Genomic DNA, 99,938 nt, shown 5'->3' on the forward strand with positions numbered 1-99,938 from the left:
ACGACGAGGGCCGCTTCGTCTACCGGATCACCCCCGCGGGCGAGGCGGACGTACGGCAGTGGTTCGCCACCCCCATCGCCCGTGCCGACCGGCCCCGCGACGAGCTGGCCATCAAGCTCGCCATGGCGGTGACGACCCCCGGTATCGACGTCCGCCAGGTGGTCCAGTCCCAGCGCACCGCGACCCTGAGGTCGCTCCAGGACCTCACCCGGCTCAAGGCCGACGCCCCCGCGATCCCTGCCGACTCCGGCGACCGGGCCTGGCGCCTGGTCCTCGAGTCCATGATCTTCCAGGCCGAGGCCGAGGTGCGCTGGCTCGACCACTGCGAGGCCTATGTCGTCCGCGCCGAGCACGCGGACCACCCGGGCCTGCCCGCCCCGGTGCCGGCCGAGGGGCCCGGCACCCCCCAGACCGCGAAGGGGGGACGCCGATGAGCGTCCTTGCCAATCCTCCCCATGCCGAGCCTCCCCACGCCGGTGGAACCCACACCGTCCTGGAGATGCACGGCGTCTCCCGCGACCACGGTGCCGGCGCCAACCTCGTGCACGCCCTCCAGGAGATCAGCCTGGCCGTGGCGGCGGGGGAGTTCGTCGCCGTGATGGGCCCGTCCGGGTCCGGCAAGTCCACGTTGCTCACCCTCGCGGGCGGGCTCGACGCGCCCACCGGCGGTCGCGTCGTCGTCGAGGGCGCCGACCTGGGCACGCTGCGCAAGGCCGGGCTCGCGGCGCTCCGCCGCCGCAGCATCGGCTATGTCTTCCAGGACCTGAACCTGATCCCGAGCCTCACCGCGGCGGAGAACGTGATGTTGCCGCGCGAGCTCGACGGCGCCCGGGCCCGGCAGGCCCGCCGTGAGGCGGCCCTCGCCCTCCAGGAGGTGGGCATCCCCGAGCTCGCCGACCGGTTCCCCGACGAGATGTCCGGCGGCCAGCAGCAGCGGGTGGCGATCGCCCGGGCCCTGGTCGGCGACCGCCGGCTGGTCCTGGCCGACGAGCCGACCGGCGCGCTGGACAGCCAGACCGGCGAGGACGTCATGCGCATCCTGCGCGCCCGCTGCGACGCCGGAGCGGCCTGTCTCATGGTCACGCACGAGTCCCGGCACGCCGCCTGGGCCGACCGGGTGATCTTCCTGCGGGACGGCCGGATGGTCGACGCCACCGGCGGGCGGCCCGGTCCCGAGTCCCTCCTGCAGGAGACCCGGTGAGCCGTCGCGGCGCCGGGTACGGCGTCGCGCTGCGCATCGCCCGGCGGGACGCCCTGCGGGCCAAGGGGCGGACGGTTCTCGTGCTGTGCATGATCGGGCTCCCGGTCATGGCCATCGTGGCACTGTCGGTGCTGTTCAAGACGGGTGAGTGGTCCGCGCGCGAATCGCTGCCGTACGACCTGGGCAGGGCTGACGCGCGGCTCACCGGCGTGGCACGGTCACCCGTGGAACAGGACCCCACCGAGACGTCCTTCGGCGGTGGCGCAGACGAAGCGCCCAAGCCGTGGACCACTGAGGAGATCACCCGCCAGGTCCAGGCGAAGTACGGTCCGGGCAGCAAGGCCCTTCTGTACGTCGGGGGCAAGACACTGGCGATCAGGACTGAGCGCGGAGTGCTGCAGGCGGAGGCCACCGAGGTCGACTTGCGCGATCCGCTGACCACCGGTCTCTTCAGGGTCACCGAGGGACGGTTGCCCGCCACGGCCGGCGAGGTGGCGCTGCCCGCCGAGTTCGGTGAACGCGGCTTCCGGATCGGCGCCTCCGCCAAGATCGAGGGCACCGGCGCGCAGAAGCGCGTGGTCGGCTTCGTTCAGGATCCGCTGTCCCCGGGGCGCTCCCTCGCGGTGGCCTTGCCCGGTGCGCTCCCCGCCCGGGCAGGGACGGACGGCGCGGGTACCGCGGACCTCAACACGCAGTGGCTGATCAGTACCGGTGGCAAGCCGGTCACCTGGGCCGACGTGCGCGCGTTCAACCAGCTCGGCATCACCGTCCTCTCGCGTGCCGTGGTGACGAACCCGCCGCCGGACGACCAGATCCCGTCGCAGGCCCAGCAGGGCGCCGGGGCCGACAACGCCACCACGGCGGTCGCCGCCATGATCGTTGCGATGGTGGTGCTGGAGGTCGTGCTGCTGGCCGGTCCCGCGTTCGCCGTCGGGGTGCGGAGGCAGCGCCGCCAGCTCGCGCTGGTCGCGGCCAGCGGCGGCGACGCCCGGCACCTGCGGACCGTCGTGCTGGCCGGGGGCATCGTCATCGGCGGTGCCGCCGCGCTGCTCGGCGCGGCCGCGGGCATCGGGCTCGCCGCCGTGGCCGGACCGGTGTACGAGGCGTACAGCGGCAACCCCATGGGGCCGTTCGAGATCCCGTGGGCGCTGGTCCCGTTGCCGATGGTGCTCGGCGCGCTCAGCGGGCTGGCCGCCGCGTACATGCCGGCCAGGCAGGCCGCCCGGATGGACGTCGTGGCCGCTCTCGGCGGGCGCCGCGACCAGGCCCGCTCGCGGGGCGGCTGGCCGATCGCCGGTGGCGCGCTCATCATCGGGGGCATCGTCCTGTGCCTGGTCGGTGTCCGGCTCTGGCGAGAGTTCGGGGCCGCCCTCGGCGCGATCGCGATCATCATCGGCTGCGTGATGATCGGACCATGGGTGGTGGGCGTGGCCGGCCGTATCGCGGGTCCGCTGCCGCTGCCCATGCGGCTGGCGGTCCGCGACGGCGCTCGCAACCGGGGCCGCGCCGCGCCCGCCGTCGCAGCGATCATGGCCGCCGTCGCCGGGATCACCGCGCTCGCCATCGGGGGCGCGAGCGACTTCGCCCAGAACCGGCAGGAATACCGGCCACAGCTGCCCATGGGCTCCACGATGATCCGGGGGACGGCGCACGAGGGCGACCAGAACGCGCTGACCGAACGGATGCGCCAGGCGGTCGCGCGCGAGTTGCCGGGCGTGCCCGCCATCCCGCTGCGGAGCCTGCCCGGCCAGGACCGGATCTGCAGGGAGCCAGGGCCCGGCAAGTGCCCGTACGCGACGTTCGGCAGGGTCTACAACGGGCCCGAGACCATCGTGATCGACAACCTGGTCGGCGGGCCGCGGGAGGCCCGGTTGCTGCTCGGCCGCGACGATCCGGCCGTGTCCGCCGCCCTCACCGCAGGGAAGATCGTTCTCTTCCACGTGAAGCCGCCTGCCGGGGGCACGGTCCCGGTCCACGTGAAGGAGTACGCGGAGGACAAGGAGAAGGTGGTCCGGTCGTTCGGCCGGCTGCCCGCGATCGCGGTCCCCGAGGCGACCGGGGTGCGGGCGATGGTGCCGCCCGCCGTCGCGACGAAGGTCGGGCTGCCGTTCGACACCAGCGGGTTCGGGATCGACCGGGCCGACCACCGGGTGACCAAGGACGAGCAGTCCCGCCTCCAGGAGCGGCTCAACGGGATCGCGAGCGACCTCAACTCGCCCGACGTCTACGTCGAGCGCGGCTTCACCGAGTCGTTCAGCCAGATCTTGCTGTTCCTCGGCCTGGCCGGGACGCTGATGGTCCTGGGCGGCTCGCTGATCGCCACCGGGCTCTCGGCCGCGGACTCCCGGCCCGACCTGGCCACGCTCGCCGCAGTGGGGGCCCGGCCACGGACCCGCCGGCTGCTGATGATGGGGCAGGCCGGGTTCATCGCGATCCTCGGGTGCTGGCTCGGCATGCTGGCCGGGCTGGCACCGGGCATCGCCGTCGCCCGGCCGCTCACCAGCCAGGACCGCGCACCTGCGGAACCGGGCTCGATCGACACCATGTCCCACGGCACGATCGTCGCCATCCCCTGGGAGCTGCTGGGGGCCATCGGGATCGTGGTCCCGCTGATCGCCATGCTCGCCGCGGGCCTCTTCACCCGCTCCCGGCTCCCGATGGTCCGGCGAGGAGCCGCCTAACCCGCTTGATCGCTGCAAGCGCGGCCGCCCGCCCGCTCGGGCGGCCGCGCTCGGGTGGCCGCGTCCGGTGGGCCGCGTCCGGTGGCGCGTCTGGGTGATCGCACGCCAGGGGATGTGGCCGGGGAGCCGGTTTGGGCGGCTTGGTCTCGTGCGTCGGACTGGTAGCCTCCTGGCGCGTGGCTGAGGCGGTTGCGGTGAGCGAGAAGGCGGACGGCGACGAGGCCCCGGCGCGTGTTCGGCGGTCCCGGGTTCGGCCGCGACTGCCCCTTGCCCTGCTGGTCGCCGCCGCAGCCGTGCTGTACGCGACGTACTCCTTGCTGCGCATCCACACGTTCCGCGCGAGCACGTACGACCTTGTGATCTTCGACCAGGCGATCCGGTCGTACAGCCGGTTCGGGCTGCCGGTGGCCATGGTCAAGGGTGTGCACAACGGCTTCGGCCCCGGCTTCTCCATCCTCGGTGACCATTTCTCGCCGATGCTGGCGGTGCTCGCCCCGCTCTACTGGATCCATGACGGGCCGGAGACACTGGTGATCGCCCAGGCCGTGCTCCTGGCGCTGGCCTTCGTGCCGATCTGGCTCTACACCGAACGCAGGCTCGGAAGTGCCGCGGCGTACTGCGTCGCCGGCGCCTACACGCTGGGGTGGCCGATCGCAGAGGCCCTCGCCTTCGACTTCCACGAGGTCGCGTTCGTGCCGCTGCTCTCGGCGCTGATGGTCGAGCGACACGACGCCGGCCGGCGCGGGCAGGCGGCGTTCATGGCCGGGATGCTGCTGCTGGTCAAGGAGGACATGGGCCTGCTGCTGGCGGGGTTCGGCCTGTACCTGCTCACCCGGCGGGGAGAACGAAGGGCCGGGGCGATCCATGTCCTTGTCGGCCTGGTCGCGACGTGGGTGAGCTCGCGCGTTCTGATCTCGGCTTTCGGCGGTGACGACGACTACTACTGGGCGTACGGCTCGTTCGGGCCCGATCTGCCGAGCGCGGCACTGCACCTGCTGACCCATCCCTGGGACGCGGTGAAGGCACTCGGCACCCCGCCGATGAAGCTCGAGACGATGGCGCTGCTCGTCCTGCCCTTGTTGCTCCTGCCGCTGGCGTCCCCGCTGACGCTGACGGCCGTTCCCCTGCTCGCCGAACGGATGCTCGCCGACCGGATACCCAACTGGTGGGAAGCCCGCTATCACTACAACGCCTTCCTGATCGCGGTCCTGCTGCTCGCCTCCGTGGACGGGGCGGTCCGGCTCCGCCGCCTGCTCGCCGGCCGCTCGTGGCCGCGCGCTCTGCCGCGCCGTCTACGGCGTGTTTCGAGGCTGGTCCCGGCCGTGGGGCTCCTCGTCGCCGCGGTCGTGACGGTGCCGTACTTCTCGTTCGGTGAGTTCGGCGACGCCTCGTTCTACCGGCGGAACGAGCGAGCGCGGGCGGCGGCGGCCGCGGCGGCGCTGGTGCCCGACGGCGCCCTGGTCGAGGCGGTCAACCCGCTCGGACCGGCGCTCTCGACGCGCACCCGGGTGTTGTTGTGGGACTGGGAGCCGCGTGACGCGCCGTGGGTGATCGCCGACACCCGCAGGCGGCAGTTCCCGTTCGGCTCGCGGGACGAGCAGATACGGCGCGTGGAAGTGCTGGTCGCGGGCGGTTACCGCACCCTCTTCCAGCGAGAGGGCTTCATCGTGCTCCACCGGCCGGGCCCCGAGCCGGTGAACATCCCGCAGAGCGACCGCAAGCAGGTGACCCGTTACTGAACGCCGGTGCGTTCGGTAAGGAAAAGGATCACTCTGGTCAGAAAGCCAGTGAAGTCGCAACTCTCCGCTTTTGCACTATCGTTTTCCCGTTCTTTGCCCGATACTTAGAGAAAGTCGCGACGGCGGGCGGCCAGCCCTCCGCACCTGGGCAAACACTCAATGTGACCGCAGCCGTGGTGGCGGTGGGGCGGAGTCATGAGTGGCGATCATCATCGGCAGACAAGGGCGGAGACCCTCGCGCGCGGGACGGAATATATTCCCTTGCGCGCATTGCCTGAGGCAGGTAATTGCCTGATTACCGGCCCCCAGTCGGGGGTGAATACTGGCGGGGAGTCGTGACGTGGCGCCGGCAGGAGACCGGGCCGTCCAGCGCTGGGAAACCTGCGGGCGTGCCTGGATTGCCGTGTTGCGACACGTATGGGCTGCCGGTGAGGCCGGCATGGAGGACCACGGCCCGATCATCGAGGGCCCGCCGATCCTCTTCGAAATAGCCTCGCTGAGCTGGGAGGACCCCATCCTGCGGGAATACGGGGACGGCGCGCGGATGTCCCGCTGGGCGCAGGACCGGCCCCGGCGCACCATGGACAGCGAGCTCGGCGAGCGGCTGCGGGACCTGAACGGCGTTCACCAGCTGCACTGGGTGGCGGACCTGCTGCGGTCCCGGCCGTGGACGACCAGCGCGTGGATCTCGCTGACCGTGCCGGGCGAGGACGCCGAGGCGGTGCCGAGCCTGGCCGCACTCTCGTTCCGCATCCGGGACTACCGGCTGATCATGACCGCGATGTTCCGTTCGCAGAACGTCTACCGGGGCTACCTGGCCTACGTTCCGCTGCGCGGCATCCAGCTCGAGGTCGCCGACGACCTCGGCCTGCCGCCGGGCCCGCTACGGGTGTTCATCGACGTCCCGCACATCGAGGTCGCCGACGCCAACGGCGTGGCCACCGTCCTGGCCGCCATGCCCGAGCCGAACGCGGCCTGACGCCAGGGCCAGGGGCCAAGCCCCGATGCCGGGTGCCCCGGGGGCCGCCCATGGGACGGCCCCCGATCACACCGGATCACCAGGGTGGTGAAACGGTTTTACCGGACCTTCCAGCAGGTCTTGGGTGCCCAGCGCCCAGTGCCGTTGTTCATGATCTTGATCCACTTGTTGCTGCTCTTGCCGCACGCCTTGTACTTCGCGCCCTTCTCTGTCTTGGAGAAGGGCTCGATGCAGCGCACCGTGCCCTTCTTGATCGACGCGACCTTGTTGGCCTTCGTGGCCTTCTTCTTCTTGTAGAGCGCGGTGTTTGCGACGGCCCCGGCATGGGTGCAGCGCTGAATGGTCGCGTCCTGGGAAGCGGCGGACGCTGTCGGGGCGGTGGCCATCACGGCGCCGATGGCGAACGCTCCGATGGCGGGGGTGACCAGGAGTTTCCTCATGGGAGACCTTCCGATGCTTGTCAGATTCGGATGAGGCGCGGGTGATGAGCCGCGGCGCGACCGTATCCAGAAAACGATCTTGAAATATCCGGAAAATGATCTTGAGTGATCCACATCACATGATGGATCGTTCCAGGCTTGGTGATTCATCGGGTATAGGAGCGCGGCGTTCGAGTGGCGGGGACGAAAGGGGTGTTCGGGTGCGAGTCCGGCTCTCCGCCGAGCGGGGCGCGGGTGCGGGATAGACTCGGGCAACGGGGCGCGCGCACGACGAGGTGAGTCGCGACTTCAATCCTGCACATCACCTGCACATCTACCTTCCTAAGGACTGTTCCTTGAGCAAGCCTGTCGTCCTCGTCGCTGAAGAACTCTCTCCGGCCGGCATCGCGGTACTGGAGTCCGATTTCGAGGTCCGTTCCGTCGACGGGGCCGACCGCGAGCAGCTGCTCCCGGCCGTCGCCGACGTCGACGCGCTGATCGTCCGCAGCGCCACCAAGGTCACCGCCGAGGTTTTCCAGCACGCCAAGAAGCTGCGCGTCGTGGCGCGGGCCGGCGTCGGCCTCGACAACGTCGACGTCGAGGCCGCCACCAAGGCCGGCGTCATGGTCGTCAACGCGCCGACCTCCAACATCGTCACCGCCGCCGAGCACGCGATCGCGCTGCTGCTGGCGACCGCGCGCAACGTGCCGCAGGGCCACACCGCCCTCAAGCAGGGGGAGTGGAAGCGGTCCCGCTACACCGGCGTCGAGTTGCAGGGCAAGACCGTCGGCGTACTCGGCCTCGGCCGCATCGGCGTGCTGGTCGCCCAGCGGCTGGCCGCGTTCGACATGAACGTGATCGCGTACGACCCGTACGTGCAGGCCGCCCGCGCCGCCCAGCTCGGCGTCAAGCTCGTCAGCATCGACGAGCTGCTGGGCGAGAGCGACTTCATCACCGTGCACCTGCCCAAGACGCCGGAGACCCTCGGGCTCATCGGCGACAAGGAGCTGCACCGGGTCAAGCCGAGCGTGCGCATCGTCAACGCCGCCCGCGGCGGGATCGTCGACGAGGAGGCGCTCGACCTCGCGATCAAGGACGGCCGGGTGGCCGGCGCCGGCATCGACGTGTTCAGCACCGAGCCCTGCACCGACAGCCCGCTGTTCCACCACGACAACGTCGTGGTCACCCCGCACCTGGGGGCCAGCACCCACGAGGCGCAGGAGAAGGCCGGCACCCAGGTCGCCCGCTCGGTCAAGCTGGCGCTGTCCGGCGAGTTCGTGCCCGACGCGGTCAACGTCCAGGGCGGCGCGGTCGCCGAGGACGTCAAGCCCGGCCTCCCGCTCGCCGAGAAGCTCGGCCGCATCTTCACCGCGCTGGCCGGCGGCGTGCCGGTCCGGCTGGACGTGGTCGTACGCGGCGAGATCACCGGCCATGACGTCAAGGTGCTGGAGCTGGCCGCGCTCAAGGGCGTCTTCGTCGACGTGATCGAGGAGGCGGTGACGTTCGTCAACGCGCCGCTGCTGGCCCGTGACCGCGGTGTCGAGGTCACGCTGACGACGAGCGAGGACTCGCCCGACTGGCGCAACGTGGTCCAGGTGCGCGGCACGATGGCCGACGGCACGGTGATCTCGGTCTCCGGCACGCTCACCGGCCCCAAGCACATCGAGCGGATCATCGAGATCAACGGCTACGACATGGAGCTCGTGCCGACCGAGCACATGGCGTTCTTCACCTACACCGACCGGCCCGGCATCGTCGGCGTCGTGGGCAAGCTGCTCGGCGAGAGCGGCGTCAACATCGCCAGCATGCAGGTCGGCCGGGCCGCCAAGGGCGCCCAGGCGCTGATCGCGCTTACCGTCGACTCGGCCATCCCGGCCCAGCTCGTCGACGGCATCAAGGCCGCGATCGGCGCCGACATGGGCCGCCGGGTCGACCTGGAGTCCTGACCGCCACCAGGCCGTGATCCCGTACGCGGGATCACGGCCTTTTGGTTTTCGCAGGTGGACGCTTGATCATCTCACTATGCGAGAACTTTGGCCACGGGTCGGGACACTTCACGGCATCCGAAGGTAACGTGGTGGGAGTCATGCGGCGCTTCGTAGTAATCCTTCGCTGCCGCAGCGGGGCCTGAACGGCAGGCCGGCACCCCGCTGCGGAGCGACGTGCTGGCCGTAAGCCCTGTTCAGCGCCGGACCGTGCGAACCACGGTGCGGCGACCCCGGCACAGCAGCCACCACACAGACCACGGAGCACAATCATGAACGAGACGTTCAACGCCGCGCCCGCCGACGACCAGGACGAGGCGTCGCGCGCACTGCAGACCGCCCTGGACCGCCGCGACAACGGCGGCCAGTCCAGCCGCAAGTAACCCGCTGAGTGTGGTCTTGAGCTTTGCGACCGCCGTGACCGGGTCTTCGGTCACGGCGGTTTCGCGTCCAGGGCCAGCGCCAGAGCTCCCATGAGGGATGCGTCTCCGGTGAAGCGGGCTAGTTCGACCTCCGGAGGGAACGGCACCGCTGCGGTCAGCGAGGCTCCCAGGCGGGCGGCCAGTGAGGGTTCGGCCGCCATGCCGCCGCCCAGGACGACCCGGTCGGCATCGAGTGCGATCGCCAGGTTGGCCACCGCCATTCCCAGCTTGTCCAGCGCCTCGTCCAGGAGTCCGGCCACCCGCGGGTCGTCGCGCAGGGCGAACAGTTCCGCTGCGGTCACGTTCCGCCCGAGCAGCTGGGTGCCTCGTTGCGCCAGCCCGCTCCCGGACGCGTACTCCTCCAGCGGGGCGCGACCGGCGGCGTGGCCCGGCTGTGCGGGGGAGGAGAGCGAGTAGCCGATCTCGCCCGCCGCGCCGTTGGCGCCGCGCAGCACGCGGCCGTCGACCACGATGCCCGCCCCGAGGCCGGTGCCGACGTTGACGTACAGGCCGACGCCGACTCCCGCCAGGCGCCCCCAGCGGACCTCCGCGGCGGCCGCCGCGTTCACGTCGTTGTCCAGCAGCGCGGGCATCTCGAGGCCCTCTTCGAGCAGGTGGGGGAGCGGTTGTTCCTCCCATCCCGGAACGTTGGGGGCCAGGACGACGCGTGCCCCCTGGACGACGCCGAAGGTCGAGACGCCCACCGCGACCGGGTGCTCGCCGGTCTCCTCGATGAGCCGGCGGGCGGCGGTGAGGGTGCGTTCGATCGCGGCGCGGGCGCCGTCGCCGGCACGGGTCTCCAGCGTGCGGCGGTGGAGCAGCCGCCCGCCGGCGGTCGCGGTGGCGAGCGCGATCTTGGTGCCGCCGAAGTCGATGCCGAGGACGGTCGGCCCGCTCACCGCCCGCCGCCCGGACGGGCACGTCGGGCGGTCGAGTCGATGGCCACCGCGAGCGCGAGGACGGCCGCGGTCACCATGAACCGGACCGACGAGTCCACGTTCAGCAGCAACATGCCGTTGGTGACCGACTGGAGCACCAGGATGCCGAGCAGCGCGGCGTAGGGCCGGCCGCGCCCGCCGAACAGGCTCGTTCCGCCGATCACCGCCGCCGCGATCGCGATGAGCAGAATGTCGCTGCCGCCGGAGCTCTGGTTGACCGCGGATAGCCGGCTGGCCGCGAGGATCCCGCCCGCCCCGGCGAGCGTGGCCGCCGCGACGAAGGCCAGGATCCGGATCCGGGTCACGCTGATCCCGGCGCGGCGCGCCGCCTCGGCGTTGCCGCCGACCGCGTAGATCCAGCGTCCTGGCAGGGTGTGCCGCAGGGCGAGATCCAGGAGCACGACGAGCGCACCGAAGATCACCAGGGTGAGCGGCACGCCGCGGTCGCCGTTCAGCACCGCCACGACGGCGGCCAGCACCGCCGCGAGCAGGGCGGCCCGGACGACCAGACGTGCGATCGGGCGTACGGGAAGGTCTGCTCGCGTTCTGGCTCTCCGGTCCAGCAGCGACGAGCCCAGGGCGGTGGCTGTCACGGCGACGACGGCGAGCCAGCTGAGCCACGGCGGCAGCCAGGTGTCGCTGACCTTGGCCACGGAGCCGTCGAACGGCAGGTTGATCGTGCCCTCGTCGCCCAGGAGGTAGAGCAGCAGCCCCTGCCAGCCGATCAGCCCCGCGAGCGTGACCACGAACGACGGCATGCCGAGCAGCGTGAACATCAGGCCGTGCAGCAGGCCCACGAGTGCGGCGGCACCCAGCGCGAGGAGCACCGCCAGGCCCGCGGGCAATCCCTGCTTCACGTACAGCAGGGTCATCACCACCCCGCACAGCCCGCTCACCGAGCCGACCGACAGGTCGATCTCCCCGAGCAGGAGGACGATGACGACGCCGAGGGCGATGGTGCCCGTCGCGGCCATCTGCAGTGCGAGGTTGGTGAGGTTCTCAGCCGACAGGAAATGGTCGTTGAGCGAGCCGAACACCACCGCGATGACGGCGAGACCCGCCACCACCGGCAGCGCGCCCGGCTCCCCGCCGCGCAGGCGGCCGGCGAGCTCGGCCGGCCGCGGCGCGGGGATCCGCCGCGAGGTCTCGGTGGTCACGCCGCCGCCTCCGCTCCGGTGATGGCCGCCACGATGGCCTCCTGGCTGGTGTCGGCCGTACGGAAGTCCCCGGCGTCGCGGCCGAGCCGGAGGACGACGACCCGGTCGCTCACCGCCCGGACGTCCGCGAGGTTGTGGGAGATGACCAGCACAGCGAGTCCCCGGTCGCGGAGGCGCCGGACGAGGTCGAGCACCTGGGCGGTCTGCTCCACGCCCAGCGCCGCCGTGGGCTCGTCCAGCAACACCACCCGTGGTTCGCCGAGGAGGGCGCGGCTGATCGCCACCGACTGCCGCTGGCCGCCGGAGAGCGCGGCGACGGGTGCCCGGATGTCGCGGATCCGCACGTCGAGGGAGGCGAGCAGGTCGCGGGTGGCACGTTCCATCCTCAGCTGCCGCAACAACGACCAGCGGTGGGTCTCGGCGCCCAGGAAGAGGTTGGCGACCACGTCGAGGTTCTCGCAGAGGGCCAGGTCCTGGTAGACGGTGGAGATCCCCAGGGCCTGCGCGTCGTGCGGCCGCCCGATGCGGACCGGCCGTCCACCGAAGAAGATCTCGCCCGAGTCGGGTGTGATCGCCCCGGAGATCACCTTCACCAGTGTCGACTTGCCGGCACCGTTGTCGCCCACCAGCGCGACCACCTCGCCGGCGACCAGGCGCAGGTTCACCCCGTCGAGTGCCCGCACCGCCCCGTACCGCTTGGTGATGTCGCGGGCCGAGAGCACCACCTCACCCTGTACGCCGTCTGCGGGCGCCGCCGGAATCCCGGCCTTCACTGGAGCCCCGCGGTCTTGCAGGCGGCGGCGACCTGGCCGGCGCAGATCTTCGCGGCCGGGTAGAAGCCGTCCTTGATGATGGTGTCCTTGATCTTGTCCTTCGTCACGGCGGTCGGTGCCAGCAGGAAGGCCGGGATGTCGGCGGTGCCGTTGTTCACCTTCTGCGGAGCGGCGGGCTTCTCACCGCGTGCGAGCGCCACGGCCAGGTCGGCCGATCGTTCCGCCTGTGCGCGGATGTTGAGGTAGACGGTCATGTTCTGCTCGCCGGTGAGAATGCGCTGCACGGCCGCGAGCTCGGCGTCCTGCCCTGTGATCGGCGGGAGGGACTTGTAGCCGGCTCGCTTCATCGCCGCGATGGCGCCGCCCGCCATGCCGTCGTTGGCCGAGAGCACGCCGACGATGGTGTCGCGGCCGAGCGCGGTGATGGCCTGCTCCATCTGCTGCTGCGCCTTGTCGGGGCTCCAGTCCGGGGTGTCGAACTCCCGCCCGATCTGCACCTTGCCGTCCAGGACCTGGTGCGCGCCCTTCTTGTAGTCGGCCGAGCTCGGATCGGTGGGCGCCCCGTTCAGCATGACGATCTTGCCCTTGCCCAGCGTGCCGCGCGCGGTCAGCGCGTCCAGCAGCGCCTGGCCCTGCATCTGGCCGACACGCACGTTGTCGAACGAGACGAAGTAGGAGTACTCGACATTGGTGATGAGCCGGTCGTACGCGATGACCGGGATCCGGCGCTGCCGTGCCTGGTTGACCAGCGGCGCGGCCGCCTTGGCGTCGACCGCGTCCAGCACGATGACGTCGGCGCCCTGCGTGATGGCCCCCTCGACCTGTGACTGCTGCTTCGTCGCGTCCTGGTCGGCGTTGCCATAGATGATCTTGCAGTCGGCACAGAGCTGCTTCACGCGGCCCTCGAACAGCGGCCGGTCGAACGCCTCGTACCGCGTCGTCTTGGACTCCGGCAGGAACAGCGCGATGGTCGCCGCCCCGCCCTTCCCGCCGCCCGTGCCGCCTCCGTCGTCCTTGCCGTCAGAGCCGCAACCGGCCACCACCAGCGCCGCGGCCACCGGGATCACGCACCACGCTCGACGCATCGATCCCCACCTTCCTTCCATCTCGCGAGGTAAGGTGAAAGTAAGGGAGGCTTCCTAACAAAACAAGCCCCAAAAGGCTCAGAAGAGCCAAAATCGCCATGTCGTGGTATGCCACTGTCGGGACCTCAAACAGGGGGATCACAACAGGGGGAGAGGCGTGACGATCGGGAACGGGCCCGGCAACGGCAAGCCCACCGCGAGCACCACCAGCGTGCTGCGGGTGATGAACGAGCGCGCCGTCTACGAACGGATCCGCAGCGAAGGCCCGATCTCCAGGCCCGAGGTGGCCCGGCAGACCGGGCTCTCCAAACCCACGGTCTCGCTGGCGCTGGCGGACCTCGAACGGACCGGCCTGGTACGGACCGTGGGCCACCGGACCGGCAACGCGGGCCGCGCGGCGAAGTTGTACGAGATCGATCCCGGCGCGGGCCGGGTCATCGGCATCGACGTCGGCCGGGAATGGGTGCGCGCCGCGCTGTCCGGCCTGGACGGCGAGCCGGTCGTACGGCGCGACGTCCGCTCCCAGGCGCGCAACGCCGACACGCTGATCGAGCAGCTGGCCGGCCTGGTGGCCGAGCTCTCCGCCGAGGCGGGGATCGCGCCCGGCGACGTCACCTACATCGTGCTCGGCACCCCCGGCGTGCACGACGTCGAGAACGAGCGGCTCCGGCTGGCGCCCAACCTGCCCGGCTGGGACCGGCCCGGCGCGACAGGACGGCTGGCCGAGCGGCTGCCCGCCCCGTTCCTCATCGAGAACGACATAGCGCTCGCCGCCCTTGGAGAGCAGGCCCACGGCCTCGGCGCGGGCATCTCCGACTTCGCGTTCCTGTCGATCGGCACCGGCATCGGGATGGGCATCGTCCTGGAGGGCAAGCTGTTCCGCGGGTCCCAGGGCGCCGCGGGCGAGGTGGCGTTCCTGCCGCTCGGCGAGACCGACCCCCTCACTCGCACACCGGGCGCGCGGCGGCACGGCATGCTCGAGAGCGTGCTGTCGGCCGCCGGACTCGTCGCCACCGCGCGCAGGCTCGGCATGCCCGGGCGGCCGACGGTCAAGAAGGTGTACGACGCGGCGCGGGCGGGCGACCCGATCGCGCTGGAGGCGGTGCGGTACGAGGCGGGCAACATCGCCCGCGCGCTGGCCAGCGTCGTCGCGCTGCTCGACCCCGAGCTGGTGATCATCGGCGGCGGGCTCGGCCAGCACGGGGTGGACGTGCTCCTGGACGCCGTCCGCGAGCGGCTGACCGACATGACCCCGCTCGACCCGCCGCCGATCGAGCCGTCGGCACTGGCCGAGGAGGCCACCGTGCTCGGCGCCCTGGCCACCGGGCTGTCCACCGCCATCGACATCGTCTTCAACCGCGCCGTCGCCGAACCGGCGGTCGGCTGATGACGGACACGCCGATGCCGGATCCGGCGCTGACGGACGTGATCGCGGCGCTCGGCGCGGCAGCGGAGCTGGGCCCGTACTTCGAGATCGTCACCGACCCGGCCGAGGAGGCCGACCCGACCTGGCGCCCGCTGCCCGAGAAGGACCCGGAACGGCTGCTCGGGCTCATCGACGCGTACGCCCAGCGGCTCGGCACCGACGAGCGCCGCGTGGCGGCCTCGATCCTGTTCCAGGGCCTGGCGTCCCGTCTCTGGTCGCCCACCGCGGCCGCCGCGGCGCTCGGCGCCGTGCCCGACCTGTCGAGCCTCCACTGGCGCTGGGCGCCGGGGGCCCCGATCGCGCTCTGGCTCGCCGAACCCTCGGGGTGGCTCCGCTCGGCGGACCGCCTCTACGAGACGGTCGTGACCGGCCAGCTCCAGCCGCTGCGAGAGACGATGCTCCAGGTCGTACGTCTGGCCGACGGCCTTCTCTGGGGCAACGCGGCGTCGGCCCTGGCCGGAACGCTCCGTGCTGGAACGCTCCGGCCGGACCTGGCCGCGCCGCTGAACACCCTTGTCCGGGATCTGTTCTCCCGTGACCCGCTCACCGGCACGGGCTCGTTCGAACAGGGCCGGGGCTTCGTGCGGCGCAGTTGCTGCCTCTACTACCGTGTCCCGCCCGGCGGCGAGATGTGCGGTGACTGCGTGCTCCTGACTCGCTGAAAGGCGCGCTCGGTGAGGGCCCCGAAGAGCAGCCCCAACGTCGCCCACAGCACCACCTGGATCCCCAGCGAGGCGATCCGGAAGTCCCACAGCACGGTGGCCGGGAAACCTTCCGCGACCGCGTCCGGCTTGGGCGTGAGCCGGTAGACGATCCCGACCACGACGGCGAAGCCCACGGTGGCGGCGATCGTCGCGTTCCACGTCCCGAACCTCGGCAGCAGCCGGCGCTGGACGATCACCGCGGCGGTGGTGGCCAGCACGCCGAGCGCCACCATGCCGAAGTAGAGCGCCGTCCGGCCGCCGATCGTGTCCGGATTGCCGACCGCCGGGGGCGTGGGCGGGTACTTCAGGAACGGCACGACCACGACCGCCACGAAGCCGCCGAGGGCGACCAGCCCCGCCGTCGCCCGGGCGCCGAGCGTGCCGATCCTGCCGTACGCGAACGCGAACGCGATGGCGAAGAGCCCGCCGACCGCCACGCCGTAGACCACCATCGCCGTGATCAGGCCGGTGGTCTTCTGGACGGTGCGGCTGACCACCTCGGACTCGGCCGCCCCGCCGCCACCATGGTGGTGCGTTTGAGCTTGTGAAGCAGCCGCCTGCGCCTCCTCGAAGGCGATGGCATGCCCCACCTGCGGTTCACCGTAGATCCACGCGATCACGAGCGCGAGCGCCGCCGCGGCGAGCCCGGCGAGCATGCCGCGGATGAGAAGCGAACGCATCATCAGTGGCAGGGGAACCCGAGGAGGTGCCGGCCGTCGTGCGTGAACTCATGCACCCAGGTGCCGCTGAACACCGAGGTGGCGCCCTGTTCGGCGCCGATGAAGTAGAGGAGCACGAGGCCCAGCACCGCGGCGAAGACCGCCCACGGCAGGATCTCGCGGACGGGGACGCGCAGCGGAACGGTCGGCTGCTGAACCTGCGTCGAGGGCACGGCTGGCTGGGCCATAGGGGGTCTCCTCACGGGGTGCACTCGCCCCGGTGACGGGAGGACGGCAGGTCAGTTCCTGACTTCCGGGGCCCTGGCGGACCGGCCGGACACAGTGGCGGGACCGTCCTGGAATCGCACCAGGTTCCTGCGCACTGCCGCCTCGTGTGAATTTGTCCTGTTGAGCGTCCACTCGGCATGGGTGCCGCGTCAAGTGGGCGGATGGTGACAAGTCCGGATGGTGGCGAGCCCGGACCGGGGAACGGGGCGAGATGGCGGTCTCGGATGGTGAGACCGATGCTCACGAGCTGAGACGTTGCGGTAGAGTGCGCCCATGTCTTCCCGCAACATTCGTCTGGCCGTCATCCCGGGTGACGGGATCGGTCCCGAGGTCGTCGACGAGGGGCTGAAGGTCCTCGAGGCCGCCACGCCCGCTTCCGGCCTGACCTTCGAGCAGACCCCGTACGACCTGGGTGCCGCGTTCTGGCACCGGACCGGCGAGGTGCTGCCCGACTCGGTGCTCGACGAACTGCGGGGCCAGGACGCCATCCTGCTCGGCGCCATCGGCGACCCGAGCGTGCCCAGCGGCACGCTGGAGCGCGGGCTGCTGCTGCGGATGCGCTTCGAGCTCGACCAGTACGTCAACCTGCGGCCCGTCAAGCTGCTGCCGGGTGCCTCCACCCCGCTGGCCGGCGTCCAGCCCGAGGACATCGACATGGTCGTCGTCCGAGAGGGCACCGAGGGCCCCTACGCGGGCGTCGGCGGCGTGCTCCGCAAGGGCACCCCGCACGAGATCGCCACGCAGGAGAGCGTCAACACCGCCCTCGGCGTCGAGCGGATCATCCGCTACGCGTTCGAGCAGGCCGCCGCGCGCCCGCGCAGGAAGCTGACGCTCGTCCACAAGGACAACGTGCTGACCTTCGCCGCCGGGCTCTACCAGCGCTACCTCAAGGCGCTCTCCGCCGAGTTCCCGCAGGTCGAGGTCGACTACAGCCACGTCGACGCGGCCACCATGTTCTTCGTCAACCAGCCGCAGCGCTACGACGTGATCGTCACCGACAACCTGTTCGGCGACATCATCACCGACCTCGGCGCCGCCGTCGCGGGCGGCATCGGGCTGGCCGCCTCCGGCAACATCAACCCGACCGGCGCCGCGCCGTCGATGTTCGAGCCGGTGCACGGCAGCGCTCCCGACATCGCCGGTCAGGGCAAGGCCGATCCGACCGCTACGATCCTGTCCGTCGTCATGCTGCTCGACCACCTCGGCGCCCCCGAGGCCGCGCGGCGCGTCGAGCAGGCCGTCGCCGACGATCTGCTGGAGCGCCCAGGGCTGGGCGCCCGGTCCACGTCGCAGATCGGCGACGCGATCGCGAAGCGAGTATCCGGCTAGGGGCGCGCCTCTCTGGTCGACAGAGCGAACTCCGGGCGTGCCTCGCGGGCGCGCCCGGATTTTCGTGCGCGCACCGTGATCGAGGAGTGGGGCTGGACGAAGTACGACAATAGGGATTAAGGAATGCCGGGCGGCAAGGGAGCCGCGGTGGCGATCCGCGAGAGGACCGAGACGATGAGCAGCACCCTGGACTTCGAGATCACCCTGACGGACCAGCCGACCCCGGCGGCCGAGCGCGAGCGCGTCCTGGCCGATCCCGGGTGGGGTGTGCACTTCACGGATCACATGATCACGATCCGTTACGCGGAGGGCAAGGGCTGGTACGACGCCTGTCTGGAGCCCTACGGGCCGATCGCCATGGATCCGGCCAGCCAGGTCCTGCACTACTCCCAGGAGCTGTTCGAGGGGCTCAAGGCCTACAAGCAGGCCGACGGCTCGATCGTCACGTTCCGCCCGTACGCCAACGCCGCCCGGATGAACCGCTCCGCCCGCCGGATGGCGATGCCGGAGATCCCCGAGCAGCTGTTCGTGGACGCGCTGGAGCTGCTGGTCCGCACCGACCGGGACTGGATCCCCGGCAAGGAGGGCCAGAGCCTCTACCTGCGGCCGTTCATGTTCGCCACCACCCGCGCCCTCGGCGTCAACCGGCCCGCGAACGAGTTCCTCTTCGTGGTCATCGCCTCCCCGTCCGGCCTCTACTACCCCCGTGGCATCAAGCCCGTCTCGGTCTGGCTCTCGCGGGACTACGTGCGGGCGGCCCCCGGCGGCACCGGTGAGGCCAAGACCGGCGGCAACTACGCAGCCTCGTTCGCCGGCCAGGCCCAGGCCGTCGAGCACGGCTGCGACCAGGTCGTCTGGCTCGACGCGATCGAGCACCGCTGGGTCGAGGAGGTCGGGTCGATGAACCTGGTCTTCGTGTACGGCTCGGGCGCCGGTGCCCGGCTGCTCACCCCGGCGCTGAACGGGGCGCTGCTGGCAGGCATCACCCGGGACTCCATGCTCAAGCTCGCCCCCGACCTCGGCATCCCGGTCGAGGAAGGCAAGATCAGCATCGAGGAGTGGCAGGCCGGCTGCGAGTCCGGCGAGATCACCGAGGTGTTCGGCTGCGGCACCGCCGCGATCATCAGCCCGGTCGGCCACGTCAAGGGCTCGGACCGCGAATGGAACATCGGCACCGGCGAGCCCGGCCCCATCTCCATGAAGCTCCGCGAGGAACTCATCGGCATCCAGTACGGCACCAAGCCGGACCCCTACGGCTGGGTCCACCCTATTCACTAGGGGGCGTGTCATTGTGGGGGGCGACCCCCCACACCCCCCGTGCCCGGGCCGGCGGCCTTGCTTCGCGGCGGCCACCGTCCCGGGCAGGGGCTCGGCCCCTACGACCCCGGCAGGGGGGCTCCGCCCCCCTGCACCCCCCGAAGTCTCCGCTCGATTGGAAAATCTCATCTCAGTATCTGAGATGGATGTCTTATTTGGTCGGACGGTGTGGCATGCTGGCTCGCATCATGCGCTACAGCCTCGTAATTATCGGCTGGCGCGCCGGCAGCTAACGGGACATAGCCGGCGCGCAGACCTCTCACGTCCGTGAGGGGTTTTTTGCTTTCCAGAGGAACGTTCTCGCGCCAGCCAGATTCCGAGGGGGATTTTCGATGCAGAGCGACGGTTTCCACGTCTACGACACCACGCTGCGAGACGGGTCACAGCAAGAGGGATTGAACCTCTCCGTGGCCGACAAGCTGGTCGTCGCGCGCCACCTCGATGAGCTCGGGGTCGGCTTCATCGAGGGTGGCTGGCCGGGCGCCAACCCCAAGGACACAGAGTTCTTCCGGCGGGCTCAGACCGAGCTCGACCTGAAGCACGCGCAGCTCACCGCGTTCGGCGCGACCCGCCGGGCCGGTGTGCGGGCCGCCGACGACCCCCAGGTGGCCGCCCTGCGCGACTCTGGCGCTCCTGTCGTGACCCTTGTCGCCAAGAGTCACGACAGGCACGTCGAACTGGCCCTCCGCACGACGCTGGAGGAGAACCTCGCGATGATCCGCGACACGGTCTCCCACCTGCGTGCGGAGGGCCGGCGAGTCTTCCTGGACGCCGAGCATTTCTTCGACGGCTACAACGCCAACCGCTCTTATGCGCTGGAGGTCGTACGGACCGCTGCCGAGGCCGGGGCCGACGTCATCGCGCTCTGCGACACCAACGGCGGGATGCTGCCCGACGAGCTCGCCGACGTCGTCCACGAAGTGGTCTCGGTCGGCGCCCGGGTCGGCATCCACTGCCACGACGACTCAGGGTGTGCGGTGGCCAACTCGCTCGCGGCCGTACGCGCCGGGGCGACGCACGTCCAGGGCTGCGCCAATGGGTACGGCGAGCGCAGCGGCAACGCCAACCTCTTCACGGTCATCGGAAACCTTCAGCTCAAGCGCGGCATGCGGCTTGTCAGCGATGCCCAGCTGGCTGAGATGACGCGCATCGCGCACGCGGTGTCGGAGGTCACCAACGTCACGCCGAGCTCGCAGCAGCCGTACGTGGGGCTGTCGGCGTTCGCGCACAAGGCGGGCCTGCACGCCTCGGCCGTGAAGGTCGATCCTGATCTGTACCAGCACATCGACCCGGCCACCGTCGGCAACGACATGAGAATGCTGGTGTCCAGCATGGCGGGCCGTGCCTCTGTGGAGCTCAAGGGGCGGGAGCTGGGGTACGACCTGTCCGGCGAGAAGGCCAAGGCCGTGGTGGATCGGGTGAAGGAGCTGGAGTCCACCGGCTACACGTTCGAGGCCGCCGACGCCTCGTTCGAGCTGCTTCTCCGCGAGGAGCTGACCGGCGTCCGGCAGCGGCATTTCGAGGTCGAGTCGTGGCGCGCCATCGTCGAGCGCCGTCCCGACGGCTCCATGGTCAGCGAGGCCACGGTGAAGCTGCACGCCAAGGGTGAACGGATCGTCGCCACCGGCGAGGGCAACGGCCCGGTCAACGCGCTCGACAACGCGCTGCGGATCGCGCTGGGCCGGCTCTATCCCGAGCTGGCACGGCTGGAACTGATCGACTACAAGGTCCGGATCCTGGAGGGGACGCACGGCACCAACGCGCGGACCCGCGTGCTCATCGAGTCCAGCGACGGCACCCGCGAGTGGGGCACGGTCGGCGTCGAGGACAACGTGATCGCCGCGTCCTGGCAGGCGCTGGAGGAGGCCGTGACGTACTCGCTGCTCCACGCGGGCTACGAAGCGGGCTGACATCCCGGGGAATGTCCGCCGTAGGGCGGGCATTATCCACGGCATGAGCAGAGAGATCTCCGACAACGCCCAGCAGAGCCGCTTCGAGTTGCACGAGGACGGGATCCTCGCGGGCTTCGCGGAGTACCAGCGCAAGCCAGGCCAGATCGTCTTCACGCACACCGAGGTCGATCCCGCCTACGAGGGCCAGGGCATCGGCAGCGCCCTGGCCCGCGGCGCACTGGACCACGTCCGGGCTGAGGGCGGCCTGTCCGTCGTCCCGAACTGCCCGTTCATCAAGGGCTGGATCGGCAAGCACCCTGACTACCAGGACCTGGTCGCCTGAACGTCAGCCCTTGGGCTCGGCGCTCTGGATCACCTCGAACGACCACAGCTCGGCACCGGCGGCCGCGGGGCCGCCGTGGCCATGCCCGTGGCCGCGGGCCTCGGCGTCCTTGGCGGCCTTCGCGTGGCCCTGCTTGAACGCCTGGCTCTCCGTCCAGCGCTGGAAGTCCTCCTCGCTGCGCCACTGGGTGACGACCAGGTAGCGGTCGATGCCCTCGACCGGCCGGAGGAGCTGGAAGCTCTCGAAGCCCTCGGCGGACTCGACCAGCCCGGCCCGGCCCGCGAAGCGCTTCTCCAGCTCTTCCCGCATCTCCTCCGGCACGGTCAGCGCGTTGATCTTGATGACGGACAAGTCGAGTCTCCCTCGGGTCGGCATGGGCGCATCGTTCAGCAGAAACGTTACGCCCACCGTGGATCACACCGCGCGAAGGGAGGAGCCGCCCGCGAGGTACATCCAGCCCGTGAGAGCCGACTCCTTCACCTGGATCTCGACCGGCAGGTAGCAGGCCGGGTCGACGAATCCGGGGCCCTGCTGGATGACCGTCTCGTAGACGAAGGTCGAGGCGATGAAGCCCAGGTCGGCGCCTGTCTCGGCGAGTCTGTTCTTCAGCACCGGCGCCTCCAGGAGCCGGGCGGTCTGGATGATGGCGGTGCCCGACACCCCGCGCGGGTCCCAGGTCACCGGGCCGACGTGCAGGGCGATGCGGAGCTGGAGCCGGGTGGCCTCGCTGGCCCGCCGGTTGTGGCGCCGGAGCAGTGCCGCGAGCCGGGCCAGCGTCGGGTCGACGACCGACCGGGTCGGCGTGTCGGGCGGGACGACGATGAGGGCCCCGTCGCCGCGGTCCTCCTGGTAGTAGTCGGGCTGCCCCAGGCCCGAACCGGCGAACGCGTCCTGGAGCATCACGTACATCGCGTCCCGGACGATCATCCGGTCGTCGTCGTCGCGGCTGTGGCCGCCGAACCCGGCGATGTCGGTGAGGAGGATGGAGCAGTTGCCGCCTGACCAGGCGGGGGCCTGCGGCTGCACCGGCTGGCCCGGCCACCCGTGCGGGCCGGCCCAGCCCTGCGGGCCCGCCCAGAGCGGGGTGCCTTCCCAGACCGGCGAACCCGCCCAGACGGGAACGTCCGCATGGTCGGGCGCCGCCGGCCGTGGCGGCACCTCGGTGAGCCGGTCGTACACCTGCCGCTCCAGGACCGCCTGCACGCGCGGGTATTCGGTGATGAATTCCAGGAAGCTCTCGGTGCGCGTCTGGAAGGCGCCGACCTCGGTCTCGGCCGTGACCATCGCCGAACGGGCCCGTACGAGCAGTGCCGCCCGCTCGCCTACCAGGTCGCCGGGGCCCCGCAGGGCGATGTCCCGGATCCCGTCGGGTTCGTGGACCCACACCTTCGCCCAGCCGGACATGATGACGATGACGTGCTCGGCGGGGCGCCCCTCGCGGCACAGGACGTCGCCCGGCCGGTAGGTCGCCTCGTGGGCCCGTGCCCGCAGGGCCTGCCGTTCCTCGATGGTGAGCGCCTGCCAGAAGTTCGGCCGGGGCCCGGTCATGGGCAGCCGCCCGTCGGGACCCGGGGTGCCGGTGGTGCCGTCGCCACCGGCAGGCCGTCCCGCCGGGACGGTGGGACGGGCGGGGGAGTGTGCCCCGCTCCTGCTCGGCTCGCCCGTTCCCGCCGCGGATGCGGGCTGGGTGGACTCTGTCGGGCCGCTTGCGGACACGGAGGTGAGCACGGCCCAGCGGCGCACGTCCGCGGCCGTCTCGTGCCGTGTTGCCTCGTTCCGGGCGGTCTTGGTCGGTTCCAGCGCCGACTCGCGGGCGGAGGACCCGCGCACCGGGCGGAAGATGGCTGTCAGCGGTCGTGTGAACGCGAGCTGGTCGCTCGACTTGAGCGCCTGGATCTCCTCGACCGTGGTGGCCAGCGAGCGGCCCTTCCTGGTCAGGGCGATCTGGTCATAGGTGAACCCCGCGATGGGCACGGCGATGAGCGCCAGCAGCGCCGCGATGATCCCCCGTACTCCGCCGACCAGCACTGCCCCCGCGATGACCAGCATCGAGAGGCCGATGAGAGCCATCGAAAGGCTCGGCTTGATCGGCCGGCGTGGCGGTGTGCCCGGAACCCGGAGGGCACCGGCCTTGTTCCACCGCCGTCTGTCTCGCACTCTGTTCACTCCGCCTCCCTTCCCCGGGGAGGGAGCCCGGGGCCTGGCTCGGGCTCGGATACGGCCAGCGTATGACGTCGCCCATACGAAGTACATGCAATCCGCGCATAAAATTCTGTTGCAACTTGCACAGAAGCATGACGTTTCGAGATCGACATGTGATGTTCAGGCAGGTTTCTCTGACATAGAGTGCGGGAACCACCTGAGTTGAGAGCATGCGAACAACAGACGTTCGATGTTGGAGGCGAACCCGCTCATGAAGAACTCCGGAGCAGCCTCCGAGACGCACAGCGCGCGCCTGTCCGGCCGGCGTGAGGCCGACGACAGGGACGCCGCCCCCGCAGGACCGGTGGGGGAGCGGGTCACCGTCAACCTCAGCCTGAAGGCGCGCGATGCCCTCGAGGAGATCATGGCCCTCACCGGCATCAACAAGACCGACAGCATCAGCCGTGCCCTCGTCGTGTACGCCGAGATCGAGCGCATGGCGGGCAACGGCGGGTCGATCTACTGCCGCGAGAGCCCCGACGGCGACCTCATGAAATGGAAGATCGTCTGAACCGACCCTTGAGCCTCACTGCATCTTGAGCACGAAAAAGATCATCATGGTGGCCAGCGTGCCGACCGTGACCCCGACGCTGCCGAGCGCGGTCTGAGCCGGCCCCCGACCGCCCAGCCACCTCGCTCCACGCTCGCCGCGCGGTGACGGCGCGAGGCCGATCCGCGGCGTCCCCGACCACGGCGTACGGCGGATCTGCCTCTGAAAGAGGGCGCCCGACGGGCAGTCGTCCCCGACGGTGCGGATGGCCACGTCGCGGAAACCCTGGCGGCGGTAGTAGGCGTGCAGTTCCTTGTTGTCCGTCCAGACGTCGATGCGGATCAGCCTCGCCCCGGGGGTCCGGCGGCGCCCCTGCCGGCCCGCCCAGCGGATCAGCTCGGCGCCGAGCCCGGTGCCCGCGTACGCGCGGTCGATCACGAGCCGGTGGATGTAGACCGCCTCGGTGCGCTGCTCGTCCTCGGTCCAGAGGTCGTTGCCGAACGGGTTGATCGTGACCGAGGCGACCGGTCTGGCGCCGTCCCACAGGATCCAGGTCAGCCGGTTGACGACCCCCTCGTAGACCCGCTTGTCCCGGCCCTCCCGGTCAGGCCAGGGCTTGTTCCACTGCTCGGTGTCCTTCTCCTCGCGCAGCCAGTCGGCGGCCTGCTCGATGAGGTCGATGACGACCGGCACGTGCTCGATCTCGGCGAGGCGGATCTGAAAGCGCGGCCCCCGTTGGCGGATCCGAAACCAGCGGACCCCGGCGTTGACGTTCACGTGGATTCCTGTGCTCCGAAAGTGCGAGCCCCCACCTCTCCAGCTTGGAGAAGCGGGGGTTACTGGACATGTGTTGTACGGCCGCCCTGGGACGAGGTCCCCGGAATTAGCCTTTCCCCGGCCCCGGGGGGTGCAGGGGGGCGGAGCCCCCCTGCCGGGGTCGTAGGGGCCGAGCCCCTGCCCGGGACGGTGGCCGCAGCGAAGCAAGGCCGCCGCCCCGGACCCGGGGGGTGTGGGGGGTCGCCCCCCACAAGGACACGCCCCGGCACCGGGGGGTGTGGGGGGTCCTCCCCCACATGAATCACGTGCCCCCGTCTCCGTTCGGAGAACGTTTGGACGACTTGTCGGCAGGTGCGGCGGCCGGCCTGCCGGTGGACTTTCCGTCGGGCGCGTCGGTCTGCGGCGGGTACCGGGTCGGAGCCCGCATGACACCGGTCGGGACCGCGCCCACGTTGTAGTGCAAGCGATTGCGGTCCGCGGGCCACACCGTCACGGTGAGACGGAAGGCCTTGCCCTCGTTGCCGTACGCGGTGCGGATCGTCTCGAAGACCACGTCCGCCGCCGAGTCGCCGAGGGCGAAGAAGCGTTTTTCGTTGTCGTCGGGGGCGCGGGCGCTGATCTCGTCGTGATAGCCCACCTCCCTGTAGCCCAATGTCTCGCCGAGATACTTCACCGCGCCCTCGGGGATGTCGTGGGCCTCCAGGAGCTTGCTGGCGCCACCCTTGAGAGCGAAGTCCAGTGGGTAGTACGAGGTCTGTAGCGACCATGGTTCGTTGTCGAGGTAGATCTGCTGGTGCCGGGACACGACCTGGGTGTTCGGCTCCACCTGGAGGTACCAGGCGAGCTGCTCGGACACGACCTGGATCTCGACGCGCGGCACCGAGCTCGTCGGCTCGCGGTTCTGCACGGCGGCGTCGCGCTTGTACCACTGGCCCTCGCCGCCGCCCGGGCCGACGCCCAGTTGATCGGCCGACAGGGTCACGTGGACCGGCTCCGGCCGGAAGACGATGAACGTCCCCTTGCCCTGTTCCGAGACGACGTGGCCACGGTTGGCCAGGAAGTCCAGGGCTTCGCGAATCGTGTTCCGGGACGTCTCGTACTGGCTTTGCAGCTCGCTCTCGGGCGGGAGCTTGCGCCGTCCCCCGTCCTTCTCCCGCGGGAAGTCACCGTTCTCGATGCGTTTCAGCAGATCATCGGCGACCTCGCGCCAGCGCCGCGCTGCCATCCGGTCCGCTCCTTTCCCGCCCATACGGGGTGAGACTGCCGCGTCGCGTCTCAGGTTCGTCCCACTGAGACAGATCTTCTACTTCGCCCCACTCACCCTGCAAGTAGACGACCCGTCAGAGATGAACTGATTTGAGGTGTTAATCCCTCTCTAAAAGGGTATCACTGGACCACCGAACTTGTAGGTACAAGTCGACGAGTGAGGCGAGTGGGGCAAGGTTACCAGCTGAGTGACCAGATGTTCGGAATTCGTCCCGACGAACCAACACCTGGTCCGGCTGTAACAGCTGATAGGACGGACGACCTAAGGAGAGGTCGGTGGAGAGAAGCCGGGTGGAAGTCCCCCAGGTCGCAGGCGGCGACGACCTCACGTTGACGGAGGGTGCCCCGACGACGAGGGCGGACCCGTTGTTCGTCACCGAGCGGGTGCCCGCCGCCGACGCCTCCTCGGGGAGCTCGTACGGATTCACGGTCGTGGTCGCGGCGGGGCTGACGGGCCTGGTGACCACGGCGGGCGTCGGGCGTTGGACGAACGCTCCGGCGACGTGGACGCTGGGCTGCTCAGTTGTGGTGTTCACACTTGTTCTCGTGACGGGTGTGTTCGTCCCCGGTCTGGGTCTCGCCAGGCGCTCCTGAGCATGTGAGTGCTTCATGGGGCGGAGGAATGCCAGATGTGAGGCGATGGCCGGATCCGGCCAATGCCTTCTTTCCTGAATTCCCGAGCTCCTGCTTACCGCCGGTGAAGGGAGGAATGCTTTCCGTTTCAGCAGGGCAGGTGGATCCCGATAGGGCGGCACATACTCACCTGGCCTGATCAATACTTCCGTCTCACGGGATCAGGGGCGTAAGGGAGGCGAGTGGCCGATGTGGCCAATGTCCAGATCGGCCTGCCGTCATGGGGCGAAGAGAAAGGGACATTCTGCAATTTTTCCCTCATAATGCTTGCAAGCTGCAGAGAGGGACATTGTCGTGACTGCCCCCACTCGCCCCCTGCCACATGTTCTCCCGCAGGTAGACGCCATCCGTGGCTACATCACTCAGGTGGCCGAAGCGCTCGACGCCCGGGACCTGGACGTCCGCAACGTCTGGCTTGACCCCATGTGCCCCCGCGACGCCACGTTCATCCTGGGCACTCATGCCCTGGTGTGGAACGAGTCCGAGGGCTTCATCAGAGGGGCATTCGTCTCTGGCGCCCCCGGTGAGCGCACCGTGCTGGCCGATCCGGTCCCGCTCGGCGGCGGCGTTCTCCTGGAGCCCGGCCACGCGGCCTGGCTGATCGAGAACGGCCGCGTCGAGGCGCCGACCGCATACCGCCCCTTCGCGCTGGTGCGCGACGGCCTCGACGACAAACTCGCCGGTTACGAGGTCTGACCGGCGGCTCGGGAACGGAACTCCTGGTTACTGTTTGTAACGGCCCATTCACTGACAAAGCCGGGAAAGTTCCGTAAAGCGGTGGCGGATGTCGGAGGAGGCCGCCACCATGGGTGGGCGCGGCCTGCCCGCGAACGGGGTGTGCCCGTTCGCAGCCGCCAGTTCCCGAGTCCCTACGTCCGGAGTGATCGCATGCCCGTCCGACCCTGGCGCCTGGAGTCCACGGGGCGCGTGTCGGAAGGTTCGCTCGCGGACCTGGCCTACCAGTTCGGCGAGCAGCACGAGCGCGAAGGCGACCTGGAGCAGGCCGCCGAGTGGTTCCGCCGTGCCGCCGAGTCCGCCCGGCCCGATGCCGCGCTGAAGCTCGGCGGAGTGCTCGGCCGCCTCGCCGACGAACAGCCCGCGGGGTCACCGGACTCCTCCGAGCAGCTGCTCGCCGAGGCCACCCGCTGGCTCTCCGGGGCACAGGGCGTCACCACGCCGGACGCGATCGAGCTCGTCACGGACATGCTCAACCGGCACCAGCGCCAGGCCGCCCGCCGCGGCCTGGAGCCCGCCACCGCGGGCTAGCCACGCCCCGGCTCCGCACGTCCTTTTACCTTGTCAGCGGCGAAACGCCGCGAACCGTGCGAACCGAACAGCCCTGGCCGTCGTCGGACACCAGTGAGATCGAGGCACTGGAAGGTGACGAGGTGAGCGGTCAGGAGCCCGGGTACGTTCCCCCGGACCACAAGACAACCGCGGAGTTCCAGATCCCCGGGAAGGACGCCGAGGCCGAGTCGACCATGGTCGACCAGCCGGTGGACGACCCCGAGGCGACCCACGAGGACTTCCCGGAGGACGGCGTGCCGCCGGCCGCCGAGCCGCCCGCAACCGTGACCGACCTTGCGGTCGAGGAGCCGGTGACGGTCACGGATTTCGCGGCCGACATCGACGAGCCGGTGACGGTCACGGACTTCACGGCTGACACGGTGGAGGAGCCCGACGTTCCCGTCGCCGGAGGCGCGATGTCCTCCGCGATGTCCTCCGCCATGCCCGCCGCGGAGGAGGTGACGGCTCCCCAGGCGGCGGAGGAGCAGCCGCCGGTCGCGAACGAGCAGCCGGACGTGCCGGACGAGCATGATCTGTGGACGGTGCACTTCGGTGCCGAGGAGGAGACCGCGCCCGCGCAGGCGGCGCGGCCCGCCGAGACGCCTCCGTTCCTTGCTCCGCCGGCCCCCGACGTTCACCAGCAGCCCGCCGCGGCGTCGCATCAGCCACCGCTGAACGTGCCGCCCCAGCAGCTGTTCGTGCCGCCCTCGGGGGACAACTCGTCGCAGCAGGCGACCTCGCCGACGCCCCCGCCGCCCATGCCTGGAGCGCCGATGCCTCAGGCGCCGGCGGCGCGTGGCAGGTCCCGGTGGCCGGTTCTCCTGGTCGCGATCGGCGCGGTGGTGGCCATCCTCGCCGTGGCTGCGGTCGGCGCCGTGCTGTGGCAGCGTGACGACGGGTCCAAGAAGACCAGCGCGGGCAAGCCCGCCCCGTCGGCCACTCCCACCGCGAGCGCGACGCCGAGCGGGCCGGCCACCGCGACGCCAAGTGGCACGCCCGCGGCCACTGCGACGCCCACGCCGACCGGCGCCGGGGCCGTGCCACCCACGGCCCCGGTGCCGCCGACGCCCACCGCGCCGCCGGTCGGCCCGGTGGTGTCCGGCAACGGCATCACCTACCAGCTGATGCAGCAGGACCCCGGCTACTACGAGGGCCGGATGGTCTTCACCAACCGCACCGGCAAGCCCATGAAGTCGTGGAAGATCACGTTCGACGCGCCGGGCGCCAACGTCAAGAACATCTGGGGCGCCCGCCTCGTGCGCAAGGGCGACCGCGTCGAGATCCAGCCCCTCAAGGGCGCACCGCCGGTGCCGCCGGGCGCCACCTGGGAGATCCAGTACGGCGCGGCCGGCACCGCGGCCAACCCGAAGGGCTGCAAGATCAACGGGAAGGCGTGCGGTTTCTGACGGGTCCGGCTAGCCGGCTTCGGCGACGGCCGCGAAGCGGCCCAGGATCAGGCTCCAGGCCTCGTCGAAGCCGCCTGGCACGGCCGCCGCGGCGGCCAGCCGTTCCGGCGGGAGCTTGTCCCAGCCCCGGTGCTCCAGCTCGACGCGCGTCAGGCTGGGGCCGACGGCCGAGAACCGCACCTCGACCTCCGTGCCGGCGGCGGGTGGGATCTCCCAGGTGAGGGCGAGCCTGGCGGACGGCTCCCAGACGGTGATCCGGCCCCAGTCGTGCTCGGTGCCGTCGGCCCACGTCTCATGGACGCGGCCGCCGAGGGCCTCGTCCATGTGGACCATGTCCGGTCTGCCCTCGCCGAACGAGAAGGGACGGCCCGGCCACCAGCTTCCGATGCGCCTGACGAACACCTCGAAGGTGTGGGCGCGGTCGCTGCGGACGATCGTCACCTGCTGGACGGGCTCGATGCGAGCTCCGACGTTCGGCTGGGCCATGGGAGGGGGACCTTCCGGCGGCTCTCTCGGGGTCTGGGGCATCCGCTCAACGATGCCGTCCATGCTTCCAGCCCCGGCCGGAGAAGGGTAGCTTTCGGGGATTTCAGGCCTGGACCTGGGGGTATCGGGGGAACCGCGCCCCCGGGCGGGGGTACTAGGCTCTTGACCATGCGTATCGCGAGGTTCTCCGCCGAGGACGGCATGTCCTTCGGCGTGGTCGAAGAGAACACCATCGCCGCCGTCGCGGCCCATCCGTTCGGCGAGCTCACGTTCACCGGGCAGCGGTTCCCCCTGGCCGACGTGCGGCTCCTGGCGCCGATCCTGCCCAGCAAGGTCATCGCGATCGGCAAGAACTACGCCGAGCACGCGCGTGAGATGGGCGGGGAGGCCCCCGCGGAGCCGGTGATCTTCAGCAAGCCGTCCACCGCGGTGATCGGCCCGGGCGAGGCGATCGCCTATCCCGAGAAGCTCAGCGAACGGGTCGACTTCGAGGGCGAGCTGGCCGTCGTGATCGGCCGGATGTGCCGCGAGGTGCCCGCCGCCCGCGCCGCCGACGTGATCCTCGGCTACACCTGCGCCAACGACGTGACCGCCCGGGACCTGCAGAAGAAGGACGGCCAGTGGACCCGGGCCAAGGGCTTCGACACGTTCTGCCCGCTCGGCCCGTGGATCGAGACCGACGCCGACCCGGCCGACCTTGCGATCTCCACCACGGTCAACGGCGAGGTCCGCCAGGACGCGCGTACGTCGCAGCTGTCGCACGACATCCCCACCCTCGTCGAGTACGTGAGCCAGGTCATGACCCTGCTGCCCGGCGACGTGATCCTCACCGGCACCCCGGCCGGGGTCGGGCCGCTGGAGATCGGCGACGAGGTCACGGTGACGGTCGACGGTGTGGGCAGCCTCACCAACCGGGTCGTCGCGCGCGACTGAGGTCGCGCAGCCAGCCAAGGGAGGCTCGATGGCGTTCACCGGCTTCACCGACGAGGCGTTCGAGTTCTACGAGGGGCTCCTCGCCGACAACAGCAAGGCCTATTGGACCGCGCACAAGGAGACGTACGAACGCCACGTGCGCGATCCCATGATCGAGCTGTTCGCGGAGCTGGAGCCGGAGTTCGGCCCCGCCAAGATGTTCCGGCCCTACCGGGACGTGCGCTTCAGCCACGACAAGTCGCCCTACAAGACGCACCAGGGCGGCCATGCCGGCGGCGGGTTCTACTTCCAGGTCGACGCCGACGGCCTGATGGTCGCGGGCGGCATGTACGCGCCCACGCCCGAGCAGCTACGGCGCTACCGCGCCGCCGTGGACGCCGAGCACTCGGGCAAGGCACTGGAGACGATCGTCGACGGCCTCCGCGCCGGCGGCATGGAGATCGCCGGCGACCGGCTCAAGACCCGCCCGCGCGGCTTCTCCGAAGATCATCCGCGCATCGAGCTGCTCCGCCACCGGTCCCTGTACGCCCATGAGGGCTGGCCCGCCGACCCGTGGATGCGCACGCCCGAGGTCGTGGACCGGGTCCGCGAGTCCTGGCGCCGGCTCCGCCCCCTCGTGGAGTGGGGCGGCGAGCACATCGGCCCGCCCGACTTCTCCAGATAGCCCCCCGGTCCCGGCCTGCGCGCCGGGCCGAGGGTGCGCCGCCAATCGGTTTTGGTCCAGGTCCCCGGGTCCTGTATTCTCTTCGAGGCGCGAGCGACCGGAAGGCCGCTCTACCGCACTGGGGTATGGTGTAATCGGCAGCACGACTGATTCTGGTTCAGTTAGTCTAGGTTCGAGTCCTGGTACCCCAGCTGATCTCCTCGATCGACATGGTTTCGCGAGAAGCCGGTTCGAACAAGGGGACATCGTCCGGTAAGCTGGGCGAGGCCCAAGCGGAAGATCGCAAAGGCTGAACGAAGATCCAGGCCCCCGTCGTCTAGTGGCCTAGGACGCCGCCCTCTCAAGGCGGTAACGGCGGTTCGAATCCGCTCGGGGGTACACGCGAAAAAGGGCCGGCGGTGCACACCGCCGGCCCTTTTCGTTGATCTCGCTTTTTCTTATTTCATGCCGCGCGTGGTCATCGGTGATTAGCGCCGGGAACCACTGCGCAGGTTGAACGCCTCAAGCGCCAAAGTGACCTCTACAAGATCCTTTGGATTGTCGAGCGAGCGTTTGGTGAGCAATTCCAGGCGGCGCAGCCGGTTGAGCACGGTGTTGCGGTGGCAGTAGAGCGACTCCGCCGCCCGGGTGGCCGACCCTTCCGCCTCCAGCCAGGCGGCGAGCGTGTCCAGCAGGAGGTCCCGGCTCGGCTGGTCGAGCGCCAGGACCGGGGCGAGCACCCGCAGTTCCAGCTCGCGTGCGAGGTCGGGGCGCACGGTCAGCATCGTCGCCGACAGCCGGTCGTCCAGGGTGGCCAGGCCGTGCCCGTTGGACAGCGTGCGCGCCGCGAGCTCGGCGAGCTGCCGGGCGCGGCCGAGTTCGGTCAGGCCCTCGACGGCGACGCTCACCCCGGTACGGCGGCCGCCGCGGGTGGGGAGGGCGGCGCCGAGCGCGGCGGCGGAGAGCTCGCCCAGAACGGCCACCCCGATCGCGCTCTCACCGTGCATCCGCCAGATCATCCGGACGCCGTGGACCCGCACGGGCAGCTCCATCGGGTCCAGCGGCGCGGCGGGGCCGTCGGCCGGCCGCTGCACCACGACGGCGTAGCGGCCCTCCTCGGGGAGCGCGAAGGCACGCGCCACCACGGCGGCCGTGGCCCGGTCGGTCTCGCCGTTGAGCAGGGCGTCCAGCAGCGCCGCCGTGACCTGACGGCCGGGCAGCTCCGCCTCGGTGGTGCGCAGCGCCTCGAGCGCGGCGGAGGAGTGCCGGTCGACCACGTCCCACGCGTCGTCGATCAGCGAGATGCTGTGCGCGGGCGCCAGGCCCTCTTCGAAGCCCCACTGGGTGAACGCGTCGCAGATGACCTTTCCGCCGATGTGGTAGGCGCGCAGCAGTGCCTGCATGGGCACGCCCTGGCGGGCCCGGCGTTCGCCGAGCCTGCGCGGCCAGTCGAGTGTTCCGATCCGTTCTTCGGGTGACATCCGGAAGGCGTCGAGCGCCAGATCGATCGATCTCCCGATCCACAACGGCGGCTCCTGCGGGGGGATCCCACCGTGCCGGTAGGCGGGCTCCGAGGCGCGCAGTGAGCTGACGACCACTTCGGTCAGCTCGGGCAGGCGCCCGCGCAGTGCGCGCAGGCCTCTCTCGCGATGAACCGCCGATTCCTCTCTGGATGCCGGGGCGGTAACTGGCCTTTGGAGTGATGTCGCATCAGTCCGGCCGGTCGGCATGTCCCTCTCCACTCTGTCTGTCTTCACATTTGGAGTAGCGGGGAAATGAATGCCTCGGGGGTGGTGCTCGTGAATGTTGGATCATGAGTACCAAAGACATCCAACGGGGGATGGCAATCACCGGTTGAGTCGAACGCTTCTGACCGGCTTGTAAGAGAAGGTTACATGCCGGGACCCCGCCTTGTTATTGTCGGCAGAGGCCAAGGACTTGCTTGCTGCGGCCAATCGCCCTGCCTCTCCCGGGTCCATGAGACCGGCTCCGGTGTTCGACGAGGTGGCGGTTTGGCGGCATTCCGCTGACGGGGGCAAGGGGGCGTGATGCGCTTAACGCGCCCGGATGGAGCCGATGGTGTGGACGCGCACCCGGCTCATCCGTCTCGGCTGCCCGTCCTCGGGACGGTCAGCGCCCATGTGATGGTGCAGGTCGCGGGGGAGCACGGCGTACCCCAGGACCGCTGCCTGGAGGGCACCGGCATCGCGCCCGCCGTCCTTGAGGACGCCAGGGCGACGATCCGGCTGGAGCAGGAGCTCGCGCTCGCCCGCAACGTCATGCGTGAGCTCGCCCACATACCCGCGCTGGGCCTGGTCATGGCGAGCCGCTACCGGCTGAGCGTGTACGGCGTGCTCGGCTGGGGGATGCTCTGCTCGCCGTCGGTCCGGGACGCGCTCGCGTTCGCGTTCCGCTACCTGGATCTGACGTACTCGTGTTGCGGCATCACCCCGGAGGAGGGCGACGGCGAGCTCCGGGTGGGGATCAGCAACGGGCGGCTGCCCGCCGACGTGCGGGGGTTCTTCGCCGAGCGCTCGCTGAGCGCGACCATCCGGCTGCTCGGCGATCTGATCTCGGGGGACGGCTGGCTGGTCGGCGTGGAGATCGCAGGGCCGCGTCCCCCGCACGCCGGCCTGTACGAGGACACGTTCGGCGTGAAGGTGTCGTTCGGCGGGAGCCGGCACGCGGTGCGGATCGACCCGGACGTGCTCAGCGAGCCGATGCCGCTCGCCAACCGGCCGATGCTGGACATGATCGAGGACCAGTGCCGGCAGCTGCTGGCTCAGCGCCGGGCCCTGCTCACGCTCCCCGACGTCCTGCGCGAGCACGTCCTGCGGCGCCTCCCCGTGCTGCCGAGCATGGGCAGCGCGGCCGCCGAGCTGGGCATGAGCGAGCGGACACTGCGCCGGCGGCTGGCCGAGGAGGGCAGCTCATTCAGCGCCATCGTCACCGACGCCCGGCGGGCGCTCGCCGAGGAGCTGCTGCTCCAGGGGGTCCCGTCGCTCCAGGTGGCCCGTCAGGTCGGGTTCGCCGGCCCCGCGGCGTTCACCCACGCGTTCAAACGCTGGACCGGCTCGTCCCCCCGGGAGTTCGCCGGCCGCTGAGCCCGGGTGGAGGCCGGTCACACGCAGCAGGGGAGCGGTCATGAGGGTGGTGATCAGCGTGACGACGACCAGGACGGTGAACAGCCGGTCGTTGATGATGCCCGCCTCGCGCCCGGTCATCAGCACCACGATCTCGGTGAGGCCGCGCGTGTTGACGAGGATCCCGAGCGCCACCGAGTCACGGCCGGACACCCCCGTCAGGCGCGCGCAGAGTGCCGCCCCGAGGAACTTGGTCGCGATCGCCATCACCAGCAGCAGCCCGGTCAGCCCGGCCGTCGCCCAGGTCAGCCCTGCCGCACCCAGGTCGAACGTGAGGCCGAACAGCAGGAAGTAGAACGGCAGCAGCACGGGCCGTGCCACCGAGTTGGTCCGTTCCGCCGCGGCGTCCGCGACCGGATGGCCCGGCGGCCACGCGATGCCGAAGAGGAAGGCCCCGATCAGCGCGTGCAGCCCGAGCGCCTCGGTGATCGCGGCCGACACGGCCACCCCGGCCACCAGCAGGATCCCTGCCGCGGGACCGGGCCTGCGGAGGGCGGGCAGCCCGAGCAGGACGCGCCGTCCGGTGCCCAGCAGGACCGCGCAGTAGGCCACCGCGCCGAGGGCGGTCAGCGCCAGCGCCCCCGCGCTCTGACCGCCGGCCGTGGCGAGCGCGACCGCCAGCATCAGCCACGCGACACCGTCACCGCCCGCCGCGGCGAAGAGGCTCATGCGCCCCGGCAGGGTGCGGGTCAGCCTCAGGTCGGTGAGGATGCGCGCCAGCACGGGGAACGCGGTGATGCTCAGCGCGCAGCCGAGGAAGAGGGCGAACGCGGCGGGCGCGCCGGCCGGGCCGGTGTTGCCGTCGCTGAGGAGGGGAGCGGCGGCCATGCCGGTGGCGAACGGGACGGACATCGAGGCCACGGCGACCAGCACGAACGAGTGCGCCGCGCCGCGCAACCGCACGGCGGCCAGCTCGCGTCCGACCTCGAACATGAAGAGCACCAGCCCGAGCTGGGCCAGCGCCGACAACATCGGCCGCACCTGGTCCGGGAACAACCATCGCATCGTCTCGGGGGAGAGCGCGCCGAGCAGCGACGGCCCGAGCGCGATCCCGGCGAGGATCTCGCCCATGACCGGTGGCTGGCCGAGCCGTACGGCCAGCCTGCCGCCGGTCCATGCGGCCAGCAGCACCAGCGCGGCGGCGAGCAGGAAGTGCGCGACCACCCCGAAATCCTGGTGGCCGCCGCCGGGCTCCCGGCCGTCGGAGCCGAGCGTGGTCAGAACGGTCGCCGCGACGGCGGCGGGGATCCCGGCGAACACGATGCTCACGGTCACGAGGCGGCGCCGCCCGGGCGGGGTGAGCCACGGCATGGCTCCCGCCGCGGTCTCCTGTTCGGTCTCGCCGGTCTCGCCGGTCTCGCCGGTCTTGTCGGTCTCCTGCCCGGTCCCCGTCATGTGGCGCGCTCTTCGGCGTCACCGAGCCGGGCCATGGCCTCGCCGACGGCGTTGGCGAACCAGTCGACCTCGGTCTCGCTGAGCGTGGCGGGCGGGGTGAAGCGCACCACGGTGTCGGTGCCGAGCGAGTGGGCAGCGATCACGCGCCGGGCCAGCAGCTCGTGCATGAACCGCCCGGCGACGCGCGGGTGCGACAGCTCGACGCCGATCAGCAGCCCGCGCCCGCGCACCTCGCGCACCAGCTCGGGGCCGGCCGCGTGTGAGGCCTCGATGACGTGCTCGTACAGCCGCTTGCCGAGCAGTTGTGCGCGCGCCGGGATGTCCTCGCGTTCGATGGTCTCCAGCGTGGCGGTGACCGCGGCCATGCCCAGCGGGTAGCCCGAGAACGTGGAGCTGTGCAGCCGCGGGTTGCGGTCGAGCGGCGCGAACGCGGCCTCGGTGGCGACGACGGCGCTCACCGGCAGGCATCCGCCGCCGAGACCTTTGCCCGCCAGCAGCAGATCCGGCCGCACGCCCTCGGCGTCGCATCCCCACCAGGTGCCGAGCCGGCCGAGTCCCGACTGGACCTCGTCCAGGATCAGCATCGCGCCCGCCTCGCCGCACGCGTCGGCGACCTCGCGCAGATAACCGGGCGGAGGGATGCGCACGCCGCCCTCACCCTGCACGGGTTCGAGGATCACGCACGCCTTGCGGCCGTCGTGGGCCAGCGCCTCGCGCAGCGCCTCGGCGTCTCCGAACGGCACGGTCGTGATGTCGGGCAGCAAGGGCCGGAACGGTGTCTGGAACGCGAGCCGGTCGGTGACGCTCAGCGCGCCGAGAGTCTTGCCGTGGAAGCCGTTCGCCATCGCGATGACGCGGCGGCGGCCACCGGCACGGGCGAGCTTGAGCGCCGCCTCCACCGCCTCGGCCCCGGTGCAGGCGAAGTAGACCCGTTCCAGCCCGGCGGGAGTCGCGGCCGCCAGGCGCTGCGCGGCCTCGGCCAGCTCGCCGGACAGCAGGCTGCGCGTGGCCAGCGGGTGCCGGTCGAGCTGCCGCCGGACCGCGTCGAGGACGGCCGGGTGCCGGTGGCCGAGGATGAAGACGCCGTAGCCGCCGCAGTCGAGGTGCGGCCGGCCCTCCTCGTCCCAGACCAGGGCGCCTTCGGAGCGCACCTCGACGGGCTGGCCGGTCTGGCCGGCGAGCCGGGCCGCCGCCCGGCCGATGTGCCGCTCGTAGTCCGCGACGATCGTTTCGCGGGAACGCGCGGCCGTGTGGTCGGTCGTTCGCATGGTGTCGCCTCCGGTCAGGGGATGAGCAGGGTCCGGGCGCCTTCGCCGCGCGCCAGCGCCTCGGCTGCCGCGCCGGCGTCGGCGAGCGGGGACCGCGCGGTGACCATGGCGGCGGGGTCCAGCTCGCCGGTGACCGCGAGGGCGGCATAGGTGGGAATGTCGGTGGCCGGGTCGACCGAGCCATATACGCAGCCCTGCAGTGTCCGTGCCTGCAGGAAGAGCTCTTGAGCGCTGAACCGCACGAAGTCGTCGCGGGCGCCCGCTCCGGCCACCACGACGCGGCCTCCACGCCGGGCCAGGCTCCATGCGCTCCGGATCGTGGACGCGCGCCCGACGCATTCGATGACGTGGTCGGCGCCGCGTCCGCCGGTGAGCTTGCGCAGCCTGCCGCCCATCGCCAGCGTGGGCGCCGCGACGTGGGTGGCACCGAGGCGGGTCGCGAGCTCGCGCTTGTCCTCGGACGGGTCGACGGCGAAGACCACCTCGGCGCCCGCGACACGCGCTCCCTGGACGGCCGACAGGCCGACGCCGCCGAGCCCGATCACGGCGACCGACTCGCCCGCCGTGACGCGCGCCGTGTTGAGCACCGCCCCCACGCCGGTGGCGACCGCGCAGCCGAGCAGGCCCGCGACGTCGAGCGGAAGGCCTTCGGGCACAGGTATGGCCGCTGCGGCGGGCACGACGGTCTCTTCGGCGAAGGCCCCGACGCCAAGGCCCGGGTAGAGCGGCGTGCCGTCGGAGAGCTCGGCGAACGGCGCCGGCGGCTCTCCCACCTGGGAACACAGATGCGTCTCGTGGCGCGCGCAGTGCCAGCACTCGCCGCAGGGCGGGCTCCAGGTCAGCACGACCTTGTCGCCGACGCGCAGCGAGCCGGCCTCGCGGCCCGCCGCGATGACCGTGCCCGCGGCCTCATGGCCGAGCACCGCGGGGAACGCGCCGGGGAGGGTCCCGTTCGCGAACGAGAGATCGGAGTGGCAGAGTCCCGCACCGGCGACGCGGACCCGCACCTGCCCCGGCCCCGGGTCGGGAAGCGCGATGTCCTCGGCCTTCCACGGGCCGCCGGACTCGTGAACGACCACCGCCATTACCATGCCGTCTCCTTGGGATTCGCGTCACCGCATTCGCCGTCACCGCCGGGGTCGATTCAATGTAGGGCGCGAAACCGGGAATGCTCAAGGTTGATTTCCAACCTGATTTGGCATCGCATATTTTGGCGCGTTCCATTAGGGTGGCGTCACCTGGTAGCGGTGTCATCGTCCCAGGTGGATGAGTTTCTGAGGGCCCGGTTGTGCGGCTGCACAACCGGGCCTTGTTTTTTGTGTCGCGGCACAGAAAAGGTTGTAATAACGCCGCGATCGAGAGCGTGGACATTGACGCTCGAAGAAATGCCGTGTCACCGTTCTGACTCGTAGTCGGCGGCCTCGTGGGCCGGCCGAGGTCACGACGTTCACTCAGGACGGGAATCCACAGTGGGGCTACTCGACTGGCTGGAAGCACCGGACGAATCACACGGGATCAGGCTGGCCGTTCCCGGCGGCGGCTGGCGGTTCCACTCCTACGCCGGGCTCGCCATGGACGTCCGGCGCCTGGCGGCGTTCCTGCGGGACCGGCGTGTCCCGGCGGGCACGCCCGTGTCACTGATGTTGTCGAACCCCCTCGACTTCGCGGCCGGATTCGCGGGCTGCCTGCTGGCCGGTCTCACCCCGTCACCGATCGCCACTCCGCTGACGTTCGGCGGCCGGGCCCAGTACGCCGAGCATGTCGCCGGTGTGCTCCGGGTCGCCCGGCCGTCGCTCCTCCTCGCCGACGGCGAGCTGTACGACGCCGCCGCCGAGGCGGCACTGTCCGCCGGGCTCGCGGACGCCCTCGTGCGGCTGCCCGAGCCGGCGGACCTCCCCGAGCCGGAGATCGCCGGCGGCCCCGGTCGCGCCGGTGGCGCGGGCGGCCCGCAGCCGGACCTCGCGCTGCTGCAGTTCACCTCGGGGTCGAGCGGCAGGCCCAAGGGAGTGCGCGTCACGTGGGACAACCTCGACGACAACATCACCGCGCTGCGCGCGTGGTCGCAGTGGGGACCCGGCGACTCGTTCGCCAGCTGGCTGCCGCTCTACCACGACATGGGGCTCATCGGCGGCCTCCTCACCCCGCTCGTCTCGCAGGCCGACCTGTGGCTGATGACCCCGGACCAGTTCATCCGCTCCCCGCTGCGCTGGCTGGAGTGCTTCGGATCGCTCGGCGCCACGATGACGACCGCGCCGACGTTCGGCTACGCCTACACCCACCGCCGCGTCCGCGAGCAGGAGATCGCGGAGATGGACTTCTCCGGCTGGCGGGTGGCGATCTGCGGGGCCGAGCGCGTCGACGCGGCCGAGCTCGCCGAGTTCACCGCGCTGCTGCGGCCGCGCGGGTTCCGCAGCGAGGCGCTGATGCCCGCGTACGGCCTGGCCGAGGGAACGCTCGGAGTGACCGGCGTCGAGCCGGGCGTGAGCTCGCCGGTGGTCCGGCTCGACGAGCGGGCACTGGCCCCCGGGGAGCCGGTCCGGGTGGCCGAGACCGCGACCCTCGGCGTCGACCGGGTCAAGGGCGCGGGCTGGCTCACCGCCTGCGGGCCCGAGATGCGGCGGGTACGGGTGCGGATCGTCGACGAGGACGGCACAGCCCTTCCGGAGGGCTCGTTCGGCGAGATCCAGATCGGCGGATCCTCCATGGCCGCGGGCTACGCCACCGTCGACGGGACCATCGACTTCGAGCAGGACGGCTGGACCACCGGCGACTCCGGCTTCCAGCTGGACGGCCACCTCTACGTGGTGGGCCGGATCGGCGACAGCCTCAAGGTGCGCGGCCGGCGCGTCCACGCCGAGGACCTGGAGGCCGAGCTGGCCCGGGTCGACGGGATCAGCGCCGGCCGGTGCGCCGTGGTGTTCGGCTCCCACCACGCCGTGGACGTCGCGGCGGCCGTCGTCGAGAGCTCCGGCGAGAGCTGGGTGGAGGACACGGTGGCGCGGCTGCGCGCCGCCACCTCCGACTCGGTGGCCATCGCGGTCTTCAAGGGGCGCCGCGGGATCATCCCGCGCACCTCCAGCGGCAAGACGCGGCGGAGATTCCTGTGGAACGCGCTGCGGATCGGCACGTCGGAGGCCGAGCCCGTGTACGTCGCCGCCGACGCCGAGGGCCGTGCCGACCTGCCCTGGGAGCTCACCGTTCCCGTGCCGCACGAGGAGGCCGCGTCATGACCGTGACAACAGAGCCGAAAGAGACCAAGGAGACGACGGCGTCCAGGCCGGCCGTCGTCGATCCCGCCGACCGCATCACCGCGCACCATCCCACCTGCTTCGGCTGTGGCGGCGGCAACGAGCGCGGCCTGGCCATCCGGCCCGCTTGGGAGGGCGAGGAGATGCGCTTCGAGCACACCCCGCCCCCGACCGCCGAGGGCGGCCCCGGCATCACCCACGGCGGCTACCTGTCGGCCCTCGCCGACGAGGTCATGTCGATGGTCGCCGCCGAGCAGGTGGGCGGGCCCGTCATGACCCGGCGGATGCAGGCCGACTACCAGGCACCCGCGCTCGTGGGGATCCCGCTGACCGTGCGTTCGTGGGTGGACGAGGTGCGGCGCAGGTCGGTCGTCGTCCGGCTGGAGGCGACCCCGCGCGCCCCGAAACAGGACGACACGGCGCAGGATGGCACGGCGCAGGATGGCACGGCGCAGGATGGCACGGCGCAGCCTTGCTTCGAGGCGCGCGGGGTGTTCCTGGAGGTGCCGCGCGAGCTCTGGGTCATGGCGATGGAGGCGCGCAAGCGGGGCCCCGACACCATCGACTGGAGCAAGGGCGACCCCTCGGCGTTCATGCGCTGGCAGATGAACGGCGGGCTCCAGGAGATCTTCAAGCCGGGGCGCCTCACCGCCCCGCTGCGGGTGGCCGTGCGCTTCACGGACGCGCGACCCGCTGACTGGCTCGTCGAGGCCGACGAGCGGGAGCTGCGGACCACTCCGCTGACCGGCGACGCGACCGGTGACCCGGCCCACGACCGGCCCGGCAGCTGGGACGCCCGGTTCCACGGAACCTTCCAGCAATGGCAGCGGCTGATCCGCGGCAAGGCACCGCTCGCAGAGCTGCTCAGCCGGCCCGGAACCCGGGCCGAGGGCAGGCAGGAGGCGCTGACCGAGCTGGCCGTCGCCTTGGACTACAGGAGGTTCGCATGAGCACCACGACCATCGACACCACGACCAGCGAGATCACCGACGCGGCCGACGCCGGAGACGCTTCGCTGCCCGCCCTTCCGACCTCGCGCGAGCTCTACGGCCGCTGGGAGAAACAGCAGTGGGCCGTGGCCGACGTGAAGGTCGACCGTGACGCCCCTGTCTGGCAGGAGATGCGGCCGTTCATCCGGCAGGAGCTGCTCGCCGCGCTCGCGGAGCTGGAGGTCGGCGAGGTCTGCGTCGTACAGACGCTGAGCTCGCTGGTCGACCACGCGCCCAGCGAGGACGACCGCATCTATCTGGCCACGCAGCTCGCTGACGAGGGCCGGCACGTGCGGTTCTTTCAGGACTATCTGAGTGACGCCGCCGGGATCGACCTGGAGGACGCGGCGGACGGCAAGGCCCTGGAGGCCGCCGCCTCGTACGGCAACCTCTTCGAGCCGACCCTGCGGCGCTCGACCGCCCGGGTCCGCGAGCCCGGCGAGGGCGGCACCACCGCCTGGTACCAGGCGCTCGTCCAGTACCACCTGATCACCGAGGGCGTGCTGGCGGCGACCGCGCTGCGCACCATGCGCACGCTGGCGCGGCGGGCCAAGCTCCCGGCGCTGACCGAGGGCCTCACCAACGTGACGCGCGACGAGACCCGGCACGTGACGTACGGGCTGATCGCCGCCCGGCACGGGGTGACCGCAGGGCACCGCGACACCATCGCCGAGACCTATCTCGCGGGCACGCGGCTCGCGGCGCGGGTGATGGTGGCGCCCGAGACCCGCGCCGTCACCCCCGTGCTGCGGATCGCTCTGCGCAGCCGTGCGGCGCAGCTCACCGGGCAGTGGGACATGGCCCGCGACCGGATGTTGCGCCAGCTCGCCGTGATCGGGCTGCCAGAGCTCCGCGCCGAGGCCGCGCGGACCTGGCAGTCCGGCTGTGACCAGGCGATGGACGAGTACCGCGAGCGCTGGGACACCGAGCACCCCGTCCGCCGCGCCGCCGCGGCCTGATCGCGGCCCGATCCTTCCCCATCCATATCCGACGGACCTAGGACCTGAGAGAGGCGTACATGGAGACCACGGAGACGACCGAAGACCTGGGACGGCGCGTGCGGGACCTCATCGGCCGCATGTCCCCGCTGGGCGAGCGGACCGCCGAGTCCCACCACGACGTGATGAACGACCTGGGCTACGACTCGGTGGCCATCGTGGAGCTCGCGCTCGTGCTGGAGACCGAGTTCGAGCTGCAGCCGATCGACGACGAGCAGGCCTTCGACGTCGTCACGGTCGGCGACGTGGAACAACTCGTGCGACGGCTGTCCGGCGCCGGCGCCTGATCTGGATCTGGGAGGGGGCGCCATGCGGCTCGACACGTCCCGTACGGCCGTGCCCGGTGCGAAGGCCGCGGTTCCGGCCGGAACCGGAGGCTGGCTGGGGGCGCTCGCACGGCTCTTCACCATCCCCGCGGAATACCGCGAGGAGATCGTGAGCCGTGAGGGCGCACTGGAGATGTTGCGCTGCGGCGACGGCGTGCTCGACGCCCTCATCGCGGCGGGCCTGCCATGTGGCGGGCCGGCCGGTGCCGAGCTGTTCGACCGGTACGACCTGTTCAACCTCTCGCTGGCGTCGGGCTCGGGGGCCTCGGTGCCCGAACGGAGCATCGAGTTCGCGCTGCGCTGGATGAACGGCGAACCGGACTCCTGGTTCCAGCCCCTGGAGTGGCGGTTCTCGGTCGAGCTGGAGTGCCCCCGCCCGGAGGGGTGCGGCGACGATCCCGTATGGCGGCTGGCCATGCCCCGGCCGGAGGAGTTCGGCGGCGAGGTGCTGATGCTGGAGACCTCGCCGGACGACGCCGAGCGGGGCCCGGACTGGATCACCGCGCGCGGCTCGACCGGGCTCGGTGTGCGCGGGCGGCTGCGGACCCGGGGACGGCCCGGCACGCTGCGGTCCCCGGTCATCCGCCGGATCGTCGAGGACTTCATGGCGGCCGGGCGGCGCTGGGCACGGATGCCCGAGGCGCTGCAGTGCGAGGACGAACGGGTCCTCGCCCACGGCGTCGCGCCCTGCATCTCGGCGAGCCTGCACCTGGAACGGCTCTTCCGCGCGGCGGGGTTCGAGTCGGTCACCCGCCGCGGCTGGATCCTCGGCATGCTCGACCTGGCGCACGCCTGGGTCGAGGTGGTCGACGAGGACGGCGTGCGCAAGCCGATCGACCCGATCTTCGTGTTGTTGTCGGGCTACGCGCGCTCCCCGCATCCGCGGTTCGCCGAGACCTGCCGGGGTTCGCGGCTGAACCGGCTGCTGCCCACCGGCCTGCCCGCCGGATCCCTGCTGGCGTACCACGGCTGCGGCGGGGACGAGCACGTCCCCACGCGGCGGACGGTGATCCGCAGGGCCGCCGGAGCCCCTACTTCCTGACCTTCAGAGGAGCGGAGATGCCACCGGACCTTGCCGCCGACGCCACCGGCGCCACCGACGAGCGGTTCAAGACCGTCCTCGACCGGTTGATCACCATGTCCCAGCGGGACTACTACGACCCCTACACGCTGTTCGACTGGCCCGAGTCGCTGCCCGAGGACGCCTGGTGGATGTCCCCGGAGCTGCTGACCCTGCACAACACCGAGTATGGGAAGACGCTGACGGAGAAGCAGCTGCGCGCCGTCAGCCGGTGGGAGAGCCTCAACTTCTACAGCCTGAACGTGCACGGCATCCGCGAGCTGCTCACCGAGATGATCGCGCGGATCCACACCGACGAGTTCGCCCTCCCGTCGGAGTACTTCCACCACGTCATCGGCGAAGAGAACGAGCACATGTGGTTCTTCGCCAAGTTCTGCCTGAACTACGGGCGCATCTACCCCAACCGGGCCATGGCCTTCGCGGGGCCCGGCATCCCGGAGGCCGACCACTTCCTGGTCTTCTCGCGGCTGCTGATCTTCGAGGAGATCGTGGACGTGTTCAACCAGAAGATGGGCGTGGACGACCGGCTCCATCCCACGATCCAGCAGGTCAACCAGGTTCACCACCAGGACGAGTCCCGGCACATCGCGTTCGGCCGGCAGGCCGTCGCGCTGCTGCACGCACGGCTCCGGGACACCCTCGGCCAGGGCGAACTGGCCGAGCTGGAGCGCTACCTCAAGCAGTACATGCGGTCTTCGGTCGACTCGATGGTCAGCCCCGCGGTCTACCGCGACGCCGGGCTGCCCGAGCCGTACCAGGTGCGCCGCGCGGTGCTCGCCGATCCCGCCCACGAGGACTACACCCGCACGGTCCTGCGGCGCTCGGTGAGCTTCATGGTGAACGAGAAGATCTTCTCCGACGACAGGATCCCACCGGCATGCCCGAACTGACCAACGAGCCGACCACCGCGACGAACACCGTCGGCATCGCCTTCATCGTCGACTACCTGCTGACCAAGCGTCCCGACCTGGACTCCATCGATCCGGACCTGGACCTGATCGAGAGCCGCGTGCTCGACTCCCTCGGCTTCGTGAACTTCCTGTACGCGCTGGAGGAGCACACCGGCCGGGAGATCAGCCTCGACCAGGTCAGCCCCGAAGACTTCCGCACCGTCAACCGGATCGCAGCGAGGTTCCTCCATGACGTCGCCAACGACTGAGGTCCGTTCACCTGGGGCGCGGACCGCCTGGGACACCGGGCTGAAGGTCCAGGACGGCCTGGCCACGCTGGGGCCGGACGCGCTGGCGCTGCGTTCGGCGCTGGACGCCCGCTTCGCGGCGTGGGGAGAGGCCGGGGGTGCGCGCGCCATGGCGTACCCGCCGCTCATGACGGCCGTGGACCTCGCCAAGGTCGACTACTTCGCCAACTTCCCGCACCTCGGGATGCTGGCGGGCGGGCTGAGCCGCGAGGCCATCGAGGCGGGATATCCCGGCGAGGTGCCCGTGGACTCGGTGCCGGGCGGGCGGCTGGCGCCGGCGGCCCACGTACTGCCACCGGCCGCCTGCTACGGCGTCTACTTCGACCTGGCGGGCGAACGGCTGGACGGCGGGGCGCGGCGGGTCACGACGGTCGCGAACTGCTTCCGCCGTGAGGACCACTTCGACGGGCTCCGGCGGCTGCGCGGCTTCACCATGCGGGAGATCGTGTGCGTGGGCGACCGCGACAGTGTGCTGGCCCACCTGGAGCACTTCAAGCAGAAGGTGCTCGACCATGTCGCCGCCCTCGGGTTGCCGCTGGAGGTCGAGGCGGCGACGGACCCGTTCTTCGACCCGAACGGCGCGCGCGCCCTGTCGCAGAAGCTCTTCCCGGTCAAGGAGGAGTTCGTCTACGGCGGATCCCTCGCGATCGCCTCGGTCAACTTCCACCGCAACTTCTTCGGCGAGCGCTGCGACATCGGCACCGGCGACGGCGAGCCCGCCTACACCGGCTGCGTCGCGTTCGGCCTCGAACGCTGGCTGAGCGCCCTCGGCGACCACTTCGGCGAAGACCCGGCCGCCCTGCTCCAAAGGATCACTGATGTCTGACAAGGGTTACGTCCTGTCCAACGCCGACGAGGGCGAACGCCGGCGCCTGGAGGCCATCGAGGCGGCGTACGACCCGCGCACGACCGCCCGGCTGAGCCGCCTCGGCGTGGTGCCGGGCGCGCGCGTGCTGCTGCTGGGAGCGGGCGGCGGGAGCGTCGCCCGCTGGGCGGCCGAGGAAGTGGGTGCCGACGGACGGGTCGTCGCCACCGACGTCGACCCGCGGTTCCTGGAGCCGCTGGCCGACAAGTATCCGCAGCTCGACGTCGTACGGAACGACGCCGTCAACGAGGAACTCCCCGCCGGGCCGTACGACGTGGCCCACGCGCGGCTGCTGCTCGGCCACCTTCCCCAGCGCGAGCAGGTCCTGCGCAAGATGGTGGAGGGGCTCGTGCCCGGTGGCGCGGTGCTCGTCGAGGACTTCGACTGGGGCTCGTACGGCCCCGCGCTGCCGAACGAGGCGGCCGAGAAGGCCATCGGTGCGGTCTCCGATTTCCTGCGGGCCGTCGGGTTCGACACCGCGTTCGGACGGCGGCTGCCCACGCTCATGCGGAGCATCGGCCTGCGGGACGTGGACGCCGAGGGGATCGTGCTGTCGCTGCGCGGCGCGACGTTCCCGCTGGAGCCGATGTACCGGCAGACCTTCGACCGTCTGCTGCCGACCTTGATCGAGCAGGGCCACATGACGGCCGGGGAGGCCGAGGCCCTGCACGCCCGGTTCGACGACCCCGAGCACGACATGCTCACGCAGACCCTGATGTCGGTGTGGGGCCACCGCCCCTCTTCTGAGAACGACCACTGAGCGAGGAGAACAGATGCGCAGTTCCACGCGAGTTCTGGTGATCGGCGGTGGCCCGGCCGGATCGACGGCCGCCACACTGATCGCCCGTCAGGGCTTCGAGGTCACGCTGCTGGAGTCCGCCACGTTTCCCCGCTACCACATCGGCGAGTCGATCCTGCCGTCCGCGCTGCCGGTGCTGGACGTCCTCGGCGTCCGGCAGAAGGTCGAGGAGCACGGCTTCGTGCGCAAGGGCGGCGCCTACTTCGAGTGGGGCCCGGAGAACTGGGAGCTGAACTTCGACCACCTCCAGGGATCCGACTCCTACAGCTACCAGGTCGTCCGTTCGGAGTTCGACGAGCTGCTGCTCGACCATGCCCGAACCCAGGGCGTGGACGTGCACGAGGGCGTGTCCGTCCGGGAGATCGTCTTCGACGGGGAGCGGCCGATCGCCGCCCGCTGGGCACGGACGAAGGACCGCGACGAGAGCGGGACGATCTCGTTCGACTTCCTCGTCGACTGCTCCGGTCGCGCCGGTGTGATGGCGACCAAGTACCTGAAGAGCCGCCGCTACCACGAGGTCTTCAAGAACATCGCCACGTGGAGCTACTGGCGCGGGGTCAAGCCGCTCGACAAGGGCCCCGAGGGCGCCATCGCGGTCTGCTCGATCCCGGACGGCTGGTTCTGGGCCATCCCGCTGCACGACGGCACGTACAGCGTCGGGCTGGTCAGCAAGGCGAAGGCGTTCGCCGCGAAGCGCGAGGAACTCGGCGGGTTGCAGGGCGTGTACGACGACGGGATCGCCCGCTGCCCGCGGATCAAGGACATGCTCGAGAACGCCGAGCAGGTTGCGGAGATGAAGGCCGAGCAGGACTACTCGTACGTGTCGGAGACGTTCTCCGGGCCGGGCTACGTGATGGCGGGCGACGCGGCCTGCTTCCTGGACCCGCTGCTCTCCACGGGCGTGCACCTCGCCACGTTCAGCGGAATGCTCGCCGGGGCCAGCGTCGGCAGCATCCTGCGTGAGGAGTTCACGGAGAAAGAGGCGCTGTCGTTCTACTCGCAGGCCTATCGACAGGCCTACGAGCGCCTGCTCATCCTGGTGTCGTTCTTCTACCGCAGCTTCAGCCGCGAGTCCCAGTTCTTCGAGGCCGACAAGCTCACCCGACGGGAACGCCACATGCTCAACCTGTACGAGTCCTTCCTGTACGTGGTGTCGGGCGTGGAGGACCTGGAGGACGCCAAGGACAGCGCGCTGGACGCCGTGGCGGCACGGCTGCAGGAATCCGGCCAGCTCTTCGCCGGCGAGAACGAGGCGATGGCCGCCATGCCGACCTCCGAACAGAACGCCGTGGGCGGGGTCTACCTCACCTTCGAGCCGCAGCTCGGCCTGCGTCGCCGCAGCGCGGCCGAGGAACTGGTGAGCTGATCCGATGACCTACGTGATCGCCCAGCCGTGCGTGGGGGTGAAGGACGGTTCGTGCGTGCAGGTGTGCCCGGTCGACTGCATCCATCCGGCACCTGGGGAGCCGGGCTTCGACGAGAGCCCGCAGCTCTACATCGACCCGCTGGAATGCATCGACTGCCACTCGTGCGCGCAGGCGTGCCCCGTGGACGCGGCGCTGCCCGAAGAGGACCTGCCCCCCGAGTGGATGTCGTCCTTGGAGGTCAACGCCGCCTTCTTCACCGAGAAAGGACCACTATGACCAACCCCGAGAGCGTCGTTCCCGCCGCTGGTGACTACTCCAAGGAGGAGGCGGACGAGTACCACCTCACGCCCGCCGAGGCCGACCGTCTCCTCGCGAACGCGAAATGGCGCAGGTTCGCCGTGATGGGGGACAGCCTGGCGGAGGGCCTGGGTGAGGAGTCGCCCGGCTACCGTTCGGTGACGTGGAGCGACCGCACCCGCGACGCCCTGATCCGGCGGATGCCGGACCTGGCGTTCCTCAACGTCGGGTTGCGCGACCTGATCGCCTCGGAGGTGCGGGAGCAGCAGCTCGCCAGGGTGCTGGAGTTCGAGCCGGACCTGGTGGCCCTGGTGGCCGGCGGCAACGACCTGTTCCGCAAGGACTTCGACCCCGCCGACGTCGAGGCGGAGCTCGACCAGATCGTCGGCCCGCTGCGGGCCGCGGGCGCCGACGTCGTCATGTTCGCGCTGATGAACATCTCCGCCGCGATCCCCGAGGTGGCGGCGCTGAAGCCCAACATGGAGCTTCTGAACGCACGAATCCGGGCGGTCGCCGCCCGGCACGGCGCGCTCCTGGTGGACATGTGGAACCACCCGGGGTGCGCGTCCAGGGACATGTTCAGTTCCGACCTGATGCACTCCTCGATGCGCGGCCACGCACTGCTGGGGGCGGAGACCATCCGCCGGCTGGGCGTGTACCTGGCGTCCGGGTGAAGGAGGCGATCGACAGATGGTGAGCACGAACAGCAGCGGAGCCGCGCCCTCGGTGGTCAGCGGCAACTGGCAGACCAACAAGCGGCTCGCCACGGTGTGGGACCGCGGCGTCAAGAGCCGCCCGGTCGCCATGGTCTACGGCGCCGTGGTCTTCGCCACCGACAACCGCAAGATGTACCGGCACATGGCGTCGGCCGTCGCGCTGCCGGAGGGGACGTCCGTGCTGGACATCCCCTCGGGCGGCGGCGTGGTCTTCCTCGGCCTGCGGCCCGGGAAGCCGCTGCGGTACGTGGCGGCCGACATCTCGGACCTGATGCTCGACCGGGCGAGAGCCGAGGCGGACCGGCGGGGGCTGGACTTTGTCGAATTCGAGAAGGCCGACGCCACGGAACTCCCGTTCAAGGACGAGGAGTTCGACGTCGTGGTCTCCTACAGTGGCCTCCACTGCGTCCCCGACCCGGAGGCGGCCGTCCGGGAGTGGTCGCGGGTGCTCAAGCCGGGCGGTGCCGTGAAGGGGAGCGTGGTGGTGCGCGGCGCCTCGTTCCTCCCCGACCGCTTCATCAACCTGTGGGTGAAGCTGCGGATCCTGGACGTGGTGACGCCGGTGGAGGAGGTGCGCCGCTGGTTCCGTGACGCGGGCCTGCGGGTCGTGCGTACCGAGACCTCGGGCGCCGTCCTCTATTTCGAACTGGAAAAGCCCAAGGACCGAAAAGCCTAAGGGCAGCCAAGCCTTCCGGATCTGAGGAATGCCCGTCGGGCCGGGCGTTCTTCGGGGGATGTGACGTGTCCCGGGGATACCGCTGGAAGAACGAAAGAATCCCCGGGACACGTCACGGGCCTTAGACGATCCGTTCGATGATGGTCGCGTTGGCCTGACCGCCGCCCTCGCACATGGTCTGGAGGCCGTAGCGGCCGCCGGTGCGCTCCAGCTCGTACAGCATCTTGGTCATCAGCACGGCGCCGGTGGCGCCGAGGGGATGGCCGAGGGCGATGGCGCCGCCGTTGGGGTTGGTCTTCTCCAGCGAGGCGCCGGTTTCCTTGGCCCAGGCGAGGGGGACGGGGGCGAACGCCTCGTTCACCTCGAAGACATCGATGTCGTCGATCGTGAGCCCGCCCTTGAGGAGGGCCTGGGCGGTGGCCGGGATCGGGCCCGTCAGCATGTACACGGGGTCGCTGCCTGACACGGCGAGCGCGTGCACCCGGGCGCGCGGGATGAGGTTGTGGCGCTCGATCGCGTCGGCCGAGGCGATGAGGACCGCGGCGGCGCCGACCGAGATGGGGGAGGAGACGGCCGCGGTCATCCGGCCTCCCTCGCGGAGGAGCTTCAGCGAGGCCATGCGCTCCAGCGTGGTGTCGCGGCGCGGGACCTCGTCCTGCTTGACGCCCGCATACGGGGTGATCTGGTCGTCGAACCGGCCCTCGTCGATCGCCACGACCGCCCGCCGGTGGCTCTCGACCGAGAACTCCTCCAGCTCGATCCGGCTGAAGCCCCACTTCTCGGCGATCAGCTCGGCGCCGCGGAACTGTGAGATCTCCTGGTCGCCGTACCGCTCGGCCCAGCCCTCACCCGAGATGTAGGGCATGCCCTTCTCCAGGCCGAGCGTCACGTTCGAGCCCATCGGGACCATCGCCATGTTCTCGACGCCGCCTGCGACGATCAGGTCCTGGGTGCCGGAGAGCACGGCTTGGGCGGCGAAGTGCACGGCCTGCTGCGAGGATCCGCACTGCCGGTCGATGGTCGTGCCGGGCACGTGTTCGGGCAGGCCCGCCGACAGCCAGGCGGTGCGCGCGATGTTCAGCGACTGCGGGCCGACCTGGCCCACGCAGCCGAGGATCACGTCCTCCACCGCCGCCGCGTCGACCTCCGTGCGGTCGAGGAGCTCCTTGAGCACGTGCCCGGCCATGTCGGCGGGGTGCGTGCCGGCGAGCCCGCCCTTCCTGGTCCCCACCGGGGTGCGGACCGCGCCGACGAGGTAGGCCTCCGCCATGTCGTCCCTCCCTCTTCGTTTGTGACGGTGTTCGTTTTGGGGCGGCTCGGCACGTTCGTCCGAACCGGATTCGAGGGCGACGGTAGCCGCGTGCCGAGCGGTGCGAACAGGGCCGCCGCCGGGTGATGATTGTCACAGTAGTAGACCGAACGATCGTACTAATAAACGTCTGCATCGGGGAAGTACATGCGTTGACTTTATAGAACGACCGTGCGTACAGTTTGGCGCTGTGGATGACGTGTGCACCGAGCTGACGCTGGGCGGCCTCTTCGTGGGGCGACCGGCGCCGCTCGTCGACGGGGAACGGGAAGTGCTCAGTGCGATCCGCAAGGAGCGGGTGGCCGCCGGGGAGGTCGAGCTGTCGGCGACGCAGCTGGCCGGCGACCGGCAGGCCGACATGGTGTCGCACGGCGGGCCCGACAAGGCGGTCTACATGTACCCCGCCGCGCACTACCCGTTCTGGCGATCGCTGGGGTACGAGCTGGAGCCGGGCGGCGTGGGAGAGAACGCGTCGGTCACCGGCCCGGACGAGAGCGAGGTCCGCATCGGGGACGTCTGGGAGTGGGGCGGGGCCCTGGTGCAGGTCTCCCAGCCCAGGAGCCCGTGCTTCAAGTTCGGGATGCGGCTCGGGCGCAAGCAGGCGGTCGCGCAGATGATCGAGAGCGCCCGGTCCGGGTGGTACCTGCGGGTGCTGCGCACCGGCCCGGTGCCCACCGGCGGCGGACTGCGGCTGGTCGAGCGCGACGCCACCGCCCCGACCGTGCGCGAGCTCTTCACCGGTTCGTTCGCGCGCGGCGCCGACAACGACCCCGCACGGCTGCGGGAGATGATCGGCACGCCGGCGCTGGCGGGGCAATGGCGGTACGCCATCGAAGGCAAGCTGGCCCGGCTGGAGGCACGCCGATGACGACGGACGGCCGCCTGGTCCGCGGCGACCACACCCGCAGGCGCATCCTGTCGCGCGCCATGGACATCGCGTCCCTCGAAGGCCTGGAGGCCCTCTCGATCGGGCGGCTCGCCACCGAGCTCAAGGTCAGCAAGAGCGGCGTCTTCGCGCACTTCGGCTCCAAGGAGGAGCTGCAGCTCGCCGTGATCCGGGCGGCCAAGGCGGTGTTCGCGTCCCGCGTCGTCGAGCCCGCGTTCGCCGAGGCTCCCGGCCGGCGCCGCCTGGAGGCGCTCTGCGACGGCTGGCTCACCTACTCCGAACGCCGCGTCTTTCCCGGCGGCTGCTTCTTCTTCTCGGTCGGCGCCGAGTTCGACGCCCGTCCCGGCCGTGTCCGCGACGCCCTCGCCGACGCCCGCCGCGAGTGGCTGGCGCTGTACGCGCAGACGATCCGTGACGCCCAGCAGCTCGGCGAGCTCGACGACAGTGTCAACCCGGCCCAGCTCGCGTTCGAACTGGACGCCTTCGCCACCGCCGCCAACTCGGCGGCGCTCCTGCTCGACGACTCGACCGCCTACGCACGCTCACGCTGCGCGATCCGCACAAGGCTGGCCGCGCTGAAAACCTGAACTGAACATGTGAACTGAATATGGAGGTATCCGGGTGACGTCAGATACCGAGACCAAGACCGCCAGCCCCCCGAAGGCCAACCCCGGACTGGTGCTGCTGCTCTGTTCCGGAGCGACGTTCATGGCGTTCCTCGACCTGTCGGTCGTGAACATCGCCTTCGTCGACATCCTGGCCGACTTCCCCGGAACGAAATCCTCGACTCTCACCTGGGTGGTCAGCGGTTACGCGGTGACGTTCGCCGCGTTCCTAACGCCCGCGGGCAGGCTGGCCGACACCCTCGGCAGACGCGAGGTCTTCCTCGGCTCCCTCCTCGGCTTCACGATCGCCTCGCTGGTCTGTGGCGCCGCCCCCAACCCGGAGGTGCTCATCGGGGGCCGCGTGGTGCAGGGCGCCTTCGCCGCGGGCATGATCCCGGCGGCGCTGGGCCTGCTCATCCAGCACATCCCGTTCGAGAACCTGATCAAGGCGATCGGCACCTGGTCGGCCGTGGGCGGCTTCTCCGCGGTCGTCGGCCCGATCGTCGGCGGGGTGCTGGTGGACGCGTTCGGCTGGCGCTCGGTCTTCTACGTGAACGGGCCGGTCGGCGTCGCCCTCATCCTCGGCACGTTCGCCGCCCTTCCCCGCATCCACCCGCCCGCCGGTCTCAGGCACCCCGACCTGCTGGGCAGCCTGATCCTCGTGCTCGGCATCGGCGGGGTCGTCGCGGCCCTCACCGAAGGCGAGAACTGGGGCTGGACGGACACCCGCACCCTCGTCCTCCTCATCGGCGGCGTGGTCCTCGGCCTCGTCGCCCTCGTGCGGTCCCGTGGCCACGAGGCCCCCGCCATCGCGACGACGCTCTGGGCGAGCAGCCGCTTCGCGGTGTGCAACCTGGCCTCCCTGATCTTCGGCATCGCGATGTTCGCGTGGTTGCTCACCGGCCCGCTGCTCACGACGCAGGTCTGGCGCTGGAGCATCATGGAGAGCGCCGGCGCCCTGTCCATCGGCGCCGTCGTCTCGATGTTCGCCTCGGTCATGGCGGGCCGGGTGAGCGACCCCACCAGGCACCGCTGGGTGATCGCACTCGGCTCGGTTCTCTTCGCCGCCTGCAACCTCCTCATGGCCAGCGACCTCTTCGGCACCGAACCCCGCTTCTGGGATGCCTGGGTCCCGGCCTCGATCCTCGGCGGCGCGGGCCTCGGCCTCGGTGTGGCGGCCCTCTCCGCAGCCGCCGCCACGGCGCTCCCGCCCCTCCAGTTCGCCGCCGGTGTCGGCATGAACATGACCGCCCGCCAGCTCGGCGGCGCCCTGGGCATCGCCGGCATGGCCGCGATCCTCACCGCCGGCGGCGGCACCCGCGCCATCGACGCCTTCCACGACGTCTATCTCGCCTGCGCGGCCGTGGCCGTCATCGCCGCGATCGTGGCGGTGCTGCTCCCCGCTCCCGCCACGGCCGAACAGTGATCGAACGGGCCGCGGACAGGCGCGGCCGCGGCCCGTTCTGTCAGAACCACTCGCTGTAGGCTCTGAACCACTCACTGTGGGCTCAGAACCACTCACTGTAGGCACGCAGGCGGGTCAGGGCCTCGGCGGGGCCGAGGGCCGGCAGGGACAGTTCGGTCTCGCGGGCCCCGACCTGTGTGATCGTTCCGTTGCTGTCGATCGTGCAGGTGGTGCCGTGGGGCCACTCGCCGAACATGAGGCCGATCAGGTTGGCGCGCCGGGCGAGGGGGAGCACCACGTCGTCGTCCTGGCCCGGCGTGGAGATCCAGTACGTGGGGAGGCCGTGGCCCCGGGTGGGGCTCAGATCGGGGTTGGCCTGCTCGGCCTCGGCCATGAGCTGGTCCAGTTCGAGGTGCTCGATGGCCTCCTCGAGCAGTTCGCACACGTGGAGCCGGGGAGCCAGGGCCTGGCGGAGGGACTCCTCGAAGTCGCCCTCGAAGAGCCGGTTGAGCTCGTTGCGGGTGATGACGACCTTGGCTCCTCGGGTGACCAGCTCGACCAGCACGGCGCGGACGAAACCGTTGGCACCCGGGCCGATCACGCCGAGCCCGGTGGGCTGGGCGAGCCGTTCGGCTGTGCCCAGAACGGTGGCGGGAGGTTCGGGCTGGACGGGCGCGGCCGGCGCGAGGGCGGGCACGGGACGGGTGAGCATCTGGTGAAACGCGAAACCCAGCCCGAGAAGCACGACGGCGACGATGCTGGGGAACGTGCCTTGAGGCAGGCCGTCCTCGGCCGGAGCCGTGGTTTGGGGGATCAAGCTGGGCGCCGCTGTGATGGTCCTGGTGGGCTGCCTTGGCGGGCGCGTGGCCTTCGTGGGCCGGTGCCTGATCGGTGGGCGCTTGGCCGCGCGTTCGGGTCTTTGGCGCAGTGCCGGGCGTCTGGCGCCTCGCACTGACTTGCGGATGGCGCGGCCGAGATCAGGCTTCCTCCCGGTGAGCTCTTGGCGCAGATTCCGGCAGAGGGCGGAACGGTCCAGCAGTTCGCGGGCGGGACCGCGGAGATGCACGCAGTCGGCCGCCGCAGCCGGAGCTCCGGTGAGACAGAAGAACGTCAGCGCGAGACCCAGGAGCATGCGCCTACGGAACGTCACAGGTGGCCACCCTCCCCCGATGATGACCTGCTCGTCCGATGTAATCAGTGAGGAGGCGATCGGCGGCGGGCCGACACGGGACCATGGGGAATCCGTGATCACTCCGATACTGACCGTGTCTATGGCTGACGGGTGTCTTGCCGGTCAACTAAAGTCATCGGGCAGGGGGCGTACGAGGGGACGGCACGTGACACAGGATCGGACGGGGATCTCCCCGGCGGCCACACTCGCGGAGAAGATCGAATGGCTGATCCAGAACATGTGGCCCGTGGGGGTGCCGCCCGCCCGTAACAACGTCGAGACCGCGGCGGCCATCCACACGGCCACGGGCGAGGACATCTCCTCCACCACGGTGTGGAAACTGCGCACGGGGCGCCAGGACAACCCGCAGCTGCGGACGCTCACCGCCCTGGCCAACTTCTTCGGGGTGCCGATCGGCTACTTCGGCTTCCCCGGCGAGGCCGACCCGATCGACGACGATCTGACGTTCAAGGCACTGCGGCGCGAGGTCGCGGTGGGCGTGGTCCGGCCCGAGGTGCTGCGCGCGTTCGTCGACCTGTCGCCGGAGGCACGCTGGGTCGTCGACGAGATGATCCTCGCCGCGGCCCACGCCGACCGCCTGCGGCACAAGAAGGAACGCGCCGCCGAATGACGTGCCGCTGAAGGGCGTGCTGCTGAAGGGCGTGCCGCTGAACGGCGGCGGGCCCTCGTCAGCAGAGGGCGTCGTGGACCCGGCCGGCGTGGCGGGCCGCCTGGAGGCAGGCGACCCGGTCGGCGGGGTCCACGGCGCGTGAGGTGGCGACGACCAGGGCCTGGGTGACCAGCAGGGAGAACGTCGCGATCGACTCGGTGGGCTCGGCCTCTTCGAGCCGCCGGAGGGACGGGGCACGGGAGAGCGCCCACCAGGCATCGCTCGCCTCGTTCAGCGCGGTGGCGTAAGAAGGGGACCGGTCGGCGAGGGCCGAGGTGGCGCGTTCGACGAGTTCGAGGCCGGCGAACGCGGCGGCGAGCAGTGCGGGCAGGTCGCAGGCCGAACGGATCCGGCCTGCGGCGTAGGCGAAGTGATCCTGCATGCTGTCCCCCGTTTATCCAAGATGCCAGTGACCTCAGTCTGTCCATCACAGGAGATGTACGTCAATCATGGTTGCTCGCGTGTCGCCCACGTTGACAAAAGTTGAAGTCACTCCGGCCCTTCCGGGAGCTCACCGCGCGGGGGCGTCCTGGAAACGCGGTGCGCACATGTTGACCAGGCTGTCGAGCTTGTGGATCCGCTCGTCGTGGCCGATCTGGCGCAGCAGGTCGGCCACGGAGTCGTAGTGGCCGTACTCGTCGGCGTACGTCGTGGGCGCGGGCCGGTGCTCCAGCTCGGGGTGCTCGGCGACGAAGCTCATGTACTCGTGCTCGGCGTGGTCTTCGAAATCGGCGTTGAGGCGGTAGCTCAGCTCGGGCTTCACCAGGAACAGCAGCCAGGACACGTGGTAGTAGAAGAACGCGACCAGCCACGGCGCGGCCCGGTGGAGCAGGAACGACTGCTTGTGCCCGTCGCGCTGCACGAGGTCCTGAAGGATCAGCAGGTGCCACTGCTCGTTGTCCTGCTCCTCGCGGGTCTCCTCGATCCGCTCGTACACCCGCTTGGCGAGCGCGGACCGGCGGCGGTGGCGGGAGAGCGAGTGGTAGCCCACGCGCTCCCAGGCCTGGTACGGAACGCGGGCGATGAACTCCAGCATCGTGAACTTCACCAGTGTGCGCTCACGTCCGTACACCAGGTCCATCTGCTTGAAGAGCATCCGCGCGAGCAGCCCGTAGCGCAGCCGCGGCGCTTCGAGCGTCTCGATCTGTGCCGCGCGTAGTTCCCAGGGGGAGAGTTTGGGCGGGCCGTCATGGGGCTTGATGTGCGTTTCGGTGGCGCGCGTCCCGGTGGTGTTGGGTCCGGCGGCGGGGGAGGCGGTGAGCGTCATGGTTCCGTCCGTTCGTCGAGGTCCTGTTCGATCTGCCTCGATGTTCTGGGTACGGAACGTGGCGTCGCGTCGGCCGGGGAGAGGCACTTGGCGTACCCCCGGAGAGAGCCGCCCGGACGTGCCGTTACGACCCTCGGTGTAGGGGATCATCCCTACGGGTGCACGAGGCCGTTCGCCTTCGCGAGGTCGAGAGCCGCCTGTGACGCGGGCGCGAGCAGATCACGGTGCTCGTGCCCGACGTACCGGAACTCGTCGACCTCACCGGCGGGAACGATGTCGCCGTCGTAGTCGGCCGTGAAGCACACCATCCGCACGAACTCGTATTCCGGCTGGTCATGCGCGGGTGCGCGCACGACGCCCAGCCGCCGGAACGTGGCCGGGGCGAGCTCGACCGCCAGCTCTTCGCGAACCTCACGCGACAGCGCCGACCAGTCGTCCTCGCCCGGTTCGCGCTTGCCGCCGGGGAGGTAGAGCAGATCACGGCCGCGCGATCGCACGGTCAGCATGCGGCCCTGCGCGGCGTACACCCAGGCGACGACATCGAGCTCCACGCGATCAGTGTCCCAGGCGGGAGGGGTCTACTCGTCTCCGTATCGGCGTGCGGAGGCGTCTTCCTGGGCGAGCCGGTGAAGTGCGGTGAGCACCTGCTCGTACAGCACGGTGGACACCAGCATGGAATGCACGGTGCGGCTGCGCGGCGCGTCGCCGGTGACGCGGTCGATCTCGTGCTCGGCCACGGTGACGGCGGCCTTCACGTACGGGCGCAGGTCGGTGAGCGTGATCGGGAAGCCGAGCCGGCGCAGCGCCACGAAGGTCTGCGCGAGCAGGTTGCGCGCGGGCGCCTTGTCGGCGACCTGCCAGCCGAGTTCGCGGATCAGCGCGTCGACGTCCTCGCGGGCGGCCCGCCAGTGCGGGTCGTCGGGCGGCAGCACATGCGGGCCGATGGCATGCTGCGTCGTGCCGAACAGCTCGTGCATGCCGACCTTCTCGTCGTCCACCGCGGTGAGGATGCGTTTGATCGCGGCGACCGGCAGGTCGCCGACCTCGCGCAGCGCCCGGATGAGCCGCAGCCGTTCGAGGTGCCGGTCGTCGTACTCCGACCGGGTGGTGCTGGCGGCCGCGCCCTTGGGCAACAGTTCCTCCCGGATGTAGAACTTGATCGTCTGAACGGTGAGGCCGCTGCGGTCGCTGAGCTCGGAGATCTGCACGACGCACCCCCTTGGTTGGATACCAACACTATCCAGGGGACCCTGTTGGATACCGTCGCTATCCAGTCAGAGGGTGCTTCCTCGCCTACAGAGGGTCAACATCGGGGGGCCCTTGCGGTCAGTTGCCGGTGCGGCGCATGGATTCGGAGATCTTTTCGGCGGCGGCCATGACCGGGCCCGCGTGCAGGCGGCCGGGCGACCGGGTCAGGCGTTCCAGGGGGCCGGACACCGAGACGGCGGCGATCACACGGCCGCCCGCGCCCCGTATCGGGGCCGAGACCGAGCCGACGCCCTGCTCGCGTTCGCCCACGCTCTGGGCCCAGCCTCGGCGGCGGACCGAGGCCAGCGTGGTGGCCTCGAACTTGGCGCCGCGCAGGCCGCGGTGGAGGCGGTCGGGCTCCTCCCAGGCCAGCAGGATCTGGGCGGCCGAGCCCGCGGTCATGGGAAGCGCGGCGCCGACCGGGATCGTGTCGCGCAGGCCGCTCGTGCGTTCGGCGGAGGCCACGCACACGCGGACGTCGCCCTGGCGGCGGAAGAGTGAGGCGCTCTCGCCGGTGAGATCGCGGAGCTGGGCCAGGATGGGCTGGGCGATGGCCAGCAGGCGGTCTTCGCCCGCCGCCACGGCCAGCTCGGCCAGGCGCGGACCCAGGATGAAACGGCCCTGGGTGTCCCGGTGAACGAGGCGGTGGTGCTCCAGCGCGACGGCGAGCCGGTGGGCGGTCGGGCGCGCCAGCCCGGTCGTCTGCACGAGCTGCGCCAGCGAGGCCGGACCGGCCTCCAGGGCGTTCAAGACGAGAACCGCTTTGTCAAGTACGCCGACTCCGCTAGAGTTGTCCATGTCTTGATATTGCCGTCTCGTAATTTGAGATGCAAGTCGAGTGGACCGGAGCCGGCGCATCGGCGCGCCGGACGATCACACAGGTGAGGTGGAGCGATGGGCCGCACATTGGCCGACAAGGTGTACGACGCGCACGTCGTGCGACGAGCCGAGGGCGAGCCGGATCTCCTCTACATCGATCTTCACCTGGTGCACGAGGTGACCAGCCCGCAGGCCTTCGACGGCCTGCGCATGGCCGATCGCAAGGTCCGCCGGCCGGATCTGACGATCGCCACCGAGGACCACAACGTCCCCACCACCGACCTGCTCAAGCCGATCGCCGACCCGGTGTCGCGCACCCAGGTCGAGACGCTGCGCAAGAACGCCGCCGAATTCGGCATCCGCCTGCATCCGATGGGCGACGACGGCCAGGGCATCGTGCACGTCATCGGCCCGCAGCTGGGCCTGACCCAGCCGGGCATGACGGTGGTGTGCGGTGACTCGCACACCTCCACGCACGGCGCGTTCGGCGCGCTGGCCCACGGCATCGGCACCAGCGAGGTCGAACACGTGCTGGCCACGCAGACGCTGCCGCAGGTCAAGCCCAAGATGATGGCCGTCACGGTGAACGGCTCGCTGCCCGCGGGCGTGACCGCCAAGGACCTGATCCTGGCGATCATCGCCGAGATCGGCACCGGCGGCGGCCAGGGCCACATCATCGAGTACCGCGGCCAGGCCGTCCGCGAGCTGTCGATGGAAGGCCGTATGACGGTCTGCAACATGTCGATCGAGGCGGGCGCCCGCGCCGGCATGATCGCCCCGGACGAGACCACGTTCGAGTACCTCAAGGGCCGCCCGCACGCCCCGCAGGGCGAGGACTGGGACAAGGCCGTCGAGTACTGGAAGTCCCTGCGCACCGACGACGACGCCGTCTTCGACAAGGAGGTCGTCATCGACGCCTCCACGCTGGCCCCGTTCGTGACCTGGGGCACCAACCCCGGCCAGGGCCTGCCGCTGAGCGAGTCCGTGCCCGACCCCGCCGCGTTCGACGACCCCACCGACCGGCAGGCCGCCGAGCGCGCCCTGGAGTACATGGGCCTCACCGCGGGCACGCCGCTGCGCGAGGTCGAGGTCGACACGGTGTTCGTCGGCTCCTGCACCAACGGGCGCATCGAGGACCTGCGCGCCGTGGCGGGCGTGCTGGAGGGCCGCAAGGTCGCCGACGGCGTCCGCATGCTGGTCGTCCCGGGCTCGATGAAGGTCAAGAAGCAGGCCGAGGAGGAGGGCCTGAACGAGGTCATCTCCGCCGCCGGAGCCGAATGGCGCGAGGCGGGCTGCTCGATGTGCCTGGCCATGAACCCCGACAAGCTCACCCCGGGCGAACGCAGCGCCTCGACGTCCAACCGCAACTTCGAGGGCCGCCAGGGCCCCGGCGGCCGCACCCACCTGGTGTCACCCGCCGTCGCCGCCGCCACCGCCGTCACCGGCCGCCTGACGGCTCCCGCCGACCTCTAAGGACCACGAGAACGATGGAAGCGTTCACCACGCACACCGGGCGCGCCGTGCCGCTGCGCCGCAGCAATGTCGACACCGACCAGATCATCCCGGCCGTCTGGCTCAAGCAGGTCAGCCGCACCGGCTTCGACCAGGGCCTGTTCTCGGCCTGGCGCGAGGACCCGGACTTCGTCCTGAACCAGCCGCAGTACGAGGGCGCCAGCATCCTGGTCGCCGGCCCCGACTTCGGCACCGGATCGTCCCGCGAGCACGCCGTCTGGGCGTTGCAGCAGTACGGCTTCCGGGTCGTCATCGCGCCGCGCTTCGGTGACATCTTCCGCAACAACTCCACCAAGATGGGGCTGCTGCCGGTGATCCTGCCCGCCGAGACCGTCGAGGCCCTCCAGGCACAGGCCGAGCAGGACCCCAAGGCCGAGATCACCGTGGACCTCGGCGAGCGCCACGTCCGCAGCGGCGACCTCGTGGCCCCGTTCGAGATCGACGACTACACCCGCTGGCGGCTCATGGAGGGCCTGGACGACATCGGCCTGACCCTCCGTCACGCCGACGACATCACCGAGTTCGAGTCGCGGCGCATCCCCTGGATGCCGACCACGGTCTGACTCCCAGGGCCACCCCGGGTTGGCGAGCATGTCTCCGCGCGGAGGACAATCTTCTCTGTGCGGAGACATGCTCGACTGTTTTGGGGGCCCTCATGAGTGTGCGTCCGTGGACCGGGCCCAAGTGGGACGATCCCGCGCTGACCGACCTCGCGCTCCGGCTGCGCGAGGCGCACCGGCTCGTCGCGCCGCTGCCGCAGACGACCCGGCGGCGGCTCATCCGGCATCTCTTGGCGATCACCGACCTGGCCAAACGGGACCCTGAACTGGCCGCCCGGCGGCTGGAGACGTTCCTGGCCGATTTCCGCGGGACGCCTCACGGGGGATAGCGTGCACGTGGCCGGATTCGGTCCGGCGCCCGGCGAGACGGGGCGAAAACGACAAAAACGTCAGCGACACGGCAACTCTTGCTGTCTGGTGATTGTGCCGATGCCGTGACTCCCTTAGTTTCGTTCGGGCAAGGGGGGAACTAGAGGAGTAACCCATGAACAAGCGTGAGCTGGTCGACGCCATCTCTGACCGGCTGGGCAGCAAGAAGGCCGCAGCCGAGGCCGTCGACGCGATTCTGGAGGCGATCCAGACCGCCGTCGCCAAGGGCGACAAGGTTGCGATCACCGGATTCGGTTCGTTCGAGAAGGCCGACCGGCCTGCCCGCACGGCCCGCAACCCCGCAACCGGCAAGACAATCCAGGTCCCCGCGACGTCCGTGCCCAAATTCAAGGCGGGCGCCGACTTCAAGAACCTGGTGGCGGGCAAGAAGTAAGACGCATCGCAGCGCCCGGGCCGTTGATCAAACGGTCCGGGCGCTGTCTCGTCTCCAGACCACGCTGCGATCAGCGTTGGGAGGCGGGACGGGCGACGATCAGCGCCCGGGGAGGGGGAAGGTGGAGAGGGTGATCACCGACACGTGGTCGGTGTCGTCGAGGGCCAGGTTGACGCGCTGGCCGAAGCGGAGCATCCGCAGGCCGCCCGCGTCGAAGGCGGCGGCGTCGAAGGGCAGCTCGGTGCCGTCGTCGAGGAGCACGCTGCCCGAGCGCGTGCCGGCGTCGTAGGTGCGCACGGTGCCCTGCATGCGAGCACCTTATCCCGGGGCGGCCCGCATGGAGTCGCCGAGAGCGGGCAGCCGCGCGGCCACCGCGGTGGTGCGGGGCCCCGCACCGAGCTTCAGGGCGATCTTGAGGTCGTCGAGGGTGTCCACATCGCGGCGCACGCTGTCGATGTCGTCGAGCAGCAGCTCGGCCGCCCCCCGCGCGCGGTGGGCGGCGCGGGAGTCGCCGCCGAAGGCGGGGGAGAACGGCACGCCCGGACGGGCGGTGTAGAGCGTGGTGCCGATCCCCGCCGCGTCCGGCACGAACGCGGCGGGCACCTGGGCGGCGGCGTCCAGCACCCGGGCCAGCTCGCCGGGGCGAAGGGCGGGAAGGTCCGCCGAAATCGCCCCCACGCCCGTGTGAGGCACGGTCGCACGGGAACGCTGCGCCCCATGGACCAAGGCCGGATTCAGTCCGGCGTCGGGTTCGTCGGGCACCACCGTGGCGCCCAGGGCGGCCAGCTCGGCGGCGGGGACGGGATCGTCGGTGACGACAATCACACTCCGTACCCGGTCGCAACGCAGCGCGGCGGCCACGGTGTCGGCCGCGACGGCGAGCGCGAGGGCCTCCCGGTGCGGGCCCGCCGCCGCGGACAGGCGGGTTTTGGCGCGGGCCAGGACCTTCACGGGCACGATGAGCGACCACTGAAGTCGAGGCGCACTGGACTCTGCTGTAGACATGGCAACTCGACACTATGCGCACGCAACCGCGACACTTGAGGACACCCCTCGATCACAGGGGATCGACCAAGGAGGGACGGGCATGAGCCATGAGTATTCGCCGGCATGGCGGAAGCTCACGATCGTCATCCTGCGACCGCTGCTCTACGGGCTGCTCAAGCGGGACTGGCGTGGCCAACGGAACGTGCCCCGGGACGGCGGTGTGATCATTGCCGCCAACCACATCTCGGAGTCCGACCCCCTCGCCCTCGCCCATTTCGTCTACGAGGCCGGCCGCTACCCGGTCTACCTGGCCAAGTCGACGCTCTTCGACGTGAAGATCCTCAAGGCCGTGCTGCGCGGGACCGGCCAGATCCCGGTCTACCGCGACCGTGCCGACGCCGCGCTCGCCCTCCGGGACGCCGAGCAGGCCCTGCGGGACGGCGAATGCCTGATGTTCTACCCCGAGGGCAGCTGCACCCGCGATCCCGAGCTGTGGCCGATGACCGGCCAGACCGGCGTGGCGCGGATGGCGCTCAAGACGGGTGCCAAGGTCGTGCCGGTGGCCAGCTGGGGCGCCCACGAGCTCCTGCCGTACAAGAAGGGGGGGCAGAGCGGGTTGCGCGGCAGGCTCAAGAAGGGCTTCCACCCGTTCCCGCGCAAGACCATGAAGGTGATCGCCGGGCCGCCGCTGGACCTGTCGAGGTTCGAGGGCGAGCCGCTCACAAGGACCGTGCTCCGCGAGGCCACCGACGAGATCATGCGCGCGATCGCCGACCTCCTCGGCGAGCTGCGGGAGCAGGAAGCGCCCAAGGAGTTGTACGACCACCACAAGGCCCAGGAGGAGCGCCGCAGGCTCCTGGCCAAGGCCGAGGCCGACGCGAAGGCCGAGGCTGACGCAGTGAAGGCCGAGGCTGACGCAGCGAAGGCTGAGGCCGCCAAGGCTGAGGCCGACGCGAAGGCGCGGACCGGGCAGGCCGTTCAGGCGCCGGGCGCGGAACTCGGCGAAGGGCTCGGCTCCCACCAGGGCCGGCAGAACGATGGCACGGAGAGCGGGGCGACCTCGTGAGTGTTCGTACGGCCGTGATGGGCGCCGGCTCCTGGGGCACGGTCGTCGCCAAGCTGCTCCGCGACGCGGGCTGTGAGGTGACGTTGTGGGGGCGCCGCGCCGACGTCGTGGACTCGGTCAACGAACGCCGCGAGAACCCCGACTACCTGCCCGGGATCGAGCTGCCCGAAGGCCTGCGGGCCACCCTCGACCCGGCCGAGGCGCTGGCCGGGGCGGAGTTCGTGGCGCTCGCCGTTCCCGCCCAGACGCTCCGCGAGAACCTCTCGCAGTGGGTGCCCGACCTGCCGCCCGAGGCGGTCATGGTGAGCCTGATGAAGGGCATCGAGCTCGGCACCTGCCGCCGGATGTCGGAGGTCATCCAGGAGGTCGCCGACGTGCCCGAGGAGCGGGTGGCGGTGTTCTGCGGCCCCAACCTGGCCCGCGAGATCGCCACCGGGCAGCCGGGCGCCGCCGTCGCCGGATGCGTCGACGAGGGCAACGCCCGGCGGCTGCAGGCCGCCACGATGACCCCCTACTTCCGTACCTACACCTCCACCGACGTGATCGGCTGCGAGCTGGGCGGCGCGGTCAAGAACGTCGTCGCGCTGTGCGTGGGCATGTCGGTCGGGCTCGGCTTCGGCGACAGCACCCAGGCCCTGCTGATCACCCGCGGCCTGGCCGAGATCACCCGGCTCGGCGCGGCCCTCGGCGCCGACGAGCACACGTTCGCGGGGCTCGCCGGGATGGGCGACCTGGTCGGCACCTGCATGTCGCCGCTGTCGCGCAACCGCACGTTCGGCGAGAACCTCGGACGCGGCATGACCCTGGAGCAGGTCATCGCGGTCACCAAGCAGACGGCCGAGGGCGTGAAGTCCTGCGAGGCGGTCCTGGAACTGGCCCGCAAGCACAACGTGGAGATGCCGATCACCGAGTCGGTGGCCGGCGTGCTCTACCACGGCATGCCGATCAAGGAGGCGGGTCTTTCGCTCATCTCGCGGTCTCCCAAGCCGGAGCGCTACGGGGTGTGACATGCTGTGAGCGATGCGTAGAGACACCCGCAGGCAGGGTGAGAACACCCGCGCCGTCCATCTGCCGTCGCCTCCCGTTCCGCAGCAGTCTCCCGTGGGCCTCCCCGTCTGGCGGACCAGCGCGTTCGCCTTCGCAGGGGCGGCGGAGCACGCCGAGCTGGTGAGCGACCACACCGCCGGCTACAGCCACGGCCGCGTGGCCAACCCGACCGCCGACGCGTTCGCCGCCGGCCTGGCCTCGCTGGAGGGCGCCGGACTCGGTGGCGAACCCGTCGAGGGCCAGGCGTTCGGCTCCGGCATGGCCGCCGTCACCGCGGTCTTCCTCGCGTTCGCCCGCGCCGGCGCCCACGTGGTCGCGCCCTCGTCGGTGTACAGGGGCACGCGCGACCTGCTGACCGGCACGCTCAACCGGTTCGGGGTCGGCGCGACGTTCGCCGACATGACGGACCCGGAGGCGGTGCGGGCCGCGATGCGTCCCACCACCCGGCTGGTGTGGGCCGAGACGATCAGCGAGTCCGGTCTGGACGTGCCCCGGCTCCCGTTGCTGGCGGAGATCGCGCACGAGGGCGACGCGCTGCTCGCGGTCGACTCCACCCTCGCGACGCCGGTCGTGTGCCGTCCGCTGGAGTACGGCGCCGACCTGGTCGTGCACTCGGCCTCGACGTTCATCGGCGGGCACGGCGACGCCACCGGGGGTGCCGTGATCGGCGGGCCCCAGCTGCTGGAGGCGGTACGCCGCGCCCGGATCGAGACCGGCTCCGTGCTGGCGCCGGATGAGGCGTTCCTGCTGCGCCGCGGCCTGGAGACCCTGCCCGTGCGGGTACGGCGCCAGTGCGACACCGCCAACCTCTTCGCCGCCGCGGTCGCCGGGCACCCAGCTGTCCGCGCGGTGGACTATCCGGGCCTGCCCGGCCACCCGGGGCATGACGCGGCCCGGAAGCTGTTCACCCGCGGCCCCGAGGGGACCCGTTTCGGCGCGATCGTCACCGTCACCCCGCGCGGCGGGCGCGACGCCGGGCTTGCCCTGGTCGACGCGCTCCGGCTGCCCATGGTGGCGACGTCCATCGGCGGTACGCACACCACGGTGGCCCACGTCGCCTCGACCACGCACCACCGGCTCGACGAGGCGGGGCTGGCCGCGGCGGGCGTCGACCCGGCCGCGGTCCGTTTCTCCATCGGCCTGGAGGACGCCGACGATCTCGTCCGCGACGTGACCGAGGCCCTCGACACCGTCAGCCGCGTCCTGCGCCCGTCCGGTCCGTCCGTGGCGCCGCCCGGCCCTACCGGCCCGCCTGCGCAGTCCGATCCCGCTGGTCCGGCCGTGCCGCCCGCCCAGTCCCCGCTCGTCGCCGAGCCGCGCTGACCGCCGTGCCGGAGGCGCTTGCGGGGGTCGTGCCCCAGCCCTCGTGGCCGATTCGTGCTGATCACCGGTAGGGTCGGCAATCATGTCCCAGGAGTCTTCAAAGATCCGCGTGGCCGTGGTGTTCGGCGGGCGCAGCTCGGAGCACAACATCTCGTGCGTGACCGCCGGCGCCGTGATGGCCGCCATCGACCGGGACCGGTACGAGGTGGTGCCGGTCGGCATCGCCCGCGACGGGCGCTGGGTGCTGGCCCCCGCCGACCTCAACCTCGCCATCGAGGACGGCCGGCTGCCCGAGGTGTCGGGCGAGGGCACCGCGCTGGCCCTGCCCTTCGATCCCGAGAGCCGCGGCCTCATGATCGTGGAGCCGCTGGAGGCGTCCTCGGCGGCGCTGGTCGACGTGGACGTGGTGCTCCCCTTGCTGCACGGCCCGTACGGCGAGGACGGCACCATCCAGGGCATGCTGGAGCTCGCCGGGGTGCGTTACGTCGGCGCCGGGGTGCTGGCCAGCGCGGTCGCCATGGACAAGGGCTTCATGAAGCTCGTCTGGCAGGCCCAGGGCCTGCCGATCGGCCCGTACGTGATCATCACCGACCGCGAGTGGCGGCGGGAGCGCAAGCGGAAGATCGACGAGGTCAAGGAGCTGGGCTGGCCGGTGTTCGTCAAGCCCGCCCGGGCCGGGTCGAGCATGGGGATCAGCCGGGTCGAGGCCGAGCCGGACCTGGAGGCCGCGATCGAGGCGGCCCGCGAGCACGACCCCAAGGTCATCGTCGAGGCGGCCATCGTGGGCCGCGAGATCGAGCTGGGCGTGCTCCAGGGCCTGGACGACGGCCCGCCCGAGGCCAGCATGCCCGCCGAGGTCGTGATGGGTTCCGGCGCAGACTTCTACGACTTCGAGACCAAGTACCTGGACAGCTCGCTGCGCCTGGACATCCCGCCGGACCTCGACCCGGCCGCCGTCGAGGAGGCCCAGCGCATCGCCGCCCAGGCGTTCGACGCGCTGGACTGCGAGGGACTGGCGCGCGTCGACTTCTTCTACACGGCCGACGGCAGGTGGATCCTGAACGAGATCAACACCATGCCCGGCTGCACTCCCACCTCGGCGTTCCCGCAGATGTGGGCCGCCTCCGGACTGGACTACCCGGCGCTGGTCGACCGTCTTATCCAGACGGCGCTCCGGCGCGCCACCGGCCTGCGCTGAACGCGCCTCAGCTGAACACGCCTCAGCCGAACGCGCCTCAGCCGAACAGAGGGCGGCCGGTCAGCCGGACAAAGGGCGACCGGTTGCGGGACCCGCGCGTCGGATCACATTGATCGGACGCGGTCCCGCAACCGGTCACCACGGCTGCGGCATCCCCTCAGAACCGCAGCCAGCCTTGGTCGTCCAGCGTCGTGACGCTGGTCGCGCGGGCACCCTCGGACGAGATCGTCCACAGCGTGTCGCCCACGACCAGCGAACGCTGGATCTGGACGGGCACCTCGTAGCCCGCATCCGGATGGCTCACCGTGCCGGCCTTGTCGATGCCCTGGGCGCCGACCTTCAGCACCAGCGCCTCGCCGCCTCCCGTGGTGTGGCGTGACACCGGGATCACCGTCAGGCCGGACTTCGCCCAGTAGAGGAACGCGTGCGGGTCGAACTCGGTCGCCGAGCTCGACTCGGGCAGCCGGAACGTGTCCACCCGCTTCGGAGCGCCGGCGACGTCGAACAACGACACCTGCGTGCCGAGCGTCCGCCCCTTGGTGTCGGCGTCCTGACCGACGCCGAGCAGCTTGCCGTCGGCGGTCGGATGCAGGTAGGCGGAATACCCGGTGATCTTGAGCTCGCCGGTGGACCGCGGCTTGGCCGGATCGCTCAGATCCAGCACGTACAGCGGATCGACCTGGCGGAACGTCACCACGTAACCCTTGGGCCCGATGAACCGTACCGAGTAGATCCGTTCGCCTTTGCCGAGCCCGCCGATCTCACCGACCGTCGTGAGCTTGGCTCCCTGCTGCGCGAGCACCCGTACGGTGCTCTCCGAGCGTGGCGCCGCCGTCGATCTCGTCGGCGAATCCGGGGAATTCGGCGAATCCGGGGAGTCCGGGGCACCCGGTGGCGTCATCGGCATGGTCGTCGTCGCGACTCGCAGGTGACCCGCGTGCTCCGACAGCGAGTACTGGTTGAGCAGGTCGCCCTGGACAGAGCCGGACGCCACATACCTCGGCCGCCCCTGCCCGCGTACGTCGAACTTGTGGATGTCGGTGCGCTGCTCGACCGGCTTCGGCGTCATCCGGCCCCACGCGACGGCCTGCGGCGGCGTCCCGGTGACATAGAGGCTCGCGCCCGTCCCATAGACGGTCTGCCCGTCGGCCACCACGCCCGCCGGATCCGGATCGCCGAGCCCCTTGGCGAGATCAACGCTCAGCACGCTGAGCATCGTCGTGCCCGTGTACGAAGCGGGCCTGCTGACCTGGTCGCACGGCATCGTGTACGACGTGGCGTCCGCCCCGTTCCGTACCTCGAACTTGGGCAGCCACGCGCTGAGCGGAGCCTGCCGCACCAGTTGCCGGTTGCGCTCGACCGCCTTCTGCTCCGGCTGGCCCTGGTGGGGATCCACCGGGAAGTCGATCCGGGGGCGCGACGTCACCACGATCCGCGCCACCGACCCGGTCTGCCGGGCGTCCACGAACTCGGTCTCCGACGTCATCGACCCCATGACCTTCGGAGTCCCCGCCAGGTCGACCAGTGTGAGCCGGGTCTGCGACCGCATCGGCACGGGCTTGGCCATCCCCGGCCGCTCCGTGGCGTCGATCCCCCGGGGGGACTGGCGGGTCATCACCAGAACGCGGTCGCCGCTCATCAGCAACTGCGAGTCACCGCCGCCCGGATACATCCCCGGCCCCCGCACCGGCAGGTCGAGCCGATGCGCGACCTTCCGGGTGACCGGATCGATGACCTGCAGCTTGTTGCGCGAGATCGTCACGATCCGGCGCCCATCGGTCTTGACCAGGTCGGGCTCGTCCGCCCCCGCCTCGTGCACGTTCGTGCGGGAATGCTCCTGTGGCACCGCCTTGCTCGCCTGCCCGTTGGCCGACTCCGGCGCCGGCATCGCCCCGTCCGGCACCTTCTCCAGCAGCGCGGGCCCGTCCAGCCCCCACGGAGTGACCCGCTTCGCCGTCTCCGTCCGCAGCCCGTTCAGCAGGTCATCGCAGCTGTCATAGGCGACCAACCGCATGGGCGGCGCGTCGACCGCCGCCGTACCCTTCGCGGAGCCGTCACCCCCGGAGCAGCCGGCCAACAGGAGCACGGACGCCACGGGCAGCGCGGGGACATATGCACGGGCTCGCATGGCACTTAGACGCTGACTCTGACCCCCAGGTTCCCGCCCAAACCAAAATTTTTTCGGACCAGTGGAGGCGGGGATTGTCTTACGGGGGCGTAAGGGGGCGGAAATGGGTCTGAAACAGGGGCATCGGCAGGATCATCCCTGTCAATGATCTCGGTGAGGAGGGGTTCGCGTGGGGCTTTCGCTGGCGGTGCCCGGGCACGATCGGTGGCACCCGGAGATTCCGGGGGTGGCGGAGGTGATCACCGGCGGATCGGTACGGCTGGAGTGTGAGGGGCGGGGATTCGACGGGGAGCCCGTGTTGTGCGGGCCGCTCGTGGTCGTGGGGGCCGAACCCGGTGACGTGATCGTGGTGGACGTGCTGGCGGTCGGGCGGGCCGACGGCATCTACTCGCCGGGCGGGCATCCGGGCGTCATCGGGTGTGCGCCGGCGGAAGGACGGCCGGGGGACGGCGGCGGGTTGCTCGGGCGGGTCACACCGATGGACTCGGAGTACGCGCGGATCGCGGGTGAGGCCGTCACGAGCCTTGCGCGGGGGAGGGAGATCGGGGGCTGCTCGATCGCTCGGTTGACGGCGGGGTCGCGGATCCTGCTGCCGGTGCATGTCCGGGGAGTGAAGCTGTCGGTGGGCGACCTGCACTTCGGGACGTGCGGGGAGGCCGTTCCAGGGTGGATCGACCTCAGGGTGAACCTCACGAGGCAAGGGGTGGAGAGGTTCAGGGTGACAGGGCCGATGTTGATGCCCGATCCCGGCTGACCAGCGGGTCTGACAAGCGCGGCTTACCCATGGTGGAGAGGGTGGCGGAAGCGCGTTGAATGTCGCTTAAGGTGTCTAAATGATTGTTCGCCCGGCCACCGTCGATGACATCCCGGAGCTGACGCGCCTGCGTGAGCTGTTGTTCCGTCGGCTGGCCGATTCGGACAACCCGGCGCCCGCCTGGGAGTGGCGCGAGCAGTTCGCCATGGACATGAAGGAGCGGCTCGGCGGGAGAGAGCTCGGCGTCTTCGTGGTGGACGGCGACGACGGTGATCTGGCGGCGTGCGGGATCGGAGTCGTGCAATACCGGCTGCCCACTCCGTACCAGGCCAACGCGCTCGCGGGATACGTGCTGGGGATGGTGACCGACCCCGCCTACCGGGGGCAGGGCTACGCGCGCCTGGTGATGAAGGAACTCCTCACCTGGTTCGAGGAGAACGACGTGGCCCGGGTCGAATTGCACGCGACACCGGAGGCCGCGCCGTTGTACCGGTCTATGGGTTTCCGGGATCATCAGATCGCGCTGACCTGGCACGCTCCTTAGCGATCAATCCGTCCACCTGGACGCTGAGTTTCGAGCCGAGCGGCCAGCCGATGTAGTGCGTCAGGAAAATGGCGATCTCGCGGAGTTCGGCGGGGGACAGTTCGTCGTTCTGGAGAGCGGCGGGAATCTGGATGTCGAGGACGTCGTTGAGGCCCTGACCCGCGAGCATGCCGATGAGGAGCAGCCGCCGGTCGCGCATGGACAGCCCGGGCCGCGTCCAGATCTCGCCGAAGAGATGGTCCACGGTGATGCCGAAGAAGTCGCCGGGGGCGTCGCCGATCTCCCACCCGTACACCTGGCGCATCATGTCCAGGCCGCGTGCGCGCCGTTCATCCCTGTCATTCAGTCGTTCGTCCCTGTCATTCATCGGCGGGGTCCTCCAGGCCGAGGCCAGCGGCGAAGCGGGTGAGGGCCAGGCGGGCGAGCGGCGTGTCGACGCCGAGTTCGTCCGCGAGTTCGAGGGCGAGGGTGAGGTCCTTCTCGCCCAGGGAACGGACGTGGCAGAGGATGTCGTACAGCTCGTCGTCGGGCGACAGGGGCGCCGTCGTCGCACGCAGCATGATCGAGCCGGCGCCCCCCGTGATGGCGTCGGAGTGGCGGACGACGCGGGCGAGCTTGCGGAGCGAGACGCCGGAGGCCTCGGCCAGGCGCTGGGCCTCGGCCGCGGCGGTGAAGGCCACGAAGTGGAGCAGGTTGCGGGCCAGCTTGGTGCGGGTGCCCGCGCCGACAGGGCCCATGTGGAGGATCAGGTCGGCCCAGGACTCGAAGGGCTCCTTGCAGCGGGCGAACGCCTCGGGTGTGCCGCCGACCATGACGGCCAGGGTGCCGGCGTTCGCGCCCATGAAGCCGCCGCTGACGGGCGCGTCGACGACCTCGATGCCGTACGAGAGGGCGCGGTGAGCCAGGTCCTCGGCCGTCCGGGCGCGGATGGTGGAGTGGATCGCCAGGACGGTGCCGGGGCGCGCGGACGCCAGGATCTCCGCCGCGACCTCGTTGACCTGGTCGTCGTCGCGGACCATGACCGAGACGACGTCGGCGGCCCGGGCGACCTCGGAGACGCTGGACGCCGCCTTCGCACCCTTGTCGACGAGGGGGCGGAGGGCCTCGGCGCGGGTGTCGTAGACGATGAGGCCCTGGTCCGCGAGGTGCGCGGCCATCGGCGCGCCCATCTGGCCGAGGCCGATGAAGCCGTACATCATGAACGGAACACCTCGCCGCCGTCGACGTTGAAGATCTGTCCGGTGATCCAAGCCGCGTCGGACGACAGCAGGAAGAGGCACATGCCGACGAGGTCCTCCGGCGTGCCCATACGTTTGAGCGCCATCTTGTCCCGCACGATCTTCTGGGACATGTTGCCGGGTACGACGGTGCGGTTGGCCTCGGTGTCGATGGGACCGGGCGCGATCGCGTTGACGCGGATGTTCATGCTGCCCAGCTCGTGGGCGAGCTGCTGGGTGAGGCCGTTCACGCCGACCTTGGCCAGGCCGTAGAAGCCGGAGTACTGCCAGGCCGCCGTGGACGACTGGTTGACGATCGCGCCGCCGCCGCGTTCCTGCATGGAGGGGTGGCAGGCGCGGGCGCAGAGGAGCGCGCCGTCCATGTTCACCGCCATGAACTTCTTGTAGTAGTCCCAGTCGACGGTGAACAGGAAGTCCAGCTTCATGGTGCCGAAGATGGCGGCGTTGTTGACCAGGTGGTCGATGCCGCCGAAGCGTTCCGTGGCGGCGTCGGCCATCGCCTGGACGGACTCGGGGTCGGAAACGTCCGTGCGCACGTACAGCCCCTTGATGTCGTCGGCGACCTCCTGGCCGCGTTCGCTCAGGTCGGCGACCACCACCGAGGCGCCCTCGGCGGCGAGCGCCCGCGCGTACGCCTCGCCGATGCCACCCGCCGCGCCCGTGACGACCGCGACTTTGCCCTCGAACCTCATGCGACTCCTTCAGAGATGGCCTTGGTCTCCAAGTACTCCTCGAACCCGGCCACGCCCATCTCCCGGCCGATGCCCGACTGCTTGTATCCGCCGAACGGCACGTCCGCCGCGTACCAGACACCGCCGTTCACGCTGACCGTGCCGGTGCGCAGGCGCGCGGCGACGGCACGCGCGCGTTCCAGGTCGGTGCCGTGCACCGCGCCCGACAGCCCGTACGGCGAGTCGTTCGCGATCCGCACCGCGTCGTCGTCGCCGTCGTGCGGCAGGATCACCAGCACCGGCCCGAAGATCTCCTCACGGGCCGCGCGGCTTTCGTTCGTGAGCCCGGTGATGAGCGTCGGCTCGATCCAGAAGCCGCGGTCACGGTCCGCCGGACGTCCGCCGCCGCAGGCGAACGAACCACCGTCCTTGATCGCGAGCTCGAGGTGGCTCTCGACGCGCTCGCGCTGCCGGGCCGAGATGACAGGGCCACAAAGCGTCTTGTCGTCTTTCGGGTCGCCCACGCCGATTCGCCGCAGCGACTTGGCGGTGATCTCCACCGCCTGGTCGTACGCGGCGCGCGGCACCAACAAGCGCGTGGTGATGGCGCAGCCCTGCCCGGCATGAGTGGCGACGCTGAACGCGGCGTACGAGCAGGCGGCGCGCAGGTCGGCGTCGTCGAGCACGATGAACGCCGACTTGCCGCCGAGCTCCAGGAAGACCTTCGTCAGCGACTGCGCCGCGGTGGTCATGACAGCACGCCCAGTCGCGGTGGAGCCGGTGAACGACACCAGGTCGACGCGCGGATCACCCGCGAGCTGCGCACCCAGCGCATGGTCGGAGGAGGTGACGACGTTGACGACCCCGGCCGGGATGTCGGTCTCCTCCGCGATCAGCGTGCCGAGGAAGGCCGCGCACCAGGGGGTGTCGGGTGCGGGCTTGAGCACGACGGTGTTGCCGGCGGCGAGCGCCGGGCCGAGCTTGGCCAGGTTGATCTGGTGCGGGAAGTTCCACGGGGTGATCGCGCCGACGACGCCCACCGGCTCCTTGACCACGCGCCGGTGGCTGGGGATGCCCATCGGCTCGGCCCGCCCCAGATCGGTGCTCCACTCATACGACTCCGCCAGGTCGGCGAACCATCCGAGATCGGCGACCGGCGCGTCGAGCTGGGCCCCGAACGTGAGGAACCGGGGTGCGCCCACCTCGGCGATCGTCAGCTCGCGCAGCTCGTCGGAGTGGCGTTGGAGCGCGTCGCGCAGCTGCCGCAAGCAGCGGACGCGCAGGGCGAGGTCGGTCGCCCAGCCGGAGGAGTCGAAGGCCTGCCGGGCGGCGCCGATCGCCTCCTCCATGTCGGCGGCGGTCGCGTCGGCGGCCTCGCCGAGAATCTCTTCGGTCGCGGGGTTGAGGGTCTCGAACGTGCCGCCCGAGCCGGGGACGAGGCGTCCGTTCACGAGCAAGCGATCGGTTGTTCTGGACACCTGTCCAGACTACAGTTCGGCTCATGACGGAACGCAAGCCCCGTGCGGACTATTCGGGCGAATTCGATCCAGACTTCAAATTCGAGGACCTGTCCAAGGAGGCACTCGTCCGCCTGGTCCGGGAGTACGCGCTGATCGTGCACCTGCTCGACCGCTCCGCCCTGACTGCCGTGGGGCTGCGCTACGGCCAGCGCGTGGTCGAGGAGATCGCCATCGAGGAGTGGAAGGGCGCCAGCCCGATCTACACCGACCGCATCCGCGAGATCATGAAGATCGAGGGCGACGGCGTCTCAGCCATCTTTAAGGTGCTGCAACTCGACCCCGGGTTCGCCCAGCATTACATGGACGTCGAGTACGAGCTGATCTCCGAGACGCACGGCTTCTTCCAGCTGCGCTCGTGCGGCGCGCTGCTCGACGTCGAACCGTTCGGCGAACGTTCCATCAAGGGCATGTGCCACACCATTGAGGACGGCACGTTCGACATCACCGCGCAGGCGGTCAACCCCAAGGCGCGCATCCGCCCCGTGCACCGGCCGCCGCGCGTGCCCGCCGGCCGGGTGCCGCACTGTCGCTGGGAGGTCATCATCGACGACGACACCGAGGTGCTGCCCGAGGCCGACATCACCCGCATGACCCGCGGGACCACGGCCGCCACGCACCGCTTCCCGCCAATGCGCGACGGCACCCCGCACGTTCCCAGGTAGACCTGGGCCCGCAGGCCTGCGCCGGCCCGTTCACCGCATGCGGTGAACGGGCCGTTGTGAGAGGTGGGAGCGGGGCTCAGTCTTCGTTAACTGAGGGTCACCCTGGCGTCCAGCGCCGTGTGCGCGCCGGTGTAAAACCTGGTCGGCGCGCCGCCGCAGTCCTTGTAGGTCTTGGTGGGACCCCAGGGGACGAACTTGACCTTGGCCCAGACGCACCGATTGTTGTTCTTGGTGTCGTTCAGTGGGTTCCCGGCCACCCAGCGCCTGATCCCGTTCGTGCACTCCCGGTACCTCAGGTAACCGCCATTGATCTTGATGGGCGTCCATTTGCCGCACCGCACTGCCGCCTTGCCCTGCTCGGCGGCCTGCTGGGCGACGGCGGCCGGACGTTCGGCGGGCGCAGCCGTGGTGGCGGCGGACGCGGTGCCCGCGCCGGTGAGGACGGCGGTGCCGATGGCGGCCCCTGCCGCCAGACTCGCCGGAATCCTCGCGATCTTCATGGTGACTCCTCCCCCGAGGGAGCGATCCCCCGGCTGACGCTTCCCCGCCTCGTACGGGGAAGACGATGAGATCTTCAGCCGGGGCAGCGAGGAGAACACAGCCCCCTTTCAGGCGTGCTTGAAACCCATGACCGGATGAGGACAGTCGGCTGTGACCACGTTGGTCAGGTGAGTGCGATTTCGGCCTCGTGAGCCGTGGCGGCGCTCTCATGCAGTGACCATTGGTCCAGCGCCGAGCGGCGGGCCGCCTGGAGGGCCTCCGGCGGGGTGGCGGCGATCTGGGCAGCCAGTGCGAGGGCTGCCGGCAACGCGCGTCCGGGATCCACGACCTGGGTGACCAGCCCGTAGGTGAGGGCGTCGGCGGCGGAGAGGCGGCGGCCGGTGAGGATCAGCTCCATCGCCCGCCCGTGCCCGACGATCCGGGGGAGCCGCACGGTGGCCCCGTCGAGACAGGGCAGGCCCTTGCCCAGGTTGAGCAGGCCGAACTCGGCCGTGGTGGACGCGATCCGGAGGTCGGCCCACAGGGCGAGTTCGAAGCCGCCGCCGAAGCAGTAGCCCTCGATCGCGGCCACGATCGGCTTGGCGGCGCGGCCGCGGGTCACCTGCATCGGGGGAGGGCCCTCGACCGTCGGGGCCGGGAAGTCGCCGGCCGCGATCGCCTTCAGGTCGTTGCCCGCGCAGAACATGCCGCCCGCGCCGGTGAGCACGGCGGCCTGCGTGCCGGGCTCGTTCTCGAACGCGGCGAAGGCTTCGCGCAGCTCCTGGGCCATGGGGCCGTCCACGGCATTGCGCCGCTCCGGACGATCGATCGTGATGATCCGGACACCGTCGTCGTCCTCGGTCCGCACGGGCATGGCATCTCCCTCATATCTAGATCGATCGTCATATTAGATAGATCGATCTAGTGAGAACAAGGGCTAGGGTACAGGCATGGCGAATGACACCCGCCAGCGGTTGCTGGAGGCCAGTGCGCAGCTCTTCCGTGAACAGGGATACGCGGGGACCGGGCTCAAACAGATCACGACGGCCGGCGGGGCGCCCTGGGGGTCGCTCTACCACTTCTTCCCTGGCGGCAAGGAGCAGTTGGGCGCCGAGGCGATAGCCCACTCCGGCGCACGCTACGAGCGCCTCTTTGAGCTGACCTTCGCGCGCGGGGGCGAGGACATCGTCCAGTGCGTCCGCGACTTCTTCCAGCTCAGCGTGGACGCCCTGGAGAAGTCCGGCTGGGCCGACGGGTGCCCGATCGCCACGGTGGCGATGGAGGTGGCCAGCACCAGCGAGCCGCTGCGGCACGCGTGCGCTGAGGTGTTCGCCTCGTGGGAGGCGGCCTTCGCGCGTGGTCTGGCGGGCGCGGGGATCCCGCCCGAACGGGCGGCGGAGCTCGCCACCTACGCGCTCGCCGCGTTCGAGGGGGCCATCGTGCTCAGCCGCACGACCCACGACACCCGGGCGCTCCGGATCACGGCCGAGGTCGTCGCCACGACCCTGCGAGCGGAGCTGCCCGCCGCGTGACAAGGCTCACGGGTGGGCCCGTTGTTCGTTGATATCGGCCGATGTAGCGTTCTGTCCCGTCCTGGACTAATCGTCAATAAGCCCTTCGCTTTCCCAGCCCACCCGGGGGAGGCCGCGATGACCGCGCAGCTCGGCGAGCCCGAGAACATCGTTCTCCAAGCCCGCGACGTCAGTTTCGACTGGTCCGGGGTTCCGCTGCACTGGATCCCGGACGACCCGGTCGCCACGCACCTCATCAACGTGCTGCACCTCCTGCTGCCCGCGGGCGAGGAGTGGTTCGTCAAGGTCTTCAAGGAGGCCCTCCCGTACGTCAAGGACGACAGGCTCCGCGAGGACGTGCTCGGTTTCATCGGCCAGGAGGCCATGCACGCCGGCTCGCATGACGGGGTGCTCGACCACTTCGTCGAGCAGGGGCTCGACGTGCGCCCGTTCGTCCGGCAGGTGGAGTTCGTCTTCGACGGGCTCCTCGGCGACCGGAACCTGACCGGCGAGCGCGCGCAGGCCTGGTTGTTCGAACGCGTCGCCATCATCGCCGCGATCGAGCACTTCACCGGCGTGCTCGGCGACTGGATCCTCAACGCCGCGGCGCTGGACGAGGCGGGCGCCGACCCGACGATGATGGACCTGCTGCGCTGGCACGGCGCCGAGGAGGTCGAGCACCGGCACGTGGCGCACGATCTCTACATGCACCTGGACGGCTCGTACGGCAAGCGCGTCCGGGCGATGACCGAGACGATCACGATGCTGCTGGCCCTCTGGCAGCGCGGGCACCGCTTCCTGATGGCCCGCGACCCGCTGGTGAAGGGCCGGATCAAGGGTGGCCTGCACCATCTGCGGCGCACCGGCCCGGCCGGGCTCACGCCACCCGGACGGCTGCTCGGCCCGTCGATCATGCGGTATCTGAGGCGTTCCTACAGCCCGCTGAACGAAGGCTCGACCAGCCAGGCACTGGCCTATCTCGCCTCGTCGCCGGCCGCGCAGGCGGCGCTGCGGTGACGAGCCGGAGCCCCAGGTGGACGGCGGGTCAGAGCGCCGGCCAGATCCCGCCTGACCTGCGTGGCCGCCGGTCCCGTGACCCGTTCTGGGTGGTGGTCGGCGCGCTGTTCAACGGCATCCAGTGGGTGCGTTCACTGCGTACCCCGGTGATCCCGTACGTCCGGCCGGTCGACCGCGGCCTGACCCTGGTCGTCCAGGAGACCAGGCGGGAGGCGGCGGACGTGGTCGGCCTCCGCCTGGGCGCACCCGACGGGGGACTGCTGCCGAGGTGGCAGCCCGGCTGCCACCTCGACCTGCTCCTTCCCTCGGGCAGGCGGCGGCAGTATTCGCTGTGCGGCGACCCGGCCGACCGGCGGTCCTACCGCATCGCGGTGCGGCGGCTGCCCGCCGGTGGCGGCGGCTCGATCGAGGTCCACGAGGACCTTGTCGAGGGCCGCACGGTCAGGGTGCAGGGACCCCGCAATGCCTTCCCGTTCCTGGCGAGCGAGTCCTATCTCTTCCTGGCCGGCGGCATCGGCATCACGCCGATCCTGCCGATGGTCCAAGCGGCGGAACGGGCCGGCGCCGATTGGCGGCTCGTCTACACCGGCCGTTCCCGCGAGACCCTGCCGTTCCTGGACGAACTCGCGGGCCTGCCGCCGGGCCGGATCGTGATCCGTACCGACGACGAGCACGGCGTGCCCCGCTCCGCGGACCTCCTCCGCGACGCGGGCCCCGGCACCGCCGTCTACTGCTGCGGCCCCGCGCCCATGATCGACGCCGTCCGCGGCGCGTTCTCCGCCGGCACCCTGCACTATGAACGGTTCGCCCCGGCACCCATCGTCGACGGCCGCCCGTTCACGGTCGAACTCGCCCGCACCGGCACCACCATCGGCGTCGCCGCCGGGCAGTCCGCGCTGGAGGCCATCAAGGCGGAGCTGCCCTCCGTCGCGTACTCCTGCCGGCAGGGTTTCTGCGGCACCTGCCGCGTCCGTGTCCTCGACGGCACCGTCGACCAGCGCGCGGCCACCGACCAGGGCGGCGACTCGATGCTCATCTGCGTCTCCCGCGCCCGGGGCGGCCATCTCACGCTCGACCTTTGATCACCGCACCGAGTCCGCCCTGGATATGCGACGCTTGGGGTGTTCAGTCCTGCCCTCGAGGAGTAGACCGTGCCGGAGACGTCCCACCTCGACCTGCCTGCGCGCATCGGCCCGTACCGGGTGATGAGCCGGCTGGGCGAGGGCGGCATGGGCGTCGTCTACCTCGGTGCCGACGAGTCCGGCCACAAGGTCGCCATCAAGGTGATCCGCCGCGAGTACGCGGCCGACGCCCAGTACCGGGCGCGCTTCGAGTCCGAGGTCTCCGCGGCCCAGCGCGTCCGGCCGTTCTGCACCGCCCCCGTCCTCGACGCCGACCCCAAGGCCGACCCGCCGTACCTGGTCACCGAGTACGTCAGCGGTTCCAGCCTGGCCGCCGCCGTCGACCGCCAGGGTCCGCTGCGCGGCGCCGACCTCGAGGCGCTCGCCGTCGGCATGGCCTCGGCGCTGACCGCGATCCACGACGCCGGCGTCGTGCACCGCGATCTCAAACCGGCGAACGTGCTGCTCTCCCCGTACGGCCCGCGCGTGATCGACTTCGGCATCGCCCGTGCGGACGACATGACCAGGCTCACCGCGACCGGCGGCCTCGTCGGCACCCCCGCGTTCATGGCACCCGAGCAGCTCAACGGCACCCCCGCCACCGCCGCCTCGGACGTCTTCGCCTGGGGCGCGACCGTCGCCTACGCCGCCCGCGGTACGACCTGCTTCACCGGCAACTCCATCCCGGCGATGATCCACCAGATCGTCAGCGGCGAGCCGGATCTCCGCGGCCTCCAGGGCACCGTTCTCGACGTGGTCCGGGCCGCCCTGGCCAAGGACCCCGCCAAGCGCCCCAGCGCGCAACGCCTCCTGGAACGCCTGGTCTCCAGCTCCTCCACCCAGGAACAACCCGCGGCCCCGAGCACCGCACCGCCGTTCCCCCCACCGCAGCCGGTCTTGCCACCGCCCGCAGTGGGCACGGACCAGTCCGCCGCCCTGGTCGAACGGCAATACCGTGAGGCGGCCGAAGCGGGCGACACCGCCGCCATGTACAACCTCGGCGTCCTGCTGAGCTGGCGAGGCCAGACCGCGGAAGCCGACTACTGGTACCGCCGCGCGTCCGCCGCCCAGCAGAGCTACGGGTATCAGCCGACCTACCACTCCGCCTACACCACGTCACCCGCCGCCCAGCCGCCGCGCTACAACCACTTGGCCCTCTACGCGATCGTCCTCGGCCTGGTGGGCATCATCACCTGCGGCCTGCCCTCCATCCCCGCGATCATCACGGGACACATGGCCTGGCGGCAGATCGGCCGCACTCAGGAACGCGGTCTCGGCCTGGCCGCGACAGGCCTCGCCCTCGGCTATCTGATGGTCGCGTTCTGGCTGCTCGTCGCGTTCGGTGCGGCCCTCCCCGACGAGGACCCCAGCGCCCAGCTGCCCACTCCCGCCGCGACATGACAACGGGCCCCGGCGATCGCCAGGGCCCGCCATCAGGGTGTCACTTCACGCGAACGAGCTTGCTGGCCACCGGAGCCCGCTTGATCTTGTCGAAGACGAGGAACTTCTGCGCGTAGACCGGGGTCTTGGCGCCCACCTTGAACGAGATCGGCTTGATCGCGCCCTTCTTGACCCGGCCGTCGGCCTTGTAGGTCTTGATGGCCACGAGCTTCTTGGTCTTCGGGTCGAGCTTGTAGAAGACGACCTTCGCCGAGCCGACCTTGCTGGCGTCCAGGACATATCCGGAGACCATGGCGGTCTTCTTCACCACGCGCCAGTGACCCGCGCTCTTGATGCTGGCGGGCTGGATGGTGCGCTTGCCCGCCTTGTTGAGGCTCCACTTGCCCTTCGTCACCGGCTTGCGGTCGGCGCTGGCGGCCGGAGCCGTCACGCCCACCGCGAGGGCTGCGGCGGTGACCACGATCGCTGCCTTGCGCATGCGAACTCCTCTATTCAGGTTGGTAAGCAAGGAAACACCCCGGAAACCGGGGCCGTGATCAACAGTAACCATCCCACTACTGCGATTCGCCGGATTGCGGCCGAATGTTGCGTATGTCATTCCGAGACCGTTCGATCACACCCCGTCGCCCCGCTGTGATAAACCCGTTGCGGTGATCCCCGCTCTCCTGGCACCGTAGATCTCGTCAGGCCGTCCAAGGAGACGACGAGAGGAGGACCGGCCATGGAGCAGCACCTATATCGACTGCCCTGGGCGTCACTCGCCCGCCAAGGCCGGTATCCCGCCTGACCCTCGCCGAGTGACGCCGCAAGATCCCCCTGCGGCTCTACTCCAATTGGCAGAGAGGCCAGTCTCAGGAACTGGATGTTCCGGGTTCGAATCCCGGGAGCCGCACGCATGCCCCCGTAGTCCAACGGCAGAGACGGCAGCATGAGGTGCTGTGCGATGCAGGTTCAAATCCTGTCGGGGGTACCAAGGTGAGCCAACGAGCTCGCCCAAGGGGCGGCGCCGACGTCCGGAGAGTCGGGCCTGGCTGTAACCCAGGTGCCTTGTGCTGAGTGGGTTCGAATCCCACCCGCCCCACCATTACGCCCTTGGGATGGGGAAGTCACTGGGCGGGGCGGGCGGGTTCGGGAGGTTTTCGCGTAGGCCTTCCATTTGTTTGCGCAGGTCTTTCATGCGGTCGCGGAGCTTGTCGAAGTCCGGCGGGTCGGTGATGAGGGTGGCGGTGCGGGTGTCGCCGTTTCTGGGGCCGCCGATCATGACGGTGTCGCCCACCTTGAGGGACTTCTTGCGGATGGTGGTGTCGGGGGTCAGCGCCCAGGTCCAGGTGGTGCCGTCCGAGCTGTGCACGGTGATGGAGGAGTCCGACTTCTGGGTGACCGTGCCGGTCTGCCACATGTAGACGCGGGTCTTGCCGTCGGCGTCTCTCATCACCGACTCGCCGTGCACCACGGCTGGGGGTTCGGCGGGGGCCTTGACCGGCGCGGGCGATGGGTCGGCGGCGGATGCTGCGGCGGCGCCGGTGCCCAGGGCTCCGATTGCTACGGCTGCTCCGGCTAGCAGGATGAACGGTTTCATCATGGTCCTTCCGTTGTCTTGCCGGAATCGTGCTTCGGTGCGGCTAACACGGAGGTAACACGCTTCACGTTATTCAGGGGTTATGTCGGGGCCGTGATGCTTGCCGTGGAGGTCGTGATGCGGGTTTTGGTTGTGGAGGACCAGGCGGACCTGGTGGAGATCCTCCTTGAAGGTTTGCGTGCGGCGGGGATGGCGGTGGATTCGGCGCTCGGTGGTGTTCAGGCGCAGGAACTGCTCGCGGTGAACGACTACGACGTGGTGGTGCTCGACCGGGATCTGCCGGACGTTCACGGCGACGAGGTGTGCCGGGAGCTGATCGAGGGCGGGGCGCTGACGCGGGTGTTGATGCTGACCGCCGCGGGTGCGGTCGATGACCGGGTCGAGGGGTTGAGCCTGGGGGCTGACGACTACCTGGCCAAGCCGTTCGACTTCGCGGAGCTGGTGGCCCGGATCAGAGCGCTGGGCCGGCGGGCGCGGCCGCCGATCCCGCCGGTGCTGGTCGACGGAGACCTCGTGATGGACACCGCGCGGCGGGTGGCGACGCGGGGTGGGCGGCCGCTGCGGTTGACGGCGAAGGAGTTCGGTGTGCTGGAGGTCTTGTTGGGGGCGGACGGTGCGGTTGTCACCTCTGAGCAGTTGCTCGAACGAGTGTGGGACGAGCACACCGATCCGTTCACCAACACCGTCCGGGTCACGATGATGCGGTTGCGCCGGAAGCTCGGCGAGCCCGGTGTCGTGGCGACACTGCCAAGTGCCGGCTATCGGATCGTCCGCTGATGAGCATCCGGCTGCGGTTGACCGCGCTCTACGGCGGGTTGTTCGTGGCGGTGGGGGCGTTGCTCGTCGCCATCACCTACGGCCTGTTCGCGAGCAGATTGCAGGCGGCGAGGCCGCGTCCGCCTGATCTTGGGCGGTTGCCGGTCCTGCCGGAGGGACTGGGTGATCCGCGGCGGGTGCTCGATGAGGCGCTCGCGCGGCAGCGGGACGAGGCGCTCGATCAATTGCTCACCCAGTCGATCGTCGCGCTGGCGATCGTGTCGGTGATCGCGGTCGTGCTCGGCTGGATGGTGGCGGGTCACGCGCTGCGGCCGCTGCGGGAGATCACCGCGACCGCGCGCCGGTTGTCGACCGACAATCTGGACGAACGCATCGGGCTGGGCGGGCCCCGCGACGAGATCAAGGAGCTGGCCGACACGTTCGACGCCATGCTCGCCCGGATCGCCGCCGCGTTCGAGGCGCAGCGGCGGTTCGTCGCGAACGCCTCGCACGAGCTGCGGACACCGCTGACCGTCCAGCGCGCCGCCGTGGACGTGGCGCTCGCCGATCCGGAGCCGTCGCTGCGTTCGCTGACGGCCATGGCGGTGCGGATCCGCGCCGCGACCCAGCGGCACGAGCGCCTCATCGCCAGTCTCTTGACGCTCGCCCGCAGCGAACGGGGTGTCGAGCACTATGAGGACGTTGATTTCACCGAGACCGTGCAGACCGTTCTCGTCGGCACGAACACGCGCGATCTGAAGGTCGTCCCCCGGTTGCGGCCCGCTCATGTGCGCGGTGATCCGGCGTTGCTGGAACGGCTGGCCGTCAACCTGCTCGACAACGCCGTCCGCCATAACACGCCCGACGGATGGATCGAGGTCCGCGTCCGTTCCGAGGGGGGCGTGGTGACGTTGCACGTCGCCAACAGCGGCCCCGCCGTGCCGGCCGAGGAGGCGGAGGCGCTCTTCGAGCCGTTCCGCAGGCGATCGGCCGGCGGGCATGGGCTCGGCCTCTCCATCGTGGCCGCCATCGCCGCCGCCCACGGCGGCACGCACGCGGCGTTCGCCCGTCCCGAAGGCGGCCTTGAGGTCACCGTCAGCCTCCCTGCGCGTGTGCCCTGCCGGGCGACCGCCGCGGCACCGGTTCCGGTTCGTTCTCGATCAGGGTGAGGACGCATGCGATGGCGAGCAGCATCCCGGCGATCGCGCTGAACATGTGGACCAGGTCGCTGAAGCCGTTCGTCCCGCCGCTGAACAGACCCCACGAGAAGAGATGTCCAGCGCCGACCCACGCCGCCGCCACGGCTCCCACCATCCGCCCGGATCCGCGCCGGTGCACCAACGCGAGGGCACCCAGCGCGCCCGCGAAGGCCAGCGGTCCGCCGATGGCGACGAACGTCTTCTGCGCGGCCGTCTCGAATCTCGGGTCGCCGCCCAGATCGCCGCCGCTGAACGCCCAGACGATCTGCATCACGCCGACCACCGCGGCGACCAGCGCCGCGCCGTTCACGAACAGAACCTGGATCGAACGCGTCGCCCCCGGCCGGAGCTCCTTGGCCGCCATCCGGAACACCTGCGGCCAGCGTGCCCGGGCGTGCAACACGAACGCCCCCGTCAGGGTGATCGCCTGGATGACGAAGCCGCCGTAGACCACGGCGAACACCCAGCCGGCCATGTCGCCGCTGTCCTCGTTGTCCGGCAGGGGCGAGCCGCCGGCGACCGCCTGGACGGCCATCCCCAGCGGGAGGCCCAGCGCGATCGGCGCGAGCAGGCCGGTGCCCACCCACATCGGCACGAGGACGAGCCATCCTGGTATCCGCCGCCCCCACGGATAGGTGAACGCGAAGGCGATGAGGACGGCGACCAGCTCCGCTCCCATGGTGACCGCGTTGGCCACCTCGTACTTGGCGGTGTGAATCTCGGCCGCGGCGTCGCCGGTCACCCCGAGGTCGCCGCCCGACAGCCACACCAGCTTCAGGACGACGTACGGGACACAGGCGGCGGCCGTCGCGAAGCAGAACGCCAGCCGGATGTTCCAGAAACGCCGGTCGGCGGCATGGGTAAAGATCGTCATGGGATTCAGGCTCGCCGGGCGGCCTCCACCATGCCTCCCGCCCAGAGGTGAACTCCCTCCCCTCCACGGGGGAGCTTCGTGGGTATGACTCCTGCCATGACGGATGAGCTCTTCGTTGTGGTCCGCGAGACGACGGCTGATGTCTGTCAACCTGTGCAGATGCGGGTCACTCCTCCGCTGACGCACGAGGAGGCCGTGGAACGTGCCCGTCAGGAGAACGAGACGGCCATGCCGGGCATCCATCACACCGTCAGGTCATGGAGTTCCTGGCAGGACTGATCAGGGGGCGTTCGTCGTGGCGGAGAGGTCGCCGTTCTGGCTCTCGCCCCAGGCGAAGAGATGGCGGGAGCCGGGTATGGGGGCGACCTTGAGGTAGCCGGCGATGGGGACCTGCACGGCGGTCCATGTCGTGCCCTCCAGGCGGTAGAGGGTGCTGTTGCCGGCGGCCCAGTACGTGCCGTCGCCCGCCACGACGGGGTTGGCGGGAATGGACGTGGCGGGCTTGCTGAGCTCGTCCCAGGAAGTGCCGTTCCAGCGCAGCTGGTGGTGGATGGTGCTGTTCTGCTTCCTGAACTGGATCACGGGCCCTTCGAGATCGTAGATGGAGTGGTACCAGGTGCCCCTGTAGGCGTCCGGGACGGGGACCGCCTCCCACGCGGTGCCGGTCCAGCGGTGAACGATCGGCAGGCTGTCGTCGGAGCCCGTGCGGGAAACGGCCCACATCCCTTCGGCGGTGGCGGCGTAGTAATGGTCGGGCGAGTGGTGGACGTCGCCCGGCAGCCGCTCGAAGGTGGTCCAGGAACTGCCGTTCCAGTGCGAGATCTTGTCCTCGTTGAACACGTGCAGGTCTCCGTTGGCCGTCTGCTGGACGAAGTTGATGTGCCGGCCGCCCAGTGAATGCCTGGTCCACGTACCGCCGGCGAAGCGGTGCAGGGCGGTGCGGTCGCGGAGCCAGAGGCCCTTCGCGTCGGCCCACATCTCAGCGCTCACCAGAGTCGACGGCGAGGTGACCTGGCTCCACTTCGCGCCGTCCCAGTGGGCCAGATATGCGGTGCGGTTCCGGTAGCCGACGAAACCGGACGCCCAGACGTTGTCGGAGGTGACCGCCTCGACATCGGTGATCTCACCCTCTCCGCTGATGCCAGGCGGGGAGTGGCTCTTCCAGGATGTCCCGGTCCACTGCTGGAGCAGCGGTTTGGCGCCGATGTCGAGCAGCGTGATGGGCGGGCGGCCCAGGTCACCGGGGATGCCGACGTACACCTTGCCCTGGCCGCCCGCGGCCCAGGCCTCGTTGGCGCCCACAGGCTCGACGTCCCTGAGGTTGCGGTCCGGCCAGGTCCAGTTGAGCGGGGCCGGACGCCATACGTCCTCCGCGTGCGCCGGGCTCACCGACCCGACCACCGTCGCCGCCATGAGCATGCCAGTAAATACTGTAACGATCCGCATGGTGGCCAGTGTCGGGCACGTGGAGGCGAAGATCTAGACCTCATTTCTAGAGCTCATTTCGCACGGGGGTATGGCTCCATCGGCGATTAACGCGAAGTTCATTCGCGACCACGCTCCGCTCGTCTCCGCGTTCGCGCAGGTCATTGATCACTGATGTGGCGATCTCACGAAGGTGATCCCATCAGCTGGGCAAGTCGTGACATTTGCCCGCAAACTGCGCAATGCGACCGTCCCTTCTGACCCGCCGTCCCCGCACGTGACCGGGGTCCCCCTCCCGGCCGGGGCGCGGGCAGAAGGAGAGACTCGTGAAACGAGTCACGGCATTCGCGCTGTCCACCGCGACCGCGCTCTGTCTCACCGCCGGACTGGCGACGCCGGCCGACGCCACCCCGCCCAACATCCCCTCCGCGAGCACCGCCGCGTCCGAGCTGGCGGCGCTCACGGTCGCCGCCGAATCGCACGAATCCACCTACGACCGCGACCTGTTCCCCCACTGGGTCACGATCTCCGGCTCCTGCAACACCCGCGAGACCGTGCTCAAGCGCGACGGCGTCAACGTCGTCGTGAACTCCAGCTGCGCCGCGACGTCCGGCAGATGGACGTCTCCCTATGACGGCGCCACCTGGAGCGCCGCGTCCGACGTCGACATCGACCACATGGTCGCCCTCGCCGAGGCCTGGCGTTCGGGTGCGTGGGCATGGACGACCTCCAAGCGCCAGTCGTTCGCCAACGACCTCACCAACGCCCAGCTCTGGGCGGTCACCGACAACGTCAACCAGGCCAAGGGCGACAAGGACCCGGCTGAGTGGAAGCCGCCGCTCACGTCGTTCCACTGCACCTACGCCAGGGCGTTCATCGATGTGAAGTACGAGTGGGGCCTCTCGGTCGACAGTGCCGAGAAGTCGGCGCTGAGCAGCATGCTCGGCCGCTGCTGACCTTCTCCTCCTCCGGCGGCCGCCGCCCGGGCGGGGCGGCGGCCGCCAGGATGCGTTGAGGCCCGCCGACGTTCTCGCCCGCGGATCGCGTGATCGCTGGTAGAACGCGGCCGGGTACGCTCGCCGGGATGGGAACGCCGGCGGGAAAGACCACGGACGCCCCGGAGGTCTCGCCACGGGGATTCGCCGGTCTGCTGGCCGTCGCCAATCTGGGGTTGTGGATGCCGCTGATCCCACCCGTCCTGGTGACGCTGCAACTTCGGCTGGAAGATCTCGACCCGGCGAACAAGGAACGCAACGCGGGCATCGTGCTCGGCATCGGCGCGTTCCTCGCCCTGGTCGGCAACCCGCTCGCCGGGCGGCTGTCGGACCGCACGGCCTCGCGCTTCGGCCGCCGCCGTCCGTGGCTCATCTGCGGCATGGCCGGTGGCACGGCCGGGCTCGCCGTCGTCGCGCTGGTGCCGTCGCTGCCCGCGATCCTGCTGGGCTGGTGCCTGGCGCAACTCTCGTTCAACGCCACGCTGGCCGCGCTCGCCGCCACGATCCCCGACCAGGTGCCGGTGGAACGGCGCGGATCCATGTCCGGCATCCTCGGCTTCAGCCAGATCATCGCCATCGCCGCGGGAGTGGGCATCGTCGCGTCGGTGCCGGGCATCGCGGCGAAGTTCCTGGTGCCCGCCGTTCTCGGCACGGTCCTCGTCACCGCGTTCGCCCTGCTCCTGCCCGACCGCCGCCTTGCCGAGCCTGCCGCGCCCTTCTCGCTCCGGGAGTTCGCCGGCACGTTCTGGGTGAATCCTCGCAACCACCCCGACTTCGGCTATGCCTGGCTCACCCGCTTCCTGGTCTCCTTCGGCGTGTTCGCGCCCCTGACCTACCTGGCGTTCTTCCTGCCCGACCGCGTCGGCATCGCCGAGGACGACGTGGACCGGACCGTGGCGCTGCTCGTCGTCATCGGCCTCGGCTGCACCGCGATCACCTCGGTCCTGGGCGGCTGGCTCTCCGACCGGGCCGGCCGCCGCAAGCCGTTCGTGATCGGATCCGGTGCCGTGCTGGCCGCCGGCACCGGCCTGCTGGCCCCCGCGACGAGCCTGCCGCAGGTGATCGCCGCTCAGATCGTCCTCGGCATCGCGGGCGGCATGTTCCTCGCCGTGGACATGGCCCTGATCACCCAGGTCCTGCCCGATCCGGAGACCATGGCCAAGGACCTGGGCGTCATCAACATCGCCAACACCCTGCCGCAGTCGCTCGCGCCCGCCGCCGCGCCCCTCTTCCTGGCCATCGGCGACGGCACGAACTACCCGGCCTTCTACGGCTTCGCGGCCCTCTGCGCCCTGGCCGGAGCCGTCTTCGTCACCCGCATCAAGAGCGTCCGCTGACCGGTTCCCTGAGGGTCAGGCCCCTCGCCAGGTCTTCCGCGGCTTGTGGTGCATGCGTCCGGGGACGCCGGGGCGCTGCTGCCATGGGTGCGGGCCCGAGGGCGGGCGGTAGCCGACGCCCAGCGCGTCCAGGCGGGCGTAGTGCGCCGCGTTCATCCGGCGGTCGAAGTCCTCGAAGTCGCGTTCGTCCGGCGCGGGGAGCTGTGACCAGGCCACTTCGGCGAACGCGGCGAGGCGGGGGAACGCCTGGTAGTCGAGGCGGCCGAGGTCCTCGACGACCTCGGTCCACAGGTTCGCCTGGGTGCCGATGACATGGCTCGCCTCGGGTGTCCCGGCGAGGCTGGGCGGCACGGGCTCGAAGCGGTAGACGTCCTCCAGCGTGTGCACCCAGCCGAACGGCACGGGCTCGTCCGGCCCAGGAGCCTGTACGTGGTCGAGGTAGACCTCTTGCTGGGGGCACATCACCACGTCATGGCCCGCCTTGGCCGCCGCGATGCCACCCCTGTACCAACGCCAGCAGGTGACCGTGGCGCCCTCCGCCAAGCCGCCCTCCAGGATCTCGTCCCAGCCGACGAGACGGCGCCCGCGTTCGGCGAGCCAGCGGTCGAAGTGACGGATGATCCACGACTGCAGTTCGTTCTCGTCCTTGAGCCCCAGTTCACGGATGCGTTCCTGGGCCGTGGGCGACGCACGCCATTGGTCCTTGACGCACTCGTCGCCGCCGATGTGAACGAACCGGCTGGGGAAGATGTCGAGCACTTCCTCAAGGACGCCTTCGTAGAAACGCAGCATGGCCTCGGTCGGGGCAAGCACGTTGGGATTGATGCCCCAGTCGGTCTTCACCCCCAATGCCGAGGTGTCGATGACGTCACTGTTGCCCAGCTCGGGATAGGCGGCGATGGCCGCCTGTGAATGGCCGGGCAGGTCGACTTCGGGGACGACGGTGACATGCCGTTCCGCCGCGTACGCGACGATCTCGCGCAGGTCGTCCTGGCTGTAGAAGCCGCCATGCGGCCGCTCGTCCCACATCACCGGCTCTCCCCAGCCCATGCGGGTACGTGGACGCCAGGCGCCGACCTCGGTCAGCCGCGGGTAGCGTTCGATCTCGATACGCCATCCCTGGTCATCGGTCAGATGCAGGTGCAGGACGTTGAGCTTGTGCGCCGCCAGCAGGTCGATATAGCGCAGCACGCCGTCCTTGGGCAGGAAATGCCGCGCGACGTCGAGCATGAAGCCCCGCCATGCGAACCGCGGCGCGTCCTCGACGACCACATAGGGCACGTTGACCGGCTCGCTCCCGATGGCCGCACGGCGAAAGGCATCAAGGCCTCGCATCTGCCGCAGGGTCTGACTTCCCCAATGGATCCCGGCGTCGTCCCCGCCCACGATCTCGACGCCGTCGGCGGAGACGGTCAACCGATAGGCCTCCGGTCCGAGGGCGGGATCGACGCTGGTACGCACCTCTCCGACTGGGCCCTCGCCTCCAGTCCGCACAAGACGACGCGGGGCGGGGATCAGATTCGGCTCTCCGGTCATCGCTGCTCTCCACGGTTCTGGTGCTGCTCGGGCAGATGGCTGTCGGGGTGAACCCACAACAGCACATTGCCCAGCTCAGCAGATTCCCTCTCCCGCTGAAAGAACGAAAGGATTTCCTGGTCCGAGTGGCGCAGGCTGAAATGAGTCAGAACGAACTGCGTTTCCGGGTGCGCCTCGACGATGGGCTTGAGACGGCTCCACACGGTGTGTCCTACGCGGTCCGCGCGTTCGAGTTCGGTGTCGTGCAGGAACGAGCACTCGGTGATGATGACCGGGTAGTCGAAAAGCCACGGGTTCCGATCGAACACGTTCACATGCGTGTCACCGAGGAACGCGAACAGCGGCCGCCGGATCCCCTCCTCGACGACCACGCCTTCCTTGCGCTACTGCGCCATGACCCGGCCGAACTCGCCGCTCCGGCCTTCCTGCGCCAGGGACCTCCGCAACTCCTCGAACTCCGGCCGCAGCGCCTTGCGCTGTTCCGAGAACGCGTAGCCGACACACGGCACCTTGTGCTCGCACTCGACCACTCGGACATGGTGTCCCCGGCGCCCGAAGACGAACTCGTCATCCTGACGTACGCCGTTCAAACTGTGGCTCTCCGCCAAGGCCGGGTCGTAGCTCGCCCCATGGTTGAGCTCGGCGGACGCCCGCAGATAGGACTCCACGTAAGGCACCGCCTTGTCCGGCAGATAAACGGCCGCACCGGACGAGGCCAGATAGTCGAGGTCCTTGGAGTGGTCATGGTGCGTATGCGTCAGAAAGACGGTGTCGACCTGCATCCCCTCGCAAAGACCCGCGTCCAGGCTGCAGCGGAGTTCGGGGATGCCAGAAGCTCAGGAAGCCGCGTCATCGGGGCCGTCCTTTCATCGCCGCCGCCGACGGTGCCCCTAGTGCCCTCGTCGATTCGCGCCGATCGTAGCGATCATCCCTTCGGCCACACGAACGGATTTCGTGTCCCCGCGACGGACGTCCACAGTGCCGGACGTGATCAGGCACCGACGTGGCTCACGGGCCACAACAGGCCACGGTGCCGCCCGCTTCGTGGTGGGACAGTCACCGGTCAAGCTTTCCAAGCCCGCTCGCAAACGCGTCTGACTTCGTTACGACCCGGCAGCCGAAGGCCGGTGATGCTCATGGCGGCCATGGCGTTTCGCCGCCTCGTCGAGGCGCCGCAGCACAGAAGCCCAGCCGACGCTGGTCTCGTTGCCGAGCTGCAACGGCAGGCCGCTGTGCCGCAAGGTGAGCGTCGTGCCGTGGCCGTCTGGCGTGAGCGTGACTTCGACCTGTGAGGCACCGGGCGCTATGCCCGGTGCCCCGGGAGCGGGCTCCCAGCCGAAGGTGAAGACGATCCGTTCATACGGCACGAGCTCGACGAACGTCCCGCGCATCACCGGCCGCGGCCCGTCCTGCATCTCCACGCGGAGGTCACCGCCGGGGCGCGCCTCCAATTCGGCCTCGCCCCACCACTGCGCCAAGTAGGCCGGGTCGGTGAAGAACCGCCACACCGTCTCCGGCCGGGCCTCGATCCGCATCGTCTGCTCGACCGTCGTGCTCACGGTGCCTCCTCCGTCTCCTCTTCGCCGGCGAGGGCCCTTTCTTCTCGCTCGGCCGCGTCCTTCAGGCGGCGCAGCGGGCCGGGCCACATCGACTCGAAGAACATCGCCGCCTCGGCGAGACCGTCGGGACGCATGCGGTATAGGCGGCGATTGCCGGCGCGGCGGACGTCCAGAAGCCCGGCCGTGACCAGGATCCGCAGGTGCTGGGAGACCGCCGGCCGGCTCATGCCGGGAAACCGCGCGGCGATGTCGCCTGCCGAGACCTCGCCGTCGCGGACCAGGGCCAGGATCGCGCGGCGGGTCGGATCGGCGACCGCCCGCAACGCCTCATCCACCGGGTCTCTCCTTCGTGGCGGGATGGTGTGTAAGTATTTAAGCAACATCTTACATAGATTGAGGAGATTTGATGACGGCACCCAGGTCCGAGAACAAGCGGCTGGACGTACTCGTCGGCAGTTGGCGGTCGGAGGGGTGGACGGTCGCGGCCGACGGCGTGCCGCCGGTACGGATCGCCGGGTCCGACACCTACGAGTGGCTGGCAGGCGGGTTCTTCCTCGTCCATCGCGTGGACGTGCGCATGAACGGCGACAGGGTCGAGGTCATCGAGATGATCGGCCCCTACGATCCGGTGACAGGGACGTATCCCATGCGGTCGTTCGACAACCAGGGCGACTTCGTCACCATGCACGCGACCGTGGACGACCACGGGGTGTGGACGTTCGCTGGCGAGACCGAACGGGCGACGCTGACGGTCGCGGAAGACGGCACCACCATGAGCGCGAAGTGGGAGCGCACGGACGACGGCTCGACCTGGCTGCACTGGATGGACATGGCCTTCACCAGAGAGCGGTGACCGCAGCCGGGCTTGCCGTGGGCCAGTGTCTGAACTAATGTCTGGACACGTGTCCGGTAATCAGCGGCAGGTGTGTCGAGCGGAGCTCGTCGAATGAAGGGTGACCGGGTGGGGGCTGCGGGATTGGCTTACGAGTCCACGCGTCGGCGGCTCACCGACCGGCAGGCCGACACCGTGCGGCGGCTCACCGACGCGGCGGTGGAGGAGGTGCGGGAGACCGGGTACGAGGGTCTGACCGTGCGGAACGTCGCCAAGAGGGCGGGGGTCGCCCCGGCCACGGCGTACACCTACTTCGCCTCCAAGAACCACCTGATCACTGAGGTGTTCTGGCGGCGGTTGAGTGCGCTGGAGCCCGTCGTGGTGGAGGGCTCGGCGCAGGAGCGCGTGGGCGCGGTGCTCCGCGAGATCGCGCTGCTGGTCTCGGACGAACCCGAGCTCGCGGCGGCATGCACGACCTCGATGCTCGGCACCGACCCGGACGTGCGTGAACTGCGGTTCAAGATCGGCATGGCGATCCGGGAGCGGCTCCAGGCCGCCTTGGGCGAGGACGCCGACGACAAGGTGGTGGGCGCGCTGGAGCTGGCCTACGCCGGTGCGCTGGTGCACGCGGGCATGGGCTACACCTCGTACGCCCGCATGGCCGACCGGCTAGCCGAGATGGCCGAACTCATATTGCCGAACACCGGGTTCATATCGCCGAGCACTGAATGAGGTGACGGCTGTGGGGCGTTCCCCCGAGTTCTCTGACAGCTCTGTCTCTTACAGCCCTTACGACTACGCCATTCACGAGGATCCCTACCCGACGTACGCCAGGTTGAGGGACGAGGTCCCTCTCTACAGGAACGAGGAGCTGGGCTTCTGGGCTTTGTCGCGGCATGCGGACGTGGCGGCGGCCTTCAGGGACTACACGACGTTCTCCAGCGTCAACGGAGTCTCGCTGGAGCCGAGTGCGTGGGGACCCCATGCCCATAAGACGATGTCGTTTCTGGCATTGGACCCGCCTCGGCACACGCGGATGCGGGCCTTGGTCTCCCGAGGCTTCACACCCAGGAGGGTCAAGGAGCTCGAAGAAGGGATCCTTGACCTGACACGGCGCTATCTCGATCCGCTGGTGGAGGCGGGCGAGGGCGACTTCATCGAGACGTTCGCCGGCAAACTCCCCATGGACGTCATCTCGCAGATGATGGGCGTCCCGGAGGCTGACCGGGCCGAGGTGCGGCGGCTGGCGGACCTGGTGGTGCATCGGGAAGAGGGGCTCAACGACGTACCGCCCGCAGGGATGGAGGCCGCGCTCACCCTGGCCGGCTACTACGAGCAGATGGTCGCCGAACGCAGGAAGCACCCGGCCGAGGATCTGACATCGGCCTTGCTGGAGGCGGAGGTCGACGGGGACCGGCTGGAGGATCGCGAGATCATCGCGTTTCTCTTCCTTATCGTCGTGGCCGGCAACGAGACCACGACGAAGCTCCTCGCCAACGCCCTGTACTGGGGCTGGCGCAATCCGGGAGAGTCGCGCAAGGCCCTCGACGACGCTGGACGGGTCGAGGACTGGATCGAAGAGACGCTGCGGTACGACACGTCCAGCCAGATGCTCGCGCGGACCGTCGCGCAGGAGACCACCTGGCACGGGCAAACGATTCCGGCGGGAGAGCGGATGTTGCTCCTCGTCGGGTCGGCCAACCGTGATCCAAGGGTCTTCGCCAGAGCGGACACGTACGACATCGACCAGGACACCTCGCAGCTCATCAGCTTCGGCGGCGGACGGCACTTCTGCCTCGGCGCCAACCTGGCGCGGCTGGAAGCGCGCATTGCGCTCACCGAGTTCGTCCGGCGGGTTTCGGCGTACGAGGTGGACGGCGACCGGGCCCAGCGCGTGCATTCGGTGAACGTTCGGGGATTCGCGACCTTGCCCGTACGGCTGGAGAGGCGGCGGTAGTGCCCAGATTCGAACCACATCCTGAGCGGCGTCCGGCTCTGGTGGCCGGGGCGTCGTCCGGCATCGGCGCGGCCACGGCGACCGCGCTGGCGATGGCCGGGCATCCGGTGGCGGTCGGCGCGCGGCGGGCCGGCAAGTGCGAGGAACTCGCGGCGACGATCCGGGCGGGCGGGGGAGAGGCGTTCGCCCATCCGCTGGACGTGGGCGACTCCGACTCGGTCAAGGCGTTCGTGGCGGCGGCGCAGGACGCGCTCGGGCCGATCGAGGTCCTCGTGTCGGGTGCGGGTGATCTGGCCGCTGAGAGGATCCACGAGCTGGACCCGGACGGGTTCCTTGCGCAGGTGCAGGTCCATCTGGTGGGCGCCCACCGGTTGGTGTCGCAACTCGTCCCGGGGATGGTAGCCCGGCGGCGCGGTGACGTCGTTTTCATCTCCTCCGATGTCGTCCGGGCGCCGCGGACGCGGATGGGCGCGTACGTCGCCGCGAAGAACGGCGTCGAGGGCATGGCGCGGGCCATGCAGATGGAGCTGGAGGGCACCGGCGTACGGGCGTCGATCGTCCGGCCCGGGCCGACCGCGACCGGGATGGGGATGGGCTGGGACGCCGAGACGACCGGCGTGGTGCTGGAGGAGTGGGTCAAGTGGGGCCTGGCCCGGCATCCGTACTTCCTGCGGCCGTCCGATGTCGCCGCCGCCGTGGCCGCCGTGGTGGGGACGCCGCGCGGCGCGCATCTGTCACTCGTCGAAGTCCAGCCCGAGGCACCCGTGGAAGCCCAGCCCGAGGCACCTGTGGAGAAGCCATGACGATCCCTGCCGTGTCCGGCGGCCCCGATCACCTGGACGAGCTGCGGTCGGACCCCATCGCCTTGATGCGCCGTGTCCGCGAGGAGTGCGGTGACGTGGGCGAGTTCCGGCTCGCTGACCGCCGCGTGGTGCTGCTGTCGGGCGAGGAGGCGAACGAGTTCTTCTTCCGTGCCCCGGACGAGGAGCTCGACCAGGCCGAGGCGTACCCGTTCATGACCCCGATCTTCGGCGAGGGCGTCGTCTTCGACGCCACTCCGGAGGAACGCCGCGAGGCGCTGCACAACCAGGCGCTCAAGGGCTCGTTCCTCAAGGGCCACGCCGCGACGATCGCCGCCGAGGTGGACCGGATGGTCGCCGGGTGGGGCGAGGAAGGGGAGATCGACCTGCTCGACTGGTTCGCGGAGCTGACCATCTACACGTCGTCCGCCTGCCTGATCGGCAAGAAGTTCCGCGAGCAGCTCGATCGGCGGTTCGCCGAGCTCTACCACGATCTCGAACGCGGCACCGACGCGATCGCCTACGTCGACCCGTACGCGCCGATCGAGAGCTTCCGCAAGCGCGACGAGGCGCGGGCGGCGCTCGTCGAGCTCGTGCAAGGGATCATGAACGGGCGGCCCCCGAAACCTCCCAAGGAGGACCGCGACCTGCTCGACGTGCTCATGTCCATCAGGAACGAGGACGGCACGCCGCGCTTCAGCGCCGACCAGGTGACCGGGATGTTCATCTCGATGATGTTCGCCGGGCACCACACCACGTCCGGGACCGCCGCGTGGACACTGATCGAGCTCTTGCGCCATCCCGGCGTGCTGGCCGGCGTGGTCGGCGAGCTGGACGACCTCTACGCCGACGGCAGCGAGGTCAGCTTCCAGGCGCTGCGCGAGATCCCGAGGCTGGAGTCGGCGATCAAGGAGGCGCTGCGGCTGCACCCGCCGCTGATCCTGCTGCTGCGGGTGGCCAAGTCCGACCAGGAGGTGCTCGGTCACCGCATTCCTGAAGGCACGATGGTCGGCTGCAGCCTGGCCGTCTCCAACCGGATCCCCGAGGACTTCCCCGAGCCGGATGCCTTCCGGCCCGAGCGCTACGCCAAGCCGCGCGAGGAGGACCTCGCGCACCGCTGGACGTGGGTGCCGTTCGGCGCGGGACGGCACCGCTGCGTCGGCGCCAACTTCGCGATGATCCAGCTGAAGGCGATCTTCTCGGTGCTGCTGCGCGACTGGGAGTTCGAGCTCGCCCAGCCGCCGGAGACGTACCGCAACGACCACTCCAAGATGGTCGTCCAGCTCGCGCAGCCGTGCGCCGTCCGCTACCGCCGCAGGAGGCGGCCGTGAAGGTCGAGGCCGACCTCGATCTGTGCCAGGGCCACGCGTTGTGCGAACTGGAGGCGCCCGATGTCTTCGAGGTGCCGCCCAAGGGCAAGGTCCGCGTACTGAACGCCGAGCCGCCCGATGACCTGCGCGACGAGGTCGCCGCCGCGATCCGTTACTGCCCCACCCAGGCCCTCAGACTGAAGGAGACTCAGTGAACGGAGACCCCATGAGCGGCTTTCCGCGTGAGGAGCTCGAGGACATGGTCCAGCACTGGCTGGACACCAACCGGCGCTGCGAGGAGCTCGGCGACTGGCGGCCGCTGGCCGAGCTCTACACCGAGGACGCCACGTACGGCTGGAACATCGGGCCCCACCAGGACTTCATGGCCGTCGGCCGCGACGAGATCCGCGACCTGGCGCTCGGGTCGGAGATGGGCGGCCTGGACGGCTGGTCCTACCCGTACCAGAGCGTCCTGATCGACGACCGCAAGGGCGAGGTGGTCGGCTTCTGGAAGCAGGTGGCGGAGGCCAAGCGGCCGGACGGGAGCCCGTACGAGGTGGCGGGGATCGGCGGCAGCTGGTTCCGGTACGCCGGTGACCGGCAGTGGTCCTGGCAGCGCGACTGGTTCGACCTCGGCAACGTCACCTCGCTGTTCGTCGAGATGATGAAGGCCGAGGTGCTGTCGGACGGGATGAAGCGGCGGCTCGACCGGGCCGCCTCGGGCGAGCCGATCCCGGGCTACTACAGGCGCGGCGAGAGCCCGGCACCTCTCTGGTGAGGGGGAACGCCTAAATCTGGCCTTCGGGCTTCTTCGGGATCGTGGCCGTGATCGCCTCGCCGAACTCGATCAGCACGTCCCCGGGCGGGGCGTACTTGGCGGGCACCGTCACCTCGACGTAGGCCTGGCGGGCGACCGCCGTCCAGGTCACCGGGCGGTCCGCCGGTTGCCCGAACCAGTCGACCCCGTTGATGGTCTGCAGTTGCGAGGCGGGCGTCAACGCGGCGGGCCGCGGCACGCCACAGCGCAGCGCGATCGCGGGAGAGCCCCAGGCCGCGGTCAGCGGCGAGTCCGGCTCGGTGTCGCGGCGCGAGAGACCGTTCACCTTCTCCGGCAGCCGCAGGCCCTCGCAGAGCCGGGTGGTCGCGGCGTCCGGGCTCGGTGGCGGCATCTGGACCGCGCCGTCCCCGCACCCGGCCACCGCGAGGAGGGTGGCGCCGAGCAGAGCGAGGGGGCGGCGATGAAGCACAGACCGGTGAGCCACAGAGCGGTGAAGCACAGAGGCGCGACCGTCAGATGTGCACGATCGGGCAGGTGAGCGTCCGGGTGATCCCTTCGACCGCCTGGATCTGCGCGACGACGAGCTTGCCCAGCTCGTCGACATTGTTGGCCTCCGCTCGGACGATCACGTCGTACGGCCCTGTCACGTCCTCCGCCATTTTGACGCCCGAGATACCTGCGATCTCGCGGGCCACGGCGGCAGCCTTGCCTACCTCGGTCTGGATGAGGATGTAGGCCTGCACCATCACGTCCTCCCCGGGCGGAGAAATAGCCGTCAGAAACTCACCGTATCGTGTTACGCGGCGCAACGGGGGTCCGGGGGGCGATCAAGCTTGGCTTATCCCTTGTGCGGGTGGTCGTACGGGGTCGGGCGATGGCGGATCTCCTTCCGCCTCCCCGGCGCGAGGACGCGAACGGGAGCCGGGAGGCCATGGAGACCATCGGGGCGCTGGGCGAGTTCGGGCTGATCGCCCGGCTGACGCGGCGGCTGCCGCAGGGCCCGGCGGTCGTGCTGGGGCCCGGTGACGACGCCGCGGTGGTCAGGGCACCGGACAGGAGGGTGGTGGCGACCACCGATCTGCTCGTCGAGGGACGGCATTTCCGCCTCGACTGGTCCGGGCCGTACGACATCGGCCGCAAGGCCGCCGCACAGAACCTCGCCGACGTCGTCGCCATGGGCGCGCGGCCGACCGTGCTGCTGATCGGCCTCGCCCTGCCCGCGGACACGTCCGTGGAATGGGCTGAGCGGCTCTATGACGGCCTGGCGGACGAGTGCGCACGGGCCGGGGCTTCAGTGGCCGGTGGGGACGTCGTGGGGGCGTCTGAGATCACGATCGCGGTCACGGCGCTCGGCGATCTGGGTGGCGAGCCGCCCCTGACCCGTTCCGGTGCCCGGCCTGGCGAGGTCGTCGCCGTCCGAGGCCGGATCGGCCACTCGTCGGCGGGCCTTGACCTGCTGTCCGGCGGGCTGGACGGCCCGGCCGAGCTGATCGAGGCGCACCGGCGCCCGCAGCCCCCGTACGAGGCGGGGGAGGAGGCGCGGGCGCTCGGCGCGACGGCCCTGATGGACGTGAGCGACGGGCTGCTCCAGGATCTCGGGCACATCGCGTCGGCGAGCGGCGTACGGATCGAGGTGGAGAGCGCCGCGATGCCGGTGGCGGACGTGCTCGGCCCGGACGGGCTCCGGCACGCGCTGACCGGCGGCGAAGATCACGCCTTCGCCGCCACGTTCCCCGCCGGTTCGGTTCTCCCGCCCGCCTGGAGCGTGATCGGCCGCGTCACGGAAGGCGAGGGCGTGGCCGTGGACGGACGCCGCCAGGGGCCTGCCGGTTGGGATCACTTCCGCAGGTGAACCGGGGTGGCACCGCCTGTCGCGGAGGCCACCCTTTTGCCGTTCCGGTAGGCATGTTTGGTACTGGTTTGGTATACCTTCCTGAGATCGAAGAGGGATGGGATGGGACGACACACCAAGCCGCAGCAGCCGGATGATGAGGGAGCCCATCCGGCTCCGCCATTGGCCGCGCCGCACGGTCCGGGGACACCGTCCGACCCCCCAGGTCAGGTCGGACCGCCGCCGCGCGCCGGATTTCCCGTACCGCCGCCTCCCGCGGGGCCTCCCGTGCCGCCGCCTCCTGCGGCCGCCCGCCCCGTCTCGCTCGACGTGACCGTTCCGGACGTCAGCGCGCTCTACAAGACTCGAGGGCAGTCCCCGGGGCCGGCGGTGGACCGTCCCGCCGCCGGGGGCCGCCCGCCCGCCACGGGCAGGCCCGACGTCGCGGCGCCCGTGGCCGG

107 protein-coding genes, 5 tRNA genes, 1 pseudogene and 1 riboswitch (1 of these 114 only partly in view) are annotated in these 99,938 nt (G+C 70.4%); of the genes and pseudogenes, 70 read left to right on the forward strand and 43 right to left on the reverse strand.

The window, feature by feature from the left end; all coding sequences use genetic code 11:
* The 5 genes from F8566_RS38325 to F8566_RS38345 all read left to right on the forward strand — a co-directional run.
* A protein-coding gene (locus tag F8566_RS38325) for a PadR family transcriptional regulator (RefSeq protein ID WP_151567153.1) crosses the window boundary here: on the forward strand, positions 1-434 show its 3' portion. 175 nt of this gene lie to the left of the window's left edge; only the last 434 of its 609 coding nucleotides appear in the window; its start codon lies off the left edge, out of view; it ends in the stop codon at positions 432-434.
* Positions 431-1,201, forward strand: coding sequence for an ABC transporter ATP-binding protein (locus F8566_RS38330; RefSeq protein ID WP_151567155.1), 771 nt, complete (start codon positions 431-433; stop codon positions 1,199-1,201). Before F8566_RS38325 ends, F8566_RS38330 begins: the two co-directional genes overlap by 4 nt.
* Positions 1,198-3,882: an FtsX-like permease family protein gene (locus tag F8566_RS38335; RefSeq protein ID WP_151567157.1), complete on the forward strand. Its 2,685-nt coding sequence runs from the start codon at positions 1,198-1,200 to the stop codon at positions 3,880-3,882. The genes F8566_RS38330 and F8566_RS38335 overlap by 4 nt, the downstream gene beginning before the upstream one ends.
* A gap of 176 nt (positions 3,883-4,058) precedes the next feature.
* Positions 4,059-5,621: a DUF2079 domain-containing protein gene (locus tag F8566_RS38340; protein WP_192810074.1), complete on the forward strand. Its 1,563-nt coding sequence runs from the start codon at positions 4,059-4,061 to the stop codon at positions 5,619-5,621.
* 439 nt (positions 5,622-6,060) lie between these two features.
* Positions 6,061-6,600: a thymidylate synthase family protein gene (locus tag F8566_RS38345; protein ID WP_225993886.1), complete on the forward strand. Its 540-nt coding sequence runs from the start codon at positions 6,061-6,063 to the stop codon at positions 6,598-6,600.
* Between the two features lie 98 nt (positions 6,601-6,698).
* On the opposite strand, the gene F8566_RS38350 is transcribed toward F8566_RS38345, so the two are convergent.
* Positions 6,699-7,040 carry a hypothetical protein gene (locus tag F8566_RS38350; RefSeq protein ID WP_151567163.1) on the reverse strand — a complete coding sequence of 114 codons (342 nt, stop codon included), beginning with the start codon at positions 7,038-7,040 and terminating at the stop codon, positions 6,699-6,701.
* Positions 7,041-7,375: 335 nt separating this feature from the next.
* Here F8566_RS38350 and serA point away from each other — a divergent pair, with 335 nt between their 5' ends.
* On the forward strand, positions 7,376-8,965 hold the full coding sequence (gene serA, locus F8566_RS38355; protein WP_151567165.1) for a phosphoglycerate dehydrogenase: 1,590 nt from the start codon (positions 7,376-7,378) through the stop codon (positions 8,963-8,965).
* Positions 8,966-9,437: 472 nt separating this feature from the next.
* Here the strand turns inward: serA and F8566_RS38360 are convergent, their stop codons facing one another.
* From F8566_RS38360 to F8566_RS38375, 4 genes are read right to left on the reverse strand one after another with little or no spacing between them, the layout of a single operon-like run.
* Positions 9,438-10,325 (reverse strand): ROK family protein, encoded by an 888-nt coding sequence (locus F8566_RS38360; protein WP_151567167.1) that lies wholly within the window; start codon positions 10,323-10,325, stop codon positions 9,438-9,440.
* Complete coding sequence (locus F8566_RS38365) at positions 10,322-11,521, reverse strand: sugar ABC transporter permease (protein ID WP_225993887.1); 1,200 nt, start codon at positions 11,519-11,521, stop codon at positions 10,322-10,324. The genes F8566_RS38360 and F8566_RS38365 overlap by 4 nt, the downstream gene beginning before the upstream one ends.
* Entirely contained in the window at positions 11,518-12,294 is a 777-nt protein-coding gene (locus F8566_RS38370) for an ATP-binding cassette domain-containing protein (RefSeq protein ID WP_404800384.1), read from the reverse strand. Before F8566_RS38370 ends, F8566_RS38365 begins: the two co-directional genes overlap by 4 nt.
* Positions 12,291-13,379 (reverse strand): sugar ABC transporter substrate-binding protein, encoded by a 1,089-nt coding sequence (locus F8566_RS38375; protein WP_151567169.1) that lies wholly within the window; start codon positions 13,377-13,379, stop codon positions 12,291-12,293. Before F8566_RS38375 ends, F8566_RS38370 begins: the two co-directional genes overlap by 4 nt.
* Before the next feature lie 157 nt (positions 13,380-13,536).
* Between F8566_RS38375 and F8566_RS38380 the strand changes: the two genes are divergently transcribed.
* Together F8566_RS38380 and F8566_RS38385 are read left to right on the forward strand one after the other, a co-directional pair.
* The gene (locus F8566_RS38380) at positions 13,537-14,766 is read left to right on the forward strand and encodes an ROK family transcriptional regulator (RefSeq protein WP_225993888.1); all 1,230 of its coding nucleotides are present in this window, start codon (positions 13,537-13,539) and stop codon (positions 14,764-14,766) included.
* Positions 14,766-15,467, forward strand: coding sequence for a (2Fe-2S)-binding protein (locus F8566_RS38385; protein ID WP_151567171.1), 702 nt, complete (start codon positions 14,766-14,768; stop codon positions 15,465-15,467). The genes F8566_RS38380 and F8566_RS38385 overlap by 1 nt, the downstream gene beginning before the upstream one ends.
* Here F8566_RS38385 and F8566_RS38390 read toward each other — a convergent pair.
* Together F8566_RS38390 and F8566_RS38395 are read right to left on the reverse strand one after the other, a co-directional pair.
* Complete coding sequence (locus tag F8566_RS38390) at positions 15,410-16,192, reverse strand: CbtA family protein (RefSeq protein ID WP_151567173.1); 783 nt, start codon at positions 16,190-16,192, stop codon at positions 15,410-15,412. The two genes, F8566_RS38385 and F8566_RS38390, sit on opposite strands and share 58 nt — an antisense overlap.
* The gene (locus F8566_RS38395) at positions 16,192-16,416 is read right to left on the reverse strand and encodes a CbtB domain-containing protein (RefSeq protein WP_151567175.1); all 225 of its coding nucleotides are present in this window, start codon (positions 16,414-16,416) and stop codon (positions 16,192-16,194) included. The genes F8566_RS38390 and F8566_RS38395 overlap by 1 nt, the downstream gene beginning before the upstream one ends.
* A gap of 32 nt (positions 16,417-16,448) precedes the next feature.
* Positions 16,449-16,569: riboswitch (cobalamin riboswitch) on the reverse strand.
* A gap of 160 nt (positions 16,570-16,729) precedes the next feature.
* Here F8566_RS38395 and F8566_RS38400 point away from each other — a divergent pair.
* From F8566_RS38400 to F8566_RS38415, 4 genes are all read left to right on the forward strand, one after another.
* Complete coding sequence (locus F8566_RS38400) at positions 16,730-17,785, forward strand: 3-isopropylmalate dehydrogenase (protein ID WP_151567177.1); 1,056 nt, start codon at positions 16,730-16,732, stop codon at positions 17,783-17,785.
* Positions 17,786-17,959: 174 nt separating this feature from the next.
* Complete coding sequence (locus F8566_RS38405; RefSeq protein ID WP_151567179.1) at positions 17,960-19,063, forward strand: branched-chain amino acid aminotransferase; 1,104 nt, start codon at positions 17,960-17,962, stop codon at positions 19,061-19,063.
* A 371-nt stretch (positions 19,064-19,434) separates the two neighbouring features.
* Positions 19,435-21,012, forward strand: a complete 1,578-nt coding sequence (gene cimA, locus F8566_RS38410) for a citramalate synthase (protein WP_151567181.1) — start codon at positions 19,435-19,437, stop codon at positions 21,010-21,012.
* Positions 21,013-21,055: 43 nt separating this feature from the next.
* Positions 21,056-21,337 carry a GNAT family N-acetyltransferase gene (locus F8566_RS38415; RefSeq protein WP_151567183.1) on the forward strand — a complete coding sequence of 94 codons (282 nt, stop codon included), beginning with the start codon at positions 21,056-21,058 and terminating at the stop codon, positions 21,335-21,337.
* A gap of 3 nt (positions 21,338-21,340) precedes the next feature.
* Here the strand turns inward: F8566_RS38415 and F8566_RS38420 are convergent, their stop codons facing one another.
* Both F8566_RS38420 and F8566_RS38425 read right to left on the reverse strand, forming a co-directional pair.
* A complete protein-coding gene (locus F8566_RS38420; RefSeq protein ID WP_192810075.1) occupies positions 21,341-21,688 on the reverse strand; it encodes an antibiotic biosynthesis monooxygenase family protein in 348 nt (115 codons plus the stop codon).
* Positions 21,689-21,751: 63 nt separating this feature from the next.
* Positions 21,752-23,503, reverse strand: a complete 1,752-nt coding sequence (locus tag F8566_RS38425) for a Crp/Fnr family transcriptional regulator (protein ID WP_192810076.1) — start codon at positions 23,501-23,503, stop codon at positions 21,752-21,754.
* A gap of 226 nt (positions 23,504-23,729) precedes the next feature.
* Between F8566_RS38425 and F8566_RS51845 the strand changes: the two genes are divergently transcribed.
* Positions 23,730-24,050 carry a ribbon-helix-helix domain-containing protein gene (locus F8566_RS51845; RefSeq protein WP_225993889.1) on the forward strand — a complete coding sequence of 107 codons (321 nt, stop codon included), beginning with the start codon at positions 23,730-23,732 and terminating at the stop codon, positions 24,048-24,050.
* Between the two features lie 15 nt (positions 24,051-24,065).
* On the opposite strand, the gene F8566_RS38435 is transcribed toward F8566_RS51845, so the two are convergent.
* Together F8566_RS38435 and F8566_RS38440 are read right to left on the reverse strand one after the other, a co-directional pair.
* Positions 24,066-24,806, reverse strand: coding sequence for a GNAT family N-acetyltransferase (locus F8566_RS38435; RefSeq protein ID WP_192810077.1), 741 nt, complete (start codon positions 24,804-24,806; stop codon positions 24,066-24,068).
* Between the two features lie 301 nt (positions 24,807-25,107).
* On the reverse strand, positions 25,108-26,031 hold the full coding sequence (locus F8566_RS38440) for a GntR family transcriptional regulator (protein ID WP_192810078.1): 924 nt from the start codon (positions 26,029-26,031) through the stop codon (positions 25,108-25,110).
* A 317-nt stretch (positions 26,032-26,348) separates the two neighbouring features.
* Between F8566_RS38440 and F8566_RS38445 the strand changes: the two genes are divergently transcribed.
* The 4 genes from F8566_RS38445 to F8566_RS38460 all read left to right on the forward strand — a co-directional run bounded on the left by F8566_RS38445 (position 26,349) and on the right by F8566_RS38460 (position 29,398).
* The gene (locus F8566_RS38445) at positions 26,349-26,666 is read left to right on the forward strand and encodes a hypothetical protein (protein ID WP_151567192.1); all 318 of its coding nucleotides are present in this window, start codon (positions 26,349-26,351) and stop codon (positions 26,664-26,666) included.
* Positions 26,667-26,999: 333 nt separating this feature from the next.
* Positions 27,000-27,401: a hypothetical protein gene (locus F8566_RS38450; RefSeq protein WP_151567194.1), complete on the forward strand. Its 402-nt coding sequence runs from the start codon at positions 27,000-27,002 to the stop codon at positions 27,399-27,401.
* A gap of 192 nt (positions 27,402-27,593) precedes the next feature.
* Positions 27,594-27,971, forward strand: a complete 378-nt coding sequence (locus F8566_RS38455; protein WP_151567196.1) for a tetratricopeptide repeat protein — start codon at positions 27,594-27,596, stop codon at positions 27,969-27,971.
* Positions 27,972-28,027: 56 nt separating this feature from the next.
* Positions 28,028-29,398 (forward strand): cellulose binding domain-containing protein, encoded by a 1,371-nt coding sequence (locus F8566_RS38460; protein WP_192810079.1) that lies wholly within the window; start codon positions 28,028-28,030, stop codon positions 29,396-29,398.
* 9 nt (positions 29,399-29,407) lie between these two features.
* Here the strand turns inward: F8566_RS38460 and F8566_RS38465 are convergent, their stop codons facing one another.
* Positions 29,408-29,884 carry an SRPBCC family protein gene (locus tag F8566_RS38465; RefSeq protein WP_151567200.1) on the reverse strand — a complete coding sequence of 159 codons (477 nt, stop codon included), beginning with the start codon at positions 29,882-29,884 and terminating at the stop codon, positions 29,408-29,410.
* A 168-nt stretch (positions 29,885-30,052) separates the two neighbouring features.
* On the opposite strand from F8566_RS38465, the gene F8566_RS38470 reads away from it, so the two are divergent.
* From F8566_RS38470 to F8566_RS38485, 4 genes are all read left to right on the forward strand, one after another.
* Complete coding sequence (locus tag F8566_RS38470) at positions 30,053-30,817, forward strand: fumarylacetoacetate hydrolase family protein (protein WP_151567202.1); 765 nt, start codon at positions 30,053-30,055, stop codon at positions 30,815-30,817.
* 28 nt (positions 30,818-30,845) lie between these two features.
* The gene (locus F8566_RS38475) at positions 30,846-31,481 is read left to right on the forward strand and encodes a DUF2461 domain-containing protein (RefSeq protein ID WP_151567204.1); all 636 of its coding nucleotides are present in this window, start codon (positions 30,846-30,848) and stop codon (positions 31,479-31,481) included.
* 119 nt (positions 31,482-31,600) lie between these two features.
* Positions 31,601-31,672, forward strand: a tRNA-Gln gene (locus F8566_RS38480).
* A 114-nt stretch (positions 31,673-31,786) separates the two neighbouring features.
* Positions 31,787-31,859: transfer RNA gene (locus F8566_RS38485), tRNA-Glu, on the forward strand.
* An 89-nt stretch (positions 31,860-31,948) separates the two neighbouring features.
* Here F8566_RS38485 and F8566_RS38490 read toward each other — a convergent pair.
* The gene (locus tag F8566_RS38490; protein ID WP_192810080.1) at positions 31,949-33,058 is read right to left on the reverse strand and encodes a helix-turn-helix domain-containing protein; all 1,110 of its coding nucleotides are present in this window, start codon (positions 33,056-33,058) and stop codon (positions 31,949-31,951) included.
* Between the two features lie 483 nt (positions 33,059-33,541).
* Between F8566_RS38490 and F8566_RS38495 the strand changes: the two genes are divergently transcribed.
* On the forward strand, positions 33,542-34,564 hold the full coding sequence (locus F8566_RS38495; protein ID WP_192810081.1) for an AraC family transcriptional regulator: 1,023 nt from the start codon (positions 33,542-33,544) through the stop codon (positions 34,562-34,564).
* A gap of 33 nt (positions 34,565-34,597) precedes the next feature.
* Here the strand turns inward: F8566_RS38495 and F8566_RS51850 are convergent.
* The 3 genes and pseudogenes from F8566_RS51850 to F8566_RS38510 form a co-directional block, all read right to left on the reverse strand.
* Positions 34,598-35,998 (reverse strand): annotated as a pseudogene (locus tag F8566_RS51850) (cation:proton antiporter domain-containing protein); the annotation flags it as partial.
* Positions 35,995-37,266, reverse strand: coding sequence for an aspartate aminotransferase family protein (locus F8566_RS38505; protein WP_151567212.1), 1,272 nt, complete (start codon positions 37,264-37,266; stop codon positions 35,995-35,997). The gene F8566_RS38505 and the pseudogene F8566_RS51850, both read right to left, overlap by 4 nt.
* A gap of 14 nt (positions 37,267-37,280) precedes the next feature.
* Positions 37,281-38,357: a zinc-binding dehydrogenase gene (locus F8566_RS38510; protein ID WP_151567214.1), complete on the reverse strand. Its 1,077-nt coding sequence runs from the start codon at positions 38,355-38,357 to the stop codon at positions 37,281-37,283.
* A gap of 378 nt (positions 38,358-38,735) precedes the next feature.
* Between F8566_RS38510 and F8566_RS38515 the strand changes: the two genes are divergently transcribed.
* Genes F8566_RS38515 through F8566_RS38575 form a run of 13 tightly spaced genes read left to right on the forward strand, consistent with a single transcriptional unit; the run spans position 38,736 to position 49,826 of the window.
* Positions 38,736-40,496, forward strand: coding sequence for an AMP-binding protein (locus F8566_RS38515; RefSeq protein WP_151567216.1), 1,761 nt, complete (start codon positions 38,736-38,738; stop codon positions 40,494-40,496).
* Entirely contained in the window at positions 40,493-41,464 is a 972-nt protein-coding gene (locus F8566_RS38520; RefSeq protein ID WP_151567218.1) for a PaaI family thioesterase, read from the forward strand. The genes F8566_RS38515 and F8566_RS38520 overlap by 4 nt, the downstream gene beginning before the upstream one ends.
* Entirely contained in the window at positions 41,461-42,462 is a 1,002-nt protein-coding gene (locus F8566_RS38525; protein ID WP_192810082.1) for a ribonucleotide-diphosphate reductase subunit beta, read from the forward strand. Before F8566_RS38520 ends, F8566_RS38525 begins: the two co-directional genes overlap by 4 nt.
* Before the next feature lie 59 nt (positions 42,463-42,521).
* On the forward strand, positions 42,522-42,788 hold the full coding sequence (locus tag F8566_RS38530) for an acyl carrier protein (protein WP_225993891.1): 267 nt from the start codon (positions 42,522-42,524) through the stop codon (positions 42,786-42,788).
* Positions 42,789-42,810: 22 nt separating this feature from the next.
* Entirely contained in the window at positions 42,811-43,869 is a 1,059-nt protein-coding gene (locus F8566_RS38535; RefSeq protein ID WP_151567222.1) for a hypothetical protein, read from the forward strand.
* 17 nt (positions 43,870-43,886) lie between these two features.
* Complete coding sequence (locus tag F8566_RS38540) at positions 43,887-44,798, forward strand: diiron oxygenase (protein WP_151567223.1); 912 nt, start codon at positions 43,887-43,889, stop codon at positions 44,796-44,798.
* Positions 44,786-45,067, forward strand: a complete 282-nt coding sequence (locus F8566_RS38545; protein WP_151567225.1) for an acyl carrier protein — start codon at positions 44,786-44,788, stop codon at positions 45,065-45,067. The genes F8566_RS38540 and F8566_RS38545 overlap by 13 nt, the downstream gene beginning before the upstream one ends.
* Complete coding sequence (locus tag F8566_RS38550) at positions 45,048-45,932, forward strand: class-II aminoacyl-tRNA synthetase family protein (RefSeq protein ID WP_151567227.1); 885 nt, start codon at positions 45,048-45,050, stop codon at positions 45,930-45,932. Before F8566_RS38545 ends, F8566_RS38550 begins: the two co-directional genes overlap by 20 nt.
* Positions 45,925-46,731: a class I SAM-dependent methyltransferase gene (locus tag F8566_RS38555; protein ID WP_151567229.1), complete on the forward strand. Its 807-nt coding sequence runs from the start codon at positions 45,925-45,927 to the stop codon at positions 46,729-46,731. The genes F8566_RS38550 and F8566_RS38555 overlap by 8 nt, the downstream gene beginning before the upstream one ends.
* Before the next feature lie 13 nt (positions 46,732-46,744).
* Positions 46,745-48,136: an NAD(P)/FAD-dependent oxidoreductase gene (locus tag F8566_RS38560; protein WP_151567231.1), complete on the forward strand. Its 1,392-nt coding sequence runs from the start codon at positions 46,745-46,747 to the stop codon at positions 48,134-48,136.
* 4 nt (positions 48,137-48,140) lie between these two features.
* Positions 48,141-48,413 (forward strand): indolepyruvate ferredoxin oxidoreductase subunit alpha, encoded by a 273-nt coding sequence (locus F8566_RS38565; RefSeq protein WP_151567232.1) that lies wholly within the window; start codon positions 48,141-48,143, stop codon positions 48,411-48,413.
* Positions 48,410-49,108 carry an SGNH/GDSL hydrolase family protein gene (locus F8566_RS38570; protein WP_151567234.1) on the forward strand — a complete coding sequence of 233 codons (699 nt, stop codon included), beginning with the start codon at positions 48,410-48,412 and terminating at the stop codon, positions 49,106-49,108. Before F8566_RS38565 ends, F8566_RS38570 begins: the two co-directional genes overlap by 4 nt.
* Positions 49,109-49,124: 16 nt before the next feature.
* Positions 49,125-49,826, forward strand: coding sequence for a class I SAM-dependent methyltransferase (locus tag F8566_RS38575; RefSeq protein ID WP_151567236.1), 702 nt, complete (start codon positions 49,125-49,127; stop codon positions 49,824-49,826).
* A gap of 121 nt (positions 49,827-49,947) precedes the next feature.
* On the opposite strand, the gene F8566_RS38580 is transcribed toward F8566_RS38575, so the two are convergent.
* Positions 49,948-51,096 (reverse strand): acetyl-CoA C-acetyltransferase, encoded by a 1,149-nt coding sequence (locus tag F8566_RS38580; RefSeq protein ID WP_151567238.1) that lies wholly within the window; start codon positions 51,094-51,096, stop codon positions 49,948-49,950.
* Positions 51,097-51,325: 229 nt separating this feature from the next.
* Here F8566_RS38580 and F8566_RS38585 point away from each other — a divergent pair, with 229 nt between their 5' ends.
* The 3 genes from F8566_RS38585 to F8566_RS38595 are packed head-to-tail and all read left to right on the forward strand — an operon-like array spanning position 51,326 to position 54,052.
* Complete coding sequence (locus F8566_RS38585) at positions 51,326-52,003, forward strand: MOSC domain-containing protein (RefSeq protein WP_225993892.1); 678 nt, start codon at positions 51,326-51,328, stop codon at positions 52,001-52,003.
* A complete protein-coding gene (locus tag F8566_RS38590; RefSeq protein ID WP_151567240.1) occupies positions 52,000-52,608 on the forward strand; it encodes a TetR/AcrR family transcriptional regulator in 609 nt (202 codons plus the stop codon). Before F8566_RS38585 ends, F8566_RS38590 begins: the two co-directional genes overlap by 4 nt.
* Positions 52,609-52,642: 34 nt before the next feature.
* Positions 52,643-54,052, forward strand: a complete 1,410-nt coding sequence (locus F8566_RS38595; protein ID WP_225993893.1) for a DHA2 family efflux MFS transporter permease subunit — start codon at positions 52,643-52,645, stop codon at positions 54,050-54,052.
* 82 nt (positions 54,053-54,134) lie between these two features.
* Here F8566_RS38595 and F8566_RS38600 read toward each other — a convergent pair whose 3' ends face one another.
* Complete coding sequence (locus F8566_RS38600) at positions 54,135-55,181, reverse strand: hypothetical protein (protein ID WP_151567241.1); 1,047 nt, start codon at positions 55,179-55,181, stop codon at positions 54,135-54,137.
* 187 nt (positions 55,182-55,368) lie between these two features.
* Here F8566_RS38600 and F8566_RS38605 point away from each other — a divergent pair, with 187 nt between their 5' ends.
* The gene (locus F8566_RS38605) at positions 55,369-55,833 is read left to right on the forward strand and encodes a helix-turn-helix transcriptional regulator (RefSeq protein ID WP_151567243.1); all 465 of its coding nucleotides are present in this window, start codon (positions 55,369-55,371) and stop codon (positions 55,831-55,833) included.
* Positions 55,834-55,891: 58 nt separating this feature from the next.
* Here F8566_RS38605 and F8566_RS38610 read toward each other — a convergent pair whose 3' ends face one another.
* The 5 genes from F8566_RS38610 to F8566_RS38630 all read right to left on the reverse strand — a co-directional run bounded on the left by F8566_RS38610 (position 55,892) and on the right by F8566_RS38630 (position 59,185).
* Positions 55,892-56,254 carry a hypothetical protein gene (locus F8566_RS38610; protein WP_151567245.1) on the reverse strand — a complete coding sequence of 121 codons (363 nt, stop codon included), beginning with the start codon at positions 56,252-56,254 and terminating at the stop codon, positions 55,892-55,894.
* Positions 56,255-56,383: 129 nt separating this feature from the next.
* Positions 56,384-57,139, reverse strand: a complete 756-nt coding sequence (locus F8566_RS38615) for an alternative oxidase (protein ID WP_151567247.1) — start codon at positions 57,137-57,139, stop codon at positions 56,384-56,386.
* A 152-nt stretch (positions 57,140-57,291) separates the two neighbouring features.
* A complete protein-coding gene (locus F8566_RS38620) occupies positions 57,292-57,690 on the reverse strand; it encodes an NUDIX hydrolase (protein ID WP_225993894.1) in 399 nt (132 codons plus the stop codon).
* Positions 57,691-57,717: 27 nt separating this feature from the next.
* Complete coding sequence (locus F8566_RS38625; RefSeq protein ID WP_151567249.1) at positions 57,718-58,347, reverse strand: MerR family transcriptional regulator; 630 nt, start codon at positions 58,345-58,347, stop codon at positions 57,718-57,720.
* A 118-nt stretch (positions 58,348-58,465) separates the two neighbouring features.
* Entirely contained in the window at positions 58,466-59,185 is a 720-nt protein-coding gene (locus F8566_RS38630) for an IclR family transcriptional regulator (RefSeq protein ID WP_151567251.1), read from the reverse strand.
* A 96-nt stretch (positions 59,186-59,281) separates the two neighbouring features.
* On the opposite strand from F8566_RS38630, the gene leuC reads away from it, so the two are divergent.
* From leuC to F8566_RS38650, 4 genes are all read left to right on the forward strand, one after another.
* A complete protein-coding gene (gene leuC, locus F8566_RS38635; protein ID WP_151567253.1) occupies positions 59,282-60,679 on the forward strand; it encodes a 3-isopropylmalate dehydratase large subunit in 1,398 nt (465 codons plus the stop codon).
* A gap of 14 nt (positions 60,680-60,693) precedes the next feature.
* Complete coding sequence (gene leuD / locus F8566_RS38640; RefSeq protein WP_151567255.1) at positions 60,694-61,281, forward strand: 3-isopropylmalate dehydratase small subunit; 588 nt, start codon at positions 60,694-60,696, stop codon at positions 61,279-61,281.
* Positions 61,282-61,373: 92 nt separating this feature from the next.
* Entirely contained in the window at positions 61,374-61,607 is a 234-nt protein-coding gene (locus F8566_RS38645; protein ID WP_151567257.1) for an SCO5555 family protein, read from the forward strand.
* 155 nt (positions 61,608-61,762) lie between these two features.
* On the forward strand, positions 61,763-62,041 hold the full coding sequence (locus tag F8566_RS38650) for an HU family DNA-binding protein (protein WP_151567259.1): 279 nt from the start codon (positions 61,763-61,765) through the stop codon (positions 62,039-62,041).
* 99 nt (positions 62,042-62,140) lie between these two features.
* Here F8566_RS38650 and F8566_RS38655 read toward each other — a convergent pair whose 3' ends face one another.
* Positions 62,141-62,350: a hypothetical protein gene (locus F8566_RS38655; protein WP_151567261.1), complete on the reverse strand. Its 210-nt coding sequence runs from the start codon at positions 62,348-62,350 to the stop codon at positions 62,141-62,143.
* 9 nt (positions 62,351-62,359) lie between these two features.
* Entirely contained in the window at positions 62,360-63,046 is a 687-nt protein-coding gene (cofC, locus tag F8566_RS38660; protein ID WP_151567263.1) for a 2-phospho-L-lactate guanylyltransferase, read from the reverse strand.
* Between the two features lie 82 nt (positions 63,047-63,128).
* Here cofC and F8566_RS38665 point away from each other — a divergent pair, with 82 nt between their 5' ends.
* The 4 genes from F8566_RS38665 to F8566_RS38680 all read left to right on the forward strand — a co-directional run bounded on the left by F8566_RS38665 (position 63,129) and on the right by F8566_RS38680 (position 67,662).
* Positions 63,129-64,094, forward strand: coding sequence for a lysophospholipid acyltransferase family protein (locus F8566_RS38665; protein WP_318836467.1), 966 nt, complete (start codon positions 63,129-63,131; stop codon positions 64,092-64,094).
* Positions 64,095-64,111: 17 nt separating this feature from the next.
* Positions 64,112-65,101 (forward strand): NAD(P)H-dependent glycerol-3-phosphate dehydrogenase, encoded by a 990-nt coding sequence (locus tag F8566_RS38670; protein WP_151567378.1) that lies wholly within the window; start codon positions 64,112-64,114, stop codon positions 65,099-65,101.
* Between the two features lie 13 nt (positions 65,102-65,114).
* Complete coding sequence (locus F8566_RS38675) at positions 65,115-66,464, forward strand: trans-sulfuration enzyme family protein (protein ID WP_151567265.1); 1,350 nt, start codon at positions 65,115-65,117, stop codon at positions 66,462-66,464.
* An 82-nt stretch (positions 66,465-66,546) separates the two neighbouring features.
* Positions 66,547-67,662 (forward strand): D-alanine--D-alanine ligase family protein, encoded by a 1,116-nt coding sequence (locus F8566_RS38680; RefSeq protein ID WP_151567267.1) that lies wholly within the window; start codon positions 66,547-66,549, stop codon positions 67,660-67,662.
* A gap of 157 nt (positions 67,663-67,819) precedes the next feature.
* Here F8566_RS38680 and F8566_RS38685 read toward each other — a convergent pair whose 3' ends face one another.
* Positions 67,820-69,790: a beta-propeller domain-containing protein gene (locus tag F8566_RS38685; protein ID WP_151567269.1), complete on the reverse strand. Its 1,971-nt coding sequence runs from the start codon at positions 69,788-69,790 to the stop codon at positions 67,820-67,822.
* A gap of 169 nt (positions 69,791-69,959) precedes the next feature.
* Between F8566_RS38685 and F8566_RS38690 the strand changes: the two genes are divergently transcribed.
* Both F8566_RS38690 and F8566_RS38695 read left to right on the forward strand, forming a co-directional pair.
* Complete coding sequence (locus tag F8566_RS38690) at positions 69,960-70,544, forward strand: acetamidase/formamidase family protein (RefSeq protein ID WP_151567271.1); 585 nt, start codon at positions 69,960-69,962, stop codon at positions 70,542-70,544.
* Between the two features lie 79 nt (positions 70,545-70,623).
* Complete coding sequence (locus F8566_RS38695) at positions 70,624-71,088, forward strand: GNAT family N-acetyltransferase (protein WP_151567273.1); 465 nt, start codon at positions 70,624-70,626, stop codon at positions 71,086-71,088.
* Here F8566_RS38695 and F8566_RS38700 read toward each other — a convergent pair.
* Genes F8566_RS38700 through F8566_RS38715 form a run of 4 tightly spaced genes read right to left on the reverse strand, consistent with a single transcriptional unit; the run spans position 71,039 to position 74,475 of the window.
* On the reverse strand, positions 71,039-71,455 hold the full coding sequence (locus F8566_RS38700; protein WP_151567275.1) for a carboxymuconolactone decarboxylase family protein: 417 nt from the start codon (positions 71,453-71,455) through the stop codon (positions 71,039-71,041). The two genes, F8566_RS38695 and F8566_RS38700, sit on opposite strands and share 50 nt — an antisense overlap.
* On the reverse strand, positions 71,448-72,287 hold the full coding sequence (locus F8566_RS38705) for an NAD(P)-dependent oxidoreductase (RefSeq protein ID WP_151567277.1): 840 nt from the start codon (positions 72,285-72,287) through the stop codon (positions 71,448-71,450). The genes F8566_RS38700 and F8566_RS38705 overlap by 8 nt, the downstream gene beginning before the upstream one ends.
* Positions 72,284-73,018 (reverse strand): SDR family oxidoreductase, encoded by a 735-nt coding sequence (locus tag F8566_RS38710; RefSeq protein WP_151567279.1) that lies wholly within the window; start codon positions 73,016-73,018, stop codon positions 72,284-72,286. The genes F8566_RS38705 and F8566_RS38710 overlap by 4 nt, the downstream gene beginning before the upstream one ends.
* Entirely contained in the window at positions 73,015-74,475 is a 1,461-nt protein-coding gene (locus F8566_RS38715) for an aldehyde dehydrogenase (RefSeq protein ID WP_151567281.1), read from the reverse strand. The genes F8566_RS38710 and F8566_RS38715 overlap by 4 nt, the downstream gene beginning before the upstream one ends.
* Before the next feature lie 23 nt (positions 74,476-74,498).
* Here F8566_RS38715 and F8566_RS38720 point away from each other — a divergent pair, with 23 nt between their 5' ends.
* Complete coding sequence (locus tag F8566_RS38720; protein WP_151567283.1) at positions 74,499-75,179, forward strand: hypothetical protein; 681 nt, start codon at positions 74,499-74,501, stop codon at positions 75,177-75,179.
* An 86-nt stretch (positions 75,180-75,265) separates the two neighbouring features.
* Here the strand turns inward: F8566_RS38720 and F8566_RS38725 are convergent, their stop codons facing one another.
* Positions 75,266-75,679 carry a hypothetical protein gene (locus tag F8566_RS38725; RefSeq protein ID WP_151567284.1) on the reverse strand — a complete coding sequence of 138 codons (414 nt, stop codon included), beginning with the start codon at positions 75,677-75,679 and terminating at the stop codon, positions 75,266-75,268.
* 164 nt (positions 75,680-75,843) lie between these two features.
* Entirely contained in the window at positions 75,844-76,533 is a 690-nt protein-coding gene (locus F8566_RS38730; protein WP_151567286.1) for an enoyl-CoA hydratase-related protein, read from the reverse strand.
* Between the two features lie 76 nt (positions 76,534-76,609).
* Here F8566_RS38730 and F8566_RS38735 point away from each other — a divergent pair, with 76 nt between their 5' ends.
* From F8566_RS38735 to F8566_RS38750, 4 genes are all read left to right on the forward strand, one after another.
* Complete coding sequence (locus tag F8566_RS38735) at positions 76,610-77,191, forward strand: TetR/AcrR family transcriptional regulator (protein WP_151567288.1); 582 nt, start codon at positions 76,610-76,612, stop codon at positions 77,189-77,191.
* Between the two features lie 117 nt (positions 77,192-77,308).
* Positions 77,309-78,187 carry a metal-dependent hydrolase gene (locus F8566_RS38740; protein WP_151567290.1) on the forward strand — a complete coding sequence of 293 codons (879 nt, stop codon included), beginning with the start codon at positions 77,309-77,311 and terminating at the stop codon, positions 78,185-78,187.
* Positions 78,184-79,269, forward strand: coding sequence for a PDR/VanB family oxidoreductase (locus F8566_RS38745; RefSeq protein ID WP_225993895.1), 1,086 nt, complete (start codon positions 78,184-78,186; stop codon positions 79,267-79,269). The genes F8566_RS38740 and F8566_RS38745 overlap by 4 nt, the downstream gene beginning before the upstream one ends.
* A 69-nt stretch (positions 79,270-79,338) precedes the next feature.
* Positions 79,339-80,709 (forward strand): protein kinase domain-containing protein, encoded by a 1,371-nt coding sequence (locus F8566_RS38750; RefSeq protein ID WP_151567292.1) that lies wholly within the window; start codon positions 79,339-79,341, stop codon positions 80,707-80,709.
* Positions 80,710-80,749: 40 nt separating this feature from the next.
* On the opposite strand, the gene F8566_RS38755 is transcribed toward F8566_RS38750, so the two are convergent.
* Positions 80,750-81,187, reverse strand: a complete 438-nt coding sequence (locus F8566_RS38755; RefSeq protein ID WP_151567294.1) for a hypothetical protein — start codon at positions 81,185-81,187, stop codon at positions 80,750-80,752.
* 340 nt (positions 81,188-81,527) lie between these two features.
* On the opposite strand from F8566_RS38755, the gene F8566_RS38760 reads away from it, so the two are divergent.
* The 3 genes from F8566_RS38760 to F8566_RS38770 all read left to right on the forward strand — a co-directional run bounded on the left by F8566_RS38760 (position 81,528) and on the right by F8566_RS38770 (position 81,793).
* Positions 81,528-81,601, forward strand: a tRNA-Leu gene (locus F8566_RS38760).
* A 5-nt stretch (positions 81,602-81,606) separates the two neighbouring features.
* Positions 81,607-81,682: transfer RNA gene (locus F8566_RS38765), tRNA-Leu, on the forward strand.
* Positions 81,683-81,706: 24 nt separating this feature from the next.
* Positions 81,707-81,793, forward strand: a tRNA-Tyr gene (locus F8566_RS38770).
* Here F8566_RS38770 and F8566_RS38775 read toward each other — a convergent pair.
* Entirely contained in the window at positions 81,794-82,291 is a 498-nt protein-coding gene (locus F8566_RS38775) for a hypothetical protein (protein ID WP_151567296.1), read from the reverse strand. It abuts the tRNA gene before it with no gap.
* A gap of 114 nt (positions 82,292-82,405) precedes the next feature.
* Here F8566_RS38775 and F8566_RS38780 point away from each other — a divergent pair, with 114 nt between their 5' ends.
* Complete coding sequence (locus tag F8566_RS38780; protein WP_151567298.1) at positions 82,406-83,065, forward strand: response regulator transcription factor; 660 nt, start codon at positions 82,406-82,408, stop codon at positions 83,063-83,065.
* Positions 83,065-84,213 (forward strand): sensor histidine kinase, encoded by a 1,149-nt coding sequence (locus tag F8566_RS38785; RefSeq protein WP_151567300.1) that lies wholly within the window; start codon positions 83,065-83,067, stop codon positions 84,211-84,213. The genes F8566_RS38780 and F8566_RS38785 overlap by 1 nt, the downstream gene beginning before the upstream one ends.
* Here the strand turns inward: F8566_RS38785 and F8566_RS38790 are convergent.
* Entirely contained in the window at positions 84,140-85,117 is a 978-nt protein-coding gene (locus F8566_RS38790) for a hypothetical protein (protein WP_151567302.1), read from the reverse strand. The two genes, F8566_RS38785 and F8566_RS38790, sit on opposite strands and share 74 nt — an antisense overlap.
* A gap of 96 nt (positions 85,118-85,213) precedes the next feature.
* Between F8566_RS38790 and F8566_RS38795 the strand changes: the two genes are divergently transcribed.
* Positions 85,214-85,396 (forward strand): hypothetical protein, encoded by a 183-nt coding sequence (locus F8566_RS38795; protein WP_151567304.1) that lies wholly within the window; start codon positions 85,214-85,216, stop codon positions 85,394-85,396.
* Here the strand turns inward: F8566_RS38795 and F8566_RS38800 are convergent, their stop codons facing one another.
* A complete protein-coding gene (locus F8566_RS38800) occupies positions 85,397-86,563 on the reverse strand; it encodes a hypothetical protein (RefSeq protein WP_151567306.1) in 1,167 nt (388 codons plus the stop codon).
* Positions 86,564-86,868: 305 nt separating this feature from the next.
* On the opposite strand from F8566_RS38800, the gene F8566_RS38805 reads away from it, so the two are divergent.
* Together F8566_RS38805 and F8566_RS38810 are read left to right on the forward strand one after the other, a co-directional pair.
* Positions 86,869-87,498 carry an HNH endonuclease family protein gene (locus F8566_RS38805; protein ID WP_151567308.1) on the forward strand — a complete coding sequence of 210 codons (630 nt, stop codon included), beginning with the start codon at positions 86,869-86,871 and terminating at the stop codon, positions 87,496-87,498.
* A 128-nt stretch (positions 87,499-87,626) separates the two neighbouring features.
* Positions 87,627-88,874, forward strand: a complete 1,248-nt coding sequence (locus tag F8566_RS38810; RefSeq protein ID WP_151567310.1) for an MFS transporter — start codon at positions 87,627-87,629, stop codon at positions 88,872-88,874.
* 15 nt (positions 88,875-88,889) lie between these two features.
* Here the strand turns inward: F8566_RS38810 and F8566_RS38815 are convergent, their stop codons facing one another.
* From F8566_RS38815 to F8566_RS38830, 5 genes are all read right to left on the reverse strand, one after another.
* Entirely contained in the window at positions 88,890-90,335 is a 1,446-nt protein-coding gene (locus tag F8566_RS38815) for a beta-N-acetylhexosaminidase (protein ID WP_264159525.1), read from the reverse strand.
* Between the two features lie 71 nt (positions 90,336-90,406).
* On the reverse strand, positions 90,407-90,781 hold the full coding sequence (locus tag F8566_RS51855) for a hypothetical protein (protein ID WP_225993896.1): 375 nt from the start codon (positions 90,779-90,781) through the stop codon (positions 90,407-90,409).
* Between the two features lie 12 nt (positions 90,782-90,793).
* Complete coding sequence (locus tag F8566_RS51860; RefSeq protein WP_225993897.1) at positions 90,794-91,192, reverse strand: MBL fold metallo-hydrolase; 399 nt, start codon at positions 91,190-91,192, stop codon at positions 90,794-90,796.
* 321 nt (positions 91,193-91,513) lie between these two features.
* Positions 91,514-91,969, reverse strand: a complete 456-nt coding sequence (locus tag F8566_RS38825) for an SRPBCC family protein (protein ID WP_151567314.1) — start codon at positions 91,967-91,969, stop codon at positions 91,514-91,516.
* Positions 91,966-92,304 (reverse strand): ArsR/SmtB family transcription factor, encoded by a 339-nt coding sequence (locus tag F8566_RS38830; protein ID WP_225993898.1) that lies wholly within the window; start codon positions 92,302-92,304, stop codon positions 91,966-91,968. Before F8566_RS38830 ends, F8566_RS38825 begins: the two co-directional genes overlap by 4 nt.
* 71 nt (positions 92,305-92,375) lie before the next feature.
* Here F8566_RS38830 and F8566_RS38835 point away from each other — a divergent pair, with 71 nt between their 5' ends.
* The 7 genes from F8566_RS38835 to F8566_RS38865 all read left to right on the forward strand — a co-directional run bounded on the left by F8566_RS38835 (position 92,376) and on the right by F8566_RS38865 (position 97,646).
* Positions 92,376-92,822: a DUF1579 family protein gene (locus F8566_RS38835; RefSeq protein ID WP_151567318.1), complete on the forward strand. Its 447-nt coding sequence runs from the start codon at positions 92,376-92,378 to the stop codon at positions 92,820-92,822.
* Between the two features lie 93 nt (positions 92,823-92,915).
* Positions 92,916-93,533, forward strand: coding sequence for a TetR/AcrR family transcriptional regulator (locus F8566_RS38840; protein WP_151567320.1), 618 nt, complete (start codon positions 92,916-92,918; stop codon positions 93,531-93,533).
* A 10-nt stretch (positions 93,534-93,543) separates the two neighbouring features.
* Complete coding sequence (locus F8566_RS38845) at positions 93,544-94,758, forward strand: cytochrome P450 (RefSeq protein ID WP_151567322.1); 1,215 nt, start codon at positions 93,544-93,546, stop codon at positions 94,756-94,758.
* The gene (locus F8566_RS38850) at positions 94,758-95,561 is read left to right on the forward strand and encodes an SDR family oxidoreductase (RefSeq protein WP_151567324.1); all 804 of its coding nucleotides are present in this window, start codon (positions 94,758-94,760) and stop codon (positions 95,559-95,561) included. Before F8566_RS38845 ends, F8566_RS38850 begins: the two co-directional genes overlap by 1 nt.
* Positions 95,558-96,889 (forward strand): cytochrome P450, encoded by a 1,332-nt coding sequence (locus F8566_RS38855; RefSeq protein ID WP_151567326.1) that lies wholly within the window; start codon positions 95,558-95,560, stop codon positions 96,887-96,889. Before F8566_RS38850 ends, F8566_RS38855 begins: the two co-directional genes overlap by 4 nt.
* The gene (locus F8566_RS38860) at positions 96,886-97,083 is read left to right on the forward strand and encodes a ferredoxin (RefSeq protein WP_151567328.1); all 198 of its coding nucleotides are present in this window, start codon (positions 96,886-96,888) and stop codon (positions 97,081-97,083) included. Before F8566_RS38855 ends, F8566_RS38860 begins: the two co-directional genes overlap by 4 nt.
* On the forward strand, positions 97,080-97,646 hold the full coding sequence (locus F8566_RS38865) for a nuclear transport factor 2 family protein (RefSeq protein WP_225993899.1): 567 nt from the start codon (positions 97,080-97,082) through the stop codon (positions 97,644-97,646). The genes F8566_RS38860 and F8566_RS38865 overlap by 4 nt, the downstream gene beginning before the upstream one ends.
* A 10-nt stretch (positions 97,647-97,656) precedes the next feature.
* On the opposite strand, the gene F8566_RS38870 is transcribed toward F8566_RS38865, so the two are convergent.
* Together F8566_RS38870 and F8566_RS38875 are read right to left on the reverse strand one after the other, a co-directional pair.
* A complete protein-coding gene (locus F8566_RS38870) occupies positions 97,657-98,115 on the reverse strand; it encodes a DUF3515 domain-containing protein (RefSeq protein WP_225993900.1) in 459 nt (152 codons plus the stop codon).
* Between the two features lie 43 nt (positions 98,116-98,158).
* On the reverse strand, positions 98,159-98,392 hold the full coding sequence (locus F8566_RS38875) for an Lrp/AsnC ligand binding domain-containing protein (protein ID WP_151567330.1): 234 nt from the start codon (positions 98,390-98,392) through the stop codon (positions 98,159-98,161).
* A 185-nt stretch (positions 98,393-98,577) separates the two neighbouring features.
* On the opposite strand from F8566_RS38875, the gene F8566_RS38880 reads away from it, so the two are divergent.
* The gene (locus tag F8566_RS38880; protein WP_151567386.1) at positions 98,578-99,498 is read left to right on the forward strand and encodes a thiamine-phosphate kinase; all 921 of its coding nucleotides are present in this window, start codon (positions 98,578-98,580) and stop codon (positions 99,496-99,498) included.
* Positions 99,499-99,938 lie beyond the last annotated feature (440 nt).

The organism is Actinomadura rudentiformis, from assembly GCF_008923185.1.
Taxonomy (GTDB): domain Bacteria; phylum Actinomycetota; class Actinomycetes; order Streptosporangiales; family Streptosporangiaceae; genus Spirillospora; species Spirillospora rudentiformis.

Coding starts and splice junctions, on each gene's coding strand:
- F8566_RS38330 (WP_151567155.1), top strand. CDS start 431: ATGAGCGTCCTTGCCAATCCTCCCCATGCCGAGCCTCCCCACGCCGGT.
- F8566_RS38345 (WP_225993886.1), top strand. CDS start 6,061: ATGGAGGACCACGGCCCGATCATCGAGGGCCCGCCGATCCTCTTCGAA.
- F8566_RS38350 (WP_151567163.1), bottom strand. CDS start 7,040: ATGAGGAAACTCCTGGTCACCCCCGCCATCGGAGCGTTCGCCATCGGC.
- F8566_RS38375 (WP_151567169.1), bottom strand. CDS start 13,379: ATGCGTCGAGCGTGGTGCGTGATCCCGGTGGCCGCGGCGCTGGTGGTG.
- F8566_RS38385 (WP_151567171.1), top strand. CDS start 14,766: ATGACGGACACGCCGATGCCGGATCCGGCGCTGACGGACGTGATCGCG.
- F8566_RS38390 (WP_151567173.1), bottom strand. CDS start 16,192: ATGATGCGTTCGCTTCTCATCCGCGGCATGCTCGCCGGGCTCGCCGCG.
- F8566_RS38395 (WP_151567175.1), bottom strand. CDS start 16,416: ATGGCCCAGCCAGCCGTGCCCTCGACGCAGGTTCAGCAGCCGACCGTT.
- F8566_RS38400 (WP_151567177.1), top strand. CDS start 16,730: ATGTCTTCCCGCAACATTCGTCTGGCCGTCATCCCGGGTGACGGGATC.
- F8566_RS38405 (WP_151567179.1), top strand. CDS start 17,960: ATGAGCAGCACCCTGGACTTCGAGATCACCCTGACGGACCAGCCGACC.
- cimA (WP_151567181.1), top strand. CDS start 19,435: ATGCAGAGCGACGGTTTCCACGTCTACGACACCACGCTGCGAGACGGG.
- F8566_RS38415 (WP_151567183.1), top strand. CDS start 21,056: ATGAGCAGAGAGATCTCCGACAACGCCCAGCAGAGCCGCTTCGAGTTG.
- F8566_RS51845 (WP_225993889.1), top strand. CDS start 23,730: ATGTTGGAGGCGAACCCGCTCATGAAGAACTCCGGAGCAGCCTCCGAG.
- F8566_RS38440 (WP_192810078.1), bottom strand. CDS start 26,031: ATGGCAGCGCGGCGCTGGCGCGAGGTCGCCGATGATCTGCTGAAACGC.
- F8566_RS38455 (WP_151567196.1), top strand. CDS start 27,594: ATGCCCGTCCGACCCTGGCGCCTGGAGTCCACGGGGCGCGTGTCGGAA.
- F8566_RS38465 (WP_151567200.1), bottom strand. CDS start 29,884: ATGGCCCAGCCGAACGTCGGAGCTCGCATCGAGCCCGTCCAGCAGGTG.
- F8566_RS38470 (WP_151567202.1), top strand. CDS start 30,053: ATGCGTATCGCGAGGTTCTCCGCCGAGGACGGCATGTCCTTCGGCGTG.
- F8566_RS38475 (WP_151567204.1), top strand. CDS start 30,846: ATGGCGTTCACCGGCTTCACCGACGAGGCGTTCGAGTTCTACGAGGGG.
- F8566_RS38505 (WP_151567212.1), bottom strand. CDS start 37,266: ATGCGAACGACCGACCACACGGCCGCGCGTTCCCGCGAAACGATCGTC.
- F8566_RS38510 (WP_151567214.1), bottom strand. CDS start 38,357: ATGGTAATGGCGGTGGTCGTTCACGAGTCCGGCGGCCCGTGGAAGGCC.
- F8566_RS38520 (WP_151567218.1), top strand. CDS start 40,493: ATGACCGTGACAACAGAGCCGAAAGAGACCAAGGAGACGACGGCGTCC.
- F8566_RS38525 (WP_192810082.1), top strand. CDS start 41,461: ATGAGCACCACGACCATCGACACCACGACCAGCGAGATCACCGACGCG.
- F8566_RS38530 (WP_225993891.1), top strand. CDS start 42,522: ATGGAGACCACGGAGACGACCGAAGACCTGGGACGGCGCGTGCGGGAC.
- F8566_RS38535 (WP_151567222.1), top strand. CDS start 42,811: ATGCGGCTCGACACGTCCCGTACGGCCGTGCCCGGTGCGAAGGCCGCG.
- F8566_RS38540 (WP_151567223.1), top strand. CDS start 43,887: ATGCCACCGGACCTTGCCGCCGACGCCACCGGCGCCACCGACGAGCGG.
- F8566_RS38545 (WP_151567225.1), top strand. CDS start 44,786: ATGCCCGAACTGACCAACGAGCCGACCACCGCGACGAACACCGTCGGC.
- F8566_RS38550 (WP_151567227.1), top strand. CDS start 45,048: ATGACGTCGCCAACGACTGAGGTCCGTTCACCTGGGGCGCGGACCGCC.
- F8566_RS38555 (WP_151567229.1), top strand. CDS start 45,925: ATGTCTGACAAGGGTTACGTCCTGTCCAACGCCGACGAGGGCGAACGC.
- F8566_RS38560 (WP_151567231.1), top strand. CDS start 46,745: ATGCGCAGTTCCACGCGAGTTCTGGTGATCGGCGGTGGCCCGGCCGGA.
- F8566_RS38565 (WP_151567232.1), top strand. CDS start 48,141: ATGACCTACGTGATCGCCCAGCCGTGCGTGGGGGTGAAGGACGGTTCG.
- F8566_RS38570 (WP_151567234.1), top strand. CDS start 48,410: ATGACCAACCCCGAGAGCGTCGTTCCCGCCGCTGGTGACTACTCCAAG.
- F8566_RS38575 (WP_151567236.1), top strand. CDS start 49,125: ATGGTGAGCACGAACAGCAGCGGAGCCGCGCCCTCGGTGGTCAGCGGC.
- F8566_RS38580 (WP_151567238.1), bottom strand. CDS start 51,096: ATGGCGGAGGCCTACCTCGTCGGCGCGGTCCGCACCCCGGTGGGGACC.
- F8566_RS38590 (WP_151567240.1), top strand. CDS start 52,000: ATGACGACGGACGGCCGCCTGGTCCGCGGCGACCACACCCGCAGGCGC.
- F8566_RS38610 (WP_151567245.1), bottom strand. CDS start 56,254: ATGCAGGATCACTTCGCCTACGCCGCAGGCCGGATCCGTTCGGCCTGC.
- F8566_RS38615 (WP_151567247.1), bottom strand. CDS start 57,139: ATGACGCTCACCGCCTCCCCCGCCGCCGGACCCAACACCACCGGGACG.
- F8566_RS38630 (WP_151567251.1), bottom strand. CDS start 59,185: ATGGACAACTCTAGCGGAGTCGGCGTACTTGACAAAGCGGTTCTCGTC.
- leuC (WP_151567253.1), top strand. CDS start 59,282: ATGGGCCGCACATTGGCCGACAAGGTGTACGACGCGCACGTCGTGCGA.
- leuD (WP_151567255.1), top strand. CDS start 60,694: ATGGAAGCGTTCACCACGCACACCGGGCGCGCCGTGCCGCTGCGCCGC.
- F8566_RS38645 (WP_151567257.1), top strand. CDS start 61,374: ATGAGTGTGCGTCCGTGGACCGGGCCCAAGTGGGACGATCCCGCGCTG.
- F8566_RS38650 (WP_151567259.1), top strand. CDS start 61,763: ATGAACAAGCGTGAGCTGGTCGACGCCATCTCTGACCGGCTGGGCAGC.
- F8566_RS38655 (WP_151567261.1), bottom strand. CDS start 62,350: ATGCAGGGCACCGTGCGCACCTACGACGCCGGCACGCGCTCGGGCAGC.
- cofC (WP_151567263.1), bottom strand. CDS start 63,046: ATGTCTACAGCAGAGTCCAGTGCGCCTCGACTTCAGTGGTCGCTCATC.
- F8566_RS38665 (WP_318836467.1), top strand. CDS start 63,129: ATGAGCCATGAGTATTCGCCGGCATGGCGGAAGCTCACGATCGTCATC.
- F8566_RS38670 (WP_151567378.1), top strand. CDS start 64,112: ATGGGCGCCGGCTCCTGGGGCACGGTCGTCGCCAAGCTGCTCCGCGAC.
- F8566_RS38675 (WP_151567265.1), top strand. CDS start 65,115: ATGCGTAGAGACACCCGCAGGCAGGGTGAGAACACCCGCGCCGTCCAT.
- F8566_RS38680 (WP_151567267.1), top strand. CDS start 66,547: ATGTCCCAGGAGTCTTCAAAGATCCGCGTGGCCGTGGTGTTCGGCGGG.
- F8566_RS38685 (WP_151567269.1), bottom strand. CDS start 69,790: ATGCGAGCCCGTGCATATGTCCCCGCGCTGCCCGTGGCGTCCGTGCTC.
- F8566_RS38695 (WP_151567273.1), top strand. CDS start 70,624: ATGATTGTTCGCCCGGCCACCGTCGATGACATCCCGGAGCTGACGCGC.
- F8566_RS38700 (WP_151567275.1), bottom strand. CDS start 71,455: ATGAATGACAGGGACGAACGACTGAATGACAGGGATGAACGGCGCGCA.
- F8566_RS38705 (WP_151567277.1), bottom strand. CDS start 72,287: ATGATGTACGGCTTCATCGGCCTCGGCCAGATGGGCGCGCCGATGGCC.
- F8566_RS38710 (WP_151567279.1), bottom strand. CDS start 73,018: ATGAGGTTCGAGGGCAAAGTCGCGGTCGTCACGGGCGCGGCGGGTGGC.
- F8566_RS38720 (WP_151567283.1), top strand. CDS start 74,499: ATGACGGAACGCAAGCCCCGTGCGGACTATTCGGGCGAATTCGATCCA.
- F8566_RS38725 (WP_151567284.1), bottom strand. CDS start 75,679: ATGAAGATCGCGAGGATTCCGGCGAGTCTGGCGGCAGGGGCCGCCATC.
- F8566_RS38730 (WP_151567286.1), bottom strand. CDS start 76,533: ATGCCCGTGCGGACCGAGGACGACGACGGTGTCCGGATCATCACGATC.
- F8566_RS38735 (WP_151567288.1), top strand. CDS start 76,610: ATGGCGAATGACACCCGCCAGCGGTTGCTGGAGGCCAGTGCGCAGCTC.
- F8566_RS38740 (WP_151567290.1), top strand. CDS start 77,309: ATGACCGCGCAGCTCGGCGAGCCCGAGAACATCGTTCTCCAAGCCCGC.
- F8566_RS38755 (WP_151567294.1), bottom strand. CDS start 81,187: ATGCGCAAGGCAGCGATCGTGGTCACCGCCGCAGCCCTCGCGGTGGGC.
- F8566_RS38775 (WP_151567296.1), bottom strand. CDS start 82,291: ATGATGAAACCGTTCATCCTGCTAGCCGGAGCAGCCGTAGCAATCGGA.
- F8566_RS38780 (WP_151567298.1), top strand. CDS start 82,406: ATGCGGGTTTTGGTTGTGGAGGACCAGGCGGACCTGGTGGAGATCCTC.
- F8566_RS38785 (WP_151567300.1), top strand. CDS start 83,065: ATGAGCATCCGGCTGCGGTTGACCGCGCTCTACGGCGGGTTGTTCGTG.
- F8566_RS38790 (WP_151567302.1), bottom strand. CDS start 85,117: ATGACGATCTTTACCCATGCCGCCGACCGGCGTTTCTGGAACATCCGG.
- F8566_RS38795 (WP_151567304.1), top strand. CDS start 85,214: ATGACGGATGAGCTCTTCGTTGTGGTCCGCGAGACGACGGCTGATGTC.
- F8566_RS38800 (WP_151567306.1), bottom strand. CDS start 86,563: ATGCGGATCGTTACAGTATTTACTGGCATGCTCATGGCGGCGACGGTG.
- F8566_RS38810 (WP_151567310.1), top strand. CDS start 87,627: ATGGGAACGCCGGCGGGAAAGACCACGGACGCCCCGGAGGTCTCGCCA.
- F8566_RS51860 (WP_225993897.1), bottom strand. CDS start 91,192: ATGCAGGTCGACACCGTCTTTCTGACGCATACGCACCATGACCACTCC.
- F8566_RS38835 (WP_151567318.1), top strand. CDS start 92,376: ATGACGGCACCCAGGTCCGAGAACAAGCGGCTGGACGTACTCGTCGGC.
- F8566_RS38840 (WP_151567320.1), top strand. CDS start 92,916: ATGAAGGGTGACCGGGTGGGGGCTGCGGGATTGGCTTACGAGTCCACG.
- F8566_RS38855 (WP_151567326.1), top strand. CDS start 95,558: ATGACGATCCCTGCCGTGTCCGGCGGCCCCGATCACCTGGACGAGCTG.
- F8566_RS38875 (WP_151567330.1), bottom strand. CDS start 98,392: ATGGTGCAGGCCTACATCCTCATCCAGACCGAGGTAGGCAAGGCTGCC.
- F8566_RS38880 (WP_151567386.1), top strand. CDS start 98,578: ATGGAGACCATCGGGGCGCTGGGCGAGTTCGGGCTGATCGCCCGGCTG.